This window comes from Hydrogenophaga sp. (genome assembly GCF_030373245.1).
In the GTDB taxonomy this organism is placed as follows: Bacteria; Pseudomonadota; Gammaproteobacteria; order Burkholderiales; family Burkholderiaceae_C; genus Hydrogenophaga.
In genome coordinates this window covers 168,495-281,611 of sequence record NZ_JAUCZF010000002.1, presented here as the reverse complement: position 1 = coordinate 281,611, position 113,117 = coordinate 168,495, and the positions used below count along the sequence as shown (strand labels likewise).

Genomic DNA, 113,117 nt, shown 5'->3' with positions numbered 1-113,117 from the left:
TGCTCAAAGGCCTGAGCGGCGACCAGACGGTGAGCGTGATCCGCGCCTTCACCTACTTCAGCCACCTGGCCAACCTGGCCGAAGACCGTCACCACATCCGCCGCCGTGCCGTCCACGAGCGCGCCGGGGCGCTTCAGGAAGGCAGTCTGGCGCTGGCGCTGCAGCGCCTCAAGAGCGCCGGCATCGCACCCGCCACCGTGCTGGGCATGCTGGAGCACAGCCACATCTCGCCGGTGCTCACCGCCCACCCCACCGAGGTGCAGCGCAAGAGCATCCTGGACGCCGAGCGCGCCATCGCCCGCTTGCTCAACGACCGCGACAACCGCCTGCCGCGCGAGCTGGCAGACATCGAGGCGCAGATCCGCGCCCGCGTCACCCAGCTATGGCAGACGCGCCTGCTGAGATTCACCAAGCTCACCGTCGCCGACGAGATCGAAAACGCGCTGAGCTACTACGAAGCCACCTTCCTGACCCAGATTCCGCGCCTCTACCAGGAACTGGAGGACGGCCTGGGCACGGCGGATCAAGGCGCGCCCGACATCCCGCCATTTTTGCGCATGGGCCAGTGGATCGGCGGCGACCGCGACGGCAACCCGTTCGTGACCGTCGACACCCTTCAGCTGGCCCTGCACAGCCAGGCGGAAATGGTGCTGCGCCACCACCTCACGCAGGTCCACCTGATGGGCAGCGAGCTGTCGATGTCGGCCATCCTCACCCCAGTCAGCCCGGCCATGCAGGCACTGGCCGAGCGCTCTCCCGACACCAACGCGCACCGCCAGGACGAGCCCTACCGCCGCGCCCTGACTGGCATCTACGCGCGCCTTGCAGCCACGCTCACCGAGCTCACTGGCAAGGAGGCCGCGCGCCATGCAGTCGCGCCGCAAGATCCCTACCTCAGCGCGACCGAATTCCTTGCCGACCTGCGCACCATTGAGGCATCGTTGATGGCCAACCACGGCGTGGCCCTGGCCCGCGCACGGCTGCGCCCGCTGATCCGGGCGGTGCAGGTGTTTGGCTTTCACCTTGCGACCATCGACCTGCGCCAGAGCTCGGACAAACACGAGGCCGTGGTGGCCGAATTGCTGAGCACGGCGCGCATCGCACCCGACTATTCCGGGCTGGACGAGGCGTCCAAGTGCGCTTTGCTGCTGCAACAGCTCAACGATGCTCGCCCACTGCGCGTGCTGGGTGTCGAGTATTCGGAACACGCCCGCAGCGAACTCGCCATCTTCGAGGCCGCACGCCTGGGTCGCGAGCGCTTCGGCACCCAGGCCATCCGGCACTGCATCATCAGCCACACGGAAACCGTGAGCGACCTGCTGGAAGTGCTCATACTGCAGAAAGAGACCGGACTGATGCGGGGCCTGCTGTCGGAAGACGCAACCTGCGACCTGATCGTGGTGCCGCTGTTTGAAACCATCGAAGACCTGCGCAACGCAGCACCCATCATGCGCGACTACTACGCCCTGCCGGGCGTGCGCTCCATGGTGTTGCGCGGCCAGCCCGGGGGCTACCATGAGCAGGACATCATGCTCGGGTACTCCGACAGCAACAAAGACGGCGGCATCTTCACCAGCAACTGGGAGCTCTACCGCGCCGAGCTCGCGCTGGTGGACCTGTTCAACACACTGAACCAGGAAGAGGACCGCCCGCCACCGAGCGCGGGCGCAGGCAAGGGCCGCGGCGGCAAGGCCGCGACCGTCCTGCCCGGCGTTGGTGCGCAGCGCATCCAGCTGCGCATGTTCCACGGCCGAGGTGGCACGGTGGGGCGCGGGGGAGGCCCGAGCTACCAGGCCATCCTGGCTCAGCCACCAGGCACGGTGCGCGGCCAGATCCGCCTGACCGAACAGGGCGAGGTGATCGGCTCCAAGTACGCCAACCCTGAAATCGGACGCCGCAACCTGGAAACCCTGGTCGCAGCCACGCTGGAAGCCACGCTGCTGCCCACCACGCGCAACGCGCCTCAAGCGTTCCTGCAGGCAGCAGCGGAGCTCTCCCGCCTCAGCATGGGGGCCTACCGCACCCTGGTCTACGACACGCCCCGGTTCGCCGAGTATTTTTTCTCCGCCACGCCGATCCGCGAGATCGCGGAGCTCAACATCGGCTCGCGCCCGGCGTCGCGCAAGGCCACGCAGAAAATCGAAGACCTGCGCGCCATTCCGTGGGGCTTCAGCTGGGGGCAGTGCCGCCTCACGCTTCCGGGTTGGTACGGCTTCGGGACCGCAGTGGAGACCTTTCTGCAGCAAAACGGCCCACAAGGTGTGGACGCGCAGACCACCTTGCTGAAGAAAATGGTCAAGCAATGGCCGTTCTTCAGCACCTTGCTCTCCAACATGGACATGGTGCTGGCCAAGAGCGATCTGGCACTGGCCTCGCGCTATGCCGAACTGGTGGACGACAAGCGGCTGCGCAAGCAGGTATTCACCGCCATCGAGTCGGAATGGCACCGCACGGCCCGCGCGCTCTCGCTCATCACCGGCGAAGAGCAGCGGCTGGTGAACAACGCCGCGCTGCGGCGCTCCATCACACACCGCTTCCCCTACATCGACCCGCTGCACCACGTGCAGGTCGAGCTGATCCGACGCTACCGTGCCGGTGCACAAGACCCCGAGAGCGATGGCAAGGTGCGTCGAGGCATCCACATTTCGATCAACGGAATCGCCGCTGGACTGCGCAACACGGGCTGAGCCCCGCCGCGCCGAACAAAGCCCACCCTGCGCCACCTGCGGCCTCATCCCTCCGGGACGACATCCGCGACCTGCCCTAGCCAGCTCCGTGGTGTTGCGGACGGAGACACCGGTGGCGTCGTGTCTATCGGCTCGTGTCTGCGCCAAATGGCGGCGCTCCGTAAAATGGCGCGATGAGTCACCTGATCAACGCCGACCTGCATTGCCATTCCACCGTTTCAGACGGCACGCTGGATCCTGAGGTGCTGGCGCAGCGGGCCAAGGCCAACGGTGTCGAGCTGTGGGCGCTCACCGATCATGACGAGCTGGGCGGGCAGGCACGGGCCATGCAGGCCGCGCGCGAAGCGGGCCTGGGTTACCTCACCGGCGTCGAGATTTCGGTCACGTTTTTGCACGTCACGGTGCACATCGTTGGCCTGGGCGTGGATCCCACCAACCCCGAATTGCTCGGAGGCCTGCGCGCGACCCGGGGCGGTCGTGAAGAGCGCGCCCGCGAGATGGCGGCAGGGCTGGCCAAGGTGGGTATCGAGGGAGTGTTTGAAGGCGCGCTGAAATACGTGGGCAACCCAGAACTGATTTCGCGCTCGCATTTCGCACGCTACCTGGTGGAAGCCGGCGTGTGCAGTGACATCAGCGCGGTGTTTCGCAAGTACCTCACCGAAGGCAAACCCGGCTTTGTGCCACACCGCTGGGCCAGTCTGGGCGATGCGGTGCGCTGGATCACCCAGGCCGGTGGCATGGCCATCATTGCCCACCCGGCCCGCTACGACTTCACGCCAACGCAGGAGTACGCGCTGTTCACCGAATTCAAGGCCCACGGTGGCCAAGGCGTCGAAGTGCTGACGGGCGCGCACAGCCCTGCCGACGCCCTGAAGTACGCGGCGATGTGCCAGGAGTTCGGCCTACTGGCTTCGCGCGGCAGCGATTTCCACAGCCCGGAAGAAAGCCGCATTGATCTCGGCGGGCTGCCCGACCTGCCAGGCAACCTCACCCCAGTATGGGAACACCTGCAGTCGCGCATTCATTGATCCGATGAGCGACAACAGCGCCCGCGTGGCACCGAGTGCCTTGGCGGGCATTCTTTTTCTCGTGACGGCCGTGGCCTGCTTCGCCGTGCTCGACACGACGGTGAAATACGTCGGCGCGACCGTGTCGGTGGTGGTGTCGGTCTGGTTCCGCTACGCCTTCCAGGCGGTGGCTGTGAGCGCCTTCATGTTGCCTCCCCAACGAAGGCGGCTGCTGCGCACCGCGCATCCGCGCTTCCAGGCGCTGCGCGGCGTGCTGCTGACCGCCATCAGCGCGCTGGCCTTCATCAGCCTGCAGTACATGCCGGTGGGCGCGTTCACTGCCATCATCATGACCGCGCCTCTGGTGGTCACGCTGCTGGCCGCGGTATTTCTCAACGAGAGGGTCAGCACCCTGCGCTGGATGCTGGTGGCCGGCGGTTTCGCCGGCACGTTGCTGATCGTGCGCCCGGGCGGTGCCGTGCTTGGGTGGGCCAGCCTGCTGCCGCTCACCCTGGTGGTGATGTACGCCTGGTTCCAGATCCTCACCAGCAAAATGGCGCGCACCGAAAACCCGCTGACCATGCACTTCTACACCGGCTGGGTCGGGGCCGTGCTCTCCTCGCTGGTGTTGCCGCTGTTCTGGACCGTGCTGCCCGATGGCAAGACCCTGGCCCTGCTGATCCTGATCGGGCTCATGGGCACGGTCGGCCACTTTCTCCTGATTCTCGCTTTCGCGCGCACGCAGGCCTCCACCCTCACGCCGTTCCTCTACAGCCAGGTCGGTTTCGCCATGTTGGGCGGCTGGCTGGTTTTCGGCCACATCCCTGGCGCCTGGGAGTTCGGGGGGATTGCTCTGATCGTGCTGTGCGGTGCCACCGCCAGCTGGATCACCGCGCGCGAGAAGCGTCTGCCGGTGGAGGTGCCGGAGCCCTGAAGCGCCGGGGCCTGCGAAAATCGATGCCATGTCCCAATACTTCGAGGTCCACCCCGACAACCCGCAGCCCCGGCTGCTCAAACAGGCTGTGGCTCTGCTCGCTCGCGGCGGCGTACTGGCCGTGCCGACCGACTCCAGCTACGCCCTGGTCTGCCACCTTGACGACAAGGCAGCGGCCGACCAGTTGCGGCGAATCCGGCAGGTGGACGACAAGCATCACCTCACCCTGCTCTGTCGCGACCTGAGCGAGCTGGCCAATTACGCCAGGGTGGACAACCGCCAGTACCGGCTGCTCAAGCTGGCCACACCGGGGCCCTACACCTTCATCCTCGAAGCCAGCAAAGAGGTGCCCCGGCGCGTGAGCCACCCCTCGCGCAAGACCATCGGATTGCGCGTGCCCGATCACAACACCTTGCTTGCACTGCTCGATCTGCACAACGGCGCGCTGCTGGCCACAACACTGATCGCGCCTGGTGAAACCGAGCCGCTGAACGACGCGCATGCCATCCGAGACCGGTTTGAGCACGAGCTGGCCGGCGTGCTGGACGCAGGCGCCTGCGCACTGGAGCCCACCACCGTGGTCGACCTCACGCCCATGGGTGCAGGCGGAGAGCCCGAAATTGTGCGGGTGGGGCGCGGCCCCTTGGCGCCCCTGGGGCTTTGAGGCAGGCCATCGCGTGCTGAACCCGGGGCTCGCGAGCCCATGGGAGACAATAGCGGTTTGCCCCACGGTCTCCCATGGATTTCGCTCAGATCATTCAAAGTATTGCGGTCAATGCCATCCCGCTGCTGTTTGCCATCACCCTGCACGAAGCGGCGCACGGCTATGCGGCACGTCGTTTCGGTGACAACACGGCCTATCTCATGGGCCGGATCACGCTGAACCCTCTCAAGCACATCGACCCTGTGGGCACGATCGGCATGCCGATCCTGCTGTACTTCGCCACCGCTGGTGCCTTTTTGTTCGGCTACGCCAAGCCAGTGCCGGTCAATTTCGGCCGTCTGCGCAACCCCAAGCGAGACATGATTTGGGTGGCGCTGGCTGGCCCTGGCTCCAACTTGGTACAAGCGGTGTTGTGGGCCACGCTGGGCTATTTGCTGGCGGGCGCGGGCCTGGAAGAAGAGTTCTTTTTTCTGGTGGTTGAAGCGGGCATCAAGTGGAACCTGATTTTGCTGATCTTCAATCTGCTGCCGCTGCCGCCTCTGGACGGCGGTCGCATCCTGGTGGGCTTGTTGCCTCCGGGGCCATCGCTGGCGGTCGCGAAGGTCGAGCCATACGGCTTTTTTGTGCTGCTCGCACTGGTGTTCACCGGTGTGGTCCAGACCTACTGGTTGCAGCCGCTGTATGTCGTCTTCAATCAGATCATTGCATTGCTGCTGACTCCTTTGCGCATGCTCATTCTTTGAGCTCCCTGTCTCCTCATGAAAATCCAACGCGTCCTCACCGGCATCACCACTTCGGGCACCCCCCACCTGGGCAACTACGTGGGCGCCATTCGGCCTACCGTACGCGCCAGCCGCCTGGCCGAGGTTGAGAGCTTCTATTTCCTGGCCGACTACCACGCCCTCATCAAGGTCGGCGACCCAGCCCGAGTGCAGCGCTCCACGCTGGAAATTGCCGCCACCTGGCTGGCCTGCGGGCTCGACCCCGAAAAGGTCACCTTCTACCGCCAGTCGGACATCCCCGAAATCCCCGAACTCACCTGGCTGCTCACCTGTGTGACCGGCAAAGGCATGCTCAACCGGGCCCACGCCTACAAGGCATCGGTGGACAAGAACAGCGGCGCCGGGGAGGATCCGGACGCAGGTGTCACCGCCGGCCTGTTCATGTACCCAGTGCTCATGGCCGCCGACATCCTGATGTTCAACGCCCACACCGTCCCTGTGGGCCGCGACCAGGTGCAACACATCGAAATGGCGCGCGATATCGCGGCCAGCTTCAATCACCTCTACGGTGATCATTTCACGCTGCCCGAGGCAGCCATTGAGGACAACGTGGCCTTGCTGCCCGGTCTGGATGGTCGCAAGATGAGCAAGAGCTACGACAACACCATTCCCCTGTTTGTCCCTCGTGACCAGCTCAGAAAGCTCATCATGGGCATCCTGACCGATTCGAAAGCACCGGGTGAGCCGAAAGCGGTGACGGGTTCGGCGGTGTTCCAGCTGTTTCAGGCTTTTGCCAGCGCAGAAGAAAGTGCCGAGTTTGCCCAGGCGTTTGCCCAAGGCATCGCCTGGGGCGACGCCAAACAGCGGCTGTTTGAACGCCTGGACCAGGAAATCGCGCCACTGCGAGCGGTCTACGACGAACTGATCCAGGACCCGGCCCGCATTGAACAGATGCTGCAACAGGGCGCAGCCAAGGCGCGCGCCATCGCCAGCCCGTTCACCGCCCGCCTGCGCCATGCCGTGGGTTTGCGGCGACTCGACGCTGGCCAAACAGCCTCAATCACGGCATCGGGACGCAAGGTGGCGCTGCCCAGCTTCAAACAGTACCGGGAAGCAGACCAGCGCTTCTATTTCAAGCTGGTCGATGCCCAGGGTCAATTGCTGCTGCAAAGCACGGGTTTTGAATCCCCCAAGGCCGCGGCACAATCGATGGCACGCATTCGCCAGGAGGGCCTGGCCTGCCTGGACGATCTGTCCGCCCAGCTGAGCTTTCAGGCGGGACCAGAGGCACTGAAGAGCGCGTTATCGCAACTCAGCGCGGTCGACGCCAAGTCCTGAATCGGATACCCTGCTCTTATGTGCTGTTCGCATGCATCAGAACGAACACAGGCAAGCCTTTTGCTAGCAAACGCTTACCTGAGGCTGGATGGTCATCAGCCGCTATGAACTATCGCCAAATGCCACCTTTGTCGATATGCTCTGTCTTGAGATAACAATTCTTCACACGTCGGGTTTCCATGAGTATTTTTGTCATTGATGACCATCCGCTGATGCGAGAGGCCGTCGTCATGCTGTTGCGCCGCCTGCGCACCTCCACACAGGTCGTCGAACTGGAGCGCCTTGCCTCGGTCAGCAAGGCGATCGCCGAGCACGGCGACCCCGAACTGGTCTGTCTCGATCTCAAGCTGCCGGACACCAACGGTGTCTCGGGCGTTCGCGAAGTGCGCCAGATGCTGCCCGACACCTCGCTCATCGTCTTGTCCGCATCTCCCGCCTCCGACTACGAAGACCTCGCGCGCGAAGCCGGTGCCGACGCCTACGTGGAGAAATCCGCTGGCGCCGCACAGATCGCCAAGGTCTTGCGCGAATTCCTGACCGAAGAGGTCGAAGACGAAAATGCGCCCACCGTGCCCGACAAGCTCTCCAAGCGCCAGAAGCAGCTCTTGGTGATGCTCGACCGTGGGCTGTCCAACAGGGATATCGCAGAACAACTGCAGATCAGTGAACACACGGTGAAAGTGCACCTGTGGCGCCTGTTCCGCCGCCTCAACGTCAAGAGCCGTTCGCAAGCCAGCCACCTGGCGCGAACAGCCGGTCTGCTCGACCACTGATTTCGCCTCTGCCGCCGACTCAGGCTCAGGCGGTGGCGCGCACCAGGGTGGCCTCGGGTGCCTCGTCCGGTTTGGTCTGTGTGAAGGCAGGCAACATCACCCGGAACACACTGCCTCGACCAGCGACCGAGTTCAGTGCCAGCTGATAGCCCATCAGCGTCGCCAGCTTGGAGACGATGGTCAGTCCCAGGCCCAGACTGTCCTCGGTGCCGTGGTGCTGTGAGACCCGGAAAAACTCCTGGAAGATGGCCTGCTGGTGTTCGCGAGCAATGCCCACTCCTGTGTCCCAGACCTCAAACACCAGCATGTCCTCGCGATGGCGCAAGGCCAACAGCACGCCACCCGCCTGGGTATGGCGCAAAGCGTTGGACACGAGGTTGCCCAACATGCGCCGCAGCACCACCGGATCGGCCCAGATCGTGGTGGGCCGGGTGTGGGTGCGAAGCTTCAGCGATTTGGAGCGGGCCACGGGTTCAAACTGCATCGCCACATCGGCAAACAGCTGCTGCACGTCCACATGCTGCAGCCGCACCTTGTAGTTGCCGGCGTCGATGCGGGTGAGGTCGAACAGCGAATCGAACAGCTCGTTGATGGCTCGCGTGGACTGAAGAATGCGCGGGGCAATGTCACTCGCCATTTCAGGTTCGCTGGCCAGCCAGTCGGCGTAGAGGCTGAGCGCGTGCACCGGCTGGCGCAGGTCGTGGGCAGCCGAGGCCAGAAACCGGTTCTTGGTCGCCACGGCGCGCAGTGCAGCGCGGGTCTGCTGGGTCAGGGAGTCGATCAGTTCCTGATTGGAGAACTGCAGTTCGAAGCTGGCGCGGTGAACTTGGTGCAGGCGTTCGCCTGCAATACGCAACAGCCACCAGAAAATGAGCATCAGCAAGACGATCACCACCACGAGCTGGCGATCGGTTTGCAGCGCGACACCCAGCAGATCGGGCAGCACCAGACCCGCCAGCGAAGCACCGATCAGCATGTTGGTGTATTGCCGCAGCAGCGGCAGGTAGGGCGCAAACGAGGTCAGCGAGATCATGCCGTGACCCAGGATCACCACGCCGACGATGAACTGGGTCTGCACGCTGGCCTGCTGGAAAGTGATGGCAACCGACAGGCCCCACAACAGGCCCACCGCGCCCCAGGTCCAGCCATAACGATCGATGAAGGTCATTCGCATCGGGCCTTCCACGCTGTCGTAGCGCAGGCGGTACTGCCCGATCATGCGAAAGCGGTAGATCAGTACCGCCCCCAGGGTGCCCGCCCAGAGCGCCAGCACGGAGGGGTGCACCTCGCCCATCATCAGGTAGACCATGATGGGCAAGGCACCGGCAGCGGCCAGCAGCGCCGGCATGGCGCCATCCATGACCACGCCGATCAGCTGAGAGTTGACCCACTCCTCGCGCACCTCGGGTGAGGCAGGCAGATGCTGATGGGTGGCCGGCTGGGTATCAACAAGCATGGGCGAGGCGATGGAGCAAGGTTCGTCATTGTCGCACCGCACTGCTGCGGATCGATTACCTGAAAAGCAGGCCTGCGCACTGCTAGAATCTTAGGCTTCGACGCGGAGAGGTGGCAGAGTGGTCGAATGCACCGGATTCGAAATCCGGCGTACAGTTTCTACTGTACCGAGGGTTCGAATCCCTCCTTCTCCGCCAAAAGCGACTCCCAAAAAAGCCCGGCATGCCGGGCTTTTTGCATTCCGAAGTCGAACCCGTCAGCCGCTCAGCCGCTCCAGACCACCCAGGTAAGGCCGCAGCACCTCAGGCACCTGCACGCTGCCATCGGCCTGCTGGTAGTTCTCCAGCACGGCCACCAGCGCTCTGCCCACGGCCAGACCCGACCCATTGAGCGTGTGCACCAGTTCGTTTTTTCCCTGGGCATTCTTGAAGCGCGCTTGCAGTCGCCGCGCCTGGAAGGCTTCGCAGTTCGAGATGGAGCTGATCTCGCGATAGGTGCCCTGCGCCGGCACCCAGACTTCGAGGTCGTAGGTCTTGCTGGCACCAAAGCCCATGTCGCCGGTGCACAGGCTCATCACGCGGTACGGCAGGCCGAGCTTTTGCAGGATGGCCTCGGCGTGGCCGGTCATGGCCTCAAGTGCCTCGTAGCTCCGATCGGGGTGCACGATCTGCACCATCTCGACCTTGTCGAACTGGTGCTGGCGGATCATGCCTCGCGTGTCGCGGCCCGCGCTGCCAGCTTCTGAGCGGAAACACGGGGTGTGGGCGGTGAGCTTGATCGGCAGCTCGGCCTCAGCCAGCACGGTGTCGCGCACCACATTGGTCAGTGTGACTTCACTGGTGGGAATCAGGTAGAGCTGCTGGCTGTCCTCGGCGCCTTCCTGGCCGCCCTTGTTGACGGCAAACAGGTCGGCCTCGAACTTGGGCAACTGCCCAGTGCCTCGCAACGTCTCCGCGTTGACGATGTAGGGGGTGTAGCACTCGGTGTAGCCGTGTTCCTGCGTCTGCACATCGAGCATGAACTGGGCCAGGGCGCGATGCAGCCGGGCGATGGGGCCACGCATGAAGGTGAAGCGGGCCCCAGCGAGCTTGGCGCCGGTTTCGAAATCGAGACCCAGCGCCTCGCCAATATCGACGTGATCGCGCACCTCGAAATCGAAGCTGCGCGGCGTACCCCAGCGGCGAACCTCCACGTTGCCCTCTTCGCCCGCGCCCAGCGGCACGCTTTCGTGCGGCAGGTTGGGCACCGCCAGCAGCAGGGCCTGCAGCTCGGACTGAAGTGCATCCAGCCGCTGGGCCGATTGCTCGAGCTCGCTCTTGAGTTCACCCACCTGCGCCATGACCGCATCGGCCTCGGCGTGTTGGCCCTTGCCCTTGAACATGCCGATCTGCTTGGACAGGCTGTTGCGCTGGCTTTGCAGCTCTTCCGTGCGGGTCTGCAGCGATTTGCGCTCGGCTTCCAGCGCCCGGTAGGCGGCCACATCGAGATAGGGCTGGGGTGACTTGCGCGTCTGCAGGCGCGCGACCACGGTGTCGAGGTCTTTTCGGAGGTGAACGATGTCTAGCATGCGGCGATTGTAGTTTTGCGCCGCTGGTTATCCGGCGGTGCCTGTGCCGTTCAGCGCAGATGATCGAGCGGCTCGGCGTCCTCGCCAGCGATCTTCAGCCCCTTGGGCAAGGGGAACTTGATGGTCTCGGTGAGGCCGTCCATGGTGCGCACCGAGATGGCACCCAGGGCCTTGATGCGGTCGACCACCTGGCGCACCAGGATTTCGGGCGCCGAAGCGCCAGCAGTCAGGCCCACGCGCGCCTTGCCTTCAAACCAGTGCGCCTGCAGTTCGTCGGCACTGTCAACCATGTAGCTCTCCGTGCCAAGTTTCCAGGCCACTTCCCGCAGCCGGTTGCTGTTGGAGCTGGTAGGGCTGCCCACGACGATGACCACATCCACCTGGGGACTGAGCAGCTTGACCGCATCTTGGCGGTTTTGGGTGGCGTAACAGATGTCCTGCTGCTTGGGTTCCCGCACCAACGGAAAACGCGCTTTCACGGCGCTGAGAATCTCTGCCGCATCATCCACCGACAGGGTGGTCTGCGTCACCACGGCGAGCCTGGACTCCTGAGACGGAGCCACTCGCGCCACGTCGGCCACGTCTTCCACCAGGTGGATTCCGGTGTCGAGCTGGCCCATCGTGCCCTCCACCTCGGGGTGACCTTTGTGGCCGATCATGATGAATTCATAGCCCTCGCGGTGCAGCTTGGCCACCTCGACATGGACCTTGGTCACCAACGGACAGGTGGCGTCAAAGATGGTGAAGCCCCGCTGGCGAGCCTCTTCCTGCACCGCCTTGCTCACACCATGGGCGGAAAACACCAGCGTGGCGCCCGGAGGCACATCGTTCAGGTCTTCAATGAAGATCGCGCCCTTTTCCTTGAGGTCGTTGACCACGTAGGTGTTGTGCACGATCTCATGCCGCACGTAAATCGGCCTGCCAAATTTGGCCAGCGCACGCTCGACGATTTCGATCGCACGGTCCACTCCGGCGCAAAAGCCTCGCGGCTCGGCCAACACGATCTCCTGAGCCTGACTCATCACAACACTCCGATCAACTGAACTTCAAATTGCACCGGCTGGCCAGCCAGCGGATGGTTGAAGTCGAACAACACCGCTCCGTCTTCGCGAACCTGCACCGCAGCGCCTGCGTAGCTGCCCAGGCCATCGGGCGTGGGGAACTGCACCACGTCACCCACCGAATACTGCTCGTGAGGGTCACCCAGCTCGCTCAGCAGTTTGCGCGCCACCCATTGGATCATCTCCGGCTGGCGCTCGCCAAACGCCTCGCCGGCTGCCAGCTCGATCACAGCGCGCGTGCCTTCCTCCAGGCCAAGCAAACGCTGCTCGATCGCAGGCGAGAGCTCGCCGGCGCCCAGGCTGAGCGTGGCGGGCTGGCCACCGAAGGTGTCGATGATGACCTGGCCCTTGGGCCCCAACATGCGGTAGTGCAGCGTGAGGAAAGAGCCTTCTTGGACCTGGGACATGGACGGATTGGGGAGGTTGGAGGGGTGAATGAACACCAATGTGCCTGATCATCTTGCTGAGCGCTCAGGCGCGCCAAACCCCGTATTGTAAAAAGCGGCACCTCGCCGGGAGCACACGCCATGGATGGCCTTGTCACGAACGGGCTGAAAAGTCTGCCGCAGGACGCGCGACCGCGCGAAAAACTGCTGGCGCGAGGCCCTTCGGCGCTCAGCGACGCCGAGTTGCTCGCTTTGCTGCTGCGCACCGGGCTGCCGGGCAAACATGTGATCCAGCTTGCGCAGGAGCTGCTGGATCGTTTTGGCGGCGTGGCCGGCCTGCTGCACACCGGCATCGAAGCGCTCAAGGCCATCAAGGGTCTGGGGCCTGCCAAGCGGGCCGAAGTGGTGGCGGTGCTGGAGCTCGCACGACGCGCGCTTGCGCAGGAACTGCGCCAACAGCCGCTGTTCGACAGCCCAAGAGCCGTGCGCGAGTACCTGCAGCTGCAGCTGGGCGCGCGCCAGCACGAGGTGTTTGCGGTGATGTTTCTGGACAGCCAGAACCGGCTGCTCGCGCTGGAGGAGCTGTTTCGTGGCACGCTGACGCAGACCAGCGTGTACCCGCGCGAGGTGGTCCTGCGCGCCCTGCACCACCATGCAGCCGCTCTGGTGCTGGCGCACAACCACCCAAGCGGCACCGCCCAGCCCTCGCGCGCCGACGAGGCGCTGACCCAGTCGCTCAAGGCGGCGCTGGCGCTGGTAGATGTTCGCGTGCTGGACCACTTCATCGTGACGCGGGATCAGGCGACCTCCATGGCCGAACTGGGCATGGTTTAACTCCAGCTCCCCTGCGACGCTGCTCGGCTCGCGCGCTGAAGGATGCCATCCCTGAAATCTGGCAGAGCCGACTCCACGGAGCGTGCTGGTTCAGGCACGCGCCTCTGCTGGCCTCACCCCTTCTGACGAGCAAGTCAAGGGCGACTTGCTCGGACAAGGCCATGGCCACAGGGTGATCGCGTCTGCGACACAATGGTCCACCATGAAATTGCGTTCGTTGTCCGAACTCAAGCCGCTGCAGCAGGCCATCGCCCGGCGGGCGGCGGCCGAACTGGCAGCGCGCGAGGCCGAACGCTTGCAGCAAGAACGGCAGGACCGAGAACAGCGGCTCTTCGAGCTCGCAGTGGGCCCTGTGCTGCCGCTGCGCGCGACACGCCGCGTGCAACCCATCCGCTCATCAGCGTTACCCGAGCCGCGACAGCGCCAGCGCGACGAGGCCAATGTCATGCGCGAAGCCCTGTCGGATGAATTCGACGTCGAGACCTTGCTGCACACCGACGATCTGCTGAGCTACCGCGTGCCCAAGCTGGGGCCTGACGTGGTGCGCAAGCTGCGCGAAGGCCGCTGGAGCATCCAGCGCCAGATCGACCTGCACGGCTTACGCACCGACGAAGCCCGAGAGGCACTGGGTCGCTTCATTCGCGAATCGCACCAGAGCGGTCTGCGCTGCGTGCGCGTGGTGCACGGCAAGGGTCTGGGGTCACCGGGCCGCGTACCGGTGCTGAAAAGCCGTGTGCACCGCTGGCTGGTGCAAAAGCACGAGGTGATGGCGTTTGTGCAGGCTCGGCCAGCCGATGGCGGCGCGGGCGCGCTGGTGGTGCTGCTGCGCTGAGGAACCGCTGATGTGTGCAGCGCTTCTTCAACGGGGCATCAACCGCATCTCGGATTTCAGAATCTGGATGTCGTATCGGGAAAGAAAGCTCTGGCCCAGCAAGGCCGTGTCGGTGTCGGCGCCGACCAGGCCGACCGCCACCGTGGCGCCGGGCAAGGCCAGATGTCCCGCCTGCACCGGCACATCGCGCAGCACCCGCCCCGCCAGCGGACCGTTGGCGGTCTGAAAGATCACCGACCGACCTCCGGTCAATGCGGCGCGCTCAGCGAACGTCTCGCTCACTGTGACCGAACTGGCACCGGTGTCCACCAGGAACGAGACCGCTTGCCCGTTCACGCGGCCCTCAACGCGAAAGTGCCCATCGGGCCCACGCGGGATCACCAGCTCGCCATCGGCGCCGCTGTGGGCAGCGTACCTGGCCAAACGGCGCTGCTCGTAAGCGTCGAACCCCAGATACAACAACCCCATCAGCAGCAACCAAAATGCGGTGATGCTCAAGGCGCCAAGCCGCGCGGTGCGTACCACCCGATCCCCCGGTGCCGCCATTCAAGGGGCCCCGGTCTGGTTGCGCATCCAGTCGGCGGTCTGGAAAAAGCTGTGGTTCAGGCGTTCACGCAACGTTGGGTCCAACCCGGTCTCCTGCATGGCCTGGTCCATGCAGGCCAGCCACTGGTCGCGCTCTCGCACACCGATGGCAAACGGCATGTGGCGCATGCGCAGGCGCGGGTGACCAAACCGCTCGGTGTAGTGTTGAGGGCCACCCAGCCAACCACACAGGAACCAGTGCAGCTTGTCGCGCGCGTCGGCGAGCGTGTTGCCGTGCGCGGCGCGCAACTCGGCGTATTCCGGTTCGATGTCCATCAGGTCGTAGAAGCGGTCCACCAACGCGCGCACCGCCGCTTCACCACCCGCCCATTCAAACGGGGTCTGGGGAGAAGGGTTGGCGGTGTTCTCAGGCATGTCAGGTCAGCGGCGCGTGGTTCGGGTATGCCAAGGCGCCGGATTCGCCAGGACCGCGGAGGTGGCAAGAGAGGGAGCTCCCCCAAGGGCACCCCCCAACTGGCTTTGCCAGTCGGCCAGTCCCCGTTCGAGGCGGTGGCGCCGAAGGTGACGCGGGGGTGGTCATGATGTTGCTCTGCGCAAGGTCTCCACCACCGGCGTTCGCAACACGCTGCGAAGGCCCCACCAACCAGCCGCGAGTGCCAGCAAGGCGCCAGCGACGCTGCCCGCCAGCGGCACCAGCGGCGACGCGGTCCAGGCGAACTCAAATGCGTAACGCGCCAGCGCCCAGCCCACAGCCACCGCGACCACCGAGGCCAGAAAGCCCGCCAGCAGACCCACGCCCAGCAGTTCGATGCGCTGCACCTGGCGCAGCAGCCCCGAACTCGCCCCCACCGCGCGCAGGATGGCAAACTCGCGCTCGCGCTCACCTCGCGTGGCGGTGATCGCCGCCAGCAGCACCACCAGGCCAGCGGCCAGCGTGAAGGCGAACAAGAATTCGATCGCGCTGATCACCTGCCCCAGCACCCGCTGCACCTGAGCAATGGTCTGGCTCATGTCGACATTGGTGATGTTGGGAAACGCGCGCACCAGGCTGTTGTCGAACTGCGCATTGCCCTCGGGCGCTCTGAATGCGCTGATGTAACTCACCGGCACGTTGGGCAACTCGGCCACCGGAAAGACCACGAAGAAGTTGACCCGCATCGAGCCCCAGTCGACCTTGCGCAAGCTGGTGATGCGGCCTTCGGTGACTTGACCGGCGATGTCGAAGCCAAGCCGGTCGCCCAGCTTGAGGCCCAGTTCCTCCGCCAGCCCGTCCTCCACACTCAGCGCGTCGGTCTCGTTCTCTGTCCATTGACCGGCAATCACCGGGTTGTGCGGCGGCAGCTCGGCGGTGTTGGACAGGTTGAATTCACGGTCGACCAGGCGCTGGGCACGATCGCTGGTGAAGTCTTCGGGCACCACCGTCTTGCCGTTGATGGTCACCAGCCGCCCTCGGATCATCGGATACCAGTCGAAGCCGTCCACGCCTGAGGCGCGCAGCTGCTGCTGGAAGGCCTCGCCCTGCTCGGGCTGCACATTGATCACAAAGCGGTTGGGCGCATCGGGCGGTGTGGCATTGCGCCAGCTCGCAATCAGGTCTGTGCGCAGCAACACCAACAGCACCAGTGCCATCAGGCCCACCGAGAGCGCGCTGATCTGCACCACCGCATAGGCCGGGCGGGCGCTGAGCTGGCGCGTGGCCATGATGAGCGCGCGCGGCGCGGTGGTTTCGTTCACACTCGCGCGCAGCAAGCGCACCGCGGCGTAGCTGACCGCTGCAAACAGCAGCACCGCCGCTGCAAATCCACCGACTGCGATCGCACCCAGCAGCAGGTCTCGGCTGGCCGCCAGCAGGAGCGCACCAAAACCGGCCACGCCCAGGCCCAATACGGCCAAGGTGGCTGGCTTGAGCTGGCCCACGTCGCGCCGGATCACGCGCAGCGGCGGCACCTGAGCCAACTGCAACACGGGCGGCAGGCCAAAGGCCAACATGAGCGTGAGGCCCATGCCCAGGCCGAGTGCCACCGGCGCCAGGCTGGGCGCAGGCAGGCTGGCCTCAACCAGTCCGGCCAGCAGGATCACAAACGCGTGATGCACCGCGTAGCCCAGCGCCACACCCAGCGCACTGGCAAACAGCCCGACCAGCGCAAATTCCAGCGTGTAGGCGCGTGCCATCGACGCTTGTGACAAGCCAAGCACACGAAGCATGGCGCAGTCGTCCAGGTGACGCTGAGCAAAACCGCGCGCTGCGATCGCCACTGCCACCGCGCACAACAGCGCCGCCAGCAAGGCCACCAGATTCAGAAACTTTTCCGCCCGCTCCAGCGTTTGTTGCATCTCGGGGCGCCCGCCCTGAAGCGACTCCAGCCGCATCCCACGTACACCCGGCTGCTCGAGCTGAGCCTCGGCCCAGCGTGTGAACTCCGCCACCGGAGCTTCGTCCCCGGCCACCGCCAGGCGGTAGTTGAGCCGGCTGGCCGGCTGCACCAGACCCGTAGCTGGCAGGTCGGCGGCGTTGATCATCACGCGCGGCGCAAAACTCATGAAGCCGGCACCCCGGTCGGGCTCGACCACGATGATGCGGCTGAGCGTGAATGCAGCGTCGCCCAGCAACACCGGCTGTCCCATCTTCAGGTCCAGCGCCACCAGCAAGGCCGCATCCACCCAGGCCGTGCCCGGCGCGGGAATCTCGCGGGTCGCCACATCCAGTCCTTCAGGCGCCTCGGCCACGCGCACGGTTCCGCGCAGCGGATAGCCTTCGCCCACAGATTTCAGCGCCACCAGGCGAGCGGCTCCACCCAGATCGTCGGGCGCTCGCCCCATGGTGGGGAATCCCAGCGTTTGCGCGGTCTGCAATCCCAGGGCCTTGGCCTGGGCTTCAAACGCGGGCGGCGGCAGGTTGTCGCTGCTGAGCACCGCATCGCCGCCGATCAGCGCCCGTGCGTCGCGCGCCAGTCCGTTTTGCAGCCGGTCCGCAAAAAATCCCACTGCTGTCAACGCAGCCACGGCCAAGGTCACAGCCAGCACCAAAAGCCGCAGCTCCCCCGCCCGCCAGTCGCGCCAGAGCGAGCGCCAGCCGAGTTGCCAGAATGTGGGAGATCGGTTTTCCATGGCGAGACCTTATCGCATCCGCACCAGCCACGCCGAAAACGGCCTATTCAGCGCCAACACGGCACAAGCGAACTGCTGGGATCAATACGCCCTGCATGGAAACGACTTCACGACAGTCGCCGCCGATCCAGCTCCGCCGGTCGGCCAGCGTTGGCTCTTGAGGGGCGCAGCGAAGCGACGGAGGACGGGTGAGCCTACTTCGTGCCGAAAATCCTGTCACCCGCGTCGCCCAAGCCGGGCACGATGTAGCCGTGTTCGTTCAGTCCGCGGTCGATGGCCGGCGTGTAGATGGGCACGTCCGGATGGTGTTCGTGAAAGGTCTGGATGCCTTCGGGGCAGGAAACAAGGCAGACGAAGCGGATCGATCGCGGGCCGGTAGCCTTCAGGCGCGTGACCGCAGCCACCGCCGAGTTGCCAGTGGCCAGCATGGGGTCGAGCACGATCACGTCGCGCTCACCCATGTCCTGGGGCATCTTGAAGTAGTACTCGACCGCCTGCAGCGTGGCCGGGTCGCGGTAGAGGCCAATATGACCCACGCGCGCAGCCGGCAGCACCTGCAGCATGCCGTCGAGAAAGCCGTTGCCCGCACGCAGGATGGAGGCCAGCACCACCTTTTTGCCGTCGATGATGCGCGAGGTCATGGTCTCCAGCGGAGTCTCGATCTGGATCTCCTGCATCGGCATGTCGCGCGTGAGCTCATAAGCGAGCAGGATGCTGATCTCGTGCGCCAGCTCGCGAAAGCTCTTGGTGCTGGTGTCCTTGCGGCGCATCAGCGTGAGCTTGTGCTGGACCAGGGGATGGTTGATGACGTGGACGTCTCGGCTCATGGGGGACTTTCTGGGGTGGCTGCATCGATCACTTGATGCGGCACGGGTCAACGCCTGTGGGCATGAAGCGCCCAAGTGTAGGACCGCCGTGTCCCGATTCAGACGTCGCTGGAGACGCGTTCGCCCGGCACTGTGATCGAAGGCTCAGCGGGCATCGCGTCCATGATCAAACGCTGTGCATTTGCGTAGCAGAGGAATCGCTTGTTGGTGGCCCGCCCGATGGCGCACAAGCCTACCTGCTGCGCCACATCCAGCCCCATCTGGGTGATGCCACTGCGAGAGACCACCACCGCCACCCCCATCTGAGCCGACTTGATGACCATCTCGCTGGTGAGGCGACCGGTGGTGTAGAAGACTTTTTGCCCTTGGGGAGGGCCGTCACCGTTCTGCGAAAAGCACGCGTTCAACGCCATCCAGCCAGCGATGGTGTCCACCGCGTTGTGGCGCCCCACGTCTTCCACGAACAGTTGCAGGGTATCGTCGAGAAACAGCGCACAGGCGTGCACCGAGCCGGCTGACTTGTAGGTGCTCTCCTTCAGGCGAATGGCGTTGACGATGCCATACAGCTGCGACTGGCGCAGCACCACATCATCAGGCAGGCGAATGTTGTCGATCTCGTCCATCAGGTTACCGAACACGCTGCCCTGCCCGCAGCCCGTGGTCACTACGCGCTTGGCTGTGCGCTCTTCGATGCGCTCGATGCCATGACGGGTCTTCACCGAAGCGGCATTCACCTCCCAGTCGACCGTGATCGACTCGATCTCCTCCACCGAACCCACCAGCCGCTGGTTCAGCAGATAGCCCAGCACCAGCCACTCCGGATGCGCGCCCAGGGTCATCAAGGTCACCAGCTCGCGCTTGTCGACGTACACCGTGAGATCGCGCTCGGCCGGGATAGACACGGTACCGTGCTGCCCGAATTCATTGACCACCGCCACCGTCTGGGTCAGCGGTGCCTGAGCCTGGGTCAGCTCAGGCAGGCCGCCGCTGGCCATGAACTCGGATGGTGAGGGGACTGGTGTGTCGGTAGTGGACATGACGAGTAAGTTCGGCAAAAAGACCGTCAGTATGAGATCAGCTGCAGAACCCCCCTGACAAGAGGGCCGCAAGCAGCACTGCCAGTCGACAAGAAAAAAGGCCCGAAGGCCTTTTACCTGTGCACGGTCTGGAACCGTGTGGCCGAGGCCTCAGGACTTGGGCGCAGCAGCAGCAGCCACCGGCGGCACGAACGGACCGGGATCGACGCAAGGTGCCGTGGCCACCGGAGGCTTGACGGTCTTGCCAGCCGTAGAAGCGTTCTTGAAATAGGCGCTCGCCGCTTTGTCCTGCCACTGGCAGAGCTTGTAGGCACCTACCTTGTTGCCGTGGTCGGCCTTGGCCTTGGCTTCGGCCGCTTTCGCCTTGGCTGCATCGTCCATGACCGGCGCGGGAAGCTTGGCCTGGGCCGACAAGGAGAACAAAAGGGCAGACGCAAAAAGGAAATGTTTCATGGCAATGTTCCTGGGCTGTTCTTCTGAACCAAAGCGATCAGGCTTTGACGGGCTCACCGGCCGGGCCTTCCTGGCCCGGGGTGCGATGGGCGGGAATCTTCCCAGCCTTGATGTCGTCGTACCAGAGTTCGTGGTGCTCCTTGGCCCAAGTCTCGTCGACATAACCGGTCTTCATGGCCTTGTACGCACCTTGCATGCCCACGGTACCCATGTAGATATGGCCAATGAACATCGCCATCATCAGCACCGAAGCCACGGCATGCACCATGTGTGCGACTTGCATGTTGCCGCGGGTGTACTCGAACACCGGCACCAGATGGTTGAGGAACAAGCCCGAAGCGACCACCACCAGCCCCAGGACGAACACGCCACCCCAGAACAGCACCTTTTCACCCGCGTTGAAGCGGTGCGAAGGCACCTCGTGGTCACCCAGCAATCCCCCGCCCTTCAGCAACCAGGTGAGGTCGCCCTTGGACGGCAGGTTGTCGCGCACAAAAGTAACAATCACCACCACCAACGACACAGCAAACAGCGGGCCTGCGAAGTTGTGAGCGTTCTTCAGCGCGTACGTCAGCCAGCCGAACAGCGTGGGGCCAATGACCGGCAGCAAGAAAAACTTGCCGAAGGCCATGACGATGCCCGAAACCGCCAGCACGACGAAGGCAATGGCATTGACCCAATGAGCCGCGCGTTCCACGTACGTGAAACGCTCGATGACCCGACCCGTTTCCTGGCCGTGCAGAGGGATCGTGCCCTTGCGCAAATAAAACAGCCCCACCGCTACCAGCGCAATGACCAGCAGGGATCCGCCGTAAGGAATGATCCAGTTGTTTCGCACCTGTCGCCAAGCCTCGCCAGCGGTGGTGTGACGAGAGCCCGGGTACTGCACAAAGCCCTGAATCAGGTTGCCAGCCTCCAGATACGGCAGGCTGGTCACGCCAGTCACGCCCTTGCTCACATCGCGCCACATGGGCGCGTTGTTGCCTGGCTGGACCTGGCCGCGCTCGGCATTGCTCTGACTGCCGTAGTTGGGGTCGGTGTCTGCACCGGGCGCGATCTCAAAGATGTTGGCGCTGCGGATGCCGCCTGTCTGCGCGGCAGGTTGAGCCGGGGCTGCCGCGGGTGGCGGATCGTCCTGCACCGGATCGACCTTGAGCGCCTGGGCCTGGACCCAGCCAACGCTCAACCCCAGCAACGCGGCCAACGCCAAAGAACGCCAACGAGTATTCGGTTGGAATGGCATGGAGAAGCCTCAGGGTTGCTGCGCACCGATGCGCTGGTAATCGTTTTGACCGTACTGGGCCCGGGTCTTGAGCTGCTGCTCCCAGCTGTTGCGATCCCCAGCCTTCCAGCCGCCCTGGGCGTACTGGCTCTGCCCCACACCGGTGTACGGCGCACCATCGTCCTTGATCGCCTGGCCGGTGGCGTTTTCCTGGGCAGACTGACCGCAGGCCGCCAGGCCCAGCAGCCCGGCACACGCCAGCGAAATGAGAGAGAAGCGTCGCATCATGATTTCTGTCCTTGTGCTGTGCCGTAAGCAGTGCCCCAGCCCCAGACTTCTGCGCCCTTGCCGCGCGTGAGCACCCGGTTGCGGAAGATGTCAGCGACCACGTCGCCATCACCGGCGAGCAGCGCTTTGGTCGAACACATTTCTGCGCACGCCGGCAGCTTGCCTTCAGCCAGGCGGTTGCGCCCGTACTTGTCGAACTCGTCCTGACTGCCATGAGCCTCAGGGCCACCGGCACAGAAGGTGCACTTATCCATCTTGCCGCGCACCCCGAAGGTGCCAGCAGAGGGGAACTGCGGTGCGCCAAATGGGCAGGCGTAGGAGCAGTAGCCACAGCCGATGCACACATCCTTGTCATGCAGCACCACGCCTTCGTCGGTGCGGTAGAAGCAGTTGACCGGGCAGACCGCCATGCAGGGTGCGTCGCTGCAGTGCATGCAGGCCACCGAGATCGACTTTTCGCCAGGCACACCATCGTTGAGCGTGACCACACGGCGGCGGTTCACACCCCAGGGCACTTCATGCTCGTTCTTGCAGGCGGTGACGCAGCCATTGCATTCAATGCAGCGCTCGGCGTCGCAGATAAATTTCATTCGTGCCATCGTGGACTCCTCAGGCTTTTTCGACGTTGCAAACGGTGGACTTGGTCTCTTGCATCATGGTCACGATGTCGTAGCCGTAGGTTGTGGCGGTGTTCACCGCCTCACCACGGACCACCGGCATGGCGCCATCGGGGTAGTACGGCTTCATGTCCACGCCCTGCCAGTGGCCGGAGAAGTGGAACGGCAGGAAAACCGTGTCTGGGCTGACCCGCTCGGTCACCAGCGCCTGCACGTTGATGCGCGCACCGGTTGGGCTGGTGACCCAGACCCGCTCGCCGTTGCGGATGCCCCGCGCAGTCGCCGTGGCCGGGTTGAGCTCGACAAACATCTCCTGCTGCAGCTCGGCCAGCCAGGGGTTGGAGCGCGTTTCTTCGCCACCGCCCTCGTACTCGACCAGACGACCCGAGGTCATGATCAACGGGTACTTCTCGTGCACCTTGTCGTCCACGTTTTTCTGCTGCAGCGACTTGTACAGGATGGGCAGGCGCCAGCGGGTCTTCTGGTCGTCGTGGCTGGGGTACTTGGCCACCAGGTCGGGACGAATGCCGTACAGCGCCTCACGGTGCTGCGGAATCGCATCTGGGAAGTTCCAGACCACGGCGCGCGCCTTCGCGTTGCCAAACGGGTGACAGCCGTGCGCCATGCACACGCGCTGAATACCACCAGAGAGATCGGTCTTCCAGTTCTTGCCCTCGGCTGCCGTCTTTTCGGCATCGGTCAGGTCATCCCACCAGCCCAGCTTCTTGAGCAGCACGTGGTCGAATTCGGGATAGCCGGTGGTGATTTCGGCGCCCACCGAGTGCGATCCATCTTCGGCCAGCAGGCTCACACCGTCGCGCTCCACGCCAAAGTTGGCGCGGAAGTTGCCGCCACCGTCCATGACGTGCTTGGAGGTGTCGTACAAGTTAGGCGAACCGGGGTGCTTGATGGCAGCGGTGCCAAAACATGGCCAAGGCAGACCGAAGTAGTCACCGCTCATGTCGTAACCGGTCTCCTTGTCGATCACCGTGCCTTTGCACTTGAGCGACTTGACGTCAAACGCGGCCATGTTGCGCATGTGCGCCTTCAGTCGCTCCGGGGTCTGGCCGGTGTAGCCAATGGTCCAGACCGAGGCGTTGATTTCGCGCAGGATGTCTTCGATCACGGGCTCGTCCATGCCCTTGACCTTCTGCATCTTGAAGTTCTTCGACAGCTCGGCACCGAAGCCCAGCTTTTCGGCAAACTGATGCATGATCATGTGGTCGCTGCGGCTCTCCCACAGCGGCTCAATCACCTGCTCGCGCCACTGGATGGAGCGGTTTGAAGCGGTGCAGGATCCACTGGTCTCGAACTGCGTGGCTGCAGGCAGCAGGTAGACCGCGCGGTTGGGGTTCAGGTCCTCCGGCTTGCCGGGCATGGCCGCCATCGATGCAGTGGCCGATGGATACGGGTCCACCACCACCAGCAAATCCAGCTTGTCCATGGCGCGCTTCATCTCCAAACCGCGGGTCTGCGAGTTGGGCGCATGACCCCAGAAGAACACACCGCGCAGGTTGGACTCCTGATCAATCAGCTCGTTGTTCTCCAGCACACCGTCGATCCAGCGCGACACCGTGATGCCCGGCTTGGTCATCATGCCCTCGGCGTACTGCGACTTGATCCAGTCGAACTCGACGCCCCAAACCTTGGCGTAGTGCTTCCAGGAGCCCTCGGCCAGGCCATAGTAGCCCGGCAGCGAATCGGGGTTGGGGCCGACGTCGGTCGCGCCCTGCACGTTGTCGTGGCCGCGGAAGATATTGGTGCCGCCCCCGCTCTTGCCGACGTTGCCCAGGGCCAGCTGCAGGATGCAGGATGCACGCACCATGGCGTTGCCGATGGTGTGTTGCGTCTGACCCATGCACCAGACGATGGTGGCAGGCTTGGCCTCGGCCATCATCTTGGCCACCTTGAGCATTTGAGCCTCGCCCACGCCACAGGCCTCTTCGACCTTGTCGGGCGTCCACTTGGCCATGATGTCGGCCTTGACCGCTTCCATGCCGTAAACGCGGTCGTTGATGTACTGCTTGTCTTCCCAGCCGTTCTTGAAGATGTGGTACGCCAAACCAAACAGGAACGGAATGTCGGTGCCGGACCGGATGCGCACGTATTCGTCTGCCTTGGCCGCCGTGCGGGTGAAGCGCGGATCAACCACGATCATCTTGCAACCGATTTCTTTGGCGTGCAGCATGTGCAACATGGACACCGGGTGCGCCTCGGCGGCGTTAGAGCCGATGTACAACGCGCACTTGCTGTTCTGCATGTCGTTGTACGAGTTGGTCATGGCGCCGTAGCCCCAGGTGTTCGCGACGCCAGCCACCGTGGTGGAGTGGCAGATGCGCGCCTGGTGATCGCAGTTGTTGGTGCCCCAGAAGCTCACAAACTTGCGCAGCAGATAGGCCTGCTCGTTGTTGTGCTTGGAGGAACCCACGAAGTAGACCGAATCCGGGCCACTGGCCGTGCGCAACTCTTTCATCTTGGCGCTGATCTCTTCCAGCGCGGTATCCCAGCTGATGCGCTGGTACTTTCCGTTGACCAGCTTCATCGGGTAACGAAGGCGGTACTCGCCGTGACCGTGCTCACGCAGGGCTGCGCCCTTGGCGCAATGCGCGCCGAGATTGATGGGCGAATCGAACACGGGCTCCTGCCGGGTCCAGACACCGTTTTCCACGATGGCATCCGTCGCGCAGCCCACCGAGCAGTGGGTGCAGATGGTGCGCTTGACTTCGATCTTGCCGGTGCCGTCAGCGGACTTCGCACCCGCAGCATCGGCCTTCTTCACCAGCGCGAGCTGAGAGGCAGCCAGTCCGACGCCAACGCCCAGACCGGAGCGGCGCAGGAAACCACGGCGGTCCATGGTGGGCAATGCGGCCGAGAGGCCACGCTGCAGGCTGTGCACAAGCGAGTTGTGCGAGCGGGTGCCATGGGCACCAGAGGTTTTTTTGGTCAGCATCATGTCGAATCTCCTCAGCGGCTCAGATCATCGTGGTCTTGTAATACTGTTTGACGTGTTCCGTCAGGCTGTAGCCGCCGCCACGCTCTGGCGCAGGCTTGCTCACCATGCTCGGCGCCGCTCTGTCCGCCGCCTTGGGCAACACCGTGGCGACCGCGGCCAGCGCGCCCACGGTGGACGCTCCGGCGAACAAGGTGCGACGGTTGAGTTTGGGGGGGGTTTGGCGTGGCGCAGGGGTCTTCGGCTGGCTCATGCAGGTCTCCTGGTTGAACACAACCCCGGTGATGCGATCGCACCGCTTGCGGGGTTTTTGCATAAGCGAATCTAGCCTGCCGCGGGTCCCCGCGCAAGCCTGACAAACCCCTGTGCAGCCACGTTGCGTGCTTCCAACCCGATAGCATCCGATGCTGCACCGCATCATCAACCTGCGTGACGCGAAGAGCAGCGAAATTCGTGCCATAAGCATCGGCTTATGCAATAGCCTTCCCCCTCTCATTTGATATATCCGACAGAGAAGGTGTGGCGCTCGGTGTTGAGCCTCTCAGCATCAAGGCAACGCCGGGTTGGTCACATGCGAGCGCACACGAAGCGGGTCCACACCGTCAGTCTGTCGCAGCTGGTTGCGACAAGTTGTCGCAAACGGTGGTGCCGATTGGGTGGAAAAAAGACCTTGTAGCTGGTCCACCCACCGGCAATACCCAAGTGATTTGATCGACTTCATCCGTAGAATCCCGCCCGGTGGAACACCTCAACATCCCCGCATCGCCCGAAAGGTCACTGGAAGGCTGGCCCGACTGGTCGATCTTGATCGTCGACGATGAGCAAGGCATGCTCAATTTCCTGGTGAAGACGCTGGCGCCGCGCTGCCATTTCGTCATGAGTGCGTCGAGCGCCGAAGAAGGCATGGAATGGCTGCGGGGTCACCATGTGGACCTGGTGATCCTGGACATTTCCTTGCCGGGAAAAAGCGGCGTCACCTGGCTCAAGGAACTGCGGGAGCAAGGCTTCACCGGTGAGGTGATCCTGATTACAGCCTTCGCCGACCTGGAGACCGCCATCGAAGCGCTGCGCGCTGGCGCGTCGGATTTTGTGCTCAAGCCGTTTCGCGTACCCCAGATTCTCAACGCGGTGAAACACTGCCACGAACGCTCGCGCCTGCGACGCGAGAACTTCGTGCTGCGGCGCGCCCTTACCCCACCCCGTGCCGGCGGCCCCAGCCTGGTCGGCGGCTCCGAGCAGATCAGCGCGTTGCGGAAATCGATCACGCGCGTCGCCCCCATGCCCAGCACGGTGCTGCTGCAAGGCGAGTCGGGCACCGGCAAAGAACTGGTGGCCCGTGAACTACACGCCCAGAGCCCGCGTGCGGCCCACCCTTTTGTGCCGGTGAACTGCGCGGCGGTCTCGCCCGATCTGATCGAAAGTGAGCTCTTCGGTCATGCGCGCGGCGCCTTCAGCGGTGCGACTCGGACACGCGAAGGCCTGTTTCACTATGCGCAGGGCGGCACCCTCTTTCTGGACGAGGTGGCCGAGCTGCCACTGGCGATCCAGGCCACGCTGCTGCGCGCGATCGAAGATCTCAAGATCCGGCCGGTGGGCAGCGAACAGCTGATGTCGGTGAACCTGCGCGTCATCGCGGCGACCAACCGCCGCCTGAGCGACGCAGTCGCAGCAGGTCGCTTCCGGCAAGACCTGTTCTTCCGCCTGCAGGTGGTGGATCTGACGCTGCCACCGCTGCGCGACCACAAGAGCGACATCCCGGCGCTGGTGGCCCATTTCATGGACCAGCTCGCGCCAGCGCTGGGCGTGCCGCCGCTGCAGATCACCGACGCCGAGATGATCTTTCTACAGCAGTACCACTGGCCAGGCAACGTGCGAGAGCTTCGCAACCTGATCGAGCGCTCGCTGATCCTGGGAAGCCTCAACGTTTCGGCACTCTACCCTGGCGAGTCACCAAGCCCCGCCGACGCGGGCGCACCCACCGACCTGCACACGCTTGAGAAACGGCACATCCTGTCGGTGCTGGAATCGGTGCAGGGCGACAAGACGCAGGCCGCGCAGCTGCTGGGTGTCTCTCGCCGCACGCTGGAGCGGCGCGTGCTGGAGTGGGGTCTGCCGCCCGGCAGCGGCCGCTGATGTCCTGGCGCACGCCCCGCTGGCTCACCGGATCGGTGCGCAACAAGCTGCTGGCCATCGCGCTCCTGCCGCTGCTGGTGGTGTTCCCGCTCATGCTGCTGGCTCTGGCGCTGTGGGGCAATGCGGCCTACGACCGGCTGCTGATCACCAAGGTGCGCAGCGACCTCGCTGTAGCCCGCGGCTACTTCGATCAGGTGCTGACCGAGGTGGGCTCGGGCACACAAGGCGTGGCGGATTCGCGCGCCCTGTTCGATGCCTGGCAGGCTCTGCACAACGCTCCCGAAGCGGCCAAAGCCGAGCCAACCAGCGTCCTGGCACAGCAGTTGAGCGCCGCGCGCGAGCGGCTGGGGCTGGACCTGCTCGTGCTCTACAACGCGCAGGGCCACGCCATCGCTCGCGACCAGATCGACACAGCGACCGAGCTGCCGCCCATGCCCACCGCCCTGGCGCCGGCCGCGCAAGGTACACCGGCACGGCCTAAGGCGCGATTGCTGTTGCTCGGCCCCGAGGCGCTGGCCGCGCTGGCACCGCAGCTGCGGCCCCGCGTGATGGTGCCGCTGGTGCCGACCCGCAACGCCGCGCCTACCGACCGCAACACCGAAGACCGGGCCATGGTGGCGCTCACCAGCGTACCGGTTCGAGACGAAGCTGGCCGCACGGTGGCAGTGGTGGTCGGTGGACTGCTGCTCAACCAGAACCTCGATTTCATCGACCACATCAACCGCATCGTCTACCCCGACGGCTCGCTGCCATTTGGCAGCCAGGGCACGGCGACGCTGTTTCTCGACGACGTGCGCATCACCACCAACGTGCGCCTGTTCCAGGACCAGCGCGCCATCGGCACACGCGTTTCGCAGACGGTGCGCGACCGGGTGCTGGGCCAGGGTCAGACATGGCTGGCGCGCGCCTTTGTGGTGAATGACTGGTACGTCTCGGCCTACGAGCCGCTGCTCGACGCCGCTGGCCAGCGCATTGGCATGCTCTACGTGGGCTTTCTGGAGCAACCGTTTCGCCTGGTGCGCTATGCCCTGCTCGCAGTCACGGGCCTGATCTTCCTGCTGGCGATGGCTGTGTCGGCCTGGTTCTCGCTGCGCTGGGCGCGCAGCATTTTCCGGCCTGTGGAGCAGATGAACCGAACCATGCAGCGCGTGGAAGAAGGCGAGGTCCACGCCCGCGTCGGTAGCCTCCCAGCGCACGATGAACTCGGCGCGCTCGCGGGTCATCTGGACCAGCTGCTCGACGTGATCGACGACAAGACCCGTGCCCTGCAGCACTGGGGCGACGCACTCGATCTCAAGGTGGCCGAGCGCACCCAGGCGCTTGAGGCCAGCAACGCGTCGCTGCAATTGGCCCAGCAGCAACTTGTGAAAAGCGAAAAGCTGGCGGCCATCGGCCAGCTCACCGCCAGCATCGCGCACGAAGTCAACAACCCGATTGCGGTGATGCAAGGCAACCTGGATCTGATGCGCGAGACCCTGGGTGCGCAAGGTGCAGCGGTGCGCGACGAGTTGCGTCTGATGGACGAGCAGATCGAGCGCATGCGCCTCATCGTCACCCAGCTGTTGCAATACGCGCGCCCAACCGAGTACGCGGGCTACACCGAGACGCTGAATGCCAATCAGCTGGTCGACGACTGCCTGGTGCTGGTGCAGCATCTGCTCGCCAAGACAGGCATCGAGGTAAAGCGCGACCTGCGCGCTCAGCGCATGGCCGGCTTCAATCGGCAGGAGCTGCAACAGATCGTGATCAACCTGATGATCAACGCCATCCAGGCCATGCCACAGGGCGGCGTGCTGCGGCTGAGCACCCGCGACCTGCCCGACGGCGTAGCACTCTCGGTAGAGGACTCAGGCCCCGGTCTTTCGCCCGAGGTGATGGAGCGGCTGTTCCGCCCGTTCTTCACCACCAAAAACGACGGCAACGGCCTGGGTCTGTGGATCAGCGTGGGGCTGGTGGAGCGCTACGGCGGAAGCCTGCTGGCAAGCAACCGCAGCGATGGCGTGATGGGTGCGGTCTTCACGCTCAGCCTGCTCAGCGAGCCTCAGGCGCCAGCAGCGGCCAGCACCCGGGACGGGCGCCCAGGTCCTCAGCCTGGCTAGACGTCTACGCGGCAGAAGGAACATCGGCCGCAACTGACGAGAAACCGGTCTCGCACGGTCCTGCTTCCTGCGCCCAGGGGTGCACCCTGGGCTTCTCGGTACCACCGCTCGATCTTCGGTTTTGTTCAGTTTCGTTTCGATGCCTACTGCCGCGCAGGCCCTGACGGGCTCCGAGGGCGTTCAGGCCAGCAGGTCGAAGCCCTGCGTTTCGACGCTCACAAAGGCCCGGGTGAAACCCGCCAGCGCGGCGTAGAAGCGCGCCTTGGGATGGGCGGCGATGGTATCCGTCAGATCGTTCACCCACGGCTGCAGGTGGGCGGAGAAGAACTTCTGTTGCTGCGAGAGGTTGGACACCGCCACATCGTCGCCCGCGATCAGGAAGCGCATCACTTCGCACAGGTACGCGATGTGGTCTTCGGTCTCGGGCATGCGCTCGTCGCGCGCAAGACCCAGCGCAGCAAGATCACCGCGCAATTGGGCCAGTGGCTTCTCGTTGAGGAACCCGCTGAGATAGAACGAGCCAAACAGGGCCACTTCGGGCTTGCCCACACCGCCGAACAGATCGTCGTATTCCGACACCACCGACGCATCGTCTTGCGCACGGGCCGCAGCCACCAGCTCGCGCCAGGGCTCTTCCAGAAAGCCACCGGCCGCCGGCGCTTCGGTCACCGCCACGCGCAGATGCGCCATCAGCTCGGCCGAAGGCGGGGCGTAGTAAAGGGCAGCCAGCAGGCCATAGACCTCGGCGCGTGCGGTCTCTTCGTCGAGTGCGGAGGAGACGGGAATGGGATCGTTCATGTCGTTCACTTCGTGGATGGGTGCATCACAACAAATTCATGCGGGCCAAGGTGCCACTCAGCACACGCGGTGGAACCGGCTTCGCCGGGCCGCACGCGTAGTCCCCCTGGAGGGAAGACGCGCAGCAACGCGGGGGTCATAGATCCGTGATCTTCGACTGGTTCGGGTTGGAATAGATGTCGACCACGCGGCAGTCGCCGCACATCTTCAGCCGCTCCAGCGCCTCGCCCTGGAACATGGCGTGGCCTGACAGCTTGGCGAGCATGACCTCGACCCCCTTGAGCGTGCCAAACGGTTTACTGCAGCGGATGCAGGCGTAGGGCTGGGCTTCGTTGAGCACGCGCGGCTGCTTGCGTTGGTCAGCCAGCCACAACCGGGGCTGCAGGGTGATGGCATCTTCCGGGCAGGTGGCAACGCACAGGCCACACTGCACGCAGTTCTTTTCGATGAAGCGCAGCTGCGGCCGATCGGGGTTGTCCTGCAGCGCGCTGGCCGGGCACGCGCTGACGCAGCTCAGACACAGGGTGCAGGTATCGCGGTTGACCTCAATCGTGCCCAGCGGGGAAGCCGCCGGCAACGCAATCGCCTCAGGGCGCGGTGTGAAGCGCACGCTGTCTTGCAGCAGGTGATCGAGCGCCAGCTCCAGCGTGGCGCGCTTTTCGGCCTGCACGGCAAAGCTGGCGCGCCGGGCCACACCTTGGGCAGGCGGCGCCGCCAAGGCGGCGTCCAGCGCGGGCAGCTCGCGCGCGTCGCGCACCTCGATCACGCGGAAATGTTCGCCGCTGTAGCCCAGCCCGGTGAGGATCGCCTGGGCCACGGCCATCTGCTCGCGCACGGCATCGCGGTACTGCGGCGCTTCTTCACCGGTCATGAGTACCCAGACCTGAGATGCGCCGTAAGCGAACGCGGTCAGCCAGAGATCCACGCCCACCGAGGCGGTGTGCCACAGCGGCAGCGGGATCACCCGCGCCGGCACACCGCGCACCGTCTTGTCCAAGGCGGCCATGCGTCCCAGGTCGTTCACCAGATCTGCACCTGCTTCCTGGCTGTGCAACAGGAGCGCCGCGTCCTGACCGCCAGCCTTCTGGTAGGTGGCAAGCAGGGTGCGCAGCTTGACGCCCTGTTCGCTGGCGCGTGGATAGGCGTAGGTCAGTGCGCCGGTGGGGCAGACGGTGGTGCAGGCGCCACAGCCCACGCACAGATTGGGGTTGACGACGATCTGGTTCTTCTTGAGGTCGCTGGTGATGGCCGAGGCCGAGCAGATGTCGACGCAGGCGTTGCAGCCCACCTGCTCGTTGCGACCATGAGCGCAGATTTTTTGTTTGTAGTTGAAGAAACGCGGCTTCTCGAATTCGCCCACCAGGTCGCGCAGCTTGATCAACGCGCCAAGCGCCGGCGCACTGTCAAGCCCGGCGGGCAGGTGCACATAACCCTGGGGCAGCGCATGCTGGCTGAAAGCCGGGCTTTCGCGCAGGTCGAGCACGAGATCAAAACTGTCTTCGTGGGACTGGGGATCGCGTCCGAACTGGATCGCGCCCACCGCCTCGCAGGCCGAGACACAGGCGCGGTGCGACTTGCAGCGGCCCATGTCGATCTGGTAGTCCAGGCCAATCGCGCCCTCGGGGCAGGCGGCCACACACGCGTTGCAGCGGGTGCACAGGTCGAGGTCGATCGGGTTGCTGGTGCTGCGCAACAGGGTGAACGCGCCGAGCCAGCCCGTGAGCTGTTTGACCTCACCCGCCAGCACCGGGTAGCGCCGCGCCTGCGAGCCTGAGCCGCCGGAGGCCAGCAGCGTCACATCCAGCACGTCGCTCACCTGGGCAGCTGCACGCTCGGCGCTCTCCAGTGGGCCGATGATGAGCAGACGCCCGGCGCTCTGGTATCCCACCGTGCCCACCGGTTCGGCGTCGGGCAGGCGCGCCAGCGCCAGCAGCGCGGCCATTTTGGGTGTGGCCTTGGCCGCTTCGCGACCCCAGCCCCCGGTCTCGCGGATGTTGACAAATCGGATCGGGCGCACGTCCAGCGACACCGCACCTTCGGTCTCGCCCGCCAGCTCGGTGAACAGCCGGCTTTCCTGGGTGCAGGCGACCACCAGTTCGTCCGGGTTGCGGGCCGCCTTCTGAAAGGCGGGCGCGTCGCGCCGGCACAGCGTGGTGTGCAGCGTCAGGTCTTCATCCAGTGCTTCGCCCAGCGCCTTCGCGTTCAGGGGCATGGTCTGGTTGCAGTTGCAGATCAACGTGGTCATGGGGTGGCGTCTGTGGTGATTCGTTCGCAGCGGTGGCGGTGTCCGCTGGTGGCTCCGCCGATTTGGCGGCAGTAGGGCGTTCAGGTGTGTCGGGCACCGCGGCTTCTTGCACCGCATCCGACACTGGCGAAGCGATGGCAGGGGTTGCTTTCACTTCGTTCGGATCGTCGACCAGCTTGAGGAACTGCGCACCCACCATCTTGGCCATCATGGCGGCCGACAGCGGGCTGGGCTGGGAATAGTCGTCGATGTAGATGTCCAGTCCGTCCATCACGTTGTAGTGAGGATCGGTGAACAGCTTCTTCACCGCGGCGTTGCGCACCTCGGGCGACACACCACGGCCAACGAAGCGCTTGAAGTCGGACTGCGGCGTGAGTTCGGCCACATCTTCCAGCGTGGGTGGCGGAGGAGCTGGCTGCTCAGCCTGTGCAGACGTCTCGGTGGATACAGCGGCTTTGCCGTCTGAAGCAGCAGCGGGCGGCGCCACGCGCGCCACCGGCGGCGCCGGCTCGGCTGGCAGCGGAGCGCCGCTGCGCACCTGCGCCTTGCGACGCGACCAGCGGCTGAAAAAGTTGTCGTCGTCTTCGATCGCCATGTCAGTGGGCCGTCTGAGGGTGCGCGGTCTTGGCGCGGTGGCGATCAGCACGACCGCGGGCCGCTTTCAGAAAAGCACTCATCATCGGGCCGCTGTCCAGCAGGCCCTGCGTCTCTTCTCCTGGGGTGAGGTGGAACTCCGGGTGCCATTGCACGCCGAGCACAAAGGACGGGCCGCGGTGGCGGATGGCCTCCACGATACCGTCTACCGGCGAGAGCGCCTCCACTTCCAGGCCGTCGCCCAGCCGGTCCACACACTGGTGGTGGATGCTGGTCACCTGGTGCGGGCGATCGTCTCCGTACAGCTGCGCCAGCGACGAACCGACGACAAACTGCACCTCGTGCATCAGACGGTCGTACCGGTGGGTGTCCTGGTGCACGAGGGCGCCGGCGCGCATGCTGGGAATGTCCTGCACCAGCGTGCCACCAAAGCACACATTGATGAGTTGCGCGCCGCGGCAGATACCGAGCACGGGCTTGCCCGCCTCGATGAACGCGCGCAGCAAGGCCAGTTCGTAGCGGTCGCGAATGGCGTCGCCGGCCCAGGCCGGATCGGCCAGCGTGCCGCCGTAGCTTTCGGGGCAGATGTCGATCCCGCCCTGCAGCACCAGGCCATCGAGCAGATCCACGATGTCGGAGACGGGCGCCCGGTTCACCGACAGCGGACTTTCCTCGTCGATGAAGGGCACCATCAGCGCGATCGCCCCATGCGCCATGATCCAGTGCGCCATCGAGCTCTCCAGGAACTGCAGCCGCTTTTGCGGCAAGCCCAGGCCTGGCGGCGGGTCGTGCAGCAGTCGGGCGCTGATGCCGATGCGCAGCGTCATGCGCCACTCCCGGGCGAGCGAGGTCCATGCACCTTGTCGGTGGAAATGCGCACCGGCTGGCCGAAGCGATCGGTCAGCGGCTTGAAACTGTCGGGCCGCTTGCGCCGCTTGGGCTCAGCCTGGTAGTGCTCGGCCACAAAACCGCGAAGCCAGTCCACCACGGGAGCCGGCGCGGGCACCTGGTCGACTCGCTCCTGGGCATCGAGCCAACGGCCCGCATCGTGGTAACTCAGCGTGACGACCTGGGGCACGGCGACTGACTCACCCTCGATCAGGCGGGCTTCGTCAAGGCGCCAGAAAACCCAGAAACAAGGATTCGGGCTGGAGAGGTTGAGGAAATAGCCTTCGGCATCGTCGCGAAACAGCGTGACGCGCCGCCCCGGGTACAGCCAGTAGGACGCGCCAGCCACCGCCTCTGCGCCTTCCAGCGGCGCCACTTCGCGCGGCTCAGCAGGCGGTGCTTCGACATCGTCACTCGACCAAGAGGGCTCGCCCGTCAGCAGCACATCGCTCAGCACCCAGCGCCAGGGTTGCCAGCGCGCCATGGGGCCGACCACGGGCTCGCGCCGCATGACCACATCCACATCCAGAACAGGCCTGCCAGCGGGTGTTTTTTGATCGGGTGCATTGTTGTTGTCCACACCCGGCACTGTACGCGAAGGCACCGCCGCCCCCTGTCCGGATCAGCCCTAACTCACGCTGATGTTGCGGGTATCGAAGGTCTGCCGGCTTGGTTCCCTGGCGACCAGCAGCTCGCTGAGCACCTTCGCCATCTGGTTTTCGGAGAACGGCTTGTCAAGCCGGGACGTGACGCCCAGGTCATCAAGAGACTGGGCCACCGAATCATCCACCCGGCCACTGGCTATCACCACAGGCAGATCAGGATGGGCTTGCCTCAGAGCGCGCACAAAGGCCACGCCGTCCATGTGTGGCATGTGCAGGTCGGTGATGACAGCGCGCAAGACATGCCGGTGCTGAGCCACCTGCACCAGGCCATCGGCGCCGTCGACAGCGACCAAAGGCTCAAAGTTGAGTCGCCGCAGCACGCTGCGACCCACTTCACGCACAGCGGCCTCATCGTCCACGAACAGCACAGTTTCTCCCTGGCCCCGGAACACGCTGGCTGCTTCGGGCGCAGCGGCAACGTTGCCCGAGACATCGGCGGGAAGGTACACAGAGAAAGTTGCTCCACAGCCGGGCGGCGAATACACCTGCACAAACCCGCCATGGCTTTTCACGATGCCCAGCACCGTGGACAGACCCAGGCCGGTCCCGCGGTCAGGGCTCTTGGTGGTGAAGAAAGGGTCAAAGATGCGGTCCAGCACCTCTGGGGGAATGCCGCTGCCCGTGTCGCTCACCCGCCAGCACACGTAGAGACCCGGCCGGGCATCTGGCACCGATCGGGCATACCCGGCATCTATCTCGATCGACTGTGCGCCCAGCGAAAGTACGCCACCGTCGAGCATGGCGTCTCGGGCATTGACGCACAGGTTGAGCAGTATCTGGTGCAACTGTGTGGCGTCACCGATGACCATGGGCACCCCGACGCCACTGTCCACCTGCAGCTGGATGTTCTTCGGAAAGCTACCGCGCATCAGGCTGTGCAGCTCATGCACCAGGCGCTCGGGCGACACCGGCACCCGCTCCCCCTCGACGCCTTTGGCGAAGGTGAGCAGCTGCCGAACCATGTCCGCCCCGCGTTGTGCGCTGGCGCGGATCATGTCGAACATGCGGGGTTCTTCGGGGTATTGCTCCTTGAGCATCGCCATGCCCATGAGCACAGGCGCAAGGGCATTGTTGAGATCGTGCGCCACGCCACCAGCCAGCGTGCCGAGGCTTTCCAGGCGCTGCGAGCGCAGTTGCTGGCGCTCGATGAGCTTCATCTGTGTGATGTTCTCGTGCGAGACCACGGCGCGGACCGCGCCATCGCCAGGGAAGCGCTCGACGCGGCACAGGAACCAGCGAGGTTCGGCCTCGCGGCGACAGAGATACTCGTGCAGGAATTCCGACGCATCACCCTGGATGACTGCGCGGATGCCGTTGGCCAAAGGCTGACCGACGGCATTGTCAGCGGCACAGGTGCTGTCACAGATGTCCAGGTAGCTGGAGCCTGTCTGCACCATCTCCAGGGCGCCGAAGGCCTCCCAGGCCCGGTTGGCCGCCAGCACCCTGCCTTCGCTGTCCAGAATCACCACCCGCGCGCTCAGGGCATCCAGCGTGGCGCGGGCGAAACGCTCGCTCTCGATCACTGAGCGCGTCTGCTCGGCCACGCGCTGCTCCAGGTCACGGTTGAACATCAGCAACTCGTGTTCGATGCGTTTGCGTTCGGTGATGTCCAGCCAGTACCCAATGATCTCGACTGGTCGGTCCTGAGCGTCGCGCGCCAGGCGACGCTGGTCCTGCACCCAGCGGTAGCTGCCATCCGCGCGCCGCAGGCGGTATTCGCTGAGGTCCACCCCTTGCGACAGGATCAGCGGGAGTTCCCTCGACATGCGTCCACGGTCGTCCGGATGCACCAAGCCCAGGCCCTGCTCCGGATCGTTGGTCAAGGCTTCGGGCTCAAAGCCCATCAGCTGCCTCACATTGGGGCTGACATACGCCGCCGCGTGAGGAGCCTCTACCGAACGGGTGTAGATCACCACAGGGCTGGACGACACCAGGAAGTTCAGCCGGGATTCGCTTTCGCGCAATGCGGCCTCCGCCAGCTTGCGCGCCACCGCGCTGGCCACCACATCGGCCAGCACCTTCAGCAGTTCGATCTCGTCGGAAGTCCAATCGCGCCGCTGGCGCATCGCGCTGTATCCGATGAACCCGAAAATCTGCCCATTGCGCTGCAGTGGAAAGGCCAGAAAGGCCCGAATCTGGCGCTCTTCCATGCGCGCCCGGTCCAGCGCCGCCTCGGGCGGCAAAGCTTGAACATCGGGCACATTGAGAATGCCATGGCGCTCAAATTGCTGCCGCAGCCAGGGCGTGCCTTCAACCGGTGTGGTCTTCAGGCTGTCGTCCATGGGATCCATGCCTGGAGCGCTCCACACCTGGGTGTTGTCCAGGGCTCCTGTTCCAGAGAATCGGAAGAGGTACGACCGGTCGGCACCGAGTTGCTCGCCGCTATGGCGCATCGCCTCGTAGATCACGTCCTGCGTGTCGGCCGAGGGCGCCGCCATCAGCCGGGCAGCGGCTTCGCTGATGACGCGCTGCATGTCGCGTTGCGCGCGCAGCGTGGCCTCCGCGGCTTTGATGTGGCTGATATCGGTCTGGATCGCGACGTACTGGTACACCCGCCCGGCCGAGTTCAGAAAAGGGGTGATGGTGGACTCGACCCAATAACTGCTGCCGTCCTTGCGCACACAGCGTATCTCGCCGTGCCAGACACGACCCTCGGAAATGGAGTGCCAAATCGAGCGGATGAAACCTTTGCCGTTCTGGGGTGAGCTCAGCAGGCGGTGGTTCATGCCCAGAAGCTCGCGCCGGCGGTAGCCACTGACCTGGCAGAACAGGTCGTTGGCGTAGGTGATGTTGCCCTCGCCATTGGCGATACTGACAATGGCGTGCTGATCCAGAGCAAGGTGCTCGCGGTCGCGTTCGTAGACTGTGGTCTGCAGGCGCTGTCTCAGGCTTTCACCCTGGCGCGCCCGGCGCGCGCGCGCGGTCACAGCGGCCACCAGGTGGGCCGGTTGCACCGGCTTGACCAGAAAGTCGTCCCCTCCCAGATTCAGCGCCAGCAACTGCTGCGTCATGTCGGTCTCGGCCGAGAGAAACACGATAGGCAGGTGCAGGTGGGCCTCGTTTTCACGCAGCACCGCCGCCAGCTCCGGCCCACTGGCGTCTGGCATGTACACATCGAGCAGCAGCACATCGGGCTGGAACCTGTCCAGTTCCTCCAGTGTGTGCAGGGGCTGGGAGATCGCGCGCACCTGCATACCGACCGCGCGCAACGCCCCGGCCTGCACTTCCAGCATCACCGGGTCGTCATCGACCAGCAGGACCCGGTAGGCCTGCCGGGGCTGCCGACCGGTCAGCATGTTCAGCGCATCCCCCAGCCGATCCGGATCCAAAGGCCGCACCAGGGTGCGGCTGGCGCCTGCGCGCGAAAAGGCCAGGCGCGCAGCCAGGGCGCCATCGTCCAGGGCCACCACCACCGGTGTGCGCCACTGCTGCCCGAGCCGCAGGTCTCGCAAGAGACCGGCGCCACCCGGGTCGCCGGGCGCGAACGCCACGTCCAGCACCACGACCTCGGTGGCCGCGTCTGAACGGTGCACAAAATCGCGCCGGAAGGCCTTGAGACCTTCGTACAGGCAGACCCGGTGACCGCCTTCCTGCAAGGCAGCGCGCAAAGCGCCCGCCTGCACACGGTCGTCCATCACCAGATGCACCACCGAACCCGAAGCCGCCACGGCAGGCAGCAACGGCATGTGGGCACTTTGAGCTTCCATGTCGGGTCTGGACAAGGCCATCTCTGCCATGCGCTCAATGCCCTCGCCGATGGCGTTCCATTCGTCCCTATCGGGCACGTCGCCCTGGCGCAACATGCGAGCGAGATGGACCTCCACCTGGCGGGCCGTGTCCGACAGGTTTCGCATGCCGAAGGTACCGGCAGAGCCTGTCAGGCTGTGCACCAGGCGGTGCAGGGTTTCGGCCTCTTGGGTGGTCCAGCCACTGGCGCCCAGTTGGGCATGGCAGCGACGCATGTCGTCGAACCGCGCGGGCAGGCGCCCGGCAAACTCGCGTTGCAGTTGCTCTAGATGCGAACGGATTTGGTCCGGCGAGCCCACAGGCGGCATATCAGGCATGGTGTTCGCCCCACAATCCGCGCACCTGGGTGGCCAGCGTCATGGGATCAAAGGGTTTGGCAATCACACCCAGCGCACCCATGGCGGTGTAGGAGGACACCTCCTGCGGTTGCACTTTCGCGGTCATGAAGACCACCGGCACATCGACCAGCGACGGCCGCTGGCGCAGCGCGCGCAGGGTACCGGGTCCGTCCATGCCCGGCATCATCACGTCGAGCAGGATCAGCTGGGGCTCGAAGGCGGTCGCTTCCCGCAACGCCTCTTCTCCCGAAGAACAGGTCTTGACCATCAGCCCTCCCACCACCTCCAGCGCCAGGCGGGCCACCGCCTGAATGTCGGGCTCGTCTTCCACATAAAGCACACGTTGCAGACTGTTCATGTCTCACCTTTCTGGTCGGTATCTCGGGCCAAGCGGACGTCGATGGCGTCCAGCAAGCGCTGCGGCGAGACCTGGGATTTTTTCAACACCGCGTCAACGCGGCCCTCGTTTTCACCGAGTTCCTCGCCTCCGGTCAGCACCACCACGCGGGTGCCCGGCTGCTGGGCCCGGATCTCGGGCAGCAGATCCCAACCGGATTCGTTGGGCAGACCCAGATCGAGGATCACCACGTCGAAACGCTCCAGCGCCACCCGGGCGCGTGCCTCGCGCAGATTGGTTGCAAGCTCAAAGTCGAAACGACCACCGGCCATGGCACGCACCACGTCGTGGAGCTCCCGGTCATCCTCCACATGCAGCACCCGCGGATGGCCGTGCTCGCCCGGTGCGATCAGGCGGTTGAGGGCGGCCTGCAGGTGATTCTGGTCAATCGGCTTGGCCAGCCATTCGATACCGACCTTCCCCAGTTGGCCCAGCCCCGTTTCCGCCTCATCGGCGATGACGGAAATGACCACAACAGGAAGGGTGGCGGTGGTGGGCTCCTGGCGCAGATGGCGAATCAGGTCTTGCCCTCGCATGTCGGGCAGCAGCAGGTCCAGCGTCATCGCGGCATAGCTGCGCTGGGCCAGTCGTTCGAGTGCTTCGGCGCCACTGGCGACACAATCCACCGCGTAGCCTGCCCGGTTCAGCATCAGACCCAGCATGCGAGCCATGTCGGCGTCGTCTTCCACCGTCAGGATACGGGGGAGCTGCCCGTTGTCGGGCGCCGGAACTTGCGCTGTCTCGGGCCGGTTGCAGGGCAGATCAAAGTGGAAGCAGGCGCCCTGGCCCGGTACCGAGTAAAAACCGATTCGACCGCCCATGCGCTCGATCAGCTCGCGAGAGATCGCCAGCCCCAGACCGGTGCCGCCTTTCAGTTTGGTATCGGAAGCATCGGCCTGCGAGAACTTATCGAACACGTGTTGACGAAACGCATCCGGAATACCGGGACCGTCGTCGCGCACCGACACGCGGACCGTCCCCTCGCCTTCACTCACTGTCAACTCCACCACCGCTCCGGCAGGGGAGTACTTCACCGCGTTGGACAGGAGGTTGGAGAGCACCTGCTGCAGGCGCTGAGCATCCACCGCCACCTGAACCCAGTCGACCCGTTGTTCAAGTAGGAAAGTCACACCATGGCGCTCTGCGTAAGGCTGGTTGTCGGCGAGCGCCTGCTCCACCAGGGGCATCAGAGGCTGGGCCGTCATGACGAGTCGCAGCTTGCCCACCATGAGCTTTTCCATGTCCAGGAGGTCGTCGATCAGGTGACCCAGGCGAGCACCGTTGTTGTTGGCCATGCAGACCATCTCGCGAACCGCTGACGGCAGCTCGCCCAAGGCGCCGCCCGCCATCAGGCCGAGCGCACCGTTGATCGCGGTGAGTGGCGTGCGCAGCTCGTGGCTCACGGTGGAGATGAACTCGGACTTCACCCGGTTGGCCTGGCGGGACTCTTCCAGTGCCACGGTGAGTTCGGCGTTGCGATTGGCCAGCGCCGTCTCTTTGAGTTTCAGTCGCTGGTCCAGGTAGCGCACGACCACGTACTGCAAGAGCAACATCAGGGACAGCACACCCAAAAGCACCGCCAGAATGCCCTGCAGAGACTGGTCCGCCTGTGCCTTGATGCGCGTGACGTTTTGGTACACCTCAAAGACGCCCAGTACCTGCTCACCATCGCGGATCGGCACATAGCTCTGGAACAGATCCACGTTGGAGATCTGTCCGTGCAGGGCGTCGAACCGGCCTCGGTGGGTCTGCCCGCTCGACACCTGGCCTGCCAGCGCCAGGCGCAGGGCTTGATGATCGGGAGACCGCTCGCCGATCTGGGCCGGATCGGTAGAAAACACGCACACCCCCTGGCGGTTGTATACCTTGACCTTGGCCATCTCGGAACCCTGCATGAGCACGGCCAGCCGGGAGCGCAGAACGCCGTGGTTCGTTTCCGCCAGAAGCATCTCCCGGGAAGGCACGCCGGGAATGTCCAGCAGACTGGAAATGTCGTTCCAGAGCGAGTTCTTCAGCACTCGCGCGGCGTCCTCGTTCAGGCTGCCGGCCATCTGGTTGAGCTGGGTCTGAACCGTCTGACGGGCCAGCAAGGCCAAGCCCAGACCGGTGAGCAGGGTCAGCACCAGCGACAGCGCGAGAAATCGACGGCTCAGCGTCCAGCGCGTGGTCATGCGGCCCTCTCTGTTTCAACCTGGGCTGGTTTCATCGGCAGCTCGAAGTAAAAGATCGCACCCTGGCCAGGCTCTGAGTGAAAGCCGATCGTGCCACCCATGCGCTCAACCAGCTCTCGCGAGATCGCCAGCCCCAGGCCGGTCCCGCCCCGCTGGCGCGTGTCCGATGCATCGGCCTGGGAAAACTTCTGAAAGATGCGCGAGTGGAATTCGATCGGTATGCCCGCGCCGTGATCGCGCACCTCGATCCGGACCCGGCTTTCGTACTGGTGCACCGATACCTCGACCTGCGCAACAGCGTCTGAAAACTTGGCGGCATTGGACAGCAGGTTCGCCAAAACCTGGTGCAGGCGCTGCGCATCCACTTCCACCAACACCCCATCAGAGCGGTGAGTCAGTGTGTAGGTCACGCCGAATTGCTCGGCGTACGACTGGTTGGCCACCAGCGCCTGCTCCACCAGCGGCATCACTTCCTGGCACACCATGTCGAACTGCAGCTTGCCGGCCATGAGCTTTTCCACATCGAGCAAGTCGTTGATCAAGAAGGTCAGGCGCTGGCTGTTCTTCTGCGCGATCAGCAGCATCTGATGAATCTGCGCAGGCAGCTCACCCAGAGCCCCTCCAGACACCAGGCCGATGGAGCCTGCGATCGCGGTCAGTGGCGTACGCAGCTCGTGGCTCACTGTCGCGAGGAATTCCGACTTCACCTTGTTGGCGCGTTCGGCCGTCTCCATGGCCAGTTTCAGATCGGCGGTGCGCTGCTCCACCCGCTCCTCCAGCGACTCGCGCTCCCGCCGCAGGGCCTCGTCTCGGATTTCGATTTCGGACAGCATGCGGTTGAAGTCGTCGACCAGCGCGCCGATTTCGTCGTTGCCGACTTTCGTCGCTCTCAAGGAATAGTCGCGCTCACGCGAAACGCGGTGCGACACATCGGCCAGGCTCAGAATGGGGTCGGTCACGATGCGGCGCATGCGAAGGCCGAAGAACACGGCGAGCGCGGACAGTGCGATGGCGATGAGCACCATCAGCGCCAGGCTTTCCATCAAATCGAGCCAGATGTTCGACAGGTGGGCCGTCAGCTCTATGCCGCCCACGGTGTTGTTTCCGTCCTGGATGCGGTTAGCCACCGTCAACCGGTCGGGAAACAGCAGGGTTGTGAGTTCTTCGAGCAGCGGTTTCGTGGCGCCTTCTGCCGTCGAGAAAATGGCGGTTGCAAACTCATTGCCCGATGAATCGGTCAGCCGGGCACTCTCGATTTCCAGCTTGTTGCGCAAGGACAGCAGTATCTTTCGCGCGCTTTCCGGATCGCTGAATGCCAGCGCGGCGCGGCTGTTTTCACCGATGACGTTGGCCATGGCCATCAGCTGTTCCTGCGCAGCCTGGTAGCGGTTCACCGCCGTACCCACACTGAACACCAATGCGATGGCGATCACGGCGATTGCCGTGTTGAAAGCCAGCAAAAGGCCCAGCTTGCGAACGATGGAGAGGTCGCGCAGCTTCATCTCACCACCTGCCCGGCCAGCTTGAGCATCTGGCTGTTGAGTGTGAGACCCGCGCGCTGCGCAGCACCCAGATTCACGTCGAAACGCACTCGGCTGTCTTCGATCTTCAAGCCGATCATGCCGCCCGACTGGGCAAATTCGGGTATGTCACCGAGGGTCAGCACTGGTGCGCCGCCGAGGCTGCGCAATACACTTTCCAGGCGGTGTGCGTCGCCTTCGGCCAGAAACAAAACCTGGCAGTTGCGCCATTCGCTGGCGGGCACATTGGTGCGGATGTCAATGCCGCGGCTGCCGATGGCACGGCCTTGCAGCAGAGCAAATTGCCCGTCCAGAGGCTGTGATCCAGGCGTGCAGACCTGCAGCGGCGAACGGTCGCCCTCTCGCGCGCCGGGCCACTGCGTGAATTTCACGAAGTTGTAGATGAAGCCGGCCTTGACGGACTGTTCACTCACAGACTGTGCCGATGCAGGTTCGCCACCAGCCCAGCAGATCAGGGCCAGCAGCCCTCCTGCGAGCCAGCGATTCGAACCGAATCGACGCACGATCAGAATTTCCACTTCGCCTGCAACAGCAGGCTGCGAGGCACTTCGCTCGAAGTCACGTCCTCACCGATGAACTCCGCGCGCCTCTTGTCCAGCAGATTGCGACCAATCAGGTTCACTTCGACATTGCGCGAAGGCTGCCAGCCCAGGCGCAGATCGAACCGGGTGGACTTCTCGACGGGGACTGTCCCTGCCTGGGACGTGAAAGACAGCTGACTGCTGAAGTACAGGGCCGCATCGAGTTCCAGGTTGTGGGACACTTTGTGCAAGCTGTGCAGCTGCAGCATGTGTTCCGGCGAGCTGCCGGCTGCGCCGAACCCCAGAACTCCTTGCCCGCCGGGCTTGGCGCGCAAGTCCATCTTGAGCCAGCTGTAGCTGCCGTGCATGCGCCAAGCGGGTGAAAGCTGCCAGTTGCCTGCCAGCTCGATGCCGTAGGTCTTGCCTTCCATGAGGTTGTCAAATCCCATGGTGATGAGGGGATACGGGGCGAAACTCAGGCCGCTCATCTCTCTGGAGACCAGTCGGTCGTAGGTGTTGTAGAAGGCTGCAAGGTCCAGGCTGACGTCTGGACCAAACTGGCCCCGGTAGCCGATCTCTCGCGAAAGCATCACCTCCGACCGGACATCGGGGTTGCCTCGCACACCCACCACCGCGCTGCCCAGCATCGGCACTGGCTGGGCGCCGACATGGGCAAAGGTTGAAGTGGCTGCCACAGAAGGCGTCTGCACCGAACGAGACACGGCGGCCCAGAAATTGTCGGTGGGGGTAGCACGCCACTGCAGGCGGGCACTGGGCTGCACTTCGTAGCCGGTGTCGTCGTTGTGCTCCAGCTTGGTGCCCAGCGTGAGGAGCAGATCGTCTCGCAGACGGATCTCGTCCTGGACGAAGCCTGTGTAGATCGAAAGGCTTTGTTGGGGAGGGGCGATGTTGACGGTAAAGCTGCCATCGAGCGCCACGCGAACGTTGCGGTAGCCCAGACCCCAGGTCAGATCCTGTGAAGTGGACAGCTTCAACCGGTGCTGCCATTCGATGTCGAATGTGTCGACATGCTGCTTTTGCGTCGCGTCGTCAACCTGGGTGTGATCGACAAAGGCCTGCAGCTGCCAATTGGCCTGGTCGTTGTCCTGGTGCTGCCAGCGAGCCAGCAGATTGGCACCCGAGAGCCGGGCCGTGTCCGGCACAAAGCTCGACGTCAACGTGGTTGGCGACATGAAGAGCGAGCGCTGCTGGGCATCCGTTTCGTATGCGTCACCCTGAATCGTGACGGTATCGGCTGGCCGTGGCGTCAGATCGACCCGGAAGCCTGCCCGCTTCTGATCCCAGGCGTCGTGGGCGTCCTGTCCGGTAGGCGTTTCCAGCGGATCGTGCTTGTCCAGCTTGGCATAGGCGCGGAAGTGGCCGTCCTCACCCAGTTCCCCGCCGTGGCGCAACACCACGCCGCTTTCCAGGCTGCCCCCCTTGGCCTCGACGAACGTGCCTTGCGAGTCCCTGGCGTTGCGCGTGATGATGTTGATCACGCCGTTGACGGCGTTGGCGCCCCACAGGGTGCCGCCCGATCCGCGGATCACTTCGATGCGTTCCACGTCCTCCAGCACGACGTCTTGCGCTTCCCAATAGGTGCCACTGAACAGCGGGTTGTAGAGCGAACGCCCGTCCTGCAGCACCAGCAACTTGCCGCTGTAGCGGTTGCTGAACCCGCGAATGCTGATCGCGTAACGGCTGGCGTCGATTTGCGCCACGTGGACACCGGGAACGGTGCGCAGCAGATCCGGAATATTGGTGGCCCCCGAGCGCCGAATCTCTTCCCGACCAATGGCGTAAATGGCGGTGGACGCTTCCGCCAGGCGCTGCGGGCGCTTGGCCGCCGAGCTGACCTCGATGCTCATGAGCTCTTCCAGCGATAGCCAGGTCGTATCCGGAGGCTGAGCGGCGAGCGCCGCTTCGCTCAGCAGACAGGCCATGGCCATCACGAGAGGGCGAAGTCGCCACGCCCGCTGGCGCGCCCGCAGCGAGCTTTCAGCCCGGCTGCGAGGCTGGGACGCGCTTGGGCCGGGTCGGTGGTGTTGAAACATGGGAGCTCTCCGAATTGAAGGGGCGATCACAGGCACACGAGAATCGAGCCTGTCAGGGGCTATCGGCAGCAACGGTCGGCTCTTGAAGTCAGTGAACGCTCACACGTGAACAGATTCACACGGCTCATGGGCACCGCGCCGCCATGCAGGTATCTTGCCGACGCCGTGCAAAGCGCAGACGCAAAAAAAGCCGGCAAACGCCGGCTTGATCGGGGCGCGTCGCTCGAATCAGGTGTCCTTGGACACCTTGATGCTCGGGAACTTGCTGGAGAAGTCCTTGGACTTGGCTGCGATCTTGATCGCCAGCTGGCGCGCCACGGTCTTGTAGATGCCAGCGATCTCGCCGTCGGGGTCGGCCACCACGCTGGGCATGCCGCTGTCGGCCTGCACGCGGATGCTCATGTTCAGCGGCAGGGCGCCGAGGTAGTCCATGCCGTATTCGGCTGCCATGTTCTTGCCGCCGTCGGCGCCGAAGATGTGCTCGGTGTGGCCGCACTTCTCGCACACGTGCACCGCCATGTTCTCGACGATGCCCAGAATGGGTACACCCACCTTCTCGAACATCTTGATGCCCTTGCGCGCGTCCAGCAAGGCAATGTCCTGCGGCGTGGTGACGATCACGGCACCCGTGAGCGGCACGCGCTGCGACAGCGTGAGCTGGATATCACCGGTGCCGGGCGGCATATCGACGATCAGGTAGTCCAGGTCTTTCCAGTTCGTCTGGCGCAGCAGCTGCTCCAGCGCCTGGGTGGCCATGGGGCCGCGCCAGATCATGGCTTCGTCGCGGTCGATCAGGAAGCCGATCGAGATCACCTGCACGCCGTAGTTCTCCAGCGGCTCCATGGTCTGGCCATCGGCGCTCTCGGGCCGGCCTTCCACGCCCATCATCATGGGCTGGCTGGGGCCGTAGATGTCGGCATCCAGAATCCCGACCTTGGCGCCTTCAGCGGCCAGCGCCAGCGCCAGGTTGACGGCGGTCGTGCTTTTGCCCACGCCACCCTTGCCAGAGGCCACAGCCACGATGTTCTTCACCTGCGGCAGCAGCTGCACGCCACGCTGTACCGCGTGCGCTGCGATCTTCACCACCAGGTTGGTCGACACGTTGTCCACGCCCGGCACCGCCTTGGCCGCAGCGATCAGCGCGCGGCGCAGCGCCGGAATCTGGCTTTTGGCCGGGTAGCCCAGCTCGACATCGAAGGCCACATCGCCGTCGGTGATCTGCAGGTTCTTGACCGCCTTGGTGCTCACAAAGTCGCGGCCGGTATTGGGATCGGTCACGGCCTGCAGGGCATTCAGCAGCGCTTGTTGGTCTACGGCCATGGGGGCTTGTCTCCTGTGCGGAAAATCGGGATCGGTGGTGGGGTGCCGCGGTAGGGCAACCAAGAAGTCTACCCGCCCGCCCGCCGCCTCGCATAAACCCGGCCGGCATGTGGGCATGGCGGCCGCCATGGGGCCGTCCGCGCTCCGGTCAGGCGGCGGTGCGGTGGCCCGCGCCCTAAAATGACCGGTTCCCCCGCACGAGAGCCATCCCCATGAGCCAGCCGCGACGCCTGTTCGTCACCACCGCCCTGCCCTACGCCAACGGCCATTTCCACATTGGCCACATCATGGAGTACATCCAGGCCGACATCTGGGTGCGGTTCCAGCGCATGCAGGGGCACCAGGTGCACTTCGTGTGCGCCGATGATGCGCACGGTGCGCCCATCATGATTGCAGCCGACAAGGCAGGCAAGACGCCACAGCAGTTCGTGGCCGACATCGCGGCCGGCCGAAAGCCCTATCTCGACGGCTTTCACATCGGATTTGACAACTGGCACAGCACCGACGCACCCGAAAACCACGCGCTGGCTCAAGACATCTACCGCGCGCTCAAGGCCAACGACCTGATCGAGACCCGCAGCATCGAACAGTTTTTCGACCCCGAGAAAAACATGTTCCTGCCGGACCGTTTCATCAAGGGCGAGTGCCCCAACTGCCACGCCAAGGATCAGTACGGCGACAACTGTGAGGTTTGCGGCAAGGTTTACAGCCCCACCGAGCTGATCAACCCGTATTCGGCTCTCACGGGTGCCAAGCCGGTGCTCAGATCCTCCGATCATTTTTTCTTCAAGCTGTCCGACCCGCGCTGTCTGGCCTTTCTCGACCAGTGGACACAGAGTGGCGCGGTACAGCCCGAGGTGCTCAACAAGATCAGCGAGTGGATCGAACCAGGTCCAGATGGCAAACCCAAGATGGGCGACTGGGACATCAGCCGCGACGCGCCCTACTTCGGCATCGAGATCCCCGATGCACCGGGCAAATACTTCTATGTCTGGCTGGACGCGCCGGTGGGCTACCTGGCCTCACTGAAAAACTGGTTCGACAAAGGCGGCGCCAAGGCTGCCCACGGAGAGACCCGCTCGTTCGATCAATTCATGAGCGATCCGGCCACCGAGCAGTTTCATTTCATCGGCAAGGACATCATCACCTTCCACACCCTCTTCTGGCCGACGATGCTGCACTTCAGCGGCCGCAAGGTGCCCAACGCGGTTTTTGTGCATGGCTTTCTCACCATCAACAACGGCGAGAAGATGAGCAAGAGTCGCGGTACCGGCCTGAACCCGCTGAAATACCTGGAGCTCGGCATGAACCCCGAGTGGCTGCGCTACTACCTCGCGGCCAAGCTCACGGCGAAAAACGAAGACGTGGACTTCAACGCCGAAGACTTCATGCTGCGCGTCAACAGCGACCTGGTGGGCAAGTACGTCAACATCGCGTCGCGAGCGGCAGGCTTCATTGCCAAGCGCTTCGGCGGCCAGCTGGGTGCGGTCTCCGCCGATGGCGATGCGCTGCTCGACCACCTGCAGAGCGCCGCGCCCCAGATCGCCGAACTGTATGCCGAGCGCGAGTACGCCAAGGCCCTGCGCGAGGTGATGGCGCTGGCCGACCGGGTGAACGCCTACGTGGACCAGAACAAACCCTGGGAGCTGGCCAAACAGAACGGCATGGATGGCCGACTGCAAGACGTGTGCAGCGCCTGCATTGAGGCCTTCCGCCTGCTCTCGCTCTACCTCAAGCCGGTGCTGCCAGCGCTGGCGGCGCAGGTCGAAGCCTTTCTGAAGATCGAGCCGCTGAGCTTTGCAGATGCGGGCCACCTGCTCGGCGCTGGTCACACCATAGGTGCCTACCAGCACCTGCTGCAGCGTGTGGACGTGAAGCAGCTCGACGCGCTGTTCGAGCCTCCACCGGCAGCCGACGAGCCCAAGGCATTGCCCGGTGGCGAAGCCATCGCGGAAACCATCACCATCGACGACTTTGCCAAGATCGACCTGCGCATCGCCTTGATCGTCAACTGCGAAGCGGTCGAGGGATCGACCAAGTTGCTGCGCCTCACGCTGGACGTGGGCGAAGGCAAAACGCGCAATGTGTTCAGCGGCATTGCCAGCGCCTACCAGCCACAGGACCTGGTCGGCAAGCTCACGGTGATGGTGGCCAACCTTGCGCCGCGCAAGATGAAGTTCGGCATGTCCGAAGGCATGGTGCTCGCCGCCAGCCATGGCGACGAAAAGGCTGAGCCAGGCATCTACATCCTCAACCCCTGGCCAGGCGCCCAGCCGGGCATGCGGGTACGCTGAGAAGTCCGCACCCGATGTTCGCCCCCATCCGCGGCTTCACTGGCCTGCGGCGCACGCCACAGACCGACCTGAAGCTCGGCTCGGTGCTCGCCTTTGTGGCCGGCGCGATCAACGCAGGGGGGTTCCTGGCCGTGGGGCAGTACACCTCGCACATGACAGGCATCGTGTCGACCGTGGCAGACCACCTGGTGCTCGGTCAGTTTGTGCTGGCGCTTTCCGGTCTGGCGGCGCTGCTGGCTTTTTTGCTGGGCGCCATGTGCACCACCTGGCTGGTGAACTGGGGCATGCGACTGAAGCTGCTCAGCGCCTACGGCCTGCCACTCGCAGTGGAAGCCGCGCTGCTGCTGGTGTTTGGCCTGTTCGGTGCCGCGATCGGTCTGATGCACGCGGTGTTCCTGCCGCTGACGGTGCTGCTGTTGTGCTTCATCATGGGCCTGCAAAACGCCGTGATCACCAAGATATCGCAAGCCCGCATCCGCACCACGCACGTCACGGGCCTGGTCACCGATCTGGGGATCGAACTCGGAAAACTGCTGTACGTGAACCGCCGCGCCGACATGCCGCCGGTGCGTGCTGACCGGCAACGCCTGAGGGTGCACCTGCAGCTCATTGGCTGCTTTCTGGCTGGCGGCGTGATGGGTGCGCTGGGCTTCAACCACCTCGGCTACCTGAGCACCGTGCCGCTGGCGGCGCTGCTGCTGCTTCTGGTGCTGCGCCCTCTGCTGGACGACTGGCAGCGCCTGCGGCTTGTCTGAAGCAATCAGTTGGGGTGCAAGGCAGGGTCGATCACCGACCTGGTCGAGAGCACCTTGAGGTCGCTGTCGAACACCACCGTGAAGATTTTGGAGTCGCTGGTGTTCGGGCCATCGAGGTAGCGCCAGTCGTAGTGCGTTTCGCGCTTGAGCTCGTACGGCGTGATCTTCATCGGCTTGCCCAGCATCCGACGCACCGTCTCCATGGGCATACCGACTTCGACAAGCGCGAAGTTCTCGGGCGTGAGCACCTGGCGCAGCGCACTCATCTTGCCGTCGGCGCCGATGGTGATCATGTAGTTGCGATGCCCCGCGGGCTGGCGGTTGTACTCGTAGATCTGCGCGCCATCCGGACCTTCCCACACCGCTTCGGGCGCACCAAAACGCTCGCGCACATCCGCTTCGGTGGACACGCCCTCCTCCAGCTCGCTGATGGCCTGCGGGTCACAGGCCGCCAGCGTGAGGCCGGCCAGCAAGGCCATACCCCATCGAAGAAGGGAGGGTGGGCGCAGGGAGGTAAGAGCGGTCATGGCAAAGGATGATGAACCCGGGAAACTCAGTGTAAACCCCGACTCCACGAGCGCCCACGCGTCAGCCAACGCAAGCGTTGCCATCGGTAACATCGCAGCACCATGCCCCAGCTACCTGCCCTGGCCTCCTTCCGCCCACGCCTGATGCGCGACCTGAAAGGCTACGACCGGGATCGGCTGTTCAAGGATGTGGGGGCCGGTGCCACCGTGGGTATCGTGGCGCTGCCGCTGGCCATGGCGTTTGCGATCGCCAGCGGACTCAAGCCCGAAGCCGGGCTGTGGACCGCCATCATCGCCGGCTTCATCATCTCGGCGCTGGGCGGCACCTCGGTGCAGATCGGCGGTCCGGCCGGCGCCTTCATCGTCATCGTCTACGGCATCGTCGAGCGCTACGGCGTGGCCAATCTGCTGATCTCCACCGCCAGCGCAGGCGTGTTGCTGTTCTTGCTCGGCCTGTTCCGCCTGGGCACGCTGGTGCGTTATGTGCCAGTGAGTGTGGTGATCGGCTTCACCAACGGCATTGCGGTGCTGATCGCGCTGTCGCAGGTGCGCGACCTGCTGGGGCTGGAGATCACCAAGATGCCGGCTGATTTTTTTGCGCAGATCGGCACCCTCGCCGGTCACATCCAGAGCTTCAATCCCTATGCCTTTGGGCTCGGGGTGGTGTGCATTCTGGGTCTGTTTGCCTGGCCCCGCCTTTGGGCGGTGGACTCGCAGTTTCGTCGGCAGCTGGACCAGATTCAGACCGTCAGTGCGCTCAGGGCCACTTCGCGCCTGCCCGCCCCGGTGGTGGCCCTGATCACGCTTTCGCTGCTGGCCTGGGCATTGCACATGCCGGTCGAAACCATCGGAACCCGATTCGGCGGCATTCCACAAGACCTTCCTGCGTTTGCGCTGCCCGACTTTTCCTGGGAAACGGTCAAGCTGCTGGTCACACCCACGCTGACCATCGCCCTGCTGGGCGCCATCGAGTCGCTGCTTTGCGCGCGGGTGGCTGACCAACTCAGCGACACACCCAAGCACGACCCCAACCAGGAATTGATGGCCCAGGGCATTGCCAATGCGGTGGTGCCCTTTTTTGGCGGCATGCCCGCCACCGGCACCATCGCCCGCACCGTGACCAACATACGCGCCGGCGCCACCTCGCCGGTGGCCGGCATGGTGCACGCCCTGTCGCTCGCGGCGGTGGTGCTGCTGGCCGCGCCGCTGGCGCAGCACATCCCGCTGGCGGTGCTCGCCGGAGTGCTGATGTTCGTCGCCTGGAACATGGGAGAGTGGCGCGAGTTCAACCGCATGAAACGGTTCAGCAACCACTACCGTCTGATGATGGTTTCGACCTTTCTGGTCACCATCGTGTTCGATCTCACCGTGGCGGTGGAACTCGGGCTCGTGCTGGCAGTGGTTCTGTTTGTGCGGCGGCAGAGTGAAATTTTCCGTGCCGAGCCTGTCGCAGAGACCGATCAGCAGATCACCTTCCAGCTTTATGGCTCGCTGTTCTTCGGCGCAGTGGCCAAGATCGACGCCATCGTGGCGCGGGTCGAACAGGCCGGCGGGCCGCTGAACGTGGTGCTCGATGCGACCCGCCTGATTTCGCTGGATACCAGTGGGCTCGACGCGCTGGAGAGTCTGCACAAAGAAATCGCGAAACGCGGCGGTCGCCTCGAATTTCTGGGTTTGAACGAGCAACCGCGCTCGCTCATGGAGCGCTCTGGTTTTGCCGATCGCCTGCGCGAGTCCGCCTGATCGAAAGTGCACCATGCCCCACAGCCCAGCACCCCTGAACAGCCCAATCGCCGAACGCATCGACTGGCTCTTTGACCTGGCGCGCCGGCACGCCCTGGAGTACGCCAGCCCAGAAGCCTGGCTGGCGCGCCAGCACCACCTGGCACGCCACCCCACCGCCATCCTGGTGATGAAGTGCATGGACGGGCGCATCAACATCCCCGTCGCGACGCAGACGCCCAAGGGGCTGATCCTGCCATTTCGCAACCTGGGTGGCATCTTCAACCTTGGCTGGCCGCACCTGGGCGAAACCCTGACCGCCGCCGTCGAAAAAGTCGTGCGCAGCGGCCGCCAGGCCCTGTTCATCACCACCTACCACTTCTCGCGCGGCGACGAGCGGCGCGGCTGCGCCGGTTTTCACTACCGCACCAACGACGCGCGGGCCCACACCTTTGAAATCCAGCGCGAGATTGCCACCCTGTTCGGCGCTGGACACGGCACGGTGTACCCATTGGTGTGCGGCTTTGAAACCGACGAAGAGGCCCTGGTGGTGCACGGCCAGCAGGGCCACAGTCTGCACATGGCCGACCTGAGCGAGGCCGACGTTCCGGGCTTGCCAGCGCGGCTTCTGGAGCTGCTGCCCGACATGCCGACCCAGATCCGAGCCGACCTGCTGCCGCTGCTGCTGGGCAACCTGCGCCATATCGCAGCGCTGCGCCAGACTGAGCGCACGCTGAACATCGAGCACCGCGAATGGATGCTGTGCGTGGGCCGCGGCTTCGACTGGCTGCACCTGCCCAACCTGGCGCTGATCATCGGTCCCTACAGCCCCGACCTGGCCGATCCGATCCGCCAGGCCGCGCGCATCATCCGCTCCAACATGGAGGCCGGGCGCATTCCTGGCGACGGCTTCCTGGTGCTGTCATCGGTGCCTTACGAAGACATTGGCGTGGATCGGGCCCGAGCCACGCTGAAGTCCAACTTCCTGGCCGATTTCACCGCCGAAGTGCTGCAGCGAGAGTTCGCCGACCTGGCACCGCTGATGCAGGTGCGCAAGTCCGTGCTGAACTGGCACACCCGCACCGTGGAGTCACTGGACCCTCCGCCCTGAGTCCCATCCCGGCGAACCCCGGAGGTAGGAACAGGCGCTTGAAGTCCTTGGCAGATGCCTCACCGACCCGCCTCGCTAAAATCAGTGTCTTTCCTACGCCGACTGCACCATGTCCATCTTCGCCCGCCCCCACTACACCTCCGACGCGACCGACTTCATTGCGAAGCTCAAGGCTGACAAGCCCACGCTGGAGCAGGAGCAGCGGCAGGGCCGAGCCCTGCTGTGGGACAAGCAGATCGACCGCAAATTCCAGGCCGACGCGCAGGCGGCAAAAGTGGCGCAAAAGGCCTACGTGTACCAGACCGGCACCCAGCCGAGCTGATCACCCTCCACGGGTGTGCAGGCGATCTGATCCATGAGCAACGAGGCCACCACGCTGGAGCAGTCGCACGACGGACTCGATGCCATGCTGCCCGGGGTCGTCGATCAGGTGGCTCTTGCGCGGCTCTATGGGGAGCCCCTGTTTGCGATGCCGCGGGATCTGTACATCCCGCCCGATGCGCTTCAGGTGTTTCTGGAGGCTTTTGAAGGCCCGCTGGATCTGCTGCTCTACCTGATCCGCAAGCAGAACTTCAACATCCTCGACATCCCGATGGCAGCGGTGACGCGCCAGTACCTGAGCTATGTCGACGAGATCCGCGCCAGCAATCTGGAGCTGGCGGCCGAGTACCTGCTCATGGCGGCCATGCTGATCGAGATCAAGTCACGCATGCTGTTGCCGCCCAAGAAGACGGCCGAGGGCGAAGAGGCGGAAGACCCGCGCGCCGAGCTGGTGCGCCGCCTGCTGGAATACGAGCAGATGAAGCTGGCAGCCCACCGCCTGGGCGAGCTGCCCCAATACGGTCGGGATTTTCTGCGCGCCCAGGTCTATGTGGAGCAAGCGCTGGCACCTCGCTTTCCAGACGTCCACGCGGTGGACCTGCAGAGTGCCTGGCGCGACATTCTCAAACGCGCCAAGCTGGTGCAGCACCACAAGATCAGCCGCGAACAGCTGTCGGTGCGCGAACACATGAGCATCGTGCTGCGCAAACTTCAGGGCAGGCGCTTTGTCGAGTTTGGTGAACTGTTCGATGTGTCGCGTGGCCAGCAGGTGCTGGTGGTCACCTTCATCGCCATGCTGGAGCTGGCCAAGGAAACGCTGATCGAGCTCACGCAAGCCGAGGCGTTTGCGCCGATTTACGTGCGCTTGGCCTACACCCCGACTTGATGACCGCCCCCACGCTCCGCCGCTGCGCGGGTCGCTGCCCCCCAGGGGGTTCGTTTCGCCTTGGGACGGCCCGGCGGCCAAACACGCCCCCACGCTCCACCGCTGCGCGGGTCGCTGCCCCCCGAGGGGGCTCGTTTCGCCTTGGGGCGGCCCAGCGGCCAAACACGCTTTCACGCCCTTTCAACGCGATTGACCGTCCATGACCGCCACCCACTCGTTTGACGTCCTCATCATCGGCAGCGGTCTGGCGGGTCTCACCGCTGCCCTCAAACTCGCACCCACGCACCGCGTGGCGGTGGTAACCAAGCGCGGCATTTCCGACGGATCGAGCAACTGGGCGCAGGGTGGCATTGCAGCAGTGCTGGCTGAAGGTGACAGTTATGCCTCGCACGTGGACGACACCCTGGTGGCCGGCGCCGGCCTGTGCGATCTGGAAGCGACGCAGTTCACGGTGGAAAACGCGCCCGCCGCCATCGCCTGGCTGCAAGAGCTGGGCGTGCCGTTTTCGAAGGAAAACGGTGCGCTGCATCTCACCCGGGAGGGTGGCCACAGCCACCGACGCATCGTGCACGCCACCGACGCCACCGGTGCGGCGGTGCAAAAAACGTTGAGCGAGCTCGCCCGCACCACGCCGGGTATCCATTTCTTCGAAAACCACATGCTGGTGGACCTGATCACCGACGCCAAGCTCGGTCAGGCGGGCGATGCCCGGGCGCCGGGTCGCTGCCACGGCGCGTATGTGCTCGATGTGGACCAGGACGTGATCGAGACCTTTCAGGCGCCACAGACCATCTTGGCCACCGGCGGCGCGGGCAAGGTCTACCTCTACACCACCAACCCCGACACCGCCACCGGCGACGGCATCGCCGCCGCCTGGCGCGCGGGCTGCCGCGTGGGCAACATGGAATTCATCCAGTTCCATCCCACCTGCCTCTACCACCCGCACGCCAAGAGTTTTCTCATCACCGAAGCGGTGCGTGGTGAAGGCGGGCAATTGAAGCTGCCCGCGCGACTGGGCAGCCACCGCTTCATGCCCGACCACGATGCGCGCGCCGAACTGGCACCGCGCGACGTGGTGGCCCGCGCCATCGACTTCGAAATGAAGAAGCACGGCCTGGACTGCGTGTACCTCGACATCTCGCACCAGCCTGCCGAGTTCATCCAGGAGCACTTCCCCAACATCCTGGCGCGCTGCGCCGAACTGGGCATCGACATCACGCAAGGGCCGATTCCGGTCGTGCCCGCCGCTCATTACACCTGCGGCGGCGTGGTGACCGACCTGGCTGGCCGCACCGACATCGCCGGCCTGTACGCGGTGGGCGAAACCACCTGCACCGGTCTGCACGGCGCCAACCGGCTGGCCAGCAACTCGCTGGTGGAATGCATGGTGTTCGCCCAAGCCGCCGTGAAGGCGATTGCCGAAGCGCCGGGGGTCAAGACGCCGGCTTTGCCGCTGTGGGACGACAGCCGCGTGACCGACGCAGACGAAATGGTGGTGATCTCGCACAACTGGGACGAGCTGCGCCGCTTCATGTGGGACTACGTCGGCATCGTGCGCACCGACAAGCGCCTGGAGCGAGCGGCCCACCGCATCACCCTGCTGCAGCGCGAAATCCACGAGTTTTACGCCCAGTTCCACGTCACGCGCGACCTGCTGGAGTTGCGCAACCTGGTGCAGGTGGCCGACTTGATCGTGATGAGCGCCATGATGCGGCGCGAAAGCCGAGGCCTGCACTTCAGCCGCGACCACCCGGATCTGCTGCCAGAAGCCAAGCCGACGATTCTGGTGCCGCCGGCGCGTTGAAGAATCCTCCCGCGCCGGCTTCGCCGTCACCCCCCAGGGGGCGATGCCTGTGGCCTGGCAAAGCCAGTTCCACGGCATCCCTGAACCAGGCACAGCGCTCCGAAGGCGTCGTGCTCAGGCGGCTCCAATATTCGGCACCAGCGCACCAGCATCCTGTCCGCCGCGCTGCGCGGCCGTGAACGCCAGCATGCGGTCAATCGGCAGGCGGGCTCGTTCGATCAGCGCGGCATCCACTTCGATGCGGTTGAGGCCTTTTTCCAGTACCTGGGCCACGCCGGCCAGTCCGTTCATGGCCATCCAGGGGCAATGCGCGCAGCTCTTGCACGTGGCGCTGTTGCCAGCGGTCGGCGCTTCGATGAAGACCTTGCCGGGGTTTTGCTGGCGCAGCATGTGCATCATGCCGTTGTCGGTGGCGACGATGAACTCGGGCGCGTCCATCTCGCGCGCGGCTTTCAAAATGGCCGAGGTGGAGCCCACCGCATCGGCCAGCGCGATCACGTCGGCCGGGCTCTCCGGATGCACCAGCACCTTGGCCTTCGGGTGCTCCTTTCTCAGCGCCTCGAGTTCAAACGCCTTGAACTCGTCGTGCACGATGCAGGAGCCGGTCCACATCAGCATGTCGGCCCCGGTTTCGCGCTGGATGTAGCCACCCAGGTGCTTGTCGGGCGCCCACAGAATCTTGTGCCCTTTGTCCTTGAGCGCGCGCACGATGTCGAGCGCGCAGCTGCTGGTCACGAGCCAGTCGGAGCGGGCCTTCACCGCGGCGCTGGTATTCGCGTAGACGACCACGGTGCGGTCTGGGTTCGCATCGCAAAATGCGCTGAAGGCGTCGATGGGGCAACCGAGATCGAGCGAGCAGTTGGCATCCAGGTCGGGCATGAGCACCGTTTTCTCTGGCGAAAGAATCTTGGCCGTCTCCCCCATGAAGCGCACGCCCGAGACCACCAGTGTCTGCGCCGCGTGGTCGCGGCCAAAGCGCGCCATTTCCAGGGAATCGCTCACGATGCCACCGGTCTCAATCGCCAGGTCTTGCAGATCGGGGTGCACGTAGTAATGCGACACCATCACCGCGTTGCGCTCTTTCAGCAGGCGGCGAATGCGCTCCTTCAGCTCGGCCCGCTGCTTGGGGCCCGGCTCCACCGGTACCCGCGCCCAGGCGTGTTTGGTGGGGCAGGCGGGTTGCTCGTATTCGACGTCGATGACGGCGCTGCTTGTGGTGGTGCTCATGCTCAGTCTGCCTTTCAGCGCTCTGTTAGAACGCGTCGAATCGAAGTGAAAAGTCCGTGGCCTTCACATCTTTGGTAAGGGCTCCGATGGAAATGCGGTCAACCCCGGTTTCTGCAAGAGCCCGCACCGTTTCCAGGCTCACACCGCCCGAGATCTCAAGCACCGCGCGGCCTGCGTTGCGGCGCACCGCTTCGTTAAGCGTGGGGATGTCCATGTTGTCCAGCAGGACCATGGTTGCGCCACTGGCCAGCGCCTCGTCGAGCTGCGCCAGGGTCTCGACCTCGATTTCGACGAAGCGTGCTTGAGGCGCGGCTTCAGCCACGCGGCGCAACACCGCAGGCACACCGCCGGCAGCTGCGATGTGGTTTTCCTTGATCAGAACCGCGTCGTACAGACCGATGCGGTGGTTCACGCCACCACCGACCTTGACCGCGTGCTTCTGCGCCAGCCGCAGGCCTGGCAGCGTCTTGCGCGTGTCCACGATCTGCGCTCGCGTGCCCGCCACCGCCTGCACGAAGACCGCCGTTCTGGTGGCCACCGCAGACAAGAGCTGCAGGAAGTTGAGCGCGGTGCGCTCGGCGGTGAGCAGCGCCTGCGCGTTGCCTTCGATCTCCAGCACCACCTGATCGGGGGCGCAGCGCTGGCCCTCGGCCACATGCCAGGTCAGGCGGGCCGCAGGGTCACAGGCCATGACAGCCGCCTCCACCCAGGGCACGCCGCAGATCACCGCCGACTCGCGCGCCACGATGCGGGCCCGGGCGGTGCGCGCCGGGTCAACCAGAGAGGCGGTGAGGTCGCCGCTGCCGACGTCTTCGGCCAGTGCGCGCGCGACATCGCTGCGTGCCAGTTCAGCCAAATCGGCCGCGGTGAATTCCGAGAGGTGTTTCATGGAGCGCAAGCATAGCGCGATCGAATATAGTGCCCTGCATCCGAAGTCCATGCCCGAGGAGACGCGACATGAACCCAACCGACGCCGCCGTGCCCACCGGTACACCCTACGGCACGCTGCCGGCCGCCTCGCCGCTGCCGCAGCGAAAACCGGTGAGCCTGCCGCGCTTGCAGGAGATGCGTGAGCGCGGCGAGAAAATCACCATGCTCACCGCCTACGACGCCACCTTTGCTGCGGTGGCCGACGCCGCGGGCGTGGAGTGCATCCTGGTCGGAGACTCCCTGGGCATGGTTTGCCAGGGCCTGACCAGCACGGTGGGTGTGACGCTGGACACCATGCGCTACCACACCGAAAGCGTGGTGCGCGGCCTACGGCGTGTGCAAGCCACCGTCTGGGTGATCGGCGACCTGCCCTTTGGCAGTTATCACGAAAGCAAAGAGCAGGCGCTGCAGAGCGCGGCCGTGCTGATGCGCGCGGGCGCCCACATGGTCAAGCTGGAAGGCGGCGGCTGGACCACCGAGACGGTGCGCTTTCTGGTCGAACGCGGTATCCCCGTTTGCGCGCACCTGGGACTCACCCCGCAAACCGTGCACGCGCTGGGTGGCTACCGCGTGCAGGGACGTGGCGATGCCGCGGCCCTGCAGCTGCGCCGCCACGCCATCGAGCTGCAGGACGCCGGTGCATCCATGCTGGTGCTGGAGATGGTGCCGTCCGTGCTCTCGGCCGAGATCACAACCGAGCTCAAGACCTGTCACACCATCGGCATCGGCGCTGGCCAGGGCACGGCCGGCCAGGTGCTGGTGATGCACGACATGCTGGGCATCAACCTCGGCAAAAATCCCAAGTTCGTGCGCAACTTCATGGAAGGCGCCGCCAGCGTGCGCGACGCCATGGCGGCCTATGTGGCGGCCGTCAAGAACGGCAGCTTTCCGGACGACAAGCTGCACGCCTGGTGAACCAGACCCGCCCCCGTGCGGCGCCTGCAGCATGGCTAAGCCAGTTCTGCTGCGCCATTTGACAACATCCCTTCTGCGTCTATGCAACTCGTCCACACCATCGAAGACCTGCGCAGCGCGCTGCGACCATTCAATTCACCGGCCTTTGTGCCGACCATGGGCAACCTGCACGACGGTCACCTGAATCTGGTGCGCAGCGCCAAGCCGCTGGGCGATGTAGTGGTTTCCAGCATCTTCGTCAACCGCCTGCAGTTCGCGCCCAATGAAGACTTCGAGTCGTACCCGCGCACCCTTCAGGCCGACTGCGAGCGGCTGGAGCAGGCCGGGTGTGACGTGGTGTTTGCCCCGCTGGAAAAGGAGCTGTATCCGGTGCCGCAGCAGTTCAAAGTACACCCGCCGGGCGAGCTGGCCGACATCCTGGAGGGGCACTTTCGGCCCGGCTTCTTCATCGGCGTGAGCACGGTGGTGATGAAGCTGTTCCAGTGCGTGTTCTCCGAAGCCAAAGGTCCGCGCTACGCGCTGTTTGGCAAGAAGGACTACCAGCAGCAGATGGTGATCAAGCGCATGGTGCAGCAATACGCCATGCCCATCACCGTGATTGCTGGCGAGACCCAGCGCGATGCCGATGGACTGGCGCTGAGTTCGCGCAACAGCTACCTGAACGAGCGCGAGCGTGCCGAAGCCATCCAGCTCTCTCTGGCGCTGCGCACCCTGGCGCGCGAGGCTCTCGCCATGGCAGAGGCCATGCCCAAGCAACTGCCCGCGCTGGAGTCTCGCGCCATGCACGCGCTGGCTGCGCGTGGCTGGCAGCCCGACTACCTGACGGTGCGCCGGCGGACTGACCTCATGCCACCCCGCACGCGCGACGCGACCACACCTGAGTCGCTGGTGGTACTGGGCGCGGCGCGGCTGGGCAGCACGCGGCTGATCGACAACTTCGAGGTCTAGAAAACACCCCCGCCGCGCTGCGCGCGACCCCCTCAAGGGGGCAAATGCCTGTGGCCTGGCAAAGCCAGTTCCACGGCATTTCTGGCCTGAGGCACTCCGCGCCGGAGTCTGGCCAGGCAAACGCCGAGATCAGCTGGTTTCGTCTTTGGGGTCGCGCCCCATCAGAGCCGCCACCATGTGCGCTGGCATTACACGGCCTTCGAGCAAGGCCACCACGCCTTCGCTGATCGGCATGTCCACGCCGAGCGCACGGGCGCGTTGCACGACGGTGCGGGCACTGTAGACGCCCTCGGCGACATGGCCGAGCGAATCCACCGCCTCCTGCAGCGTCATGCCGCTGGCCAGCAGCTGCCCCACCTTGCGGTTGCGCGACAGGTCGCCAGTGGCGGTGAGCACCAGATCTCCGAGTCCCGAGAGGCCCATGAAGGTCTCGGCTTTGGCGCCCAGCGCCATACCCAGCCGCGTCATTTCGGCCAGGCCTCGGGTGATCAGGGCGGCACGGGCGTTGAGCCCCAGGTTCAGGCCATCGCACAGGCCGGTGGCGATGGCCAGCACGTTTTTCACAGCGCCACCCACCTCCACGCCCACGATGTCGTCGTTGGCATACACGCGAAGCGAAGGGCTGTGAAAAGCCGCCACCAGCACCTCGCGGACGTTGGCGTGTTCGCTGGCAGCGACCAGCGCGGTGGGCTGGGCGAGCGCCACCTCTTGCGCAAAACTCGGGCCACTGAGCACCCCGCAGCGCAAGTCTGGCGCCACCTGTGCGCGAATTTCATGACCCAGCAGGCCCGTTGCCTGCGCATGGAGCGGGGCTTCGAAACCTTTGCACAGCCAGGCAACCGGCATCTGCAGGCCGCTCAAAGCGCTCAGCAGACCGCGCAAGGCGGCCATTGGCGTGGCAATGACCACCAGATCGGCGCCGCTCAGCCAGGCAGCGCCTGCGTCCAGCGGCCCATGGGCCAGCTGCAAGGTCGGCGGCAGTGTCACGCCAGGCAAATAGCGGGCGTTTTTGCGGTCGACCCGCATCTGGGCGACCTGTTGATGGTCACGGGCCCACAAACTGACCCGATGCCCGCAGCTGGCAGCGCTGACCGCCAACGCGGTACCCCAGGCGCCAGCGCCCAGCATGGCGATGTTCATGACACCTGTCGCGGGCAAACTGCGCAATTACTGGGTGACGATGCGGGGCTTGTCGTCTTCGGCTTGCGCCTGCTGCTGCTCGTACATGGCCTGGAAATTGATTTCGGCCAGATGCACCGGCGGGAAGCCGCCGCGCTGGATGATGTCAGCCACGTTGCCACGCAGGTAGGGGTAGACGATCTGCGGGCAGGCGATGCCCATGATCGGGCCCATCTGTTCTTCAGGCAGGTTGCGGATCTCGAAAATGCCGGCCTGCTTGGCTTCCACCAGGAACACGGTTTTGTCCTTGATCTTGGTCTGCACCGTGGCGGTCACGCAGATCTCGTACACGCCATCGGCCACCGGATTGGCTTCCACGCCCAGCTGGATGTCCACCGATGGTTGCTCCTGCTCCAGCAGGATGGCGGGCGAATTGGGCTGCTCCAGAGACGCTTCTTTGAGGTAGATGCGCTGGATCTGGAAGGTGGGGTCTTGGTCGGCCATGGGGTGCTTTCGTTGAATCGTGAAAAGAAACGCTTGCGGGCGCAGAGGCCGCGGGGCGAGGGATGGGTCAAATTATCTCAGGCAGCCACTGAAGGGCCTGCTGGCGGCAGCGCCAGCCGGTTGCCACCGAATGGGTTCAGGACTGCAGCAATGGCAGGAGGCCGCCGCGGCCGTCCAACGCGTGCAAATCGTCGCACCCGCCAATGTGGGCATCGTCAATGAAAATCTGCGGCACGCTCGTGCGACCGGTGATCTGGGTCATTTTGGCCCTCAGCTCGGGCTCGCCGTCCACCACGATCTCTTCCAGGTTGGTGACGCCTCGCTGCAGCAGAAGTGCCTTGGCGCGGCTGCAGAAGGGGCAGTAGTTGCTGGTGTACATCTTCACGGCGGCCATGGTTGCTATCTCCAATTCGTTTCAGGCTTTGTCGACCGGCAGGCTGGCCGAACGCCAGGCGCCCATGCCGCCCGAAAGCGATCGCACGTTTTCGTACCCCAGCTTCTTGGCCACGGCCAGCGCCCGTTTGGAGCGCATGCCCGAGGCGCACACCAGCACCAACGGGGTCGCCTTGTTCTTCACCACACCGGTCAGCTTGGCTTCGAGCTGGTCCAGTGGCACGTTTTTCGCACCCACCACATGGCCGGCAGCGAATTCGTCGGCGCCACAGACATCCACCACAACCGCCTTCTCGCGGTTCATCAGCTGCACCACCTCATTGGGGTTGAGGCTGTCCGCACCACCACCGGAAGACAACGCGGGCCACAACAACATGCCGCCTGAGGTCAGCGCCACAGCCAGCAGCACCCAGTTTTCAATCACAAAGCTCACAAGGACACCTTTTTTGAGTCAAGCCTGTGATTTTAGAATGTATGGCTGACCCGCGCTGAATATCGGTCGCGTCTAGACGGTCCGAGCCGCTTTCTCCCACCCCAGCCCCACCTGATCTCCCCATGCACAAACTTGTCCTGATCCGCCACGGTGAATCCACCTGGAACCTGGAAAACCGCTTCACCGGCTGGACCGATGTCGACCTCACCCCGACCGGCGTCTCTCAGGCCATCTCGGCCGGCAAGCTGCTGCGCGACGAGGGCTGGGACTTCGACATCGCCTACACCAGCGTGCTCAAGCGCGCCATCCACACGCTGTGGCACACACTGGACCAGATGGACCGCACCTGGCTGCCGGTGGTCAAAAGCTGGCGGCTGAACGAACGCCACTACGGCGCCTTGCAGGGCCTGAACAAGGGCGACATGGCCAAGCAGTACGGCGATGAGCAGGTGCTGGTCTGGCGCCGCAGTTACGACACGCCACCGCCGGCACTCGAAGCCGACGACCCGCGCTGCGAGCGCAGCGACCGGCGATACGCGGGCCTGCCAGCCGGTGCCGTGCCGCTCACCGAGTGCCTCAAAGACACGGTGGCACGCGTCATGCCGTTCTGGAACGAGACCCTGGCGCCGGCCATCCAGAGTGGCCAGCGCGTGCTGGTTTCGGCCCACGGCAATTCGATCCGGGCCATGGTCAAGTACCTGGACAACATCTCCGAGCAGGACATCGTGGGCCTGAACATCCCCAACGGCATTCCCCTGGTGTACGAACTCGATGCCGAACTGAAACCGCTCAAACGCTACTACCTCGGGGATGCCGAGGCAGCCGCACGGGCAGCGGCAGCGGTCGCCGCGCAAGGCAAGGGCTGATCGCTGGCGGGTGGTCCGTGCGTCGGCTGCGCAAGCCGCTTGGGTACTTGCGGAACCGAATGCCGGCTCGATGCTCCAAGGTGTATATTGATTTGCCCGTGGCTCATTTGAGTCCCGCCGGGTTTTTTGTTGGGGTGTCGCAATGGGTAAAGAAGTGGGTCACAAACTGAAGATTGCCGGCTGGTTGGCCGTGGGTGCCGTGGCCGGCGCCTTGACCACGGTGCAGTTCCAGGCCGTGGCCCGCAGCACGCTGGCCCCGCTGCCGCTGGAAGAGCTGCAACAGCTCGCAGCGGTCTTCGGCATGGTCAAGACCGATTATGTGGAGCCGGTGGACGAGAAAAAGCTCATCTCCGAAGCCATTTCGGGCATGGTCGCCAGCCTCGACCCGCATTCCCAGTACTTCGACAAGAAAGATTTCAAGGCCTTTCGCGAAGGGACCAGCGGCCGCTTTGTCGGTGTGGGCATCGAAATCAGCATGGAAGACGGCCTGGTGAAAGTGGTGTCGCCGATTGAAGACTCCCCGGCATTTCGCGCTGGCCTGAAATCGGGCGACCTGATCACCAAAATCGACGACACCATGGTCAAGGGACTGACCATCAACGAAGCGGTCAAACTCATGCGCGGCGAGCCGCGCACCAAGGTGCTGCTCACCATCTTCCGCAAGGACGAAAACCGCAGCTTCCCCGTGACCATCACGCGAGAGGAAATCAAGACCCAGAGCGTGAAGTCGCGGGTGGTTGAGCCGGGCTACGCCTGGGTGCGCGTGTCGCAGTTCCAGGAGCGCACCATCGAGGATTTTTCGCGCAAGGTCGAAGACATCTACAAAGCCAACCCCAACATCAAGGGCATGGTGCTGGACCTGCGCAATGACCCGGGCGGCCTACTCGACGCCGCAGTGGCGCTCTCGGCTGCCTTCTTGCCAGAGGGTGTGACCGTGGTGTCTACCAATGGCCAGCTTGAAGACAGCAAATTTGTCTACAAAGCGATTCCGCAGCACTACTTGCGCCGCGGTGGCAGCGACCCGATCAAGCGCCTGACCGACGCCACCAATGGTGCGCTGCGCAAGGTGCCTCTGGTGGTGCTGGTCAACGAAGGCTCGGCTTCGGCCAGCGAGATCGTGGCCGGCGCGCTGCAGGACCACAAGCGCGCCACCATCATGGGCAGCCAGACCTTTGGCAAAGGCTCGGTGCAGACCGTGCGGCCGCTCGGCCCGGACACCGGTCTGAAGCTGACCACCGCTCGCTACTACACACCTTCGGGCAACTCCATTCAGGCCAAGGGCATCGTGCCTGAGCTGATGGTCGACGAAACCCTGGAGGGCAACGTGTTTGCCGCCCTGCGCACCCGGGAAGCCGACCTGCAAAAACATCTGGAAGGCACCGACGAGGCCAAGCGCAATGGCCAGCCCATGACCGACGCTGAGCGCGCCGCCGAGCGGCAGCGCGACCTGGACCGTGAGGAGGCCCGCAAGCGATTGGAAGACGAAGCGCGCAAGAATCCGGGCCAACGCCTGGTCCCCGAATTCGGCAGCGAAAAGGATTTTCAGCTTCAGCAGGCGCTGAATCACCTCAAGGGCAAGCCGGTGCTGGTCAGCAAGACGCTGACCGCACGCAGCGAAGAGAAAAAAGAGCAATGATGCCGACCCGGCATCGCGCCGGGGCTCAGTCTTGAACGACGCTCAGCTGCTGCGCTACTCGCGCCACATCCTGCTCAACGAACTCGGCATCGAAGGCCAGGAGGCTCTGCTCGCCTCGCATGCGCTCGTTATCGGCGCAGGGGGCCTGGGTTCACCCGTCTGCCTCTACCTCGGCAGCGCCGGTGTCGGGGTCATCACGGTGGTCGATCACGATGCGGTCGACGAGACCAACCTGCAACGCCAGATCGCCCACACGCTGGACCGCGTGGGCACACCCAAAGCAGAATCGGTGCTCCAGGCGATTGCGGCCATCAACCCAGATGTGGTGGTCAAACCGCTGGTCCGGCGGGCCGACGATGTCCTGCTCGACACCCTGGTGGCACAAGCCGACGTGGTGCTCGACTGCACCGACAACTTCACCACCCGCCACGCCATCAACCGCGCTTGTGTGACCCACGGCAAGCCGCTGGTCTCCGGCGCAGCCATCCGTCTGGACGGTCAGCTCAGCGTATTCGATCCCCGCCAACCCGGTAAACCTTGCTATGCCTGCGTGTTCCCGGAGGACTCGGGCGTGGAAGAAACGCGCTGCGCCACCCTGGGCGTGTTCGCACCGCTGGTGGGCATCGTGGGTACCATGCAGGCCGCCGAGGCGCTCAAGCTGCTCAGCGGCATAGGCTCTCGGCTCACCGGCCAGCTGCTGATGATCGACGGCCGCGACATGGCGTTCAACGCCATCACCCTGCCTGCGAATCCGCAATGCCCTGTTTGCGGGCACCTGCATCGCGGCAGCGTCGCGGCCTAGGGCAACACACAAGGGCCGTGGCGTTGCCGGAAAGCGCGCGGCAACTCGCCTCGTCGATCGGCAAACAACCCCCGGCTCGCTGCCTGTGCCTGGGCTTCCTGCGGCTGGTAGGGCCCGGCGCTGTTGCGCCAGCGGTAAGACCAGGCGTGGCCTATCGACACCAGCCAGCCACCCACATCTTCGTCCCGGTGTGTCAGGCGCGCCAGTCCGCGCCCATAGTCGTCGCGCCGGCGTTCACTCACCGTCACCGCCTGTCCGAGCAAACGCGTCGCCAGCGCGTCGCGCGACGCCTCACCACCCGCCTGGCAAATCTCCGGCGCGTCCAGCCCGTCGAGCCGCAGTTTGCGAGCGCGGCCGCCCTCCAGCGGCTGGACCCAGACCGTATCGCCGTCAAACACCCGCGTGACGCGTGCCTCGTAGACGCGTGCAGGCTCGGCCAGAGAAGACGGCACCCAGACGGCAAAAGTCAGGGAGCAGAATACCGCCCAGACTGACCCAACGCGGATCAAGGGAAAGACCAGTCCGCCGGATTGGCGAGATCAAAAGCTGGGTGAAGACTGACCACACCCATGGGCACGATGCGCGCAAAAGGCCGCACCAGAAAGCAGCCCGGCGGCGCGTCGGGCAGGGTCAGCGCCGGGGTGGAATGAAACCCGAAGCGCCCGTAATAGGCAGGCTCTCCCAGCACCACGCACCCTGCCGCACCACGCTGTCGCAGGGTGCGCAAACCCTGCAACACAAGCTCGGCGCCCACGCCCCTGCCCTGCCAGTCAGGCACCACCGACAGCGGCCCCAGGCCGTACCAGTTGGGCGCATCGCCGAGGATGCTGATAGGAGAGAACGTGACCTGGCCCACGAGCGGACCGGGTGAAGGCGGCGTGCCAGCCTGAGCCACCAGCGAAAGACTGAGGGCCCCTGCCTCCCGAAGTCGGCGGATGATGGCACCTTCGGTCTGGCGGCTGTGGGGCTGGTTTTCGAAGGCCGAGAGGGTGAGCGCATCCACCATCGTGGCATCGGTAGCGATTTCACTGCGAAGGAAAAAAGCGGTTTTCGTCAGCGTCACTTTGCCAAATCCCCCCAGCAACGCCCGCGGCAGGCAGCCGCTCGGTCCTTTGCGCATGAATACCAAACCATCATGTCCGTTATTTTGACCTGATTGACCGGCCGGACGGTAGCCTGAACACCACCCGGCGCCGGTCAGCGTGGTTTGCAGCAGACGAAATGTTCGCCCACTTCACGGCAACACCCTGAGACCCGCCACCGTCTTGAGACAAGCCTCAGCCGCCTCCGATCCCTTGACCGCAAAGTGGCGCAGAAAATACTTGCGGTGTTCCACATGCTCGTGAAAATGGTGCGGCGTGAGCACCGCAGAAATCACCGGCACACCGGTGTCGAGCTGCACATCCATCAAGGCACGCACCACAGTGGTGGAGATGATGTCGTGACGATAGATGCCGTCGTCGGCCACCAGCGCGCTGCCGACGATGGCGGCGTAGCGACCCGATCGTGCCAGCCGCTGGGCGTGCAGCGGGATCTCAAATGCGCCAGCCACGTCAAACACGTCGATGCGATCCGCGGCCACCCCAGCCTCTGCCATGGCTTCAAAGAAAGCGTCGCGCGCCTGATGCACGATGTCCGCATGCCAGGAGGCCTCGACAAACGCAAATCGCAGATCGGTGGGCAGCGTAGGGACGATGGGGTTGGGGGTCGGGCTCATGAGGGTTCCAGCGCTCGGGCGTTAACGTTGTGGGGGATTGTGGCAGCGGTGCCAGCCGCGGCTTGTCACCCGGCCATCAGGCAGTGACGATCCAGCCTTCCAGTGGATCGAAGGCCGGCAGCCCCCACTGTGGATGGCCTCCCGCGCGCTGGCGCACAGCCCAGGCGGCCTGCAGCAGACACAGCACCGCGTCCAGCGTATCGCCACGGGGGTCGTCGGCCAAGGCGTCGCGTTGGGCATGGCTGAGTTTCAGACGAAGTCCTGCGGCCTGCAGCAGCGGCGCCAGACCGTTTTCCAGCGCGTGAACCAGCGTCTTGCGGGCGATCAGGCGGTCCGCCGTCTGCTTGGCCTTGTCGTCGCTCTTGTAAGAGGTGGTGCCGAGCACGCTGCGCGCCAGCAAGCCAGGGTAGGCCTCCAGCGCCACGCGTTGCGAATCACCTGGGTGCAGCCCCGGCAAGCTCACGCCCGCATCCACCAGCCGGGGAACACCCGCATGGAGCATGTAGGCCACGGGCGGATTGACCCACTTCATGCTCGGGCTGGAGCCGGCCGGGCCATCGGTGGCACGGTGCGCAAACTTGCCACCCGCTGGCCGGGCGTCGCAAAAAGCGGAAAACTCGGCTCGGATCTGCTCTCGGCTCAGGCTGGCGTAGTGACGCAGACACGGCAGCCATTCGGTCGGCCATCCCAGAGCTGTCACCAGCTCGCGTGGCAAACCAAACGGCAGATCGAAGCCTCCCACCCAGGGTGCGACATCGGATCGCGCCAGGTGGGCGGACCAGGCGTCCAGGCTATCAAAAAGCAACAGCGTTTCCAGCAGCACTCGGCCACGGTCCATTCGCCCGACCGCCAGCGTGATGGGCTTGCGGCGCGAGGGCGCGCTGGTGAAGTCGCAGCCCAGCAGCATGAAATGCTCAGAAGTGCCGCTCATCCCAGTCCCAACGCCACGACGCCGCCAGCAATGCACACGGCGCCCAGCATCCGCAAACCGCGCTCACCTTCGCCCAGCAAGTGGCCACCGATGAGCGCGGCGAACAACATGGAGACTTCGCGAGCCGGCGCCACATGCGACAGCGGTGCGGTCTGCATCGCATAGAGCACCAGCACATAGGCCACGGGACTGAACAGCGCCACCACCAGTGCAGGCCGCCATTGCTGGCGCCAGAGCGCCCAGGCGGCCGGGCGGTCGCGCATGGCATTGGGGGCGAGCAAGGCAACGCGAACGAAGTTGCCCATGTAGTCAACCAAGATGGGTGACATCAGCAGCCACTTCACCGCGTAGCCGTCCACCAGAGTGTAGGCCGCGATGAACGCGCCGGTCAGCAGACCATAAACCACCCCGATGTGTACGCGCTGCCGCGCCACCGGATCGCGCGCTGCCCGCCAAAGACGTGGACCGCCCGCGATCAGGAAGACGCCGCTGACCACGCCAGCAATACCGGCCGCCGCCAGGGCCGACACCTGCTCGCCCAGAAACACGATCGCCACCATCGATGACAGCAAAGGACCGGAACCGCTCGCCAGCGGATACACCACGGTCAGATCGGACTTGCGGTAGCCGCGCAGCAGCACCACAAAATAGGCCACGTGCAGCAGACCACTGCCCAGCACAAACCCCCACTCGGTGGGGCCCCAGCGAGGCACTTCGACTCGTCCCAGCCACCAGCCCAATGGCGCCCAGATCAGCATCACGAGTACCGAGATGAAAAACGCAACGCGCGCATCGCCACCCGCCTGTTTGGCCACGATGTTCCAGCCAGCGTGAATCAGGCCAGCAAGCACGATCAGGGAAAAGGCGGTGGGGGACATGAAAGCGGAAACAAAAAACCGCAGCCCTCATCGGAGTGGCTGCGGTCCGCAGAGCAGCGCGAATCTGACGCCGATCAGGCTCGCCCGATGATGCTGGCGGTAGCCATCAGCTCTTCGAGGAGGGCGAGCGAAACGCGGCCAGACACGCTGTACGGATCGAACTCTGGCTTCTCTGAGTACTTCAGCACGATCGACGTATTGAGCTTGGACAGGTTGACCTGGCCCATAGTCCACCCACCAAACCGCCGCTCAGCGATCTCCTCGTAATGCAGCAACACCACGTCGGTGTGTCGCTCATCGGCCACGATGTGGTTGTACAACCCGTTGACCGCAGTGCGGCCGCCTTCGATGGCCTGCAGGAACACGCCGCCGCCGTAGCAGAGCACCCCAGTGATGCCGTTGCCCAGATTGTGCGATCGGGACGACTCCAGGATGGATTCAATGACTTGGGCGCTGTCTTTGCTGACGGCGCGGCTGACGTAGAGCAGACGGACAAGCATGGGCGACTCGGGTTGGTGATCGGATTCAGTTCTTGCGCGGAATCAGCGAGAGGAATTCGCGCCGCAGGTTGGGATCTTTGAGGAACACGCCGCGCATGACCGAATTGATCATCTTGCTGTCCATGTCCTTCACGCCGCGCCACGCCATGCAGTAGTGACTGGCCTCCATCACAATGGCCAGGCCGTCGGGCTGGGTCTTTTCTTGAATCAGGTCGGCCAGTTGCACCACAGCCTCCTCCTGAATCTGGGGCCGGCCCATGATCCATTCGGCCAGCCGCGCGTACTTCGAGAGTCCGATGACGTTGGTGTGCTCATTGGGCATGACGCCGATCCAGATCTTGCCGATGACCGGGCAGAAGTGGTGGCTGCAAGCGCTGCGCACCGTGATCGGACCCACGATGAGCAACTCGTTGAGATGTTCTGCATTGGGGAACTCGGTGACCGCCGGGCCCTTGACGTAACGGCCGTTGAACACCTCTCGGATGTACATCTTGGCCACTCGGCGCGCGGTGTCACCGGTATTGTGGTCATTTTCCAGGTCGATCACCAGGCTGTCGAGCACACCCTGCATCTTGCCCGTGACCTCGTCCAGGAGCAGATCAAGCTCACCGGGGCGGATGAATTCCGCGATGTTGTCATTGGAATGGAAACGCTGTCGAGCGGCCTTGATGCGCTCGCGGATCTTGACCGAAACCGGCACGCCCACGTCGTCGTCCGGAGGGGTAGCAGGTGTCATGGCGGGTTCGTTCTTCATGAGCATGGCGCATGCTAACACCGGCCCGAAAGGCCCTGAATACCGGGCCGCGCACAGGGGTCTTGAACTTCGTCCCTAGTACCGGTATCCGGTCAGGAACAGCGTGGCGCGCATCACCGCAAAAGCCAGGCGATCCAGCGCGCGCTGCTGCCAGGGGCGGCGGCGCAACTGCTCGATCTCGATCTGGTTCGATCCATGCTGCAAGATAGCATCCAGGCAATCGTGCAGCAGCGAAGCAAAGCGCCGATCGGTCGTGCTCACGTTGGCCTCGCGCGCCAATAGCAGCGACAGCGGATCGAGGTTGGTCGACCCGACCGTGGCCCAGCGCCGGTCCACCACCGCCACCTTGGCATGCAGGGCGCTCGGCCCGTATTCGTGTATCTCGATGCCGGCGTCCAGCAGTGTCTGGTACACCGGCCGCGCGGCCCGGTACTGCATGAAGTGTTCGTACTTGCCCTGCAACAGCAGTCGCACGCGCACGCCACGCTGTGCCGCCAGCGTCAGCGCGCGGCGCAGTTTGCGCCCGGGGACGAAATAGGCGTTGGCGATCACGATGTCCTGGCGCGCCGCGCCGATGGCCTTCAGGTATGCACGCTCAATGTCGTGACGGTGGCTGACGTTGTCGCGCAACTGCAGCGCGGCCCGCGCATCGTCCACACCCAGCAGGCCATCGGTGAAGGCGTCCTCGGCGCCACCTTCGGCATCCGCATTGACCCGGCCCAGGCCGGTGCGCGCTTCTAGCTTGCCAAGCAGGCGCGAAAAGTCCCCCACCGGACTGGTCTCGCGCAAGGCCTCCCAGGCCGCACGAAATTCACGCTGACGTGCCTTTCGCACCGCCTGCAGGCGCCACCAGAGCTGCTCCATGGTCTCAGTCATGTCGGCCACCAGCGGCCCGGCCACGCGCAGCGAAAAATCAAGCCGCGGCGCACTGAGCCGGCCCAGTGCCACATCGTCCTGGTCATCGATGATGTTGATACCGCCGCAAAAGCCCACCGTGCCGTCGATCACACACAGCTTGCGGTGCAGCCGGCGCCAGCGGCTGGGGATCAGCAGACCGAGACGCCCGAGCGGTGCATAGACCCGCCAGCGCACCCCGGCGGCGGCAAATCGCCGCTGCCACTCCACCGGTATATGGGGCGTGCCCACGCCATCCACCACCAGCCGCACGCGCACGCCACGCTGCGCCGCTCGCTCCAGCGCCTGCGCCACGCTCAGTGCCGAGCCAGCGAACTCAAAAATGTAGGTCTCCAGATGAACCACCGAGCGCGCCGCGTCCATCGCATCGACCAGCGCCGGAAAAAATGCCGCACCATTCTCAAGCAGCAGCAGCTGGTGGCCGCTGCGCAGCTGGCCCCGCCGGATACGAGGCAGGTCCTCGGGCAGGGGTCGGGTGGACACTACAGCTCCAGCTCCGCGATCAGGGGCAGGTGGTCCGACATGCGCGACCAGGCCTTGCCGTGCGGCACATGGGCCGTGACTGGTCTCAAGCCGCGCACATAGATGCGATCGAGGTGCAGCAGCGGTAAGCGCGACGGATAGGTAGGCAGGCGCAGGCTGTCGAAGGTGCGCAGATCGAGGTCGGCCATGGGCTTGAGCAGCTTGGCACCCCAGTCGTTGAAATCACCAGCGACGATGAGCGGCGCCGTCTCGGGCAGTTCGCGGCGGATGTACTCACCCAGTCGCTGAACCTGGCGCTCGCGGCTGGCGTGGATAAGACCAAAATGAACCACCACCACGTGCACATCAAGGCCCTCGACCAGCAGCTGCGCGTGCAGCAGGCCACGCTGCTCGAAGCGGTGGTCCGATACATCGGAGTGTTTGCTGTCGAGCACTGGCCAGCGCGAGAGCAAGGCGTTGCCGTGTTCGCCGTGGCGGGTGATGGCGTTGGTGCGATACACCGCCTCGTAGCCGTCGGGCGAGAGGTAGTTGGCCTGGTCCAGATCGGGCCAGCGGGTGAACTGCTTTTCCAGCTTGCGGTGGTGGCGTCGCACCTCTTGCAGGCAGATGATGTCGGCGTCAAACTGCTCCACCGCGTGCACCAGGTTGTGGATCTCCAGCCGCCGCGACGGACCCATGCCTTGCACGCCTTTGTGGATGTTGTAAGTCGCGACGCGCAGGATGCTCATGGCCAAATCATGCCATCAACGGGTTCGCCTTCGCGGGCTTGTTTTTCAGCAGGATCTTGGGGACTGGCAGCCGGGGACGCCCAGCCTGGGAAGCCAGACGATCGCCTCGGCGTTGGACGGTGAGAAGCAACGATCTGCCGCCTGCGCCCAGGGCAGCCAGACCTGGTTCCGGTGCTCGCGCGCACTCAGCAACACCGGCGCGGCCACCGGGACACACAAGCCGAACAGGTGCTCGGTGTTGTGGGTGACGCCTGGCGCATAGCGGTGGCGCCACTGCGGGTAGATCTCGTACACGTTTTCCAACCCCCAGTCGGTCAGCACATGGCCGCCGGCGCGCACGTCCAGCCCGGTTTCCTCCCGCACCTCGCGCACCGCCGCGTCCTCAAAGGACTCGTCCAGGGTGTCCTTGGACCCGGTCACCGACTGCCAGAAACCCGGGGCATCGGCACGCTCGATCAGCAAGACCTCCAGCGCTGGGGTGTGGATCACCACCAGCACAGACTGGGGAATTTTGAACGGGCGACCCGCGGTCAAGGAATGCGCCTCACAGCCAGCGCCGCGCCGCGCGCTGCCAAAGGCGCCAGGCCGACCAGGCGCCCCAAGTCAGGCGAAACAGCCGCGTCGGTTTTCGAATCACCCAGACCACGCTCACCGTCAATACCGGCAAGAGCACCGCAGGCGGACGCGATCGCACCCAGATCCACGCGTCCTGCGCACGGTCGGCCAAGGTGAACGCCGGCCCGAACGCATGAAGCTCGGTACCCAGCTGGCCGCGAAGCAACTGGGAGCGCAGCACCAGGGATTGCCGTCGCTGCGCGAGCGCTTGCCGGGATAGCGCCATGGACTCAGGATCTCAGCTGCTCGCGGTCCTGCCGCAACTCGGCCAGGCTGCTGGCAAACAGGGTGGATTCGCGGCGCACTCGCTGGTAGGCAATCCAGGTGGCGATGCCCCCCAGGGTGAGAAAGAGCGTGGCAAATACCCCCAGCGCCAGCAGGCGCTGCGTCTCCCAGAGTGCCACGGTGATGAAGACAGCCAAAAAGCCCAAGCCCAACGAGAGCAGGAGCGCTGCCGCCACACCCCAAAGCAACAGACCGACCACGCGCACCACCTCTTCCTGCGTTTCGACACCGAGCAACTCCAGGCGCACCTGCAGCAACGTCAGTACCGTGCCGGCGAGGCCCTTGAGCGAAGCGCTCAGGCGGGTGGGCGGCGGCTTGTCCATGCCGGTCAGCGTCGACCGATCAGCAGCCCGATCACCAGACCCACTCCCACCGCGGCGCCGATTGCGGGCCAGGGGTGCTCGTGCACGTAATCGTCGGTGGCGCGCGCTACTTCCTTGGTCTTGTCCTTGACCTTGTCTTCCAGGTCGCCCAGCTTGTGCCGCGCGTCCATGAGGTTGCTGCGGATGCGCTCACGCATTTCCACCAACTTGCCTTCGGTCTGGCCAGCGGTGGCGTGCAGCAGTTCCTCGGCGTCCGAGATCACGCGCTGCAGGTCGCGCACCAGTTTTTCCTTGTTGACCTGGGTATCGCTGGCGACATCGTTCATGGCATTTCTCCTGGTATTGGGTTGTCAAAGCGTCTCACAAAGATACTTCAGCAGACCCTGTCGTCGCGGCAATAGTTCCCAGACCCGAATGCGCATGGGCCGCGCACTTCTCAACGCCAGGCCGCACTCAGGTCGGCTTTACCAGATCAGCATTGCGCAGCCGGATGTGCAGCTCGCGCAGTTGCTTTTCGTCCACCAGACTCGGCGCTTGCGTCAGGAGACACTGCGCGCGCTGGGTCTTGGGGAAGGCGATCACGTCGCGGATGGACTCGGCACCGGTCATGAGCGTGACGATGCGGTCCAGGCCGAAAGCCAGGCCGCCGTGCGGGGGCGCGCCGTACTGCAGCGCGTCCAGCAGGAAGCCGAACTTGAGCTGAGCTTCCTCGGGCGTGATTTTCAGGGCGTCAAACACCTTCTGCTGCACGGCCGCGGTGTGGATACGGACCGAGCCGCCACCGATTTCCCAGCCGTTGAGCACCATGTCGTAACCCTTGGCGATGCACTTCTCGGGCGCGGTGACCATCCAGTCTTCGTGGCCGTCCTTCGGGGCGGTGAAGGGGTGGTGCACGGCGGTCCAGCGGTCGGCTTCTTCGTCGTGTTCGAACATCGGGAAGTCCACCACCCACATCGGCGCCCAGCGGTCTTCGAACAGGCCGTTCTTCTTACCCAGCGCGCTGTGGCCGATCTTCAGACGCAGCGCGCCGATGGCGTCGTTGACGATCTTGACCTTGTCGGCGCCGAAGAAGAGGATGTCGCCGTCCTGCGCGCCGGTGCGCTTCAAGATCTCAGTCAAGGCCGTGTCGTGGATGTTCTTCACGATCGGGCTCTGCAAGCCGTCGCGGCCCTTGGCGAGTTCGTTGACCTTGATCCAGGCCAGGCCCTTGGCGCCGTAGATCTTGACGAACTCGGTGTAGGCGTCAATTTCGCTGCGCGGCATCTCGGCGCCGCCGCGCACGCACAGCGCCACCACGCGGCCACCCTTCATCTGCGCCGGTGCGCTGAACACCTTGAAGTCCACATCGCCCATGATGTCGGTGAGCTCGGTCAGCTCCAGCTTCACGCGCAGGTCCGGCTTGTCGGAACCGAAGCGGTGCATGGCTTCGGCGAACGGCATCACCGGGAACTCGCCCAGATCAACGCCCAGGGTGTTCTGGAATACCGTCTTGATCATGCCCTGGAACATGTCGCGAATTTCCTCTTCACCCAGGAAGGAGGTCTCGATATCAATCTGGGTGAACTCGGGCTGGCGATCGGCGCGCAGGTCTTCGTCGCGGAAGCATTTGGTGATCTGGTAGTAACGATCAAAGCCTGCCACCATCAGCAGCTGTTTGAACAGCTGGGGCGACTGCGGCAAGGCAAAGAAATGGCCATCGTGCACGCGGCTGGGCACCAAGTAGTCGCGCGCGCCTTCGGGCGTGCTCTTGGTGAGCATGGGAGTCTCGATGTCGATGAACCCGTTGGCGTCGAGGAACTTGCGCACTTCCATGGCCACGCGGTAGCGCAGCATCAGGTTGTTCTGCATGTACGGGCGACGCAGGTCGAGCACGCGATGGGTCAGACGCGTGGTCTCGGAGAGGTTGTCGTCATCAAGCTGAAACGGCGGTGTGACCGACGCGTTCAGCACCTTGAGCTCGTGACACAGAACCTCGATCTGGCCGCTCTTGAGTTTGTCGTTGGTGGTACCTGTTGGACGTGCGCGCACCAAGCCAGTGACCTGAACGCAGAACTCGTTGCGCACGTCTTCGGCGGTGGCGAACATCTCGGCGCGGTCGGGGTCACAGACCACCTGCACATAGCCTTCGCGGTCGCGCAGGTCGACAAAAATCACACCGCCGTGGTCGCGGCGACGGTTCACCCAGCCACACAGGGAAACGGTCTGACCCAGTTGGGCTTCGGTCACCAGACCGCAGTAGTGGGAGCGCATGGACATCTCGGGGTACTTTCAGCAGAACAGCCGCTCGCAGCGGCAGGGAATCGGAAGACGGCGCCTCAGACGGGCGCCGGTGGTTGGGGTGGGGTGGCCAGTTTCAGGCCACCGTTCTTGGGTCCGCCGGGCACGATCACGCCCATGGAAACGATGTAGGTCAGCGCTTCGTCGACGCTCATGGCCAGTTCCACGCAGTCGGTCCTGCGCACCATCACGAAGTAGCCCCCGGTGGGGTTGGGCGTGGTCGGTACAAACACGCTGTGAAACTCCTCGGTCTCACCGCCGGGGGGCACCTGCGTGCGCAGCTGGCGCAGCACATCACCCGCCGGCGAACCAGTGAGGAAACCGATGGTCCACATCCCCGGATGCGGCCACTGCACCAGCAAAGCTTTGCGAAAGGCATTGCCCTTCTCAGAAAACAGCGTGTCCGATACCTGTTTGACGCCCGAGTAGATCGAGCGCACCACCGGAATGCGGTGCAGCAGCGCATGCCACCAGTTCACCAGCCGGTTGCCGATGATGTTGGATGCCATTGCACCGATGGAGAGCACGACGAGAAACGCAAACGCCACGCCCAGCCCTGGAATGTGCACGCCGAACAGCTGGTCTGGCTGCCAGCTGAACGGCAGGATGGTCAGGGTCTGATCCAGCGTGGATACCACCCAGTCCAGCACCCAAAGGGTGATGATGAGCGGCACCAGCACCAGCAGGCCGGACAGCAACCATTTGCGCACGGACAACATGGATCGGCTGGCTCAGTCGGCTTTGCGAGGAGTGGGCGCGGCTGCCGCGGGCGCGGACGCGGATGCAGATCCGGGCGCGGGCGCAGGGGCTGGAGACGATGCGGCGGGAGCTGGGTTATCGCCCGATTTGGCGGCCACCTCGCCGCTGCTCTTGCTCTCGACCGGCGCCGACGCCGCAGCCTGACCGTTGCGAAAATCGGTCACGTACCAGCCAGACCCCTTGAGCTGAAAACCAGCTGCCGTGAGCTGTTTCTGGAAATGGGCCTCACCGCAGGCAGGGCACACGGTCAGCGGCGCATCAGACACTTTCTGCAAAGCGTCTTTGGCATGACCGCAGGAGGTGCACTTGTAGGCATAGATCGGCATGGTGAAACCCGTGGAGTAATGGAGGCCCAGGCGCCTGAGCGAAGACGGGCCCAACGCTCCCGGCAGGAGCGAAACCGAGCATTATAAATTGGGGTGGCTTTATGTGAGCGTCGACTGCCCAGATCTTGCACCCGATGGCGGCGCCCTACCAGAGCCGTACGCGCATGAGCAACTGCATCAGCAGCAGGCCGAGCAAAAAGCCCACCCCGCCCCAGATCACCGCCTGCAGCAGCCGGTTGGTTCGCCTTTGTTCGGCCAGCAGGCTATCGAGCTCGCGCCGCAGCTCGTGTGGCTTGTGCTGCAGGAAGTCGTGCAGCAGGCGGGGCAAAGCTGGCAGCAGCTTGGCGTACTGCGGCGCTTCGGCCTTGAGCTGCTGCAGCAGCTTCTGGGGCCCGACCTGCTCCAGCATCCATTTCTCCAGAAACGGTTTGGCGGTACTCCAGAGATCAAGCTCGGGGTCCAGGTCACGGCCCAGCCCCTCGATGTTCAGGAGGGTTTTCTGCAGCAGGACCAGCTGGGGCTGGATTTCGACCTGGAAGCGGCGCGAGGTCTGGAACAGGCGCATCAACACCATGCCGAGCGAAATCTCTTTGAGCGGGCGGTCGAAGTAAGGCTCGCAGACGGCTCGGATCGCGCCTTCCAGCTCGTCGATGCGGGTCTCGGCGGGCACCCAGCCACTCTCCACATGCAGCTCGGCAACACGCTTGTAGTCGCGGCGGAAAAAGGCGGTGAAGTTCTGCGCCAGGTATTCCTTGTCAAACTCGGTCAGCGTGCCCACGATGCCGAAATCGAGCGAAATGTAGCGTCCGAAAGTGGCCGGATCCACGCTGACCTGGATGTTGCCCGGGTGCATGTCGGCATGGAAAAAGCCATCGCGAAACACCTGGGTGAAAAAGATCGTCACCCCGTCGCGCGCCAGCCTCGCAATGTCCACGCCACGGCGACGCAACTCGGCCACCTTGTTGATCGGCAGGCCTTGCATGCGCTGCATCACCATCACCTCGGTGTGGCAGTAGTCCCAGAACATTTCCGGGATGAGCACCAGATCCAGCCCCGTCATGTTGCGCCGCAGCTGGGCGGCATTGGACGCCTCGCGCAGCAGATCAAGCTCTTCATGCAGGTATTTGTCGAACTCGCCGACCACTTCCCGCGGTTTCAGGCGCTTACCGTCCGCCGACAGCTTCTCGACCCAGCCGGCCATCATGCGCATCAGACCCAGGTCTTTCTCGATCGCGGGCAGCATGTTGGGCCGCAACACCTTCACCGCCACCTCACGCCCACCCTGGCGTCCCGTCTTCAGGGTGGCGAAATGGACCTGCGCGATCGAGGCGCTGGCCACCGGCACCTGGTCAAAATGGGAGAACACCGCATCCAGCGGCTTGCCAAACGCCCGCTCGATGGTGGCCACCGCCACCTCGCTGGGGAACGGCGGCACGCGGTCTTGCAGCAGCGCCAGCTCGTCGGCGATATCGGGCGGCAGCAGGTCTCTCCGTGTCGAGAGCACCTGGCCAAACTTGACGAAAATCGGGCCCAGCCGCTCCAGCGCCTGGCGCAGGCGCACCCCGCGCGGAGAGTCCAGCTTGCGACCAAAGCGCACGATGCGGGTGAGCCGGCGCAGCCAGGGATGCTGGAAACTGGAGAGCACCAGCTCGTCCAGTCCGTAACGCAACACCACCCAGATGATGAAGGCGCCGCGGTAAAAACGCGTCATGCCGGATTGCCGCCGCCAGCGCCTGGGCCGGGCGACTGACCCGGCGCTTCAGCCCTTTTGGCAAATGGCGGCTTGGGCACCCGGTCCACAAAGCCGCGCACCGCCTGAGCAGCGCTGCGCGCAAACTGACCGATGCGGTGTGCCGTGGCATCACCGACCACGCGCGAGAGATCTTCCTCCACATCCCAGCGCACGTTGTCCACCAGCCAGGCCACCTCGGACGCCAGCTGCACGTCTCCCTTCACATCCACCTCGGGCTTGTTGCCCAGCAGCGCCGTCTGGGCCAGCGCCAGGGGCGAGGTCTGGATCAGTGTCATGGTGAGATCGGGGGTGGGCGCGCCCATCGGGCGTTCCAGCAGGCCAGCCGCGGTGGCGGCCAGCGTGAGGTGGAAATCACCCCATTGCACGCGCACTGGCTTGCCCTGCTGTCGCCTGAGGCGCTCCTGAGCCTGCGGCTCCTGCATCAGTACGTGGTTGAGCAGGATGACGAGGCGGTTTTGCAGCTCTTGAACCACCCAGTCGGGCGGCTGCAGCTTGGCGAGCAGCGACTGCAGAAAGTCGCGCGGCGAACGGGGATCGGCGTTGGCGCCGGGTGGGGACTCGGATGGGTCGGTGTTCATGACCATCGATTTTGACGGATAAACCGCCCGCCTCGTGGCCCCCAGGGCATGGGCCGCCGCGAATTCACGCTATTGCAAGGCTTGCACGCCTGCCACCAGCCAGCCACCCGGGCCCGAACGGGTTCGGGTGATGTTCCAGACCTCTCGAAACGGGTTGGGTCCCGAGGACACATCCTCGCGGATCAGGCCGGAGAACTCCACGCTGGCCATGTAGCCTTCAGGAAACTCCTCAATGCCCAGCAGCCGGGCTTCGAGCATGACCACATCGGTGCGGTTCACCGAGCCTCCCTGCGCCTGTTCGCGCTCAGCCAGCTGCACCTTGATCTGGTCCAGCATGCTGTCGGTCATCATGGCGCGCAAGGCGGGAATGTCGGACCGGTCCCAGGCCTCCTGAAGGCTCACGAAATTGGCCTTGGAGGCCTTGAGAAAGGCCGCGGTGTCAAACCCCTCAGGTACCCCCCAGGACGCGTCGTCGCTCACCGTGGAATCGAAGCCGGCGATCGCGTCTTCAGTCCCGCTCTGGTGCTCCCACGGCCGGGCAGACGCATCGTTGCCGACGTTCTTGGCGTTGTAGCCGCGTGGCGTGGCCGGGTCGAACTGCGAACTGCCTGCCGCACCGGTGGCTGCCCGGTAGGCCAGGCCAGAAGGCTCGGCCGCGGTGCGGCGGCGCCAGAACAGCCCGATTAAAACCAGCAACGCCACCGCAACCAAGGCCACCAGCAACAACGAGGCAAAAGACTCGCCGAAGCCCAGCGCCACCGCCAGCCAGACCAGCCCCAGGCCCGCCGCCAGACCACCCAGCAGGCCGCCTGCGGTTCGCGGCGAGGCAGTCGCCCCTGCGGACGAGCTGGAACGCTGGACCGACTGGGCCACCACGGGCACCGCTGGCGCAGCCGCCACGCGCGGGATCCCGGCCGACGAAGTCGGGTCGACGGACGAGCCGCTGATGAGTGGCTGGGTCCAGGCGAACTGTGCGCTCATCGTCAGCGCGCAGGCCAGCACCAGGGACCCGATCAGCTTGCCATTCATCGCCTCGCCCTGCCTTTCTCTGTCTGCACACCCGGCCCGCTCAGCACTTGATGCCCATGTGCAGCGCTACCACCCCGCCGCTGAGGTTGTGCACATCGACATGCCCGAACCCGGCGCTCTTCATCATCTGGCGCAAGGTCTCCTGGTCGGGGTGCATGCGGATCGATTCGGCCAGGTAGCGATAGCTCTCGGCATCACCGGCAACCCACTGTCCCAGGCGCGGCAAGATGTTGAATGAGTACCAGTCGTAGGCCTTGGCCAGCGGCCTCGCCACGTGCGAGAACTCCAGCACCAGCAACTTGCCACCGGGCTTGAGCACGCGGCACATTTCGGCGAGCGCCAGGTCTTTGTGGGTCATGTTGCGCAAGCCGAAGGCGACGCTGACGAAGTCAAACGATTCGCTGGCGAAAGGCAGTTTTTCGGCGTCGCATACGCTGGTAGGCAAGGAAACACCCAGATCGAGCAGCCGGTTGCGTCCCTCTCGCAGCATGGCCTCGTTGATGTCGGTGTGCACCACGCGACCTGTCGGACCAACTTTTCGGGCAAAGGCCAGAGCCAGATCGCCAGTGCCGCCGGCGATGTCGAGCACCTGGTCACCTGGCTGGGGGTTGGCCACCGTGAGGGTGTAGCGCTTCCAGACGCGGTGCAGGCCGGCCGACATCAGGTCGTTCATGACATCGTATTTGGGCGCCACCGAATCGAACACGCCGCGCACGCGCTGCGCTTTTTCGCGTTCGTCTACCGTCTTGAATCCGAAGTGTGTCGAGCCCATAACGGCAATGTTAGGCGCTAGTGACTGCCGCAGGACGATCCCGCCTTCTCCGGCATGGACGCATCGCGCTCCATGCCCGCTGCGAGCAGGCGGGCGTTGTAATCAGCCCACAACTCGGTCTGCTGGCTGCCGAGGAAATACAGATAGTCCCAAGAGAAGATGCCGCTGCTGTGGCCGTCGCTGAAAGTCGGCTGCACTGCGTAGTTGCCCACCGGCTCCAGCGCCACAATGCCGACCTCGCGCTTGCCGGTCTGCAGCACCTCCTGACCCGGGCCGTGGCCCTGCACCTCGGCCGAAGGCGAATACACCCGCATCAATTCAAACGGCAGGCGAAAGGTCTGACCGTCAGAAAAAGCAATCTCCAGCACGCGCGATTGGCTGTGCAGGGTGATGTCCTGCGGGGTGGGGGTGGTCTTGTTCAAGCCGGCCATGTCAGTTCACTTTCATTTGCAAAAACACTCCGATCCCTCGATGCGCAGCTGGCTTCACCGAGCCACCTCCGGAGCGCGCGCCCCCAACCGCACACACCGCAGAACCGGCCTGGCCGGGATGCTGATGGGGCCAACCTTCCCCAGGGAGAGGGTGAGCTGCTTCGCAGCGGCGCAGGGCGGTCACACCAGGACCCGCTCAATCCCGCCCTGATTGGCCCGCGCCACATAGTCAGGCAGCCAATCCTTGCCCAGGATCTGGTTGGCCATTTCCACCACGATGTAGTCGGCTTCGAGCAGGCCGTTCTTCAGGTCATCGCCGTAACGGGTCAGGCCCTGCAGGCAACTGGGGCAGGAGGTGAGGATCTTGATATTGTCCTGCTGGCCCACAGCGCCCGAGGCGCGCAGCGCGGCCTCGCCCTTCTGGATTTCCTCCTCCTTTCGGAAGCGCACCTGAGTCGAGATGTCGGGTCGGGTCACGCCCAGCGTGCCGGACTCGCCACAGCAACGCTCCGACTTCATCACCTGATCACCCACCAGGGCCTTAACCGTCTTCATCGAGTCACCCAGTTTCATGGGGTTGTGACAGGGCTCGTGGTAGAGGTAACCGGGCTGGCCCGCGGGCAGGGTGATGCCTTTCTCCAGCAGGTATTCGTGGATGTCGATGATGCGGCAGCCGGGGAAAATCTGGTCGAATTCGTAACCCTGCAGCTGGTCGTAGCAGGTACCGCAGCTCACCACCACCGTCTTGATGTCGAGGTAGTTCAGGGTGTTGGCCACGCGGTGAAACAACACCCGGTTATCGGTGATGATTTTTTCCGCCTTGTCGAACTGTCCCGAGCCGCGCTGCGGGTAGCCGCAGCACAGGTAACCCGGCGGCAGCACGGTCTGCACGCCCGCGTGCCACAGCATGGCCTGGGTGGCCAGGCCGACCTGGCTGAACAGGCGCTCAGAGCCACACCCTGGGAAATAGAACACCGCTTCGGTCTCGGCCGTGGTAGCCACCGGGTTGCGGATGATGGGCACGTAGTCCTTGTCTTCAATATCGAGCAAGGCGCGCGCGGTTTTTTTGGGCAGTCCGCCGGGCATCTTCTTGTTAATGAAGTGAATCACCTGCTCTTTGATCGGTGCGGAGCCGAGTGTGGCGGGCGGGGCAGCGGTCTGCTTTTTCGCCATGCGCGCCAGCAGCCTGTTGGCCAGCCGTTGCGCCTTGAAGCCGATGTCGACCATGCCGCTGCGCATGAGCTTGATGGTCTGGGGGTTGGTGGCATTCAGAAAGAACATGGCCGCGGCGTTGCCCGGTCGGAAGCTCTTCTGCCCCATCTTGCGCAACAGGTTGCGCATGTTCATGGTCACATCGCCGAAGTCGATATTCACCGGACAAGGGCTCAGGCACTTGTGGCACACCGTGCAGTGGTCGGCCACATCCTCGAACTCTTCCCAGTGCTTGATGCTGATGCCGCGGCGCGTCTGCTCTTCGTACAGAAACGCCTCCACCAGCAGCGAAGTGGCGAGGATCTTGTTGCGCGGGCTGTACAGCAGGTTGGCGCGCGGCACGTGGGTCGCGCATACGGGCTTGCACTTGCCGCAGCGCAGGCAGTCCTTGACCGAATCGGCGATGGCGCCGATGTCGCTCTGCTGCATGATGAGCGACTCGTGCCCCATCAGACCAAAGCTGGGCGTGTAGGCGTGAGAGAGGTCGGCGGCGCGCACGTTTCCGTCACCTGCTCCGGATTTCGGAGTGCGCAACAGCTTGCCTTTGTTGAACCGCCCTTCCGGGTCAACCCTCGCCTTGTAGTCCGCAAACGGCTGCAGCTCGGCATCGGTCAGGAACTCCAGCTTGGTGATGCCAATGCCGTGTTCGCCCGAGATCACACCGTCCAGGCTGCGTGCCAGCACCATGATGCGGGCCACCGCTTCGTGTGCCGTCTGCAGCATCTCGTAGTCGTCGCTGTTGACCGGCAAGTTGGTGTGCACATTGCCATCGCCCGCGTGCATGTGGAGCGCCGCCCAGACTCGGCCCTTGAGCACGCGCTGGTGAATCGCCTGGCACTCGACCAGCAGCGGCGCAAATGCACCACCGCTGAAAATCTGCTGCAACGGTGCGCGGATCTGCGTCTTCCAGCTCGCACGCAGGGTGTGGTCCTGGAGCTGTGGGAAGAGCGCGTCGATATCGCGCAGCCAGAGCGCCCACATCGCGCGCACCTCGCGCACCAGGGCCAGGCCCTGCTGAACGCGGTCGCCCAGCAGCTCGGCGCTGGGGATGTCGCTGGCGTCATCGGTCTTGCCCAGCGGCAGGTTGCCGCGGGTGAGAAACGCTTCCAGCGCGTCGCACAGCTTCAGCTTGTTGCGAAGCGAGAGCTCGATGTTGATGCGCTCGATGCCCTCGGTGTACTCGCCCATGCGTGGCAACGGGATGACCACGTCTTCGTTGATCTTGAAGGCGTTGGTGTGCTTGCTGATCGCGGCGGTCCGTTTGCGATCGAGCCAGAACTTCTTGCGCGCTTCGGGGCTGATGGCGGTGAAGCCTTCGCCGCTGCGCGAGTTGGCGATGCGGATCACCTCGCTGGTGGCGCGGGCCACCGCGTCGGCGTCGTCGCCCACGATGTCGCCCACCAGCACCATCTTGGGCAGGCCTCCATTGCCTTTTTTGCTCTTGGTGGTGTAGCCCACCGCCTTCAGGTAGCGGTCGTCCAGATGCTCCAGGCCGGCGAGCAACACGCCCGAGCGCTTCTGCTCGGCAAACATGAAGTCTTTGATGTCGACAATGCTGGGCACGCCGTCTTTGGGGTTGCCAAAAAATTCCAGGCAGACGGTGCGCACGTGCGCCGGCATGCGGTGCACCACCCAGCGTGCGCTCGTGATCAGGCCGTCGCAACCTTCTTTCTGGATGCCCGGCAGGCCGCTGAGGAACTTGTCGGTCACGTCCTTGCCCAGACCTTCCTTGCGGAATGTCTTGCCGGGGATGACCAACTGCTCAGTGCGCACCACGGTCTTGCCGTCGGCCTCAAAGGTCTTGAGTTCGAAGGTGGCGACCTCGGCATCGTGAATCTTGCCCAGGTTGTGATCCAGCCGCGTGACTTCCAGCCACTGCGCCTGTGGCGTCACCATGCGCCAGCTCACTAGGTTGTCCAGCGCCGTGCCCCAGAGCACAGCCTTCTTGCCACCGGCGTTCATCGCGATGTTGCCGCCGATGCACGAGGCTTCTGCGCTGGTCGGATCGACCGCGAACACATGGCCGGCGCGCTCGGCCGCATCGGCCACGCGCTGGGTCACCACACCGGCCTCGGTCCACACCGTGGGCAGCGGCTGGTCGTGGCCAGGCACAGCGACCCACTCGACCTCGGTCATGGCTTCGAGCTTTTCGGTGTTGATCACCGCGCTCTTCCAGGTCAGCGGAATGGCTCCACCGGTGTAGCCGGTGCCACCGCCGCGAGGAATGATGGTCAGGCCCAGCTCGACGCAGCCTTGCACCAGGCCAGCCATCTCGACTTCAGTGTCGGGCGTGAGCACCACAAAGGGGTATTCGACGCGCCAGTCGGTCGCGTCGGTGACGTGCGACACGCGAGAGAGGCCGTCGAACTTGATGTTGTCTTTGGCGGTCAGGCGCTTGAGCGCCTTCTGCGCGCGCTGACGCAGGGCGGCCATGTGCTCAAACGAGCGGGCGAACGCATCCACGGCCTGACTGGCAGCTGCCAGCAGCTCGGCCACCAGCAGATCGCGCTCGGCGTCGTCTTGCGGCGTACGCCGCTTCTGCACCTCGCCCAGGCGGTGGTGCAAGGCATCCACCAGCGCGCTGCGCCGCTTGGGGTTGTCGAGCAGGTCGTCCTGCAGGTAGGGGTTGCGCTGCACCACCCAGATGTCACCCAGCACTTCGTAAAGCATGCGGGCCGAACGCCCGGTGCGCCGCTCACCCCGCAACACCTCAAGGAGGGACCAGGCCCGCTCACCCAGCAATCGAAGCACAATTTCACGATCCGAAAACGACGTGTAGTTGTACGGAATCTCGCGCAGGCGCGGCGCGTCGGCGGTGGCGGTGTCAAACAGCGAAAGCGGCGTGGGAGCGTTCATGAGGGCAGCCGTGGGCATCAGAAGATGCTGAGCCCTGGGATCGTACCGCAGCGCACCATACACACACCCTGCTCATGGAAACCCCTGTTGTCATCTTTTCGAAACGCCCGTGCAATGCAACCGGCACACGACACACTTAAGCTCATGATTCGTTCACAACTCAAGGAGACTTCATCCATGATCCCGCGCATCCGTCCCGCAGCCGCCGCTTTGGCCCTGGCTGCCCTGGCCAGCGGCCCCGTTCACGCACAGACCGAAGTGCAGTGGTGGCACTCCATGGGTGGCGCCCTGGGCGAATGGGTCAATGACCTGGCCAAGGAATTCAACGCCAGCCAGACTCAGTACAAGATCGTGCCGACCTTCAAGGGCAGCTACGACGAGTCCATGACCGCCGCCATCGCGGCCTTCCGCTCGGGCAACGCTCCTCACATCCTGCAGGTCTTCGAGGTCGGCACCGCCACCATGATGGCCAGCAAGGGCGCCATCGTGCCGGTGGGCAAGGTCATGGCCGATGCCGGCGAAAAATTTGACCCCGCTGCCTACGTGCCTGCGGTAGCCGGCTACTACACCGCGCCCAATGGCCAGATGCTGAGCTTCCCTTTCAACAGCTCCACGCCGGTGTTCCACTACAGCAAAGATGCCTTCAAGGCCGCCGGCATGGACCCGGAAAAGCCGCCCACCACCTGGCCCGAGGTGGCGCTGGCCGCCGGCAAGCTCAAGGCGGCTGGCCACAAGTGCCCGTTCACCACCAGCTGGATCAGCTGGACGCAACTGGAGAGTTTCTCGGCCTGGCACAACACCGAATTCGCCACCAAAGGCAACGGCATGCGTGGCATGGACGCCCGCTTGAGTTTCAACTCGCCTCTGCATGTGCGGCACATCGAGAACCTGGCCAACATGGCCAAGACCGGTTTGTTCGTCTACAAAGGCCGCGGCAACGCGGCAGATGCGACGTTCGTGTCGGGCGAATGCGCGATGATCACCGGCTCGTCGGGCTTGTACGGCAACGTCAAGCGCAACGCCAAGTTTGCAGCTGGCACTTCGACCTTGCCCTACTACCCTGACGTGCAGGGTGCACCGCAAAACACCGTGATTGGTGGCGCCAGCCTGTGGGTGATGTCGGGCAAGAAGGCCGATGAATACAAGGGCGTGGCCAAGTTCTTCAGCTACCTCGGCAAGACCGAGATTGCAGCGACCAGCCACCAGCGCACCGGCTACCTGCCAGTCACCCTGGCCTCGTTCAAAATGACCGACGAGAGCGGCTTCTACAAGAAGAACCCGGGTACCGATGTAGCCGTGAACCAGATGATCCGCAAGACCACCGACAAGTCGCGCGGTATCCGCCTGGGCAACTTCGTCCAGATTCGCACCATCATCGACGAGGAACTCGAGGGCGTCTGGTCGGGCAAAAAGGGCCCGAAAGAAGCACTGGACACCGCAGTGCGTCGGGGCAATGAGCAACTGGAACGCTTCGAGAAAGCCAACAGCCGCTGATACCCTCTGATCGAAACACCCGCCCCGGCGCTTGTGCCTGGGGCGGGTTTTTGTTTGATGCTGCCGATCCATTCCTGTCCTTAAAGCTTTCATGGAAAAACGCGTCCGCTTCCAATCGGCCTGGCTGCCCTGGGCTCTGATCGCGCCTCAGATGGTGATCGTGCTGGTGTTCTTTTTCTGGCCGGCCGGCCAGGCGATCTACCAGAGCCTGCTGACGCAGGACCCCTTTGGCCTGTCGACCCAGTTCGTCGGCATGGAGAACTTTGAGCGCCTATGGAACGACGGCAGCTACCTGGCCTCGTTCAAGACCACCGCCGTGTTCTCGGTGTTAGTCGCTGTGATCGGCCTGGCGATTGCCCTGCTGCTGGCGGTGATGGCAGACCGCGTGCTCAAGGGTGCAGCTGTCTACAAGACCCTGCTGATCTGGCCGTATGCGGTAGCGCCGGTCGTGGCCGGTGTGCTGTGGCTGTTCATGTTTGCTTCACCCATGGGCGTGGTCGCCTACTACCTGCGGGCCATGGGCATCGAATGGAACCACCTGCTGGATTCCGATCACGCCATGACGCTGATCGTGGCTGCGGCAGTGTGGAAGCAGATTTCCTACAACTTCCTCTTTTTCCTCGCTGGCCTGCAATCCATTCCCAAATCGCTGATCGAAGCGGCTGCCATCGATGGCGCCAGCCCCTGGCACCGGTTCTGGACCATCGTCTTCCCGCTGCTCTCGCCCACCACGTTTTTCCTGCTGGTGATCAACATCGTCTATGCCTTCTTTGACACCTTCGGCATCGTGGACGCAACCACGCAGGGCGGCCCTGGCAAAGACACGGCCATCCTGGTCTACAAGGTCTACTACGACGGCTTCAAGGCGCTGGACATGGGCGGCTCGGCTGCGCAGTCGGTGGTGCTCATGGTGGTGGTGGTGACGCTGACCGTCATTCAGTTCCGATTCGTGGAAAAGAAAGTGAACTACTGACCATGATCGAAAAGCGCCCGGGCCTCACGGTCCTGTCCCATGTGGTCTTGCTGCTCGGTGTGTTCATCGTCGGCTTCCCGCTCTACATCACCCTGGTGGGCTCCACCCAGACGGCTGAGCAAATTGCGCAGTCGTTTCCGATGACGCTGCTGCCTGGCGGCAACGCTATCGAAACCTACAGCACCGCACTGTTTGGCGGCTTCACCAGCGCCGGCAGCACGATTCCGGCAGCGGCTCCCATGATGTGGGTCAGCCTGGTGAGCGCGCTCATCATCACCGTCGGCAAGATCACGATTTCGCTGCTGTCCGCGTTTGCCATCGTGTATTTCAGGTTTCCGATGCGCAACCTCGTGTTCTGGATGATCTTCGTCACGCTGATGCTGCCGGTGGAGGTTCGCATCGGACCCACTTACGAGGTGGTGGCCAATCTGGGCATGCTCAACACCTATGCCGGCCTGACCGTGCCGCTGATTGCCAGCGCCACCGCCACCTTCTTGTTCCGCCAGTTTTTCCTCACCGTACCCGACGAGCTGGTGGAGGCTGCGCGCATGGACGGTGCCGGGCCAATGCGCTTCTTCAAGGACGTGCTGCTGCCACTGTCGCGCACCTCGATCGCCGCACTCTTCGTGATCCAGTTCATCTATGGCTGGAACCAGTACCTGTGGCCGCTGCTGGTGACCACCGACGAATCCATGTACCCGGTGGTCATGGGCATCAAGCGCCTGATCGCAGGCGAGTCCTACACCGAGTGGAACGTGGTCATGGCCACCGCCATCCTCGCCATGCTGCCGCCAGCTCTGGTGGTCATGCTGATGCAGCGGTGGTTCGTCAAAGGCCTGGTCGATACCGAAAAATGAGCGTTGTCCCCTGAGCGCTGACCTGCCCGATTTCCCGTTTCAAACAAGCACCATGTCCTCCATTTCCCTTCGCAACGTCGTCAAGCGCTACCGCACCGGCAAAACCGAACTGCAAGTCATCCACGGCGTCAACGCCGAGATCGCCCAGGGTGAATTCATCGTCATCGTCGGACCCTCGGGCTGTGGCAAATCCACCCTGCTGCGCATGGTCGCCGGTCTGGAAGACATCAGCGGGGGCGAGATCGCCATTGGTCCGCGCGTGGTCAACACGCTGGAGCCCGCCGAACGCGACATCGCCATGGTGTTCCAGAACTACGCGCTGTATCCGCACATGAGCGTGTTCGACAACATGGCCTATGGCCTGAAGATCAAGAAGATGCCGGCGGCCGAAATTCAGCAGCGCGTCGACAAGGCCGCAGCCATCCTGGAACTGGGCCACCTGCTGCAGCGCAAGCCGCGCGAGCTCTCGGGCGGTCAACGACAGCGCGTCGCCATGGGCCGTGCCATCGTTCGCCAGCCGCAGGTGTTTCTGTTTGACGAGCCACTGTCCAACCTCGACGCCAAGCTGCGCGCCCAGACCCGTCTGGAAATCCAGAAGCTGCACCGCGAGCTGGGCATCACCTCGCTGTTCGTCACCCACGACCAGGTCGAAGCCATGACGCTGGCGCAGCGCATGATCGTGATGAACGCCGGCAAGATGGAGCAGTTTGGCACCCCCGAAGAGGTCTACTCACGCCCGGCCACCACGTTCGTTGCCAGCTTCATGGGTTCGCCGCCCATGAACCTCATGAAACAGACACCGGGTGGCAAGCCCGGCAGCATCCTCGGCATTCGCCCTGAACATGTGGACATCGGCGACACCGGTTGGGAACTGCAGGTGGAGACGGTGGAATTGCTGGGCGCCGAGCGCCTGGTGCATGCCCGCCTCGGCGATGAGAGTCTCATCATCCGCACCCATGAAGACCAGCCCGCACCCGCCGTGGGCAGCACCATCCACGCCCAGCCCCGAGAAGACCGAATGCACTGGTTCGACGCTGAAACAGGGCGCAGGCAATGACGCAACCAATGGCCTCGCCGCCGGGCCCTGGCAAGGCTCAGCAAGCCCCCCCGAGGGACAGCGAACCACACGCCAGGCAAGGCATGGTGGCCCCGGCGCCTTGGCCGTACCCGCGCTGGATTGCCCATCGCGGCGCTGGCAAGCTCGCACCAGAAAACACCCTGGCCGCTTTCCGCCTGGGCGCTGCACACGGGTACCGCATGTTTGAATGCGACGCCAAGCTGAGCGCCGATGGGGTGCCCTTTCTGCTGCACGACGACACGCTGCAACGCACCAGCAATGGACAAGGCATCGCCGGCGAACAGCCCTGGGCCGCGCTGAGTCAGCTCGATGCCGGTCGCTGGCACTCACGCGCCTGGGCCGGCGAGCCGCTGCCCACTCTGGCGAATGTGATCGGCTTCTGTCTGGCCAATGCCTGTCTGCTCAACATCGAGATCAAGCCCACGCCGGGCCTGGAACATGCCACCGGTCTCGCTGTCGCACGCGAAGCGCACCGCCTGTGGCCAGCCAACGGAGCGGCTGCTGCGCCCCTGCTCACCTCGTTCCGACCCGAATCGCTGGCCGGCGCCCGCGAAGGAGCTGACGCCCTGCCGCGCGGCCTGCTGCTCGATTCCTTGTGGGCTGGTTGGCTGGAAGCCGCGGTGTCACTGGATTGCCGCGCCATCGTTTGCCATCACCGATTGTGGGATGCGACCACCGTGGCGGCGGTCCAGAGCCTGGGCCTGCGCACCTTGTCCTACACGGTCAACGATGAAGCTGTCGCGCTGCGGCTGCTTGCCCTGGGGGTCGATGGCATCATCACCGATGCCTTGGACAGTTTTGCCCCGGGCGAGTGACGCTGCACGAACATCTCAGCGGCCCCGCAGGCGCCACGCAAGCGTGCCCTGCACAAACACCAGACCAGCGTAAGTGGCCATCTTGCCGTCGCGGCCGAAATACATCAGTCCGGCCACCAAGACCGCCGCACCCGCCCCAAACAGCCACGCCAGATCACGCCCTGGCCGACCGCCTGATTTGCGCTGACCCCGGCGCAGCATCAGGGCCAGCCAGAGCAGCACCGCCACCCCCATCGCAGGCGCCAGAAACCCGGCGAGGTGAAGCAGCGGGTCGAGAAATGTCATATTGCAGTGCAAGGTACGGGAGGGAGCGCGCAATTTTATAATCTGGCCATGTCTGTCTGGGCACTCGGTATCAACCATCAAACGGCTCCGCTTGATCTGCGGGGCCGTTTTGCGTTTGCGCTCGACCAGATCAAACCGACTTTGACCGGTTATCGCCAGAGCCTGCCGCGCCAGCCCGAGGCCACGCTGTTGTCCACCTGCAACCGCACCGAGCTCTACGCCGCCGGTGACCAGGCGGCGGTAGAACCCACGCTGGACTGGCTGGCCCAGACCGGTGGCGTGAGCACCCATGTGCTGCGCGATCACGCCTACATCCTGCGCGAGAACGACGCCGCGCGCCACGCCTTCCGCGTCGCCAGCGGTCTGGACAGCATGGTGCTGGGCGAGGCGCAGATCCTGGGACAGATGAAGGACGCGGTGCGCGCGGCTGAAGAAGCCGGCGCCCTGGGCACCACGCTGCACCAGCTGTTCCAGCGCTCGTTTGCGGTCGCCAAGCAGGTGCGCAGCTCCACCGAGATCGGCGCGCACTCCATCAGCATGACGGCTGCTGCGGTGCGCCTGGCCACGCAGCTGTTTGAAGACATCAAGGACATCCGGGTGCTGTTCGTCGGCGCTGGCGACATGATCGAGCTGGCGGCCACGCACTTCGCGGCCAAAACGCCCAAGAGCATGTCGATCGCCAACCGCACGCTGGAACGGGGCGAAAAGCTGGCTGGGCGTTTTGGCGCCGAAGTCATGCGCCTGGCCGAAATTCCGGATCGGCTGCACGAGTTCGACGCCGTGATCAGCTGCACCGCCAGCACCCTGCCCATCATCGGCCTCGGTGCGGTCGAGCGCGCGCTGAAAAAGCGCCGCCACCGCCCGATGTTCATGGTCGATCTCGCCGTGCCGCGCGACATTGAAGCCGAGGTCAAGGCGCTGGACGACGTGTATCTCTACACCGTCGACGACCTCGCCAGCGTGGTGCAGACAGGCAAAGACAACCGGCAAGCCGCCGTGGCTCAGGCCGAGGTCATCATCGACGCCGGCGTGCTCAGCTTCATGCACTGGCTGCAGCAGCGCGACCCCGCCACCGGCATGGTGCCGCTGATCCAGCAAATCCACGCCCAGGCCGACGAGTGGCGCAGTGCCGAACTGGCGCGCGCCCGCAAACTGCTCGCCAAAGGCGAACCGGTTGAAGCCGTGCTTGAAGCCCTCTCCAAGGGCCTGACGCAAAAGATGCTGCACGGCACGCTGGCCGAGTTGCGCTCCACCGACGCCGACAGCCGCGCCGCCACAGCACACACCGTCTCCCGCCTGTTTCTGCGCGACAAGTCCTAGCGACTGTCGACCGACCAGCAGGCGCGCGCCCCGCTGGCGCGTGGGTCTGCCGGCTGGCCGAGCGCATCCATTTCACTCCCCCACCGCATGAAACTGTTTGTTCGAGACACCCTGCTGCGCCAGCGCGCCCGCCTGCACGAGCTTGACGCCCTGCTCGCCGCGCCCGACGTGGTCGACGATTTGCAGCGTTTTCGCAACCTGAGCCGCGAACATGCCGAGGCCGGTGCGGTGGTCGAGGTGTTCAACCGCTTTCTGCAGCGCGAGGCCGATCGCGCCGCGGCCCAGGAGCTGCTGCAAGATCCGGAAATGGCCGAGATGGCGCAGGATGAGCTCGACAGCGCCGACGCAGAGCTGACCGAGCTGGACGTCGAGCTGCAGCACCTCCTGCTGCCCAAGGACCCGGAAGACGAGCGCAACGCATTCGTGGAGATCCGCGCAGGTACTGGCGGCGACGAATCGGCCCTGTTTGCCGGCGACCTGGCGCGCATGATCACCCGCTACGCCGAGAACCAGCGCTGGACGGTGGAGGTGGTGAGCGAGTCGCCTGGCGAGCTGGGCGGCTACAAAGAGCTCGTGCTGCGCATCGTGGGCGCTGGCGCCTACGGCAAACTCCGGTTTGAGTCGGGCGGGCACCGAGTGCAGCGCGTGCCGGCCACCGAAACCCAGGGTCGCATCCACACCAGCGCTGCCACCGTCGCCGTCATGCCAGAGCCGGACGAGACCGAGGCCGTCCAGCTCAACCCGAGCGAGCTGCGCATCGACACCTACCGCGCCAGCGGCGCTGGCGGTCAACACATCAACAAGACCGACTCGGCGGTGCGCGTCACCCACCTGCCCACCGGCATCACCGCCGAATGCCAAGACGGCCGCAGCCAGCACAGCAACAAGGCCAAGGCGCTGCAGGTGCTCACCGCACGCCTGCAGGAAAAAGACCGCAGCGAGCGCGCCGCCAAAGAAGCCGCCACCCGCAAGGGTCTGATCGGCAGCGGTGACCGCAGCGACCGCATCCGCACCTACAACTTCCCGCAGGGCCGCCTCACCGACCACCGCATCAACCTCACCCTGTACAAACTGCTGCAGGTGATGGAGGGCGATCTGGGCGACGTGATCCATGCGCTGCAGGTGGCCCGCGGCGCCGAGCTGATGGCCGAACTCGAACACCGTCACGCGCCATGAAGGCCGCGCCCACCCCCACGCTGGCCGACGCCCTGCGCGACGCCCAGACCCAGGGTCTGGCGCGGCTGGATGCGCAGATGCTGTTGCTGATGGCGCTGGCCCACGACCCGCACGACCGCGCCTGGCTGCTGGCACACGATGGTGACGTTTTGTCGCCGGATGTCGCGTCGCGCTTCCGCTCAGGCGTACTGGAGCGCCTGGCCGGTGTGCCGATGGCCTACCTCACTGGCGAGCAGGCGTTTTTTGGTCTCACGCTGCAGGTGGACCGGCGGGTGCTGGTGCCCCGGCCCGACACCGAAATCCTGGTCGAGTGGGCGCTGAGGCTGATGAATGATCTGCCAGCACCCACGCAGGTTCTGGATCTCGGCACGGGCAGCGGCGCTGTTGCACTGGCCATGAAATCTCAACGTCCGGTCGCCAGCGTCTGGGCCACCGACGTCAGCGAAGATGCGCTGACAGTCGCACGCGCCAACGCCGCGCGTCTCGGTCTCACCGTCCATTTCGCGCACGGCAGCTGGCTGGACGCCGTGCCCGGTCAGCGCTTCCACCTGATCGTCAGCAACCCGCCGTACATCGCTGAGGGCGATCCCCACCTGCCCGCGCTGGCCCACGAGCCCCTGCGCGCACTCACGGCAGGCATGGATGGCCTGGACGACATCCGGTCGGTGGTCGGTGGCGCGCCCTCGGCCCTGCACCCCGGTGGCTGGCTGCTGCTGGAACACGGCCACGACCAGGCGAAGCTGGTGCGCGACCTGCTGCATGCGCACGGGTTCGACGCCGTGGCCAGCCGCAATGACCTTGCGGGCATTGCGCGCTGCACTGGCGGCCGCTGGCCGGGCCGGCGATAATTGACCGATTTTGCGGGTCTTTCCCGCTTCACTGCCCTTGAGGAAGCCTGAACCATGAGCGACGCCCACACCCAGATCGACCAGCTGGTCAAATCCAACGACATCGTGCTCTTCATGAAGGGCAACGCGAGTTTCCCCATGTGCGGTTTCTCCGGCCGCGCGATCCAGATTCTGAAAGCCTGTGGCGTGGACCCCAAGACCGTCAAGACGGTCAACGTGCTGGAAGACGACGGCGTGCGCCAGGGCATCAAGGACTACAGCAAGTGGCCCACCATACCCCAGCTGTACGTCAAGGGTGAGTTTGTCGGCGGCTCCGACATCATGATGGAGATGTACGAGTCGGGCGAACTGCAGCAGGTCATCAACGGTCAGGCCTGAACTTCCTGCCCAATCGATCAGCCGCCCTCGGGCGGCTTTTTTGTGCGCTTTCCACAGCGCCAGATTGCGGCATTTCTCACGCGCAAGCCAATCGCTTCAATTGCCGAGTTCTGATCGGGCTTTTTTCGCGTTGAGATCAGGCATGGCCTATGCTTGAATGAAGTCGTTGAAGAACCCTTCAGGAGAACCGCATGAGCTCACACAGCCTGGTCGCTTCACCCTCGCTGGGGCTGCCCATCGCCCAGATGCGCAGCGTGTTCAGCGCCGACGAAGTCGAGCGCAAGCTGGCCAGGCTGCAATCCAGCGGCAACGAGCGCGAGCACGAGGTGTTGCGCAACACCTGGCAGCGCATGCTGGAACGAGGCCCGGAGCGCTTCGCGGTCAAACCCTCGGGTGTGCCGGACATGGCACCACTCTACGACCTGCTGCCCAATTTTGGTGAGGTGCTTGACGATGTGAAGCGCCACGTGGCACTCAGCCAGGACAGCCGCGACAGCCTGGAGGTCACGCCCATCCTGCTGCTCGGCCCCCCGGGCGTCGGCAAAACCCATTTCGCGCGCCAGATCGCCGATCTGCTGGGTACCAGCATGAGCCTGGTATCCATGAGCTCCATGACCGCTGGCTGGTTGCTCTCTGGCTCTTCTTCCCAGTGGAAAGGCGCGAAACCAGGCAAGGTGTTCGAAGCCCTGGTCGATGGCCAGTACGCCAACCCGGTGATCGTGATCGACGAAATCGACAAGGCCTCCTCCGATGCGCAGTACGACCCGCTGGGTTCACTCTACAGCCTGCTGGAACACGACACCGCTCAAAATTTCGTGGACGAATTCGCTGAAGTGCCGATCGACGCCAGCCAAGTCATCTGGATCACCACCGCCAACGACGAGCGCGCGATTCCGGATCCAATCCGCAACCGCATGAACGTGTTCGAAATCGCGCCGCCGTCGCCCGATGCCGCACGCAAGATCGCGGCGCACCTGTACCGCGGCATTCGCGCTGAGCACGACTGGGGACAGCGCTTCGAGCCCTCCCCTCCCGACGACGTGCTGGACATGCTGGCCAATCTGGCTCCGCGAGACATGCGCCGCGCGCTGGTCACCGCCTTTGGCAATGCCCGGTTGGACAACCGCTACCGCATCGAGCCCGACGACCTGCCGCGCAGCGGTCCTTGCAAGTCACGCATCGGCTTTCTGCAGTAGCTCAGGCGCAGTCGCCGCGCGGCGTGTCGGCGCCAGACCCTCAGGCGTCCGGGTGTACCCAGTTCTTGGCCGCGGCGTACACCGCGTTCGGGTACTCGGCCCGGCCGCGGCTGCCGTTGTAGCGACCCAGCGCCATGAAGGTGTCGCCCCGCTCGCGGTCGAGATAGTGGCGCAGGATCACGCAGCCAAATCGCAAGTTGGTCTGCATGTTGAAGAGCTTGCCCGCATCGCCGTCGCCGATCACCCGCGACCAAAACGGCATGATCTGCATGTAGCCGCGCGCGCCCACGCGCGAGATCGCAAACTTGCGGAAAGCGCTCTCCACCTGGATCAGGCCCATCACCATCGTCGTGTCCAGGCCCGCGCGCTTGGACTCGTACCACACGGTCTGCAGGAACTCGATGCGGGTCTGGAAATCTGGCTTGCGCTTTTTCAGGCGGTCGCTCATGGCGCCCAGCCAGCGCAGATGGGCCAGGCGTTTGTTGATGTCGTCGAATTCGGGCACCGGCGGCGCCCGGTTGGCGATCGCCGCACTCAGCACCGAGCGCACCGAATCAGCCAGCGGCTCCTCCAGCTGCCCGCCGGCGACGGCCACCATGGGCCAGCCCAGCAGCGACCCCGCACCCGCCACGGTCGCCGCCAGGCAAGCACGGCGGCTCAGCAGCCCCTGGTGGAGCGGCGCTGCCGTGCTCATGCGGCGAGGCGGCCTTTCACGAAGGTCATCGCGTCAGCCAGGGCCACCTTGGTCGCAACAGCATCGCGCCGGTGCTGGTACTCCACCTGCCCGTCCTTCAACCCCTTGTCGCCAATCGTCACGCGGTGCGGGACGCCAATGAGTTCCCAGTCGGCAAACATGGCGCCCGGCCGTTCGCCGCGGTCGTCAAGCAGCACGTCGACGCCTGCGGCCAGCAACTCCTCGTGGAGCTGTTCGGCCGCCGCTTTCACCTCGGCGCTGCGGTCCATGCCGATCGGGCAAATCACCACCGTGAACGGCGCAATCGCGTCGGGCCAGATGATGCCGCGCTCGTCGTGGTTTTGTTCGATCGCGGCAGCGGGCAAGCGGGTGATGCCGATGCCATAACAACCCATTTCGAACGGCGCGGGTTTACCGTCCTCGGCCAGGAACGTGGCATTCATCGCCCGGCTGTATTTGGTGCCAAGGTAAAACACATGGCCCACCTCGATGCCGCGCTCAATGGCAAGCCGGCCCCTGCCGTCGGGAGAGGCGTCACCCTCCACCACATTGCGGATGTCGGCCACCAGATCGGGCTCGGGCAGGTCACGACCCCAGTTCACGCCGGTGAAGTGGAAGTCGACTTCATTGGCGCCGCAGATCCAGTCGGCCATTGCAGCCACCTCGCGGTCGGCCACCAGCTTCACGGCCTGCTTCATGCCGATGGGGCCGAGGTAACCCGGCTTGCTGCCAAAGTGCGCTTCGATCTCAGGCACGGTGGCGAAGCGAAAGCTCGCATCCAAGCCGGGCACCTTGCTGACCTTGACCTCGTTCATGTCGTGGTCCCCGCGAAGCAGCAGCAGCCACACCTGGCTTCGCTTCACCTCGCCCGCTTCGTTCAACTCGTCGGTGACCAGCACCAGCGATTTCACCGTGTTGGCCAGCGGCACCCCGAGCAGCTCGGCCACGTCGGCGCAGGTGCTCTTGCCCGGCGTCGGCGTCTTCATCATGGCGTTGGTCGCCCCCGGGCGCGGGCCCGCCGGCGCGAGCGCTTCGGCCTTCTCCATGTTGGCCGCGTAGTCGCTGTCCGGGCAGTACACGATGGCGTCTTCGCCGGTCGCCGCGATCACCTGGAACTCCTCACTCAGGTCGCCGCCGATGGCTCCGCTGTCGGCCGCCACCGCGCGGTATCGCAGGCCAAAGCGGTCAAAGATGCGGCGGTAGGCCGCGGCCATCACCTGGTAGCTGGACTTGGCGGCGGCCTCGTCGCGATCGAAGCTGTAGGCATCCTTCATGATGAATTCGCGCCCCCGCATCAGACCAAAGCGCGGCCTGCGCTCGTCGCGAAACTTGGTCTGGATCTGGTAGAAGTTCTTGGGAAGTTGCTTGTAGCTTCGCAGCTCCTGGCGCGCAATGTCGGTCACCACCTCTTCGCTGGTGGGCTGCACGATGAAGTCTCGACCGTGCCGGTCCTGGATGCGCAGCAACTCGGGACCCATCTTCTCGAAGCGACCGGTCTCCTGCCAGAGCTCCGCCGGTTGCACCACCGGCATGGTGAGCTCGACCGCACCTGAGCGGTTCATCTCCTCGCGCACGATGCGCTCCACTTTCTGGATCACTCTCAGGCCCATGGGCATGTACGAGTAGATGCCCGCCCCCAGTTTCTTGATCATGCCGGCGCGCGTCATGAGCCGGTGACTGACCACCTCGGCGTCGGCAGGAGCTTCCTTGAGCGTGGAGATGAAGAACTGAGAAGCTTTCATGAAGGCGCGGGGCGGTCAGCCCGATCAAAGGGTGGTGAAAACAGGGCGGGGAGGACTGCACCAAGCCAGGATGGCGCCGCCAATCGGTGTTTACCCGGCGGTGCTACCGATCCGGGTTGGCAAAACCTCGCAATCTGTCATGCGCGATGCATAATCCAGACAGTTCAAAAATTTGAGGTTGATTATGCTTGACAGGGAAGGCTTCAGGCCCAATGTCGGCATCATTCTGCTCAACCAGCGAAATCAGGTGTTCTGGGGCAAGCGCATCCGTTCCCATTCCTGGCAGTTTCCGCAAGGTGGTATTGACCGAGGCGAAACGCCTGAGCAGGCGATGTACCGAGAGCTGCACGAAGAGGTCGGCCTCATGCCCGAGCACGTGAGCATCGTCGCTCGCACGCGAGACTGGTTGCGCTACGAAGTGCCGGACCGCTTCATCCGCCGCGACGCGCGCGGTCATTACAAAGGTCAGAAACAGATCTGGTACCTGTTGCGTCTGGTGGCGCAGGACTGGAATCTGAACCTGCGCGCCACCAGCCACCCCGAGTTCGATGCCTGGCGCTGGCACGACTACTGGGTGCCGCTGGACGTGGTGGTGGAGTTCAAGCGCGGCGTGTACGAAATGGCGCTGACCGAGCTGGCTCGCTACCTGCCACGCAACGACCACCGCAATCGCTACCTGCGCGGCAACTCGCGAGCGCGCCCCTGGGACGACGGGGAAATGCCCTCACCCATGGGCAAGCAGCAGATGGAGTTGCCACCCGGCGCCAGCTTCGACCCGCACCCACAAGGATCCGGACCGTTCACCGACACCCAGCCGAGCTTGAACAAGCTGGCCTGAATGCCTTTGCAGATCACTCGCGTGTAAGCACCAGGTTGTCGCGGTGAATCATTTCGGGCTCGGCCACGTAACCCAGCAACCGCTCAAAGTCGGCTGAAGACTTGCGGCACAGCATGCGAGCTTCCGAACTGGCGTAGTTCGCGAGCCCTCGAGCGACCTCCTTGCCGGCCGTGCTGCGCACCGCGATCACATCGCCGCGCGAGAAATCGCCTTCGACCGCGGTCATGCCGATCGGAAGCAGACTCTTGCCTTCGCCCACGATCTTGCCGATGGCGCCATCGTCCACTACCACCGCCCCGCGCAGCTGCAGGTGATCGGCCATCCAGCGCTTGCGGGCCTGGTTCTTGGGTGTATTGGCAAGCAGGCTGGTACCGATGGCCTCGCCTTCACACAGGCGCCGCAAGACACGCGGCTCACGCCCCCAGGCAATGACGGTGGATGCACCTGAACCCGCAGCGCGTTTGGCGGCGAGGATCTTGGTGAGCATGCCTCCGCGGCCAATGCTTGACCCCACGCCACCGGCCATGGTCTCCAGCTGTGGGTCTCCCGCGCGCGCCTGGTGCACAAACTCGGCAGCGGGATCACGGCGCGGGTCGGCGGTGTAGAGACCCTTCTGGTCGGTCAGGATGACCAGCACATCGGCCTCGACCAGATTGGCCACCAGGGCACCGAGGGTATCGTTGTCGCCAAACTTGATCTCGTCATTGACCACGGTGTCGTTTTCATTGATGACCGGCACCACGCCCAGCTGCAGCAGGGTCATCAGAGTCGAGCGGGCGTTGAGGTAGCGCTCACGGTCGGCGAGGTCGGCGTGCGTCAGAAGCACCTGAGCGCTGCCGACGCCACAGGCGCGCAGCTTGCTCTCGTACATCTGCACCAGGCCCATCTGACCCACGGCAGCCGCCGCCTGCAGCTCATTCACTTCCTTCGGTCGCACCGCCCAACCCAGGCGCTTCATGCCCTCGGCGATTGCACCGCTGCTCACCATGATCAGCTCGCGCCCTTGCTTGACAAGCTCGGCCAGCTCCTCGCTCCACTGACCAATGGCTTGCTCATCCAGGCCACGACCTTCGTTGGTGACCAGGCTGGAACCTACTTTGACCACAATGCGCTTGGCGTGCTTCAAGGCGCTGTGGTGTGTCACAGGGACCCCGGAACCGGTCAACATGTCGCTCATGCAGGGACGATCAGTGAAGGTGAGGAGAACAATGGATCAAAGACCGCGGGGGTCGACGTCGAAGCGCGGGTCCGCTTCCTTTTCAGGCTGAGTCGCGCGAAATTCCTTGGCCAGAAACTCATAGACCGATTGCACCAGCCGCTCGCACCCCTCTCGGGTAAGCGCGGAGATCTCGAACACCGGTCCTTTGAAGCGCAGCCGCTTGACGATGTCTTTGACGCGTGCCTCGCGTTCGTCCAGCGGCACCATGTCCAGCTTGTTCAGCACCAGCCAGCGCGGTTTGTCGTACAAGGCCTGATCGAACTTTTTGAGCTCGGCAGCAATGGCCTTTGCCTGCGCAACCGGGTCCACCTCTTCGTCGAAAGGCGCCGCGTCCACCAAGTGCAACAACACACGGGTCCGCTGCAAATGCCGCAGGAACTGATGCCCCAGACCTGCGCCTTCCGAAGCGCCCTCGATCAAGCCCGGCACATCAGCCACCACAAAACTCTTCTCTGGCGCCACGCGCACCACTCCCAGGTTGGGATGCAGCGTGGTGAACGGGTAATCGGCAATCTTGGGGCGCGCGTTCGAAATCGCTGCAATCAAGGTGGACTTGCCGGCATTCGGCATGCCCAGCAAGCCCACGTCGGCCAACACCTTGAGCTCCAGCTTGAGCGTGCGTCGCTCGCCAGCCCAGCCTGGCGTCTTCTGCCTGGGCGAGCGGTTGGTCGAGCTCTTGTAGTGCATATTGCCAAAGCCACCGTCACCCCCCTTGGCGAGCGTGATCTGCTCGCCCGGCAGCAGCAGTTCGTGCAGCACCTCGCCCGTCTCTGAGTCAGCGATGATGGTACCTACCGGCATCTTGAGCACGATGTCATCGCCCTTGATGCCGAACATGTCCGAGCCCTTGCCGTGCTCACCGCGGTGAGCTTCAAAGCGGCGCGTGAAGCGGAAGTCCACCAGGGTGTTGAGGCTGGCGTCGGCCACTGCCAGCACGTGTCCACCACGCCCACCATCGCCGCCGTCAGGTCCACCGAACTCCTTGTACTTCTCGTGCCGGAACGAGGCGCAGCCGTTCCCGCCGTCGCCCGCGGCGACGTCGATGGTGGCTTCGTCCACAAATTTCATGTCATCTTTTCCGGGAAATACCCATACGAAAAAGGCCCGCTTGCGCGGGCCCTCTGCTGCGTCCTGCCCTCACCGGGCAAAGCCCGACTCGCTACAGAACCGCGTCGCTCAAACGGGGGTGATGCTCACCACGTGGCGATTCAGCGCGCCCTTGACAGCGAAGCTCACGTGACCGTCTGCCGTGGCAAACAGGGTGTGATCTTTCCCCAGGCCGACGTTGCTGCCGGGGTGAAACTTGGTGCCACGCTGACGCACGATGATGGCGCCCGCGCTCACGAGTTCACCACCAAAGGCCTTCACGCCGAGCATTTTGGGCTTGGAATCGCGCCCGTTTCGCGTAGAGCCGCCGCCTTTTTTCTGTGCCATGTTCTCTTACTCCTCTCAGCCTGCGATCGACGCAATCTGCAGTTCGGTGAAATTCTGCCGGTGACCCTGGCGCTTCTGATAGTGCTTGCGACGGCGCATCTTGAAGATGTGCACCTTGTCGTGCCTACCGTGGGCCAACACCGTGACCGTGACCGTTGCGCCGGAAACCAAGGGAGTGCCGACCTTGAGCTCGCTGCCGTTGCCGACAGCCAGAACCTGGTCAATCACGATCTCTTGGCCCACATCCGCAGCAATCTGTTCTACTTTAATTTTTTCGCCAGCAGCAACACGATACTGTTTGCCACCGGTTTTTATGACCGCGTACATATGAACCTCTTGAAAAAATCCACGAATGGATGTTCGACGGACGAAGTTCCGCCGAACCTGCGATTTTAGCACGACAAGCCGTTTTTCTCAAACATCGAGGTGAGCGACGCGGAGTGGACCAACAACGAGGCGCGCAGCGACCCATCCAGTCGATCGGTACCAACCCCGTTCCTATAATCAAGGCCCCTTGGTCGGCAATCCCTGTCCACCCTCCCCGACGGACTCCCCATCTTGATCCCCCTTCCCTCCCAGGCATCTCATCCGCTGGACCTGATCGCACAGGACATGCAGCTGGTGGACCAGGTGATCCACCAGCGATTGACCACCGATGTGCCGCTTGTGCGGGAAGTTGCCCAGTACATCATCGGTGCTGGTGGCAAGCGCCTGAGACCTGCGCTGCTGTTGCTGATGAGCGGCGCGATTGGCTCTGTTCATGCGCACCGCCACACGCTTGCTGCCGTGATCGAGTTCATCCACACCGCCACTCTGCTGCACGACGATGTCGTGGACGAGTCCACGCTGCGCCGGGGCCGACCCACCGCCAACGAGCAGTTTGGCAACGCGGCCAGCGTGCTGGTAGGCGACTTTCTGTACTCGCGGGCTTTCCAGATGATGGTCGACGTGAACCAGATGCGGGTGATGCAGGTGCTGTCCGATGCCACCAACGTGATCGCCGAAGGCGAGGTCCTGCAACTGATGAACATGCACGACGCTTCGGTGAGCGAGGCGGCTTACCTCCGGGTGATCCGCTCCAAGACCGCCAAGCTGTTTGAAGCCAGCGCACAGCTGGCCCCTATCCTGGCCGGGGCGGACGCGCAAACCGAAGCGCTATGCGCCACCTATGGCCAGGCGGTGGGCACCGCATTTCAGGTCATTGACGACGTGCTGGACTACGAAGGCAGTGCAGATGATCTGGGCAAGAACCTTGGCGATGACCTTCGCGAAGGCAAGGTTACCTTGCCCATCATCTGCGCGCTTCAGCGCGCCAGGCCTGCTGAGCAGGTCGTGATCCGCAGGGCGATCGAGCAAGGTGATCTGACCCACTTGCCCCAAATCTTGAGTCTCATTGCCGAGTCTGGCGCACTCGATGCGGCGCGGGGCAGCGCGATGGCCGAAGCCCAGCGTGCGGTTGACGCCGCACGCGCGCTGCCGGCCAATGTCTACAGCGATGCCTTGCTACAATTGGCTGCTGGCCTGCTGGAGCGCCGCTCCTAGGGCCAAAACGAAGCGCGCTCGCCCTTCCCCGAGGGTAAAAGACAGCCGTTTTCGGGGTGTAGCTTAGCCAGGTAGAGCGCTACGTTCGGGACGTAGAGGCCGGAGGTTCGAATCCTCTCACCCCGACCAGACCTTCCATTTCGCCAGTTCTCAACGGCGGACCACGGATTTGGGTGGTTTTGGTCCAGCTTTTCGAGACCTTCTCGCAACGCCAAGGACGCGACAATCCGCAAATTCGACACAAGTTGCGTCAATTGTGACGGCCAAGTCGTTGATTTACGTTAGATTACGGGTTTATGGCGTCAGTCGATACAGTGATTCAGGACAGTGCTTCCATGGCCTTGCCGGGCTTGGGCCGCGCCTTGGTGTCCGCCGGCAAACTGGGCCAGAAAGCGGCCGAGGACCTGTACAAAAAAGCGCAGGTAGGCCGAACCAGTTTCATTGCCGAGCTGACCAGCTCGGGCGCCGTGTCAGCCTACGACATGGCGCACACGATGGCAGCCGCTTATGCGGCGCCCCTGCTGGACCTGGAAGCTATTGACGTCGAGCGGTTGCCCAAGGGCTTGCTGGACAGCAAGATCTGCCTGGACTACCGCATTGTGGTTCTGAGCAAACGCAACAACCGCCTGATGGTGGCCACCGCCGATCCGGCGGACCAGCAGGCTGCAGAGAAGATCAAGTTCGCGACCCAGATGGGTGTGGACTGGGTGATCACGGAGTTCGACAAGCTCAACAAGCTGGTCGAACTCCAGAACACCAGCGCCAACGAGACGATGGACAACATCATCGGTGGCGACTTCGAATTCGATGAACTGGCGACCGAAGCGATCACCACCGATGCACCGGACAAGTCGTCGGAAGTCGATGACGCGCCTGTGGTCAAGTTCCTCCACAAGATGCTGATCGACGCTTTCAATATGCGCGCGTCCGACCTGCATTTTGAGCCTTACGAACACACCTATCGCGTGCGTTTTCGCGTCGATGGCGAGCTGCGCGAAATTGCTTCACCGCCGATAGCCATCAAGGACAAGCTGGCCTCGCGCATCAAGGTGATCTCGCGCATGGACATTTCGGAGAAGCGCATTCCCCAAGACGGGCGAATGAAGCTCAAGGTGGGTCCAGACCGGGTAATCGACTTCCGGGTCAGCTCCTTGCCCACGCTGTTCGGCGAAAAGATCGTGATTCGTATTCTGGATCCCAGCAGCGCCAAGGTGGGTATCGATGCGCTCGGCTATGAAGCGGAAGAAAAGGAACGCTTGCTTGAGGCCATTTCGCGGCCGTATGGCATGGTGCTCGTCACCGGCCCGACCGGCTCGGGCAAGACGGTGTCGCTCTACACCTGCCTGAACATCCTGAACAAGCCCGGCATCAACATCTCGACCGCTGAGGACCCTTCGGAGATCAATTTGCCCGGTGTGAACCAGGTGAATGTGAATGAGAAGGCCGGGCTGACCTTTGCCGCAGCACTCAAAGCTTTCCTGCGTCAGGATCCTGACATCATCATGGTAGGTGAGATTCGCGACCTGGAGACGGCCGATATCTCGATCAAGGCGGCGCAGACCGGCCACATGGTGCTGTCGACCCTGCACACCAACGACGCTCCGACCACGCTGACCCGCATGATGAACATGGGAGTTCCCACGTTCAACATTGCCTCCAGTGTCATCCTGATCACCGCTCAGCGGCTGGCCCGTCGACTTTGTGCGACTTGCAAGTCACCATTGGATGTGCCGCGCAAGGCCCTCCTGGATGCTGGCTACAAGGCCGAGGATCTTGATGGCAGCTGGACACCCTACAAGCCCGTTGGCTGCTCTGCATGCAACAACGGCTACAAGGGCCGTGTCGGCATCTACCAGGTCATGCCGATCTCGGAGGAGATTCAGCGCATCATCTTGCGGGGTGGCAGCGCACTTGACATTGCCCAGCAGGCGAGCGCCGAAGGGGTGAGGAGCTTGCGCGAGTCGGGCCTGCTCAAGGTGCGGCAGGGCATGACGTCATTGGAAGAGGTGCTCAGCGTTACCAACGAGTGAGCTGAAGCACGAGATACGAACCCGGGGAACCCATGGCCACTGCAGCATCCAAAAGCGTCAAGGACTTTGTCTTCGAATGGGAAGGCAAGGACCGCAATGGCAAACAGGTCAGGGGAGAAACCCGGGCGGTGGGTGAGAACCAGGTATTGGCGGCCCTGCGCCGACAGGGCATCATCCCGGGCAAGGTGAAGAAGCGCCGCATGTCCTCGGGCAAGCGCATCAAACCCAAAGACATTGCCATTTTCACCCGTCAGCTCGCCACCATGATGAAGGCGGGTGTGCCCCTGCTTCAGGCGTTCGATATCGTGGGCCGCGGCAATCCCAACCCCAGCGTATCCAAGTTGCTCAACGACATTCGGGCCGATGTGGAAACAGGGACCTCTCTGAGTGCGGCCTTCCGGAAAAACCCACTGTACTTCGACAGCCTGTACTGCAATCTGGTCGAGGCTGGTGAAGCTGCCGGTATCCTGGAAGAGTTGCTGGACCGGCTTGCGGTGTACATGGAGAAAACCGAGGCGATCAAGTCCAAGATCAAGTCGGCCCTGATGTACCCGATCTCGGTGATCATCGTCGCGTTTGTGGTGGTCGCGGTGATCATGATTTTTGTGATCCCCTCGTTCAAGGAAGTCTTCAGCTCCTTCGGCGCCGACCTGCCTGCTCCGACCTTGTTCGTGATCGCCATGAGCGAATTTTTCACTGAGTACTGGTACCTGATCTTTGGTGGTATCGGCGGTGGCCTGTACTTTTTTATGCAGGCCTGGAGGCGCAACGAAAAGGTGCAGCGCGTCATGGACAGGCTGATGCTCAAGATGCCGATCTTCGGTACCTTGGTGGAGAAATCGGTGATCGCCCGCTGGACGCGCACCTTGGCCACCATGTTTGCGGCAGGTGTGCCTTTGGTGGAAGCGCTGGACTCCGTGGGGGGTGCCTCCGGGAACTCGGTATATGCGATTGCGACCGAAAAAATTCAGCAAGAGGTCTCGACAGGTACCAGTCTGACCAACGCAATGACCAACGCCAACATTTTCCCTTCCATGGTGCTGCAGATGTGCGCCATCGGTGAGGAATCGGGCTCGATCGATCACATGCTGGGCAAAGCGGCGGACTTTTACGAAGCCGAGGTCGATGACATGGTGGCCGGAATCTCCAGCCTGATGGAACCCATCATCATCGTCATCCTGGGCACCATCATTGGCGGTATCGTGGTTTCGATGTACCTACCAATCTTCAAACTGGGTCAGGTCGTCTGATGCTCTCGCTTGAGGTGGCGGACGCAGCGCTGCTGGGTCTGCTGGGTCTGCTGGTGGGAAGTTTTCTCAATGTCGTGATCCACCGGCTGCCCAAGATGATGGAATTGCGCTGGGCCTCCGAATGTGCAGAGTTCACCCGTGCAGACGCTGCTCCCTCGCTGGAGACGCCCGCTGAGCCCTTCAACCTGCTGGTGCCGCGTTCTCGCTGCCCCCACTGCGGCCACCAGATTCGCTGGTTCGAGAACATCCCTGTGATCAGCTACACAGTGCTTCGCGGGCGTTGCCACGGCTGTGCAGCACCCATCAGCCTGCGATATCCAGCGGTGGAACTGGTCTGCGCTGCGCTGTTCGCCTGGTGCGGCTGGCGCTGGGGGCTCGGTTGGGAGGCCTTGATCTGGAGCGGATTCGCCGCTGCCCTGTTGACACTGACCTGCATTGACTGGGACACCACCCTGTTGCCGGATGACATCACACTGCCCTTGCTCTGGGCCGGCTTGTGTGCCGCTGGCCTGGGGTGGATCCACACGCCGCTGACCAGCTCGCTTTGGGGCGCGGTGGCCGGCTACCTATCGCTGTGGCTCGTGTACTGGGCGTTCAAGCTGTTGACCGGCAAAGAAGGCATGGGTTATGGCGATTTCAAGCTTTTTGCGGCCCTGGGCGCCTGGCTGGGCTGGCAGGCCCTGATTCCGGTGATCCTCATGGCCTCGGTCATCGGAGCAGTGGTCGGCATCGCCATCAAGATGTTGGGAAGTCTGCGCGAAGGAGGCTACGTGCCCTTCGGCCCGTTCTTGGCGTTGGCAGGCCTCACTGCCATGATGTTTGGCGCCTCTTCGATCCTGGCGGTCATCGGCCTGTGATCGCTTCGCCGGCCCGCTGCCACAAAATGCGGCTCGGTCTCACCGGTGGCATCGGCAGCGGCAAAAGCACCGTCGCCCGCACGCTGCAGAACCTCGGAGCCGCCCTTATTGATGCCGATGCCATCGCGCGCGCCTGTACCGAGCCCGGCGGCAATGCCCTGCCGGCGATTGCTCAGCGATTCGGACGGGACGCCCTGGCAGCGGACGGCTCCCTGGACCGCACGCGCATGCGCTCGCGCATCTTTGAACAACCCGAACTCCGGCAGGCACTGGAGTCCATCGTGCACCCGCTGGTGGCCGACGAGATTCGTCGGCAGGCCGCTGCCGCGGTCGAGCCCTGCATCGTGTTCGACATCCCGCTGCTTGTGGAATCGCCCCGATGGAGGACCCAGCTAGACCGCGTGGTGGTAGTCGACTGCCTGCCCGCCACCCAGATCGCCCGAGTGCAGGCCCGCAATGGCTGGGCCACGGAGACAATTGAAGCGGCCATTCGCAGCCAGTGCCCACGTACAGGTCGACTGGCCGCGGCCGATGCCGTGATATTCAACGATGGGATCCGTCTGGACCAGCTGCAACAGATCGTGACCCGGATGGCGTGCGGGTTCGGGCTATGATGAAAGTCTTCTCTTATGCCCTGACCTTCTCACCGCCCGTGCACGCCGCCCCGTGATCCTTTACGAATACCCGTTCAACGAGCGCCTACGCACCTACCTCCGTCTCGAACAGCTGTTCCGGCGGTTGGCTGAACTGGTGCCGCGCCACCACCCGCTCGATCACCATTACGCCATCCAGACCATCTTCGAGATCATGGACGTGGCCTCGCGCGCCGACATGAAATCCGACGTGCTCAAGGATATTGACCGCCAGAAGGCGCAGCTCAACGGCTACCGCGGCAATCCAGCCATTTCCGAGCAGGCTCTCGACGAGGTCATTGCACAGCTGGACGACTGCTTCTCGCAGCTCAACCAGCTCACCGGCAAGACCGGCCAGTCGCTGACCGAAAACGACTGGCTGATGAGTATCCGCAGCCGCATCGGCATTCCGGGTGGCACATGCGAATTTGATCTTCCGGCCTACTTCGACTGGCAGCACCACCCGGTCGAGGCGCGCCGGGCGGATCTGAACCGCTGGGTCGCTCCGCTGGAGCCACTGGCCGAGTCCATCGTGCTGTTGCTGAAGATGCTGCGCGACTCCGGATCGCCCCAGAAGGTGGTAGCGCCTGCAGGTCAGTACCAGCAGAACCTGCCGCAGGGCCGCACGTTTCAGTTGCTGCGCCTGCGCATCGATCCGCATGCGGGCTGGATCCCCGAGATCAGTGGCAACCGCCTGATGATGTCGGTGCGCCTGATGCGTCACGGCGAAGACGATCGCCTGCATCCGGCTCAGGAAGACGCCGCTTTTGAGCTGACGCTCTGTGCCTGAGGTCCTCGTGGCTGATCAGAAGCTTGACTCGCTTCCTGCACGGACAGTTCGGTGCCCCGCCTGCAGCGGCCCCAGCCGATTTGCACCCGACAATCCTTACCGGCCATTCTGCGGCGAGAGGTGCAAGCAGCACGATCTGGGCGCATGGGCCAGCGAGCGATTTGCCTTGCCAGAGCAGGCGCCCGACAAAGATCCGGAGTTCGAGCGCAATTAAGTCGTCTCATCCTCGAGCCAGGCCAGCACGGGCACGGTGCCGGGCAACACGGGTTCACAACGCACGGGGAGCCGTTCCCACCGGTAGGCCTGCCCTTCGCGCATCTGCAACTCACCCTGCCAGTCCAGGACCTTGCAAAAATGCAGCCGCACCAGCGCGTGCGGATAGTCCACCAGCTCGTCGCGCCAGGGATGGACGGGGCCGATGGTCACACCGATTTCTTCCTGCAGCTCTCGGCGCAAGGCCTGCTCCACGCTTTCACCCGTCTCCAGCTTACCGCCAGGGAACTCCCAATAGCCTGCATAGACCTTGCCAGGCGGGCGAGAGGTGAGCAAAAACGAGCCATCTCCTGCAATCAACACGCCGACAGCCACATCGACCACCGGCCTGTCTTGCGATGACTGCCGCGCTTGGTCGGCATCGACCATCAGCACAGGACGTTTCATTCAAACGCCGGTGGCGTGGGTGCCCGCGTAATCACGCGCAAACTGGTAGGCCACGCGGCCGCTGCGCGAGCCGCGCTCAAGCGCCCACACCAGCGCTTGCGGTATTGCGCGCTCGATGTCAGCCGCTGGCACCGCAAACGACGTCAGCCACTGCGCCACGATCGCCAGGTACTCATCCTGACTGAAGGGGTAGAAGCTGACCCAGAGACCGAATCGCTCGGAGAGCGAAATTTTCTCTTCCACCACCTCGCCCGGATGTACCTCGCCATCAGCGGTGTGCGTGTAGCTGAGGTTCTCCTTCATGTACTCTGGCAACAGGTGGCGCCGGTTGCTGGTCGCGTAAATCAGCACGTTGTGTCCGGCAGCCGAGACCGAGCCATCGAGCACCGACTTCAGCGCCTTGTAGCCTGACTCACCGTCTTCAAAACTCAAGTCATCACAAAAGACGATGAAGCGCTCGGGCCGATCGGCTACCACGTCGACGATGTCGGGCAGGTCCACCAGGTCGGCCTTATCGACCTCGATCAGGCGCAACCCCTGAGCGTTGTACTCGTGCAGGCAGGCCTTGACCAATGAAGATTTGCCAGTGCCTCGTGCACCGGTGAGCAACACGTTGTTGGCAGGCAAACCCTGCACGAACTGCTGCGTGTTGCGCTGGATCTTGTCCTTCTGGCCATCGATTTCCTGCAGATCGCTCAAGCGCATCGGCGCAACATGGCGCACCGGCTCCAGCACACCGTGTCCGCTGCTTCGCTTGCGGTAGCGATACGCCACCGAGGCCGCCCAGTCGGGCGCACCCAAAGGCTGCGGCAGCACGGTCTCGATGCGATCAATCAGTTGCTCAGCACGAGCCAGCAAACGCTCCAGCGCCACACTCATGATCGGTAGTCGGCGTTGATGGTCACGTAGTCGTGGCTGAAGTCGCAGGTCCACACGGTCTCTGCTGCCTCGCCGCGGCCCAGGCCGATACGCACCAGGATCTCCGCCTGCTTCATCACGCGTTGGCCATCTTCTTCGCGGTAATCGGGGTGGCGCCCGCCACAGGTGACCACGTGCACATCGCCGAGGTGCAGTTCGATTCCGTTCACATCGAGATCGGTGATGCCGGCATAGCCCACCGCTGCCAGAATGCGGCCCAGGTTCGGATCACTGGCGAAGAAGGCCGTCTTGACCAGCGGCGAATGGGCCACCGCATAGGCCGCCAGAAGACACTCGGTGCTGTCGCGCCCGCCTTCCACACGAACAGTGATGAACTTCGTGGCGCCTTCGCCGTCGCGCACGATGGCATGTGCCAGCTGCTGAGCCAGTGGCGCCAGCCCTGCCAGCAGGGCCTTCCCTTCGGCGCTGTCCAGATCGGTCACGGGCGGATGGCCTGCGTGACCGGTGGCCATGACCACGAAACAGTCGTTGGTGCTGGTGTCGCCGTCAACCGTGACGCGGTTGAACGAGACATCGGCCAGGCGACGCGCCAGAGTGTTCATGAGTTCAGGAGCGACGCACGCGTCGGTCGCCAGAAAACCAAGCATGGTGGCCATGTTGGGCCGGATCATGCCCGCCCCTTTGGCGATGCCCGTAGCCTGCACGGTGCGTCCACCGACTGCAAAAACGCAGCTCACCGCTTTGGGCACTGTGTCGGTCGTCATAATGCCGGTAGCGGCATCCAGCCAGCGCTCACCTGAGGCCATCGCACCCTGCGCGGCCGAGGTCAGCGCCGCGGGCAAACCGGCAATCAGTCTGTCAACCGGCAGAGGCTCCATGATCACGCCGGTGGAGAATGGCAGCACCTGCTCGTGAGCCAGGTTCAGGGCACGGGCCAAGGCGCTGCAAGTCTTCTGCGCATTCGCCAGGCCCGACTCACCGGTGCCAGCGTTGGCGTTGCCGGTGTTCACGACAAGCGCTCGAATGCCCAGCCCCGAGGCCAGATGCTGGCGGCAAACTTGGACCGGTGCGGCGGCGTAGCGATTTTGCGTGAACACGGCGCCAACCGCACTGCCTTCGTCAAGCAGAAAGACCGTCAAGTCCTTGCGATTGGCCTTTCGAATCCCTGCCTCAGCCACGCCGATGCGAACGCCGGCTATGGCATGTAAATCGGAGGCCTGGGGCGACGCTAGCGATACGGGCATGTTGAATTTCCGGAAAAAGTGGCCTGGCTCGGACCCGCTCTCAATCGAGCTTGCCGTGGCAGTGTTTGTACTTCTTGCCACTGCCGCAAGGACAAGGATCGTTGCGACCAACCCGCGGCACTTCGGCCACCGCAGCACCACCCTCGCGCACCAACTCTGCATCGCCGGATTCGTTGGGCGCAGAGTAGGTCACGTTGGCAATTTTCTCCGCCCGGTCTTCCAGCTGCTGCGCCGCCTCGCTCACCTGCTCGGGAGACTGCACACGCACATTCATCAGGATGCGCGTCACGTCGTTCTTGACACTGTCGAGCAACTGCCCAAACAGCACAAATGCCTCGCGCTTGTATTCCTGCTTGGGCTGCTTCTGCGCATACCCGCGCAGGTGAATGCCCTGGCGCAGGTAGTCGAGCGCGGACAGGTGCTCGCGCCACTGTCCGTCGATGGTTTGAAGCAGCACGACGCGCTCGAAATTGGTGAAATTGTCCTCTCCCACCTGAGCGACCTTGGCATCAAATACCAGCTTGGCCTGTGCGATCACGCGCTCGACAATCTCCTCAGCGTCGATGGACTCGGCGTCGGACACCCAGGCGGTCACCGGCACATCGACCGCCCATTCTTCGCGAAGTACCTTCTCCAGACCAGGTAGGTCCCACTGTTCTTCGACACTGCCTTCAGGAACGAACTGGTGCACCAGGTCGGTGAAGCAGCCTTCACGCAGCGCATCGATCTGCGCGCGAAGGCTCTGGGCGTCA

Annotated in this window: 108 protein-coding genes and 2 tRNA genes (2 of these 110 cut by a window edge); 43 read left to right on the top strand and 67 right to left on the bottom strand. The window is 64.1% G+C overall.

Annotated elements, in window-relative coordinates:
- From QUV25_RS06755 to QUV25_RS06725, 7 genes are all read left to right on the top strand, one after another.
- Positions 1–2,687 carry the 3' portion of a phosphoenolpyruvate carboxylase gene (locus tag QUV25_RS06755; protein ID WP_300862584.1) on the top strand. It extends 247 nt beyond the left edge of the window, so the window shows 2,687 of its 2,934 coding nt (coding positions 248–2,934); its start codon lies off the left edge, out of view; it ends in the stop codon at positions 2,685–2,687.
- Between the two features lie 173 nt (positions 2,688–2,860).
- Positions 2,861–3,715 (top strand): 3',5'-nucleoside bisphosphate phosphatase, encoded by an 855-nt coding sequence (locus QUV25_RS06750; protein ID WP_300862581.1) that lies wholly within the window; start codon positions 2,861–2,863, stop codon positions 3,713–3,715.
- A 4-nt stretch (positions 3,716–3,719) separates the two neighbouring features.
- Positions 3,720–4,628: a DMT family transporter gene (locus QUV25_RS06745; protein ID WP_300862580.1), complete on the top strand. Its 909-nt coding sequence runs from the start codon at positions 3,720–3,722 to the stop codon at positions 4,626–4,628.
- Between the two features lie 28 nt (positions 4,629–4,656).
- On the top strand, positions 4,657–5,292 hold the full coding sequence (locus QUV25_RS06740; protein WP_300862578.1) for an L-threonylcarbamoyladenylate synthase: 636 nt from the start codon (positions 4,657–4,659) through the stop codon (positions 5,290–5,292).
- Positions 5,293–5,366: 74 nt separating this feature from the next.
- Positions 5,367–6,035, top strand: a complete 669-nt coding sequence (locus QUV25_RS06735) for a site-2 protease family protein (RefSeq protein WP_300862576.1) — start codon at positions 5,367–5,369, stop codon at positions 6,033–6,035.
- A 15-nt stretch (positions 6,036–6,050) separates the two neighbouring features.
- Positions 6,051–7,352 carry a tryptophan--tRNA ligase gene (locus QUV25_RS06730; RefSeq protein ID WP_300862574.1) on the top strand — a complete coding sequence of 434 codons (1,302 nt, stop codon included), beginning with the start codon at positions 6,051–6,053 and terminating at the stop codon, positions 7,350–7,352.
- Between the two features lie 179 nt (positions 7,353–7,531).
- The gene (locus tag QUV25_RS06725) at positions 7,532–8,125 is read left to right on the top strand and encodes a response regulator transcription factor (RefSeq protein ID WP_300862573.1); all 594 of its coding nucleotides are present in this window, start codon (positions 7,532–7,534) and stop codon (positions 8,123–8,125) included.
- A gap of 25 nt (positions 8,126–8,150) precedes the next feature.
- Here QUV25_RS06725 and QUV25_RS06720 read toward each other — a convergent pair whose 3' ends face one another.
- On the bottom strand, positions 8,151–9,581 hold the full coding sequence (locus QUV25_RS06720) for a HAMP domain-containing sensor histidine kinase (RefSeq protein ID WP_300862571.1): 1,431 nt from the start codon (positions 9,579–9,581) through the stop codon (positions 8,151–8,153).
- 104 nt (positions 9,582–9,685) lie between these two features.
- On the opposite strand from QUV25_RS06720, the gene QUV25_RS06715 reads away from it, so the two are divergent.
- Positions 9,686–9,777 (top strand) — tRNA-Ser (locus QUV25_RS06715).
- A 59-nt stretch (positions 9,778–9,836) separates the two neighbouring features.
- Here QUV25_RS06715 and serS read toward each other — a convergent pair.
- From serS to QUV25_RS06700, 3 genes are read right to left on the bottom strand one after another with little or no spacing between them, the layout of a single operon-like run.
- Complete coding sequence (gene serS / locus QUV25_RS06710) at positions 9,837–11,147, bottom strand: serine--tRNA ligase (RefSeq protein WP_300862568.1); 1,311 nt, start codon at positions 11,145–11,147, stop codon at positions 9,837–9,839.
- A 50-nt stretch (positions 11,148–11,197) separates the two neighbouring features.
- Positions 11,198–12,169: a 4-hydroxy-3-methylbut-2-enyl diphosphate reductase gene (gene ispH, locus QUV25_RS06705; RefSeq protein WP_300862566.1), complete on the bottom strand. Its 972-nt coding sequence runs from the start codon at positions 12,167–12,169 to the stop codon at positions 11,198–11,200.
- Positions 12,169–12,615: an FKBP-type peptidyl-prolyl cis-trans isomerase gene (locus tag QUV25_RS06700; RefSeq protein WP_300862565.1), complete on the bottom strand. Its 447-nt coding sequence runs from the start codon at positions 12,613–12,615 to the stop codon at positions 12,169–12,171. Before QUV25_RS06700 ends, ispH begins: the two co-directional genes overlap by 1 nt.
- A gap of 120 nt (positions 12,616–12,735) precedes the next feature.
- Between QUV25_RS06700 and radC the strand changes: the two genes are divergently transcribed.
- Positions 12,736–13,428, top strand: coding sequence for a DNA repair protein RadC (gene radC, locus QUV25_RS06695; protein ID WP_300862564.1), 693 nt, complete (start codon positions 12,736–12,738; stop codon positions 13,426–13,428).
- A 202-nt stretch (positions 13,429–13,630) separates the two neighbouring features.
- Complete coding sequence (locus tag QUV25_RS06690) at positions 13,631–14,260, top strand: Smr/MutS family protein (protein ID WP_300862562.1); 630 nt, start codon at positions 13,631–13,633, stop codon at positions 14,258–14,260.
- Between the two features lie 27 nt (positions 14,261–14,287).
- Here QUV25_RS06690 and QUV25_RS06685 read toward each other — a convergent pair whose 3' ends face one another.
- The 11 genes from QUV25_RS06685 to QUV25_RS06635 all read right to left on the bottom strand — a co-directional run bounded on the left by QUV25_RS06685 (position 14,288) and on the right by QUV25_RS06635 (position 25,561).
- Positions 14,288–14,758 carry a TIGR02281 family clan AA aspartic protease gene (locus tag QUV25_RS06685; RefSeq protein WP_300862559.1) on the bottom strand — a complete coding sequence of 157 codons (471 nt, stop codon included), beginning with the start codon at positions 14,756–14,758 and terminating at the stop codon, positions 14,288–14,290.
- A gap of 48 nt (positions 14,759–14,806) precedes the next feature.
- Positions 14,807–15,220, bottom strand: coding sequence for a group II truncated hemoglobin (locus QUV25_RS06680; protein WP_300862558.1), 414 nt, complete (start codon positions 15,218–15,220; stop codon positions 14,807–14,809).
- 162 nt (positions 15,221–15,382) lie between these two features.
- Positions 15,383–17,914, bottom strand: a complete 2,532-nt coding sequence (locus QUV25_RS06675; RefSeq protein ID WP_300862557.1) for an FtsX-like permease family protein — start codon at positions 17,912–17,914, stop codon at positions 15,383–15,385.
- A 194-nt stretch (positions 17,915–18,108) separates the two neighbouring features.
- A complete protein-coding gene (upp, locus tag QUV25_RS06670) occupies positions 18,109–18,741 on the bottom strand; it encodes a uracil phosphoribosyltransferase (protein ID WP_300862555.1) in 633 nt (210 codons plus the stop codon).
- Positions 18,742–18,839: 98 nt separating this feature from the next.
- Positions 18,840–19,778 carry a formate dehydrogenase accessory sulfurtransferase FdhD gene (locus tag QUV25_RS06665; protein ID WP_300862553.1) on the bottom strand — a complete coding sequence of 313 codons (939 nt, stop codon included), beginning with the start codon at positions 19,776–19,778 and terminating at the stop codon, positions 18,840–18,842.
- 150 nt (positions 19,779–19,928) lie between these two features.
- Positions 19,929–20,231, bottom strand: coding sequence for a hypothetical protein (locus QUV25_RS06660; RefSeq protein WP_300862551.1), 303 nt, complete (start codon positions 20,229–20,231; stop codon positions 19,929–19,931).
- Between the two features lie 37 nt (positions 20,232–20,268).
- The gene (locus tag QUV25_RS06655; protein ID WP_300862549.1) at positions 20,269–21,474 is read right to left on the bottom strand and encodes a formate dehydrogenase subunit gamma; all 1,206 of its coding nucleotides are present in this window, start codon (positions 21,472–21,474) and stop codon (positions 20,269–20,271) included.
- A gap of 9 nt (positions 21,475–21,483) precedes the next feature.
- Positions 21,484–21,741 carry a hypothetical protein gene (locus QUV25_RS06650; protein ID WP_300862548.1) on the bottom strand — a complete coding sequence of 86 codons (258 nt, stop codon included), beginning with the start codon at positions 21,739–21,741 and terminating at the stop codon, positions 21,484–21,486.
- Positions 21,738–22,340, bottom strand: a complete 603-nt coding sequence (gene fdh3B, locus QUV25_RS06645) for a formate dehydrogenase FDH3 subunit beta (protein ID WP_300862547.1) — start codon at positions 22,338–22,340, stop codon at positions 21,738–21,740. The genes QUV25_RS06650 and fdh3B overlap by 4 nt, the downstream gene beginning before the upstream one ends.
- A 10-nt stretch (positions 22,341–22,350) precedes the next feature.
- Positions 22,351–25,311: a formate dehydrogenase subunit alpha gene (locus tag QUV25_RS06640; protein ID WP_300862546.1), complete on the bottom strand. Its 2,961-nt coding sequence runs from the start codon at positions 25,309–25,311 to the stop codon at positions 22,351–22,353.
- Positions 25,312–25,330: 19 nt separating this feature from the next.
- The gene (locus QUV25_RS06635; RefSeq protein WP_300862544.1) at positions 25,331–25,561 is read right to left on the bottom strand and encodes a formate dehydrogenase; all 231 of its coding nucleotides are present in this window, start codon (positions 25,559–25,561) and stop codon (positions 25,331–25,333) included.
- A gap of 485 nt (positions 25,562–26,046) precedes the next feature.
- Here QUV25_RS06635 and QUV25_RS06630 point away from each other — a divergent pair, with 485 nt between their 5' ends.
- Both QUV25_RS06630 and QUV25_RS06625 read left to right on the top strand, forming a co-directional pair.
- Positions 26,047–27,441: a sigma-54 dependent transcriptional regulator gene (locus QUV25_RS06630; protein WP_300862542.1), complete on the top strand. Its 1,395-nt coding sequence runs from the start codon at positions 26,047–26,049 to the stop codon at positions 27,439–27,441.
- Positions 27,441–29,540, top strand: coding sequence for a cache domain-containing protein (locus tag QUV25_RS06625; RefSeq protein WP_300862541.1), 2,100 nt, complete (start codon positions 27,441–27,443; stop codon positions 29,538–29,540). Before QUV25_RS06630 ends, QUV25_RS06625 begins: the two co-directional genes overlap by 1 nt.
- 180 nt (positions 29,541–29,720) lie before the next feature.
- Here the strand turns inward: QUV25_RS06625 and QUV25_RS06620 are convergent, their stop codons facing one another.
- The 12 genes from QUV25_RS06620 to apbC all read right to left on the bottom strand — a co-directional run bounded on the left by QUV25_RS06620 (position 29,721) and on the right by apbC (position 46,819).
- Positions 29,721–30,338 (bottom strand): molecular chaperone TorD family protein, encoded by a 618-nt coding sequence (locus QUV25_RS06620; protein WP_300862540.1) that lies wholly within the window; start codon positions 30,336–30,338, stop codon positions 29,721–29,723.
- Between the two features lie 136 nt (positions 30,339–30,474).
- Positions 30,475–32,550, bottom strand: coding sequence for a 4Fe-4S binding protein (locus QUV25_RS06615; protein ID WP_300863073.1), 2,076 nt, complete (start codon positions 32,548–32,550; stop codon positions 30,475–30,477).
- A complete protein-coding gene (locus tag QUV25_RS06610; RefSeq protein WP_300862538.1) occupies positions 32,510–33,178 on the bottom strand; it encodes a DUF3306 domain-containing protein in 669 nt (222 codons plus the stop codon). Before QUV25_RS06610 ends, QUV25_RS06615 begins: the two co-directional genes overlap by 41 nt.
- Before the next feature lies 1 nt (position 33,179).
- Positions 33,180–34,004 carry a gamma-glutamyl-gamma-aminobutyrate hydrolase family protein gene (locus QUV25_RS06605; RefSeq protein ID WP_300862537.1) on the bottom strand — a complete coding sequence of 275 codons (825 nt, stop codon included), beginning with the start codon at positions 34,002–34,004 and terminating at the stop codon, positions 33,180–33,182.
- Entirely contained in the window at positions 34,001–34,576 is a 576-nt protein-coding gene (locus tag QUV25_RS06600) for a DUF3305 domain-containing protein (protein WP_300863072.1), read from the bottom strand. The genes QUV25_RS06605 and QUV25_RS06600 overlap by 4 nt, the downstream gene beginning before the upstream one ends.
- A 117-nt stretch (positions 34,577–34,693) precedes the next feature.
- Complete coding sequence (locus tag QUV25_RS06595; protein WP_300862534.1) at positions 34,694–38,794, bottom strand: response regulator; 4,101 nt, start codon at positions 38,792–38,794, stop codon at positions 34,694–34,696.
- Positions 38,787–39,173, bottom strand: coding sequence for a response regulator (locus tag QUV25_RS06590; RefSeq protein ID WP_300862532.1), 387 nt, complete (start codon positions 39,171–39,173; stop codon positions 38,787–38,789). The genes QUV25_RS06595 and QUV25_RS06590 overlap by 8 nt, the downstream gene beginning before the upstream one ends.
- On the bottom strand, positions 39,170–41,383 hold the full coding sequence (locus tag QUV25_RS06585; RefSeq protein WP_300862531.1) for a response regulator: 2,214 nt from the start codon (positions 41,381–41,383) through the stop codon (positions 39,170–39,172). The genes QUV25_RS06590 and QUV25_RS06585 overlap by 4 nt, the downstream gene beginning before the upstream one ends.
- Positions 41,380–42,885, bottom strand: coding sequence for an ATP-binding protein (locus QUV25_RS06580; protein ID WP_300862530.1), 1,506 nt, complete (start codon positions 42,883–42,885; stop codon positions 41,380–41,382). Before QUV25_RS06580 ends, QUV25_RS06585 begins: the two co-directional genes overlap by 4 nt.
- A complete protein-coding gene (locus tag QUV25_RS06575) occupies positions 42,882–43,337 on the bottom strand; it encodes a YfiR family protein (protein ID WP_300862529.1) in 456 nt (151 codons plus the stop codon). The genes QUV25_RS06580 and QUV25_RS06575 overlap by 4 nt, the downstream gene beginning before the upstream one ends.
- Positions 43,338–43,429: 92 nt before the next feature.
- Positions 43,430–45,499, bottom strand: a complete 2,070-nt coding sequence (locus QUV25_RS06570) for a TonB-dependent receptor (protein WP_300862528.1) — start codon at positions 45,497–45,499, stop codon at positions 43,430–43,432.
- A 228-nt stretch (positions 45,500–45,727) separates the two neighbouring features.
- The gene (gene apbC, locus QUV25_RS06565) at positions 45,728–46,819 is read right to left on the bottom strand and encodes an iron-sulfur cluster carrier protein ApbC (protein WP_300862527.1); all 1,092 of its coding nucleotides are present in this window, start codon (positions 46,817–46,819) and stop codon (positions 45,728–45,730) included.
- Between the two features lie 212 nt (positions 46,820–47,031).
- Here apbC and metG point away from each other — a divergent pair, with 212 nt between their 5' ends.
- Entirely contained in the window at positions 47,032–49,113 is a 2,082-nt protein-coding gene (gene metG / locus QUV25_RS06560) for a methionine--tRNA ligase (protein WP_300862526.1), read from the top strand.
- A gap of 14 nt (positions 49,114–49,127) precedes the next feature.
- The gene (locus QUV25_RS06555; RefSeq protein WP_300862525.1) at positions 49,128–49,868 is read left to right on the top strand and encodes a YoaK family protein; all 741 of its coding nucleotides are present in this window, start codon (positions 49,128–49,130) and stop codon (positions 49,866–49,868) included.
- A 5-nt stretch (positions 49,869–49,873) separates the two neighbouring features.
- Here QUV25_RS06555 and bamE read toward each other — a convergent pair whose 3' ends face one another.
- Positions 49,874–50,347, bottom strand: coding sequence for an outer membrane protein assembly factor BamE (gene bamE, locus QUV25_RS06550; RefSeq protein WP_300863071.1), 474 nt, complete (start codon positions 50,345–50,347; stop codon positions 49,874–49,876).
- A 150-nt stretch (positions 50,348–50,497) separates the two neighbouring features.
- Here bamE and QUV25_RS06545 point away from each other — a divergent pair, with 150 nt between their 5' ends.
- The 5 genes from QUV25_RS06545 to nadB all read left to right on the top strand — a co-directional run bounded on the left by QUV25_RS06545 (position 50,498) and on the right by nadB (position 56,239).
- On the top strand, positions 50,498–52,138 hold the full coding sequence (locus tag QUV25_RS06545) for a SulP family inorganic anion transporter (protein WP_300862523.1): 1,641 nt from the start codon (positions 50,498–50,500) through the stop codon (positions 52,136–52,138).
- Between the two features lie 13 nt (positions 52,139–52,151).
- The gene (locus QUV25_RS06540; protein ID WP_300862522.1) at positions 52,152–53,228 is read left to right on the top strand and encodes a hypothetical protein; all 1,077 of its coding nucleotides are present in this window, start codon (positions 52,152–52,154) and stop codon (positions 53,226–53,228) included.
- Between the two features lie 109 nt (positions 53,229–53,337).
- Positions 53,338–53,550: a DUF3460 family protein gene (locus QUV25_RS06535; protein ID WP_300862521.1), complete on the top strand. Its 213-nt coding sequence runs from the start codon at positions 53,338–53,340 to the stop codon at positions 53,548–53,550.
- Positions 53,551–53,583: 33 nt separating this feature from the next.
- A complete protein-coding gene (locus QUV25_RS06530; protein WP_300862520.1) occupies positions 53,584–54,435 on the top strand; it encodes a ScpA family protein in 852 nt (283 codons plus the stop codon).
- 199 nt (positions 54,436–54,634) lie between these two features.
- Positions 54,635–56,239, top strand: coding sequence for an L-aspartate oxidase (gene nadB, locus QUV25_RS06525; protein ID WP_300862519.1), 1,605 nt, complete (start codon positions 54,635–54,637; stop codon positions 56,237–56,239).
- Positions 56,240–56,353: 114 nt separating this feature from the next.
- On the opposite strand, the gene nadA is transcribed toward nadB, so the two are convergent.
- Together nadA and nadC are read right to left on the bottom strand one after the other, a co-directional pair.
- On the bottom strand, positions 56,354–57,466 hold the full coding sequence (gene nadA, locus QUV25_RS06520; RefSeq protein WP_300862518.1) for a quinolinate synthase NadA: 1,113 nt from the start codon (positions 57,464–57,466) through the stop codon (positions 56,354–56,356).
- Positions 57,467–57,491: 25 nt separating this feature from the next.
- Positions 57,492–58,355 carry a carboxylating nicotinate-nucleotide diphosphorylase gene (gene nadC, locus QUV25_RS06515; RefSeq protein ID WP_300862517.1) on the bottom strand — a complete coding sequence of 288 codons (864 nt, stop codon included), beginning with the start codon at positions 58,353–58,355 and terminating at the stop codon, positions 57,492–57,494.
- A 68-nt stretch (positions 58,356–58,423) separates the two neighbouring features.
- Between nadC and panB the strand changes: the two genes are divergently transcribed.
- A complete protein-coding gene (gene panB, locus QUV25_RS06510; RefSeq protein ID WP_300862516.1) occupies positions 58,424–59,311 on the top strand; it encodes a 3-methyl-2-oxobutanoate hydroxymethyltransferase in 888 nt (295 codons plus the stop codon).
- An 81-nt stretch (positions 59,312–59,392) separates the two neighbouring features.
- The gene (gene panC / locus QUV25_RS06505; protein ID WP_300862515.1) at positions 59,393–60,259 is read left to right on the top strand and encodes a pantoate--beta-alanine ligase; all 867 of its coding nucleotides are present in this window, start codon (positions 59,393–59,395) and stop codon (positions 60,257–60,259) included.
- A gap of 129 nt (positions 60,260–60,388) precedes the next feature.
- On the opposite strand, the gene QUV25_RS06500 is transcribed toward panC, so the two are convergent.
- The 4 genes from QUV25_RS06500 to QUV25_RS06485 form a co-directional block, all read right to left on the bottom strand.
- On the bottom strand, positions 60,389–61,399 hold the full coding sequence (locus QUV25_RS06500) for an NAD(P)H-dependent glycerol-3-phosphate dehydrogenase (protein ID WP_300862512.1): 1,011 nt from the start codon (positions 61,397–61,399) through the stop codon (positions 60,389–60,391).
- Between the two features lie 27 nt (positions 61,400–61,426).
- Positions 61,427–61,882, bottom strand: coding sequence for a protein-export chaperone SecB (secB, locus tag QUV25_RS06495; protein WP_300862510.1), 456 nt, complete (start codon positions 61,880–61,882; stop codon positions 61,427–61,429).
- A 136-nt stretch (positions 61,883–62,018) separates the two neighbouring features.
- A complete protein-coding gene (gene grxC / locus QUV25_RS06490; RefSeq protein ID WP_300862508.1) occupies positions 62,019–62,276 on the bottom strand; it encodes a glutaredoxin 3 in 258 nt (85 codons plus the stop codon).
- Positions 62,277–62,297: 21 nt separating this feature from the next.
- Positions 62,298–62,708: a rhodanese-like domain-containing protein gene (locus tag QUV25_RS06485; RefSeq protein ID WP_300862506.1), complete on the bottom strand. Its 411-nt coding sequence runs from the start codon at positions 62,706–62,708 to the stop codon at positions 62,298–62,300.
- 122 nt (positions 62,709–62,830) lie between these two features.
- Here QUV25_RS06485 and gpmA point away from each other — a divergent pair, with 122 nt between their 5' ends.
- From gpmA to QUV25_RS06470, 3 genes are all read left to right on the top strand, one after another.
- A complete protein-coding gene (gene gpmA, locus QUV25_RS06480; protein WP_300862503.1) occupies positions 62,831–63,574 on the top strand; it encodes a 2,3-diphosphoglycerate-dependent phosphoglycerate mutase in 744 nt (247 codons plus the stop codon).
- A gap of 154 nt (positions 63,575–63,728) precedes the next feature.
- Positions 63,729–65,210, top strand: a complete 1,482-nt coding sequence (locus tag QUV25_RS06475; protein ID WP_300863070.1) for a S41 family peptidase — start codon at positions 63,729–63,731, stop codon at positions 65,208–65,210.
- Between the two features lie 31 nt (positions 65,211–65,241).
- Positions 65,242–66,012 carry a HesA/MoeB/ThiF family protein gene (locus QUV25_RS06470; protein WP_300862502.1) on the top strand — a complete coding sequence of 257 codons (771 nt, stop codon included), beginning with the start codon at positions 65,242–65,244 and terminating at the stop codon, positions 66,010–66,012.
- Here the strand turns inward: QUV25_RS06470 and QUV25_RS06465 are convergent.
- The 22 genes from QUV25_RS06465 to QUV25_RS06360 form a co-directional block, all read right to left on the bottom strand.
- Positions 66,009–66,464 (bottom strand): thermonuclease family protein, encoded by a 456-nt coding sequence (locus QUV25_RS06465; RefSeq protein WP_300862501.1) that lies wholly within the window; start codon positions 66,462–66,464, stop codon positions 66,009–66,011. The genes QUV25_RS06470 and QUV25_RS06465 overlap by 4 nt on opposite strands.
- Positions 66,465–66,517: 53 nt before the next feature.
- Complete coding sequence (locus QUV25_RS06460) at positions 66,518–67,132, bottom strand: GNAT family N-acetyltransferase (RefSeq protein WP_300862499.1); 615 nt, start codon at positions 67,130–67,132, stop codon at positions 66,518–66,520.
- A 114-nt stretch (positions 67,133–67,246) separates the two neighbouring features.
- Positions 67,247–67,729 (bottom strand): 6,7-dimethyl-8-ribityllumazine synthase, encoded by a 483-nt coding sequence (locus QUV25_RS06455; RefSeq protein WP_300862497.1) that lies wholly within the window; start codon positions 67,727–67,729, stop codon positions 67,247–67,249.
- Positions 67,730–67,805: 76 nt separating this feature from the next.
- Positions 67,806–68,660 (bottom strand): DUF429 domain-containing protein, encoded by an 855-nt coding sequence (locus tag QUV25_RS06450; protein ID WP_300862496.1) that lies wholly within the window; start codon positions 68,658–68,660, stop codon positions 67,806–67,808.
- Positions 68,657–69,538, bottom strand: a complete 882-nt coding sequence (locus QUV25_RS06445; protein WP_300862494.1) for an EamA family transporter — start codon at positions 69,536–69,538, stop codon at positions 68,657–68,659. The genes QUV25_RS06450 and QUV25_RS06445 overlap by 4 nt, the downstream gene beginning before the upstream one ends.
- 74 nt (positions 69,539–69,612) lie before the next feature.
- Entirely contained in the window at positions 69,613–70,038 is a 426-nt protein-coding gene (locus QUV25_RS06440) for a BLUF domain-containing protein (protein ID WP_300862493.1), read from the bottom strand.
- 25 nt (positions 70,039–70,063) lie between these two features.
- Positions 70,064–70,792 (bottom strand): GTP cyclohydrolase I, encoded by a 729-nt coding sequence (folE, locus tag QUV25_RS06435; RefSeq protein WP_300862492.1) that lies wholly within the window; start codon positions 70,790–70,792, stop codon positions 70,064–70,066.
- A 75-nt stretch (positions 70,793–70,867) separates the two neighbouring features.
- A complete protein-coding gene (clsB, locus tag QUV25_RS06430) occupies positions 70,868–72,139 on the bottom strand; it encodes a cardiolipin synthase ClsB (RefSeq protein WP_300863069.1) in 1,272 nt (423 codons plus the stop codon).
- Between the two features lie 50 nt (positions 72,140–72,189).
- Positions 72,190–72,918, bottom strand: a complete 729-nt coding sequence (locus QUV25_RS06425) for an endonuclease/exonuclease/phosphatase family protein (protein ID WP_300862491.1) — start codon at positions 72,916–72,918, stop codon at positions 72,190–72,192.
- A gap of 45 nt (positions 72,919–72,963) precedes the next feature.
- The gene (gene nudB, locus QUV25_RS06420) at positions 72,964–73,452 is read right to left on the bottom strand and encodes a dihydroneopterin triphosphate diphosphatase (protein WP_300862488.1); all 489 of its coding nucleotides are present in this window, start codon (positions 73,450–73,452) and stop codon (positions 72,964–72,966) included.
- Between the two features lie 10 nt (positions 73,453–73,462).
- Positions 73,463–73,759, bottom strand: coding sequence for a YqjK family protein (locus QUV25_RS06415; RefSeq protein WP_300862487.1), 297 nt, complete (start codon positions 73,757–73,759; stop codon positions 73,463–73,465).
- A 4-nt stretch (positions 73,760–73,763) separates the two neighbouring features.
- On the bottom strand, positions 73,764–74,141 hold the full coding sequence (locus tag QUV25_RS06410) for a phage holin family protein (protein ID WP_300862484.1): 378 nt from the start codon (positions 74,139–74,141) through the stop codon (positions 73,764–73,766).
- A 5-nt stretch (positions 74,142–74,146) separates the two neighbouring features.
- A complete protein-coding gene (locus tag QUV25_RS06405; RefSeq protein ID WP_300862483.1) occupies positions 74,147–74,467 on the bottom strand; it encodes a DUF883 family protein in 321 nt (106 codons plus the stop codon).
- A 127-nt stretch (positions 74,468–74,594) separates the two neighbouring features.
- Positions 74,595–76,397, bottom strand: coding sequence for an aspartate--tRNA ligase (gene aspS / locus QUV25_RS06400; RefSeq protein WP_300862482.1), 1,803 nt, complete (start codon positions 76,395–76,397; stop codon positions 74,595–74,597).
- A 59-nt stretch (positions 76,398–76,456) separates the two neighbouring features.
- Positions 76,457–77,137: a DUF502 domain-containing protein gene (locus QUV25_RS06395; RefSeq protein ID WP_300862481.1), complete on the bottom strand. Its 681-nt coding sequence runs from the start codon at positions 77,135–77,137 to the stop codon at positions 76,457–76,459.
- 12 nt (positions 77,138–77,149) lie between these two features.
- Positions 77,150–77,503, bottom strand: a complete 354-nt coding sequence (locus QUV25_RS06390; RefSeq protein ID WP_300862479.1) for an FmdB family zinc ribbon protein — start codon at positions 77,501–77,503, stop codon at positions 77,150–77,152.
- Between the two features lie 145 nt (positions 77,504–77,648).
- Positions 77,649–79,214 (bottom strand): ubiquinone biosynthesis regulatory protein kinase UbiB, encoded by a 1,566-nt coding sequence (ubiB, locus tag QUV25_RS06385; protein WP_300862477.1) that lies wholly within the window; start codon positions 79,212–79,214, stop codon positions 77,649–77,651.
- Entirely contained in the window at positions 79,211–79,834 is a 624-nt protein-coding gene (locus tag QUV25_RS06380; RefSeq protein ID WP_300862475.1) for a hypothetical protein, read from the bottom strand. The genes ubiB and QUV25_RS06380 overlap by 4 nt, the downstream gene beginning before the upstream one ends.
- 69 nt (positions 79,835–79,903) lie before the next feature.
- Positions 79,904–80,863 (bottom strand): Tim44 domain-containing protein, encoded by a 960-nt coding sequence (locus QUV25_RS06375; RefSeq protein WP_300862473.1) that lies wholly within the window; start codon positions 80,861–80,863, stop codon positions 79,904–79,906.
- A 40-nt stretch (positions 80,864–80,903) separates the two neighbouring features.
- On the bottom strand, positions 80,904–81,635 hold the full coding sequence (gene ubiE, locus QUV25_RS06370; protein WP_300862471.1) for a bifunctional demethylmenaquinone methyltransferase/2-methoxy-6-polyprenyl-1,4-benzoquinol methylase UbiE: 732 nt from the start codon (positions 81,633–81,635) through the stop codon (positions 80,904–80,906).
- A 17-nt stretch (positions 81,636–81,652) separates the two neighbouring features.
- Positions 81,653–82,066, bottom strand: a complete 414-nt coding sequence (locus tag QUV25_RS06365; RefSeq protein ID WP_300862469.1) for a DUF971 domain-containing protein — start codon at positions 82,064–82,066, stop codon at positions 81,653–81,655.
- A 180-nt stretch (positions 82,067–82,246) separates the two neighbouring features.
- A complete protein-coding gene (locus QUV25_RS06360) occupies positions 82,247–86,134 on the bottom strand; it encodes an FAD/FMN-binding oxidoreductase (RefSeq protein ID WP_300863068.1) in 3,888 nt (1,295 codons plus the stop codon).
- A 177-nt stretch (positions 86,135–86,311) separates the two neighbouring features.
- Between QUV25_RS06360 and ugpB the strand changes: the two genes are divergently transcribed.
- From ugpB to ugpQ, 5 genes are all read left to right on the top strand, one after another.
- On the top strand, positions 86,312–87,628 hold the full coding sequence (gene ugpB / locus QUV25_RS06355; protein WP_300863067.1) for a sn-glycerol-3-phosphate ABC transporter substrate-binding protein UgpB: 1,317 nt from the start codon (positions 86,312–86,314) through the stop codon (positions 87,626–87,628).
- Between the two features lie 91 nt (positions 87,629–87,719).
- The gene (gene ugpA / locus QUV25_RS06350; RefSeq protein WP_300862467.1) at positions 87,720–88,601 is read left to right on the top strand and encodes a sn-glycerol-3-phosphate ABC transporter permease UgpA; all 882 of its coding nucleotides are present in this window, start codon (positions 87,720–87,722) and stop codon (positions 88,599–88,601) included.
- Positions 88,602–88,603: 2 nt separating this feature from the next.
- Positions 88,604–89,458 carry a sn-glycerol-3-phosphate ABC transporter permease UgpE gene (gene ugpE / locus QUV25_RS06345; RefSeq protein WP_300862465.1) on the top strand — a complete coding sequence of 285 codons (855 nt, stop codon included), beginning with the start codon at positions 88,604–88,606 and terminating at the stop codon, positions 89,456–89,458.
- Between the two features lie 52 nt (positions 89,459–89,510).
- Positions 89,511–90,515: a sn-glycerol-3-phosphate ABC transporter ATP-binding protein UgpC gene (gene ugpC, locus QUV25_RS06340; protein WP_300862463.1), complete on the top strand. Its 1,005-nt coding sequence runs from the start codon at positions 89,511–89,513 to the stop codon at positions 90,513–90,515.
- A gap of 83 nt (positions 90,516–90,598) precedes the next feature.
- Positions 90,599–91,351, top strand: coding sequence for a glycerophosphodiester phosphodiesterase (gene ugpQ / locus QUV25_RS06335; RefSeq protein WP_300862461.1), 753 nt, complete (start codon positions 90,599–90,601; stop codon positions 91,349–91,351).
- 15 nt (positions 91,352–91,366) lie between these two features.
- Here the strand turns inward: ugpQ and QUV25_RS06330 are convergent, their stop codons facing one another.
- Positions 91,367–91,636, bottom strand: a complete 270-nt coding sequence (locus QUV25_RS06330; RefSeq protein ID WP_300862459.1) for a hypothetical protein — start codon at positions 91,634–91,636, stop codon at positions 91,367–91,369.
- Positions 91,637–91,684: 48 nt separating this feature from the next.
- Here QUV25_RS06330 and hemA point away from each other — a divergent pair, with 48 nt between their 5' ends.
- The 5 genes from hemA to QUV25_RS06305 all read left to right on the top strand — a co-directional run bounded on the left by hemA (position 91,685) and on the right by QUV25_RS06305 (position 96,554).
- A complete protein-coding gene (gene hemA / locus QUV25_RS06325) occupies positions 91,685–92,956 on the top strand; it encodes a glutamyl-tRNA reductase (RefSeq protein ID WP_300862457.1) in 1,272 nt (423 codons plus the stop codon).
- 87 nt (positions 92,957–93,043) lie between these two features.
- Complete coding sequence (gene prfA, locus QUV25_RS06320) at positions 93,044–94,132, top strand: peptide chain release factor 1 (protein WP_300862454.1); 1,089 nt, start codon at positions 93,044–93,046, stop codon at positions 94,130–94,132.
- The gene (gene prmC, locus QUV25_RS06315) at positions 94,129–94,980 is read left to right on the top strand and encodes a peptide chain release factor N(5)-glutamine methyltransferase (RefSeq protein ID WP_300862452.1); all 852 of its coding nucleotides are present in this window, start codon (positions 94,129–94,131) and stop codon (positions 94,978–94,980) included. The genes prfA and prmC overlap by 4 nt, the downstream gene beginning before the upstream one ends.
- 54 nt (positions 94,981–95,034) lie before the next feature.
- Positions 95,035–95,358, top strand: coding sequence for a Grx4 family monothiol glutaredoxin (gene grxD / locus QUV25_RS06310; protein ID WP_300862450.1), 324 nt, complete (start codon positions 95,035–95,037; stop codon positions 95,356–95,358).
- A 191-nt stretch (positions 95,359–95,549) separates the two neighbouring features.
- Complete coding sequence (locus tag QUV25_RS06305; protein WP_300862447.1) at positions 95,550–96,554, top strand: AAA family ATPase; 1,005 nt, start codon at positions 95,550–95,552, stop codon at positions 96,552–96,554.
- A 40-nt stretch (positions 96,555–96,594) separates the two neighbouring features.
- Here QUV25_RS06305 and QUV25_RS06300 read toward each other — a convergent pair whose 3' ends face one another.
- Together QUV25_RS06300 and QUV25_RS06295 are read right to left on the bottom strand one after the other, a co-directional pair.
- Entirely contained in the window at positions 96,595–97,248 is a 654-nt protein-coding gene (locus tag QUV25_RS06300; protein ID WP_300862445.1) for a lytic transglycosylase domain-containing protein, read from the bottom strand.
- The gene (locus QUV25_RS06295; RefSeq protein WP_300862444.1) at positions 97,245–98,990 is read right to left on the bottom strand and encodes a proline--tRNA ligase; all 1,746 of its coding nucleotides are present in this window, start codon (positions 98,988–98,990) and stop codon (positions 97,245–97,247) included. Before QUV25_RS06295 ends, QUV25_RS06300 begins: the two co-directional genes overlap by 4 nt.
- Before the next feature lie 184 nt (positions 98,991–99,174).
- Between QUV25_RS06295 and QUV25_RS06290 the strand changes: the two genes are divergently transcribed.
- Positions 99,175–99,828, top strand: a complete 654-nt coding sequence (locus QUV25_RS06290) for an RNA pyrophosphohydrolase (protein ID WP_300862442.1) — start codon at positions 99,175–99,177, stop codon at positions 99,826–99,828.
- A 13-nt stretch (positions 99,829–99,841) separates the two neighbouring features.
- Here the strand turns inward: QUV25_RS06290 and proB are convergent, their stop codons facing one another.
- The 4 genes from proB to rplU all read right to left on the bottom strand — a co-directional run bounded on the left by proB (position 99,842) and on the right by rplU (position 102,808).
- A complete protein-coding gene (proB, locus tag QUV25_RS06285; RefSeq protein WP_300862440.1) occupies positions 99,842–101,005 on the bottom strand; it encodes a glutamate 5-kinase in 1,164 nt (387 codons plus the stop codon).
- A gap of 36 nt (positions 101,006–101,041) precedes the next feature.
- Positions 101,042–102,115 (bottom strand): Obg family GTPase CgtA, encoded by a 1,074-nt coding sequence (gene cgtA, locus QUV25_RS06280; RefSeq protein ID WP_300862437.1) that lies wholly within the window; start codon positions 102,113–102,115, stop codon positions 101,042–101,044.
- Positions 102,116–102,223: 108 nt separating this feature from the next.
- On the bottom strand, positions 102,224–102,481 hold the full coding sequence (rpmA, locus tag QUV25_RS06275; protein WP_291008243.1) for a 50S ribosomal protein L27: 258 nt from the start codon (positions 102,479–102,481) through the stop codon (positions 102,224–102,226).
- Positions 102,482–102,496: 15 nt separating this feature from the next.
- A complete protein-coding gene (gene rplU, locus QUV25_RS06270) occupies positions 102,497–102,808 on the bottom strand; it encodes a 50S ribosomal protein L21 (protein WP_291008246.1) in 312 nt (103 codons plus the stop codon).
- A gap of 234 nt (positions 102,809–103,042) precedes the next feature.
- Here rplU and QUV25_RS06265 point away from each other — a divergent pair, with 234 nt between their 5' ends.
- The 8 genes from QUV25_RS06265 (at position 103,043) to QUV25_RS06230 (ending at position 109,796) form a co-directional block, all read left to right on the top strand.
- Entirely contained in the window at positions 103,043–104,023 is a 981-nt protein-coding gene (locus QUV25_RS06265; RefSeq protein ID WP_300863066.1) for a polyprenyl synthetase family protein, read from the top strand.
- A 52-nt stretch (positions 104,024–104,075) separates the two neighbouring features.
- Positions 104,076–104,152: transfer RNA gene (locus QUV25_RS06260), tRNA-Pro, on the top strand.
- A 167-nt stretch (positions 104,153–104,319) separates the two neighbouring features.
- Positions 104,320–106,053: a type IV-A pilus assembly ATPase PilB gene (gene pilB, locus QUV25_RS06255; RefSeq protein ID WP_300862425.1), complete on the top strand. Its 1,734-nt coding sequence runs from the start codon at positions 104,320–104,322 to the stop codon at positions 106,051–106,053.
- Between the two features lie 32 nt (positions 106,054–106,085).
- Positions 106,086–107,303 carry a type II secretion system F family protein gene (locus QUV25_RS06250; protein WP_300862422.1) on the top strand — a complete coding sequence of 406 codons (1,218 nt, stop codon included), beginning with the start codon at positions 106,086–106,088 and terminating at the stop codon, positions 107,301–107,303.
- Positions 107,303–108,160, top strand: a complete 858-nt coding sequence (locus QUV25_RS06245; RefSeq protein WP_300862419.1) for an A24 family peptidase — start codon at positions 107,303–107,305, stop codon at positions 108,158–108,160. The genes QUV25_RS06250 and QUV25_RS06245 overlap by 1 nt, the downstream gene beginning before the upstream one ends.
- 26 nt (positions 108,161–108,186) lie before the next feature.
- Positions 108,187–108,774, top strand: a complete 588-nt coding sequence (gene coaE, locus QUV25_RS06240) for a dephospho-CoA kinase (protein ID WP_300863065.1) — start codon at positions 108,187–108,189, stop codon at positions 108,772–108,774.
- Between the two features lie 52 nt (positions 108,775–108,826).
- On the top strand, positions 108,827–109,582 hold the full coding sequence (gene zapD / locus QUV25_RS06235) for a cell division protein ZapD (RefSeq protein ID WP_300862417.1): 756 nt from the start codon (positions 108,827–108,829) through the stop codon (positions 109,580–109,582).
- Positions 109,583–109,589: 7 nt separating this feature from the next.
- Complete coding sequence (locus tag QUV25_RS06230; RefSeq protein WP_300862415.1) at positions 109,590–109,796, top strand: DNA gyrase inhibitor YacG; 207 nt, start codon at positions 109,590–109,592, stop codon at positions 109,794–109,796.
- Here QUV25_RS06230 and QUV25_RS06225 read toward each other — a convergent pair.
- The 4 genes in view from QUV25_RS06225 to secA are tightly spaced (at most 40 nt apart) and all read right to left on the bottom strand, a layout consistent with a single transcriptional unit that may run on beyond the window.
- Positions 109,793–110,242, bottom strand: a complete 450-nt coding sequence (locus tag QUV25_RS06225; RefSeq protein ID WP_300862413.1) for an NUDIX domain-containing protein — start codon at positions 110,240–110,242, stop codon at positions 109,793–109,795. The two genes, QUV25_RS06230 and QUV25_RS06225, sit on opposite strands and share 4 nt — an antisense overlap.
- Positions 110,243–111,121 carry an ATP-binding protein gene (locus QUV25_RS06220; protein ID WP_300862411.1) on the bottom strand — a complete coding sequence of 293 codons (879 nt, stop codon included), beginning with the start codon at positions 111,119–111,121 and terminating at the stop codon, positions 110,243–110,245.
- On the bottom strand, positions 111,118–112,365 hold the full coding sequence (argJ, locus tag QUV25_RS06215; RefSeq protein WP_300862409.1) for a bifunctional glutamate N-acetyltransferase/amino-acid acetyltransferase ArgJ: 1,248 nt from the start codon (positions 112,363–112,365) through the stop codon (positions 111,118–111,120). Before argJ ends, QUV25_RS06220 begins: the two co-directional genes overlap by 4 nt.
- Positions 112,366–112,405: 40 nt before the next feature.
- Positions 112,406–113,117, bottom strand: the end of a protein-coding gene (gene secA, locus QUV25_RS06210; RefSeq protein WP_300862407.1) for a preprotein translocase subunit SecA. It continues 2,033 nt past the right edge of the window; only the last 712 of its 2,745 coding nucleotides appear in the window; its start codon lies beyond the right edge, outside the window; the stop codon is at positions 112,406–112,408.

Excerpts from the sequence above, each read along its gene's own strand:
- QUV25_RS06365 (WP_300862469.1), bottom strand. The coding sequence starts at position 82,066 with ATGGCCGGCTTGAACAAGACCACCCCCACCCCGCAGGACATCACCCTG.
- QUV25_RS06330 (WP_300862459.1), bottom strand. The coding sequence starts at position 91,636 with ATGACATTTCTCGACCCGCTGCTTCACCTCGCCGGGTTTCTGGCGCCT.
- QUV25_RS06660 (WP_300862551.1), bottom strand. The coding sequence starts at position 20,231 with ATGAAACATTTCCTTTTTGCGTCTGCCCTTTTGTTCTCCTTGTCGGCC.
- rplU (WP_291008246.1), bottom strand. The coding sequence starts at position 102,808 with ATGTACGCGGTCATAAAAACCGGTGGCAAACAGTATCGTGTTGCTGCT.
- pilB (WP_300862425.1), top strand. The coding sequence starts at position 104,320 with ATGGCGTCAGTCGATACAGTGATTCAGGACAGTGCTTCCATGGCCTTG.
- proB (WP_300862440.1), bottom strand. The coding sequence starts at position 101,005 with ATGAGCGACATGTTGACCGGTTCCGGGGTCCCTGTGACACACCACAGC.
- QUV25_RS06530 (WP_300862520.1), top strand. The coding sequence starts at position 53,584 with ATGAGCAACGAGGCCACCACGCTGGAGCAGTCGCACGACGGACTCGAT.
- QUV25_RS06395 (WP_300862481.1), bottom strand. The coding sequence starts at position 77,137 with ATGTTGTCCGTGCGCAAATGGTTGCTGTCCGGCCTGCTGGTGCTGGTG.
- ubiB (WP_300862477.1), bottom strand. The coding sequence starts at position 79,214 with ATGACGCGTTTTTACCGCGGCGCCTTCATCATCTGGGTGGTGTTGCGT.
- QUV25_RS06220 (WP_300862411.1), bottom strand. The coding sequence starts at position 111,121 with ATGAGTGTGGCGCTGGAGCGTTTGCTGGCTCGTGCTGAGCAACTGATT.
- QUV25_RS06295 (WP_300862444.1), bottom strand. The coding sequence starts at position 98,990 with ATGAAAGCTTCTCAGTTCTTCATCTCCACGCTCAAGGAAGCTCCTGCC.
- QUV25_RS06460 (WP_300862499.1), bottom strand. The coding sequence starts at position 67,132 with ATGCGCAAAGGACCGAGCGGCTGCCTGCCGCGGGCGTTGCTGGGGGGA.
- QUV25_RS06675 (WP_300862557.1), bottom strand. The coding sequence starts at position 17,914 with ATGGAAAACCGATCTCCCACATTCTGGCAACTCGGCTGGCGCTCGCTC.
- QUV25_RS06305 (WP_300862447.1), top strand. The coding sequence starts at position 95,550 with ATGAGCTCACACAGCCTGGTCGCTTCACCCTCGCTGGGGCTGCCCATC.
- fdh3B (WP_300862547.1), bottom strand. The coding sequence starts at position 22,340 with ATGGCACGAATGAAATTTATCTGCGACGCCGAGCGCTGCATTGAATGC.
- QUV25_RS06680 (WP_300862558.1), bottom strand. The coding sequence starts at position 15,220 with ATGCCTGAGAACACCGCCAACCCTTCTCCCCAGACCCCGTTTGAATGG.
- nadA (WP_300862518.1), bottom strand. The coding sequence starts at position 57,466 with ATGAGCACCACCACAAGCAGCGCCGTCATCGACGTCGAATACGAGCAA.
- QUV25_RS06620 (WP_300862540.1), bottom strand. The coding sequence starts at position 30,338 with ATGAACGATCCCATTCCCGTCTCCTCCGCACTCGACGAAGAGACCGCA.
- metG (WP_300862526.1), top strand. The coding sequence starts at position 47,032 with ATGAGCCAGCCGCGACGCCTGTTCGTCACCACCGCCCTGCCCTACGCC.
- QUV25_RS06700 (WP_300862565.1), bottom strand. The coding sequence starts at position 12,615 with ATGTCCCAGGTCCAAGAAGGCTCTTTCCTCACGCTGCACTACCGCATG.
- grxC (WP_300862508.1), bottom strand. The coding sequence starts at position 62,276 with ATGGCCGCCGTGAAGATGTACACCAGCAACTACTGCCCCTTCTGCAGC.
- ubiE (WP_300862471.1), bottom strand. The coding sequence starts at position 81,635 with ATGGGCTCGACACACTTCGGATTCAAGACGGTAGACGAACGCGAAAAA.
- QUV25_RS06290 (WP_300862442.1), top strand. The coding sequence starts at position 99,175 with ATGCTTGACAGGGAAGGCTTCAGGCCCAATGTCGGCATCATTCTGCTC.
- QUV25_RS06740 (WP_300862578.1), top strand. The coding sequence starts at position 4,657 with ATGTCCCAATACTTCGAGGTCCACCCCGACAACCCGCAGCCCCGGCTG.
- panB (WP_300862516.1), top strand. The coding sequence starts at position 58,424 with ATGAACCCAACCGACGCCGCCGTGCCCACCGGTACACCCTACGGCACG.
- QUV25_RS06585 (WP_300862531.1), bottom strand. The coding sequence starts at position 41,383 with ATGACCACGCGCTGGACGCTGAGCCGTCGATTTCTCGCGCTGTCGCTG.
- QUV25_RS06725 (WP_300862573.1), top strand. The coding sequence starts at position 7,532 with ATGAGTATTTTTGTCATTGATGACCATCCGCTGATGCGAGAGGCCGTC.
- prfA (WP_300862454.1), top strand. The coding sequence starts at position 93,044 with ATGAAACTGTTTGTTCGAGACACCCTGCTGCGCCAGCGCGCCCGCCTG.
- QUV25_RS06590 (WP_300862532.1), bottom strand. The coding sequence starts at position 39,173 with ATGAACAGTCTGCAACGTGTGCTTTATGTGGAAGACGAGCCCGACATT.
- QUV25_RS06545 (WP_300862523.1), top strand. The coding sequence starts at position 50,498 with ATGCCCCAGCTACCTGCCCTGGCCTCCTTCCGCCCACGCCTGATGCGC.
- QUV25_RS06245 (WP_300862419.1), top strand. The coding sequence starts at position 107,303 with ATGCTCTCGCTTGAGGTGGCGGACGCAGCGCTGCTGGGTCTGCTGGGT.
- QUV25_RS06455 (WP_300862497.1), bottom strand. The coding sequence starts at position 67,729 with ATGAGCCCGACCCCCAACCCCATCGTCCCTACGCTGCCCACCGATCTG.
- QUV25_RS06390 (WP_300862479.1), bottom strand. The coding sequence starts at position 77,503 with ATGCCGATCTATGCCTACAAGTGCACCTCCTGCGGTCATGCCAAAGAC.
- QUV25_RS06720 (WP_300862571.1), bottom strand. The coding sequence starts at position 9,581 with ATGCTTGTTGATACCCAGCCGGCCACCCATCAGCATCTGCCTGCCTCA.
- QUV25_RS06640 (WP_300862546.1), bottom strand. The coding sequence starts at position 25,311 with ATGATGCTGACCAAAAAAACCTCTGGTGCCCATGGCACCCGCTCGCAC.
- QUV25_RS06625 (WP_300862541.1), top strand. The coding sequence starts at position 27,441 with ATGTCCTGGCGCACGCCCCGCTGGCTCACCGGATCGGTGCGCAACAAG.
- QUV25_RS06650 (WP_300862548.1), bottom strand. The coding sequence starts at position 21,741 with ATGATGCGACGCTTCTCTCTCATTTCGCTGGCGTGTGCCGGGCTGCTG.
- QUV25_RS06225 (WP_300862413.1), bottom strand. The coding sequence starts at position 110,242 with ATGAAACGTCCTGTGCTGATGGTCGATGCCGACCAAGCGCGGCAGTCA.
- rpmA (WP_291008243.1), bottom strand. The coding sequence starts at position 102,481 with ATGGCACAGAAAAAAGGCGGCGGCTCTACGCGAAACGGGCGCGATTCC.
- QUV25_RS06405 (WP_300862483.1), bottom strand. The coding sequence starts at position 74,467 with ATGAACGATGTCGCCAGCGATACCCAGGTCAACAAGGAAAAACTGGTG.
- prmC (WP_300862452.1), top strand. The coding sequence starts at position 94,129 with ATGAAGGCCGCGCCCACCCCCACGCTGGCCGACGCCCTGCGCGACGCC.
- QUV25_RS06450 (WP_300862496.1), bottom strand. The coding sequence starts at position 68,660 with ATGAGCGGCACTTCTGAGCATTTCATGCTGCTGGGCTGCGACTTCACC.
- QUV25_RS06605 (WP_300862537.1), bottom strand. The coding sequence starts at position 34,004 with ATGACGCTGCGCATCGGCATCAGCGCCCGACTGCTGCACGACCCGCCG.
- QUV25_RS06570 (WP_300862528.1), bottom strand. The coding sequence starts at position 45,499 with ATGTTTCAACACCACCGACCCGGCCCAAGCGCGTCCCAGCCTCGCAGC.
- QUV25_RS06635 (WP_300862544.1), bottom strand. The coding sequence starts at position 25,561 with ATGAGCCAGCCGAAGACCCCTGCGCCACGCCAAACCCCCCCCAAACTC.
- QUV25_RS06410 (WP_300862484.1), bottom strand. The coding sequence starts at position 74,141 with ATGGACAAGCCGCCGCCCACCCGCCTGAGCGCTTCGCTCAAGGGCCTC.
- QUV25_RS06375 (WP_300862473.1), bottom strand. The coding sequence starts at position 80,863 with ATGAATGGCAAGCTGATCGGGTCCCTGGTGCTGGCCTGCGCGCTGACG.
- QUV25_RS06555 (WP_300862525.1), top strand. The coding sequence starts at position 49,128 with ATGTTCGCCCCCATCCGCGGCTTCACTGGCCTGCGGCGCACGCCACAG.
- QUV25_RS06735 (WP_300862576.1), top strand. The coding sequence starts at position 5,367 with ATGGATTTCGCTCAGATCATTCAAAGTATTGCGGTCAATGCCATCCCG.
- hemA (WP_300862457.1), top strand. The coding sequence starts at position 91,685 with ATGTCTGTCTGGGCACTCGGTATCAACCATCAAACGGCTCCGCTTGAT.
- nadC (WP_300862517.1), bottom strand. The coding sequence starts at position 58,355 with ATGAAACACCTCTCGGAATTCACCGCGGCCGATTTGGCTGAACTGGCA.
- upp (WP_300862555.1), bottom strand. The coding sequence starts at position 18,741 with ATGAGCCGAGACGTCCACGTCATCAACCATCCCCTGGTCCAGCACAAG.
- QUV25_RS06750 (WP_300862581.1), top strand. The coding sequence starts at position 2,861 with ATGAGTCACCTGATCAACGCCGACCTGCATTGCCATTCCACCGTTTCA.
- cgtA (WP_300862437.1), bottom strand. The coding sequence starts at position 102,115 with ATGAAATTTGTGGACGAAGCCACCATCGACGTCGCCGCGGGCGACGGC.
- radC (WP_300862564.1), top strand. The coding sequence starts at position 12,736 with ATGGATGGCCTTGTCACGAACGGGCTGAAAAGTCTGCCGCAGGACGCG.
- ugpC (WP_300862463.1), top strand. The coding sequence starts at position 89,511 with ATGTCCTCCATTTCCCTTCGCAACGTCGTCAAGCGCTACCGCACCGGC.
- aspS (WP_300862482.1), bottom strand. The coding sequence starts at position 76,397 with ATGTCCATGCGCTCCCACTACTGCGGTCTGGTGACCGAAGCCCAACTG.
- QUV25_RS06610 (WP_300862538.1), bottom strand. The coding sequence starts at position 33,178 with ATGGCGATCGAAGACGACGACAACTTTTTCAGCCGCTGGTCGCGTCGC.
- QUV25_RS06665 (WP_300862553.1), bottom strand. The coding sequence starts at position 19,778 with ATGTCCACTACCGACACACCAGTCCCCTCACCATCCGAGTTCATGGCC.
- serS (WP_300862568.1), bottom strand. The coding sequence starts at position 11,147 with ATGCTAGACATCGTTCACCTCCGAAAAGACCTCGACACCGTGGTCGCG.
- QUV25_RS06415 (WP_300862487.1), bottom strand. The coding sequence starts at position 73,759 with ATGGCGCTATCCCGGCAAGCGCTCGCGCAGCGACGGCAATCCCTGGTG.
- apbC (WP_300862527.1), bottom strand. The coding sequence starts at position 46,819 with ATGGCCGTAGACCAACAAGCGCTGCTGAATGCCCTGCAGGCCGTGACC.
- QUV25_RS06380 (WP_300862475.1), bottom strand. The coding sequence starts at position 79,834 with ATGAACACCGACCCATCCGAGTCCCCACCCGGCGCCAACGCCGATCCC.
- grxD (WP_300862450.1), top strand. The coding sequence starts at position 95,035 with ATGAGCGACGCCCACACCCAGATCGACCAGCTGGTCAAATCCAACGAC.
- QUV25_RS06655 (WP_300862549.1), bottom strand. The coding sequence starts at position 21,474 with ATGCCATTCCAACCGAATACTCGTTGGCGTTCTTTGGCGTTGGCCGCG.
- QUV25_RS06615 (WP_300863073.1), bottom strand. The coding sequence starts at position 32,550 with ATGCCCCTGAACGCGAAGGCGCTGGGCGAAGCACTGGATGAAGACCTG.
- secB (WP_300862510.1), bottom strand. The coding sequence starts at position 61,882 with ATGGCCGACCAAGACCCCACCTTCCAGATCCAGCGCATCTACCTCAAA.
- QUV25_RS06425 (WP_300862491.1), bottom strand. The coding sequence starts at position 72,918 with ATGAGCATCCTGCGCGTCGCGACTTACAACATCCACAAAGGCGTGCAA.
- QUV25_RS06580 (WP_300862530.1), bottom strand. The coding sequence starts at position 42,885 with ATGAAGCTGCGCGACCTCTCCATCGTTCGCAAGCTGGGCCTTTTGCTG.
- QUV25_RS06535 (WP_300862521.1), top strand. The coding sequence starts at position 53,338 with ATGTCCATCTTCGCCCGCCCCCACTACACCTCCGACGCGACCGACTTC.
- folE (WP_300862492.1), bottom strand. The coding sequence starts at position 70,792 with ATGAAGAACGAACCCGCCATGACACCTGCTACCCCTCCGGACGACGAC.
- QUV25_RS06600 (WP_300863072.1), bottom strand. The coding sequence starts at position 34,576 with ATGCGGCGCGAGCCCGTGGTCGGCCCCATGGCGCGCTGGCAACCCTGG.
- QUV25_RS06300 (WP_300862445.1), bottom strand. The coding sequence starts at position 97,248 with ATGAGCACGGCAGCGCCGCTCCACCAGGGGCTGCTGAGCCGCCGTGCT.
- QUV25_RS06745 (WP_300862580.1), top strand. The coding sequence starts at position 3,720 with ATGAGCGACAACAGCGCCCGCGTGGCACCGAGTGCCTTGGCGGGCATT.
- QUV25_RS06690 (WP_300862562.1), top strand. The coding sequence starts at position 13,631 with ATGAAATTGCGTTCGTTGTCCGAACTCAAGCCGCTGCAGCAGGCCATC.
- bamE (WP_300863071.1), bottom strand. The coding sequence starts at position 50,347 with ATGGCCTTGCTGGCCGGCCTCACGCTGGCGGCCTGTGACCCGCAGGCC.
- QUV25_RS06440 (WP_300862493.1), bottom strand. The coding sequence starts at position 70,038 with ATGCTTGTCCGTCTGCTCTACGTCAGCCGCGCCGTCAGCAAAGACAGC.
- coaE (WP_300863065.1), top strand. The coding sequence starts at position 108,187 with ATGCGGCTCGGTCTCACCGGTGGCATCGGCAGCGGCAAAAGCACCGTC.
- QUV25_RS06730 (WP_300862574.1), top strand. The coding sequence starts at position 6,051 with ATGAAAATCCAACGCGTCCTCACCGGCATCACCACTTCGGGCACCCCC.
- nadB (WP_300862519.1), top strand. The coding sequence starts at position 54,635 with ATGACCGCCACCCACTCGTTTGACGTCCTCATCATCGGCAGCGGTCTG.
- QUV25_RS06250 (WP_300862422.1), top strand. The coding sequence starts at position 106,086 with ATGGCCACTGCAGCATCCAAAAGCGTCAAGGACTTTGTCTTCGAATGG.
- ugpA (WP_300862467.1), top strand. The coding sequence starts at position 87,720 with ATGGAAAAACGCGTCCGCTTCCAATCGGCCTGGCTGCCCTGGGCTCTG.
- ugpB (WP_300863067.1), top strand. The coding sequence starts at position 86,312 with ATGATCCCGCGCATCCGTCCCGCAGCCGCCGCTTTGGCCCTGGCTGCC.
- QUV25_RS06360 (WP_300863068.1), bottom strand. The coding sequence starts at position 86,134 with ATGAACGCTCCCACGCCGCTTTCGCTGTTTGACACCGCCACCGCCGAC.
- ugpQ (WP_300862461.1), top strand. The coding sequence starts at position 90,599 with ATGGTGGCCCCGGCGCCTTGGCCGTACCCGCGCTGGATTGCCCATCGC.
- QUV25_RS06500 (WP_300862512.1), bottom strand. The coding sequence starts at position 61,399 with ATGAACATCGCCATGCTGGGCGCTGGCGCCTGGGGTACCGCGTTGGCG.
- panC (WP_300862515.1), top strand. The coding sequence starts at position 59,393 with ATGCAACTCGTCCACACCATCGAAGACCTGCGCAGCGCGCTGCGACCA.
- ispH (WP_300862566.1), bottom strand. The coding sequence starts at position 12,169 with ATGAGTCAGGCTCAGGAGATCGTGTTGGCCGAGCCGCGAGGCTTTTGC.
- argJ (WP_300862409.1), bottom strand. The coding sequence starts at position 112,365 with ATGCCCGTATCGCTAGCGTCGCCCCAGGCCTCCGATTTACATGCCATA.
- QUV25_RS06445 (WP_300862494.1), bottom strand. The coding sequence starts at position 69,538 with ATGTCCCCCACCGCCTTTTCCCTGATCGTGCTTGCTGGCCTGATTCAC.
- QUV25_RS06540 (WP_300862522.1), top strand. The coding sequence starts at position 52,152 with ATGCCCCACAGCCCAGCACCCCTGAACAGCCCAATCGCCGAACGCATC.
- ugpE (WP_300862465.1), top strand. The coding sequence starts at position 88,604 with ATGATCGAAAAGCGCCCGGGCCTCACGGTCCTGTCCCATGTGGTCTTG.
- QUV25_RS06595 (WP_300862534.1), bottom strand. The coding sequence starts at position 38,794 with ATGCCTGATATGCCGCCTGTGGGCTCGCCGGACCAAATCCGTTCGCAT.
- gpmA (WP_300862503.1), top strand. The coding sequence starts at position 62,831 with ATGCACAAACTTGTCCTGATCCGCCACGGTGAATCCACCTGGAACCTG.